We start from the raw sequence: 115343 nt of genomic DNA on the forward strand, positions 1-115343 counted from the left end.
TAAACCGGAGGATCGATCTGAAGCATCAGACCGAATAAATTTTTGGTGGGCCCTGAGTGATTCGAACACTCGACCAACGGATTAAGAGTCCGCTGCTCTACCAACTGAGCTAAGAGCCCGCCGGAGTAAATCCGGAGGATCAATCTGAAGAATCAGACTGAAGAAATTTGGTGGGCCCTGAGTGATTCGAACACTCGACCAACGGATTAAGAGTCCGCTGCTCTACCAGCTGAGCTAAGAGCCCCACACGATGCCTGCGCTGCAAGCAAGACCGCAATTATGCGCTAATTCTGGAGGGCTTGCAGGAAAACCCGCGGATTTTTTTAATCCAGTGCGTTGCGGCGTTGCAATTCCACGAACAGACCCGCCTGGTCCAGGTCGCCCAGGCCGTTTTTCACTCCCTCGGCATAGAGCTGCTCCAGCAGGCCGGTGATGGGCGCGTCAAAGCCGACTTCCTCGGCCGTGGCGATGGCGTTGCGCATGTCCTTGAGCTGCACCGTCATGCGCCCGCGTGGCGCAAAGTCGTGCTTGATCATGCGTTCGCCATGCACTTGCAGGATGCGGCTGTCGGCAAAGCCGCCGGAGATGGCTTCACGCACCTTGGCAGGGTCGGCGCCGCCACGTTCGGCCAGCAGCAGCGCTTCGGCCACGGCACCGATGGTGATGCCCACGATCATCTGGTTGGCCAGTTTCGCGAGCTGGCCTGCGCCGTGCGGGCCCACATGGGTGGCACGGCCAAGCGCTGCAAAGACGGGCAGGGCATGTTCGAAATCCGCAGCCTCGCCACCGGCCATGATGGCCAGCGTGCCGGCTTGCGCACCCAGCGTGCCGCCCGAGACGGGAGCATCCAGATGCCGCACGCCCAGCGCGGCAAGCTTGTCGGCATGTTCACGCGCCTCGCGCGGCTGGATGGAAGCCATGTCGATGAACAGCGAGCCCTTGGGCATGGCATCGGCAACCCCCAGCGTGAACAGCACTTCGCCCACGATGGCGCCGCTCTCCAGCAGGCTCACGGCAAAGTCCACGCCGCGCACGGCATCTGCCGCGCTGTCGTGGATGCTCACGCCATCGGCAGCCAGCGGCTCGGCCTTGGCGCGGGTGCGGTTCCAGGCGTGGACCTCATGGCCGGCCTGAGCCAGGCGGCGGGCCATGGGCAGGCCCATCATGCCCGTGCCCAGAACTGCGATCTTCAATGTGTTCATGGCGTTGTTTCCCTGGAGCTTTTATGAATGACGACATGCTAAGCCCTGGTGAAGGCCGCAATCGCGGCCATGATCACAGATCAGTTGTGCGCGCAGGATGCAGAAAAAGGGATAGCTGAAAACAACAAGGGCAGCCTGAGCTGCCCTTGTTGCTTTTTTTTGGAGGTTCACCTTCGCGCTGGTGAGTCGCGCCTGGCGGCCTACATCAGCAGATGCTCGCCGGCATTGTCGCCGCCGAGGATGACGTAGTTGACCTTGCGGATGTCCATGAGCTTGGTGCCGCCTGCGTAGCTGATGGAGGACTGCACGTCCTGCTGCATCTCGACCAGCGTGTTCATCAGCGGGCCCTTGACGGGCTCCAGAATGCGCTTGCCTTCCACATGCTTGTACTCGCCCTTGTTGAAGTCGGAGGCCGAGCCGTAGTATTCCTTGAACAGCTGGCCGTCCACTTCCACGGTCTTGCCGGGCGACTCTTCATGGCCCGCAAACAGGGAGCCTATCATCACCATGGTGGCACCGAAACGAATGCTCTTGGCGATGTCGCCGTGGCTGCGGATGCCGCCGTCGGCAATGATGGGCTTGGTCGCCACGCGGGCGCACCACTTGAGCGCCGACAGCTGCCAGCCGCCCGTGCCGAAGCCGGTCTTGAGCTTGGTGATGCAAACCTTGCCGGGACCCACGCCGACCTTGGTGGCGTCCGCACCCCAGTTTTCGAGGTCGATCACGGCCTCGGGCGTGGCGACGTTGCCGGCAATCACAAAGGCCGCAGGGATCTTGGCCTTGATGTAGGCAATCATGTTCTTCACGCTCTCGGCATGGCCGTGGGCAATGTCGATGGTGATGTATTCGGGGCAGATGCCGTCGGCCACGAAACGGTCCACCGTTTCGCAGTCCGGCTGCTTGACACCCAGAGAGATGGAGGCAAACAGTCCCTTGGACTGCATGTCCTTGGTGAAGGCCACGTTGTCGATGTCAAAACGGTGCATCACATAGAAGAAGCCGTTTTGTGCCAGATAAGTGCAGATCTTCTCGTCCACCACCGTCTTCATGTTGGCGGGCACCACAGGCAGCTTGAAGCTGCGGTTGCCCAGCACCACGCTGGTGTCACATTCCGAACGGCTTTCCACGCGGCACATGCGGGGAAGCAGAAGAATGTTGTCGTAGTCGAAGATTTCCATGGTTCCAAGCTCCGGAAAAGGTCACGGCGGGAATCTCACCCACCTCAATTTTCAAGGATAGGCGCTTGGCTTGGAGCCCGGTTTTTGGCAGTGCCGGCATGCAGCAGGCAAAAAAAACCGGACCTCAAAAAACTTGGGCCCGGTGATTGATTCTATACGGCGTCGGCGCAAATCGTATGTTCCGACATCGTTATGAGGGTTATAAGGGCTTTCTTATAGCGTCACTTTTGCCCTGTGTGTCACCCGGTGTGCCATAGACCCGCATAAAGGCATCCACAGCGCGCTCGGTGCACAGGGCAATCTCCTGCGCAGAGGGGGCGGGCAGGTGCTGGAACATGAAGCGCGGCAGCAACTCGGCCTCCAGCAGCGCCAGCAGATGATGGCGCATGACTTCTGTATCGGCACTGCGCAGCAGGCGGCGCTCTATGCCCTGCTGCAAGAAGGCATTGATGGCGGCGTTGCCGCGCGCCGGTCCCATGTCCCAGCAGCGTTGGCCGATATTGGCGCGACCGCCTTCGGAGACCAGCAGGCGGCGCACGGACATCACCTCTGGCGAATACAGCAGGCCCAGGAAACGCTGGCCAAAGTTGCACAGCGTCTGCGCCGCATCGTCATTGCCGGTCTGCAGCGCCAGCATGGTGTTCTGGAAGTCGGCCTCGGAGGCCTGGAACATCACCTCCAGAAACAGCGCTTCCTTGGACGGGAAGTAGTTGTAGAGCGTGGCCTTGGAGCCGCCCAGCCGCGTGCATATCTCGGACATGGAAGTGCGCTCGAAGCCCAGTTCGCCAAAGGTGGCCGCTGCAACGTCAATGATGGCTTGTCGCTTTTCTTCCGTTTTGGTGCGCATGGGGCGAAATGTCCTGGGGCGGTTGTGATGTCTTTCAGTGTAGCGCTTGCGATCTCAAACGCTGGAAACATATACTGTACAGTACAGTTCATTATTAAAGTATTTCATGACTCAATGCATAGCCGCCGCGCCGCAGAGGATTCGGCGCGGGCGCCATGGCTGGTGGGTTCTGGGCTTGCCGGCGGTTCTGGCAGCCTGTGCCCAGATTCCCGAATGGGAGGGCAAGGCCATGCTGGCGCAGCCCGTGCCCGAGACTCTGCAGGCTGCAAGCCATGCCCCGCCCATGGACTGGCCCAGCCAGCAATGGTGGCAGCGCTATGGCGACGCACAGCTCGATCAGCTGATCGCCGAGGCCCTGGAGGGCGCTCCCGATATGGCGGCCGCCGCAGCCCGCGTGCTGCAGGCCAGGGCCATGCTGGGTGTGAGCGAGGCGGCCTCTGCGCCGCAGCTTTCCGCCCGCGCCTCGGTCAGCGAGGACAAGCTCAGCTACAACCATCTGACGCCAGAGGCCTTCGCGCCGCGCGGCATGAATGACTATGGCCGCGCCACGCTGGACCTGAGCTGGTCGCTGGATCTGTGGGGCAAGCAGCGCGCCGCCGTGGCCGCCGCTGCCGGCGAGCTGGCAGCGCGCGAGGCCGATGCCGCCCAGGCGCGTCTCTTGCTGTCCAGCAATGTGGCCCTGGCCTATGCACAGCTGCTGCGTCTGGCCGCCAATACGCAGACGCTGGAGCAATCGGTGCAGGTGCGCCGGACCACGGCCGAGTTGTTTGAGCAGCGCTATGCCAACGGGCTCGAAAACCAGGGCAGCGTGCACAGCGCCAGGGCGCGTCTGGCGGCTGCACAGGCCGAGCTGGCACAGATGCAGGAACAGCTCGGCTTGCAGCGCAACAGCATTGCGGCGCTGATTGGCGCCGCTCCCGATCGTGGTGCGGCCATCGTGCTCGATGCCGGGCGCCTGCAATCGCCGTGGCAGCAGCAATGGGCCTTGCCCGAGCAGTTGCCGGCGCATCTGCTGGGCCGTCGCCCCGATGTGGTGGCGGCCCGCCTGCAGGCACAGGCGTTGGAGTCGCGCGTGGCATCGCAACAGGCCGAGTTCTATCCCGATGTGAATCTCAGCGCCTTTGTCGGCGTGCAGTCGCTGGGCCTGGACATGCTGACCCGAAGCGGCTCCAGCATCGCCAGCGTAGGCCCGGCCGTCAGCCTGCCGATCTTCAATGGCGGCCGCTTGCGCTCGCAACTGGGGGCAGCGCGTGCCCGTTATGACGAGGCCGTGGCCCAGTACCGCAGCACGCTGAACCGGGCCTTGCAGGAGGTGGCGGACAACGCCGTCAGCCAGCAGGCGCTGCAGCAGCAGCTGACGGCCATGCAGCAGGCCGTGACGGCCGCGACCGAGGCGCATCGCGTGGCGCGCAACCGCTATGAGGGCGGGCTGGCGCGCTATCTCGATGTGCTGTCGGCGGAAGACCAGCTGCTTGCCAGCGTGCGCCAGCTGGTCGATGTGCAGTCGCGCGCCCTGACGCTCGATATCGGTCTGCATCGCGCACTGGGCGGCGGCTGGAGCGAGTCAGCCGGCGTCCAGCATGCGGCTTTGCCAAAGGCCTGAGCCACTTTCCAGAACTGAATCACGACTTGCGCAAAACAGGTTCGGGCAAGACGGCTGCCTCAGCAGGCAGGCCTCGAATGCAGTCCTGTTTGCGTGACTCCCAGAATATTTCCGAGGTTTTTGTATGACTGAAAACGCTTCTTCCGTGAGCGCGAATCCTGCTGTGCGCGAACAGCGCCGCAACCGGCTGCTGGCCGGGCTGGCTGGCGTGGTGCTGCTTGCCGGTGCGGCCGCCGGCGCCTATTGGTGGCTGCATGCCTCCCACTTCGTTTCCACCGACAACGCCTATGCGGCGGCCGAGGTGGCGCAGGTCACGCCATCCATTGGTGGCACGGTGCTGGAGGTGCTGGTCAGGGACACCCAGGCCGTCAAGCAAGGCGATGTGCTGCTGCGCATCGATCCCACGGATGCCAGGCTGGCACTGGCCCAGGCCGAGGCCGAGCTGGCCCGCGCCATGCGCCGCGTCAAGGGCTATGTGGCCAATGATGGCGGCCTCAAGGCCCAGGTGACGGCCCGCGAGGCCGATGAAAAGCGCGCGGCCGCGCAGCTGCTGGCGGCCGAGGCCGATATGGAGCGTGCCACCATCGATTTGCAGCGCCGCCAGGCCTTGGCCAGGAGCGGTTCGGTCTCGGGCGAGGAGCTGACGCAGGCGCAGAACGCCTTTGCCGCAGCGAAGGCGCAGCTCGCATCGGCCGTGGCCGCGCAGGCACAGGCCAGGGCCAACCGCGAGGCCGCCATTGGTGCCAAGCAGGTCAACGCCACCTTGATCGAGGGTGCAGATGCCGAGACCAATCCCGAGGTGCAGCTGGCGCAGGCGCGTCGCGATCAGGCCCAGGTCGATCTGGATCGCAGCACGGTGCGCGCTCCCGTCGATGGCGTGGTGGCCAGGCGCAGCGTGCAGATCGGTCAGCGCGTGCAGGCCGGTGCGCCCTTGATGACGGTGGTGCCGGTGCAGCGGATCTATGTGGATGCCAACTTCAAGGAGGGCCAGCTGGGCAAGGTGCGCGTGGGCCAGCGCGTGCAGCTGCAGTCCGATCTCTACGGCAGCGATGTGAAGTACAGCGGCACTGTGGTGGGCTTCAGCGGCGGCTCTGGCTCGGCGTTTGCAGCCATTCCCGCGCAGAACGCCACGGGCAACTGGATCAAGGTGGTGCAGCGCCTGCCGGTGCGCATTCAGCTCGATGCCGCCGAGCTGGCCCGCAACCCGCTGCGCGTGGGCCTGTCCATGCAGGTGACGGTGGACACCCGCAGCGGCCCTGCCGACGCAGCCGGCGTGGCGACCACGGCCGCGCAGTGAGCGTCTCATGAGCGATCACAACGCAAGTGCGGCCGCAGCGGCCGATGCGCCCGCCGTGCCCATGGCCGCCGGCATGGTGCCGCTGACGGGGGGCACGCTGTGGCTGGCGGCCCTGGTGCTGGCCGCGGCCAATTTCATGGCCGTGCTGGACATGACGGTGGCCAATGTCTCCGTGCCCAGCATCGCCGGCAATCTGGGCGCGACCACCAGCCAGGGCACCTGGGTCATCACCAGCTATGCGGTGGCCGAGGCCATCACCGTGCCGCTGACCGGCTGGCTGGCGGCGCGCTTCGGCGCGGTGCGCGTGTTTGCCACGGCCATGGGCTTGTTCGGTCTGGCATCGCTGCTGTGCGGCCTGGCCAATTCGCTGGGCATGCTGGTGTTTGCGCGCATCTTGCAGGGCCTGGCCGGCGGCCCGCTGATGCCGCTGTCCCAGTCGCTGCTGCTGCGCATCTTCCCGCCGCGGATGGCGCCTGCGGCCATCGGTCTGTGGTCCATGACCACGCTGATCGCCCCCGTGCTGGGCCCCATCGTGGGCGGCTGGATCTGCGACGAGTACACCTGGCACTGGATCTTTCTGATCAACATCCCGGTGGCCCTGGTCTGCGCGTTCGCGGTCTGGCATCTGGTCAGGCGCTACGAGCAGCCGCTGCTCAAGAACCCCATAGACACTGTGGGCCTGGTGTTGCTCATCGTCTGGGTGGGTTCGCTGCAGCTGATGCTGGACGAAGGCAAGAACCTGGACTGGTTTGCCTCGCCCATGATCGTGGCGCTGGCCGTGGTCGCCGTGGTGGGCTTTGCGGCCTTCATGATATGGGAGCTGCATGCCGAGCACCCGATCGTTGATCTGCGCGTCTTCAGGCATCGCGGCTTTTCCATGGCCGTGCTGACCATCAGTCTGGCGTTTGCGGCCTTCTTCGCCGTCAATGTGCTCACGCCGCTGTGGCTGCAGAGCTTCATGGGCTACACGGCCACGCTGGCGGGTCTGGTCACGGCCTGGACGGGCTTGTTCGCGCTGTTCGTGGCGCCGGCTGCGGCCGGGCTGGCGGCCCGGGTGGACCCGCGCCGGCTGATCTTTGGCGGCGTGTTCTGGATGGGGGTGATCACCTTCTGGCGCGCGTTCGCGACCACGGACATGGGCTATTGGGACATCGCCCTGCCGCTGATGTTCATGGGGCTGGGTCTGCCGTTCTTCTTCATCCCGACCACCGGGCTGGCGCTGGCCAGCGTGGAGCCGCAGGAGATGGACAACGCCGCCGGCCTGATGAACTTTCTGCGCACCCTCTCGGGCGCGGCTGCGGTCTCCGTGGTCAACACGGCCTGGGAGAATGGCACGACGCGCAAGCATGCGGATCTGGTGGGTTTGAGCGATGCCAGCGGCGAGGTGTTGCACGGGCTGCAGCAGTCGGGCATGAGTCCCGATGCGGCGCTGTCGGCGCTCGATCAGCTCATCACCAGCCAGAGCGTGATGCTGGCCACCAACCAGATCATGTTCATCATCGCGGGCGGCTTTGTGCTGGCAGCCTGCGCGATCTGGTTGGCACCGAGGCCGAGCCGCACGGTCGAGCCCGGTGCGGGTGGACACTGAGTGTGAGTGCCGTGGCTTGAATGAATTGATAGCTGCTTGCGCTTAATATTCTTGAGTTTCAGATATGAAAGTATCTGAAATTCATATTTATCAGGCGCAAGCAGCTTTTCTTTCAGGAGCATGAAGCCACGAAAGCAGCAGCAAGTCGAAGGGAGTCGCCAGCATTTCTACAATGGGGGGCTATGTTCCCGATCGACCTGCTTGACTCCGCGCCAGACGGTGCAAATTCCGGCGCCAATCCCGCCTCTCACTCGCCCCTGCTGACCGGCCTCAACGATGAGCAGCTGGCCGCGGTGACCCTGCCTGCGGGCCATGCGCTGATTCTGGCGGGTGCCGGCTCGGGCAAGACGCGTGTGCTGACCACGCGTATCGCCTGGCTGCTGCAGACCGGTCAGGCCACGCCCGGCTCCATCATGGCCGTGACCTTCACCAACAAGGCCGCCAAGGAGATGCTCACGCGCCTGTCGGCCATGCTGCCCTACAACGTGCGCGGCATGTGGATAGGCACGTTCCACGGCTTGTGCAACCGACTGCTGCGCGCCCACTATCAGGCCGCGAAGTTGCCCCAGGCGTTCCAGATTCTGGATACGCAAGACCAGCTCTCGGCCATCAAGCGTCTGTGCAAGCAGTTCAATGTGGACGATGAGCGCTTTCCGCCCAAGCAGCTGATGTACTTCATTGCGGGCTGCAAGGAAGAGGGCATGCGCCCTGGCGATGTGGTGGCGACCGACCCCGACACTCGCAAGAAAGTGGAGCTGTACCAGCTCTACGAAGAGCAATGCCAGCGCGAAGGCGTGGTCGATTTCGGCGAGCTGATGCTGCGCAGCTACGAGCTGCTGCGTGACGATGCCCATCTGCGCCACCACTATCAACGCCGCTTTCAGCACATCCTGGTGGACGAGTTCCAGGACACCAACAAGCTGCAGTACCAGTGGCTCAAGCAACTGGCGGGCGACGATGTGGGCGGGCGCTACGAGTCGGCTGCCAGCGTGATTGCCGTGGGTGACGACGACCAGAGCATCTATGCCTTTCGCGGAGCGCGCGTGGGCAATATGGCCGACTTCATCCGCGAGTTCGACGTCAAAAACCAGATCAAGCTGGAGCAGAACTATCGCTCCTTCAGCAACATCCTCGACTGCGCCAATGCGCTGATCAGCCACAACAGCAACCGCCTGGGCAAGAACCTGCGCACCAGCCAGGGCCCGGGCGAGCCGGTGCGCATCTACGAGGCGCCCAGCGATCTGGCCGAGGCTGCGTGGATGGTCGACGAGATCAAGCAGCTGGTCAGAAACGATGGCTTCACGCGCCAGGAAATTGCCGTGCTCTACCGCAGCAATGCGCAAAGCCGGGTGATCGAGTCGGCGCTGTTCAATTCCAAAATTCCCTACCGTGTGTATGGCGGCCTGCGCTTTTTCGAGCGCGCCGAAATCAAGCACGCCCTGGCCTATCTGCGCCTGCTGGAGAACCCGCACGACGACACCAGTTTCCTGCGCGTGGTGAACTTCCCCGCACGCGGTATCGGCGCGCGCACGATCGAAGTCCTGCAGGACACGGCACGCAGCAGCGGCACTTCGCTGAGCGATGCCGTCACCGCCGTGGGCGGCGCGGCAGGCACCAAGCTGCAGGGCTTTGTGGCCCAGATCGATGTGCTGCGCGAGCAGACGCAGGGGCGCACGCTGCGTGAAATCATCGAGACCGTGGAAGAGCAAAGCGGGCTGATCGAGCATTACCGCAACGAGAAGGAAGGCGCGGACCGCATCGAGAACTTGCAGGAACTGGTCACGGCTGCCGAGAGCTTTGTGACCCAGGAAGGCTTTGGCCGCGATGCCGTGGCCATGCCGCTGGACGAGCAGCAGAATGCGCCGCAGCTGAGCCAGTCGCCGGTCAGCCAGGGGCTGGACCCGAATCAGCCGCTGCTGGACGAGGCGCTCAGGGCACCGGCAGGTACGGCAGCCTCCATGGTCAATGCCGATACCGGCGAGACGCTGTCGCCGCTGCAGGCCTTTCTCGTGCATGCGGCACTGGAAGCGGGCGACAACCAGGCCCAGGCGGGCCAGGATGCCGTGCAGCTGATGACCGTGCATGCCTCCAAGGGCCTGGAGTTCGATGCCGTGTTCATCGGCGGTGTGGAGGAAGGCCTGTTCCCGCACGAGAACGCCATGATGGATCGTGGCGGTCTGGAGGAGGAACGGCGCCTGGCCTATGTGGCCATCACGCGTGCGCGCAAGCGTCTGTATCTGAGCCATTCGCAGACGCGCATGCTGCATGGCCAGACGCGCTACAACGTCAAGAGCCGTTTCTTTGACGAGCTGCCTGAGGAAGCGCTCAAGTGGATCACGCCCAGGCAAAGCGGCTTTGGCAGTTTTGCGCCCTCTTCAGGCGCCGGTGGTGCCTGGGGATCAAGGGCTGGAGGTCAATACGGCTCGGGCTCGGGCTGGGGCGGCAAGCAGACCGAAGTCTTTGCCAGCCCGCCCGTGCCGCAGCAAAAGGCCGAGCCCGCGCACGGCATCAAGGCCGGTATCGCGGTGTTCCACAACAAGTTTGGCGAGGGCAAGGTGCTGGCGGTGGAAGGCTCGGGTGACGATGCGCGCGCACAGGTCAGCTTTGGCCGCCATGGCACCAAGTGGCTGGCGCTTGCGATTGCCAAGCTGACGATTGTGGACTGAGGCATAGCGCCTTTGCCCAGCAAAAAGCCGCCTTGTAGAAGGCGGCTTTTTTATGAGGCGTTGGCGCTTATTTGGCGCTGAGCTTCATCTGGGCGGGCGAGGCCGTGATGTAGCCCACGGCGGAGCCGAACTTGTCCTTGTAGTTGGCCTTGATCAGCGGATCCAGCTGGGTCTTGACGTTGGCGTGGATGCCGCCCCAGTCGCCAGCGTGCTGGAAGTTGCTCATGATGTAGGTCCAGCCGTTGATCTCGTCCACGGCATGCAGGCCCGTGGATTCACCGCCTGCGGGCACGGACAGCACGCGCGACAGCTGCTTGGTGTCCACGTTGTAGGCCCACATGAAGTTGTTGACGTGCTGGCTGCTGTCCTCGCCGATGAACAGGGTGCGCATTTTCTCCGAGAACTTGAGGTTGTCGGGGTTGGCAATCTTGTTGGGGTTGGCGGTGTTACCCAGGGCGTCGCCCTTGAGGGTCTTGCCGTCGCTGTCCAGCAGATCCTCGCCAGCCAGCAGGGGAGCCGTGTCCACGGGCATCCATTCGCTGCTGATGGCTGCGCCGTCGGTATCCTTCTGGCCGCCCTTGAGGTTCAGCGCCATCACCACGCCGGCGACCAGCTGCTTGGGCACGGAGACGCCGTTGCTAGGCACGTTGGCGGCATTGCCGGCCACCATGGAGGACTGCACGTTCTGCAGGGCGGAGTAGGCGATCTTGTCCTTGGCGTTGACGGTCGTGCCTTCCATCTTGGTAAAGCCCATGCTGGCGCCCTTGAAGGCGGCGTAGCGGTGGGTTTCGAGGAAGGCGGCAGCCTTGTCCATGCCGGGGTTGATCTTGATCCACTCGACCTTGCCGTTGGCCGTGATCTTGGTGTAGCTGGAGTCGCTGGGGTCGGCCTTGAGCACGGTCATGATGTCCGCAGGCTTGAGCGTGTTGGCCAGGTTTTCGATCTCGGCGCTGGTGGCAGAACCCAGCTTGATCCAGGTCAGGGGTGCAGCGCTCTTGGCTGCAGGGTCGATGGAGAAGCCCGCGCCGACCTTGGCGGCATACAGCGTGCCCGAGGACAGGTCTTTTTCCTTGTCTGCCACGAAGACGAAATAGCCGCTGTTGGTGGCATCGTCACCCATGAGGGCGGTGCGCTGGTCGGGCATGACCTGCACCAGCTCGTGCGAGATGCGGCCCATGCAGAAGTGCTTCTTGATGGTGGCCGTGCCGTCGACATTGACGATCACTTCGGGCATGTGGCCGTAGTGGTAGGGGTTAGCCTTGCTGCTATCGCCGTAGAGGTTCTGGCTGAAGGCCTGCAACTGAGCGTTGGAAGAAGCAAATGCGTCGGGCTCGTACTCTTCCGACGACAGATGGGTGCCCCAGGGCGACAGACTGGCACCGCAGGTGATCCACAGACCGTGGACCTTGGAGGTGTCCACATTGTGGTATTTCACCAGGCTCAGCTTGCCGGTGCTCTGATCCTGGTCCAGCGTCAGCACGGCGATGGGCGAGGGCAGCTTGCCGTACATATCGGTCGTGCCGTCCTGAGCCCAGGTGGTGTACTCGAACTGCACCACGGCAAAGACGGGCTTGCCCTTGACGCCGTCCACCTTGGCATTGGGCACGGTCAGCAGCGAGGTGCCGTCGGGCGAATCGGAGAAGAAGTGGCGCTCTTTGCCTGCGACCGTCTTGTCGATGATCTTGTTGTTGTAGATGTCGTAGTAACCACCGGCCAGCACCTGGTCGCCCTTGCCGTTGGAGACCATGTCGCCGGTCACGAAGAAAGGCTGATAGCCCAGGTCGTAGACCTGCTCGCTCTTGTCGTCGAACGCCACCTTGAGCTGCGAAGCCACATACATGGTGGCCATATTGGCGGGCGTGGTCAGCGTGGGCGCCGCCATGCTGGTGAAGGTGGCGGAAACATAATTCTTGGTGACAGGAGGCGTTGTCGGCGTTGTGTTGTCATCGTCACCACCACCACATGCGGCCAGCAGGCTGGATGCGGACACGACCGAACCCAGTGGGAGCAGAGGAGCGCCGGAAAAGAGTTGCAGGGCCTTACGACGGCTGAGCAGATTTTGTGCCATGAGAGTTTCGCAGTGTGGGGTGAAGCGCAGACTTGGGGCCGCGCTGAATTGGATGAATGCCAGGACATGAGATGCATGCCTTGGTCAGTCCTGCGAATCCTAGGAAACGAATATGACAGTGCCGTGGCGGCTTGATGACGCCGGGATGAATGATCTGCTGGCGTGGGCCTGTGTTCAGCCCATAAAAAAGCCCCGACCTGGGGGCGGGGCTGATGCGGGGAGTGCTCGAGCTTAGGAATCCGATGATGGCGGCGCTGTGCCCGACGAGGAGTCGATCAGAGTCTGGTCGTCATCGGGCGGGCTGAAGCTGTCACGGAAGGTAAACACGATCGAGGTAAAAAAGATGGCTGCCAGCATCAGTGCCGTTGCCACCATCAGGCCACCGGCAATGCTGCCGATGAGCATGGCAAGGATGCCGGTCACGATGGCCAGGGCCATGCCTGAGACGATGAACACGCCGATCCAGCAGACACCGAACACCAGATAGGCACCGATATTGCGAATGCAGCCGACAAAGCTGAAGAACAGCGATTTGACGGGGCTGATGCCATGCCAGTGGATGAGCGCCGGAGCATGCCAGAAGGCCAGCGACAGCGGCAGGTAGAGAAACATGCTCAGCCACATGGCGGACTGGAACTCGGGCTCTTCGGCCAGTTCTCGGGTCATGGGAGTCTGACCCAGGTAGACGCTGGCAAACGTGCCGCCGTCCACAAGGCTGGAGGCACCGATGATAAGCAAAAAGCCTGCGGCATAGAGGCCGCCCAGCATCAGCATGGAGTGCAGATGCTGGCTGCCGGAGCGGAAAGCCACCAGCAGCAGCGCCGGTGTGGGCTTGCGGCCGTGGGCGGCTTCGGATGCCGCGACCATCATGGTCAGCGAGATGCATGGCAGCAGTGCCAGTGCAATGACAGGGCCGATCAGCGGCAGGGCCGAGATCAGAGACATGCTGGCCATGCCCAGAAAGAACAGGGCGGCCAGGGCCAGGGGCTGGCTTTTGAAGGTGCGCAGACCCTGCAGCACCCATTGCAGACCGGTGCCGGGTGGAACGATTTGAAGTTTCATGGAAGAGGCTGAAATACTTTTGCGAGAGCGTGCAAAAGTCGCTTCTTGCACTGTACCCGAGACGGCTGAGCGGGGCCATCAAAAGCCCCGGAGCAATCAGCTTGCCTGGTACTCAGTCCAGCGTCAGCGGATGTGCGATGCGCTGGCTCAGCACGCGCTCGAAGTGGGTGGGGTCGTGAGGCTGCAGCAGTGCGGCTTCACGCGGCAGATGGAAGTCCCAGAGGCGGGAGATCCAGAAACGCAGGGCGCCGGCACGCAACTGGGCGTTGAGCAACTCGCGCTCGGGCCCGGTCAGAGGACGCACGGACTGGTAGGCCGCAAGCATGGCTTTGGCGCGCTCGGCATCATGTGCACCTGTTGCGTGATCGATACACCAATCGTTGAGGCAGACCGCCAGATCGAAGAGCCAGGTGTCCACGCCCGCGAAATAGAAGTCGAAAAAGCCGGTCAGCCGGTCGCCGTCGAACATCACGTTGTCGCGGAACAGGTCGGCATGGATGGGGCCGCGCGGCAGGGCTGCATAGCTGGCCGAGGCGGCGATATGGTTCTGATAGGCCAACTCGGCGCGCAGCATGGCGGCGGTTTCCTCGCCCAGATGGGGCAGGACCACGGGCACGGTTTCATTCCACCAGGGTAGGCCGCGCAGATTGGGCTGCTGGCGGTTGTAGTCCTGACCGGCCAGATGCATGCGCGCCAGCATCTCGCCCACGGCAGCGCAGTGCACGGCAGCCGGGGTCAGCTGGCTCTTGCCGGCCAGTCGGTTGACGATGGATGCGGGCTTGCCGCAGACCTTGAGCAGAATGTCACCGCTGCGTGTCTCGCCCTGCGGGTCCGGCACGGGAATCCCGGCTTGTGCCAGGTGCTTCATCAGGTAGAGGTAAAAAGGCAGCTGCTCGGCACTCAGGCGCTCGAACAGTGTCAGCACCCACTCTCCCTGGTCGGTCGTCAGAAAATAGTTGGTGTTTTCAATGCCGCCTTGAATGCCGCGCAATTCCTTGAACGCGCCTAGGGACATGCGGCGCAGCAGCTCGCGCGCATCTTTATCGGAAACTTCGGTGAAAACAGCCATGGTGAATACGCCGGTCTGGGGCGACCGACCGAACTAGCGGGGAGAAGGTGTCTATATGCAACAGGGCAGTGAAGCACTGCCCTGTCATGAATGGGGAAAAGCGCGCCGCGCTTCAGAATTTGATGAAATTCCAGACGCGGGTGCCCGTGGTGTCGCCGCTGTTGTTGTCGCGGTTGCGGGCTGCGCGGGCGCCGTCGTTGGACTGTACCTCGTACTCGGGCATGGAGCCGACCTTGGGTTGCACGGTGATGCTCTGGGTCTGACCGCCCACACGGGTTTCATCCACACGGCTGCCAGCATCTTCCACGCGGATATGTTCGATCCGCTGGTTGTGCCTGCCGGTCGCCGCCGCGTTGTCCTGCTGGCCCTGGGGCGCAGGAGCGACCACGGCATTGGCCGGAGCAGGAGTGGGGGACTGGGCCAGAACGGATCCGGCAGCCAGGCTCAGGATGATGAAAAGTGGTGCAGCGCGCATGATGCATAGATTGTAGGGCGACTTCGAATTGTCCCACCAGGCGCAGCCTGTCTTTGGGCTGCAGCTCGGAGGAGCCGGGCACGCGTGCACAATCCGGGGTATGAGCAATTCCAAGACCCTGGTGCTGGTGGACGGCTCCAGCTACCTCTACCGCGCCTACCATGCCATGCCCGACCTGCGGGCGATTCCCGGCGACCCGGCCAGCCCGGCCACGGGCGCCATCCGCGGCATGGTGAACATGATGCAGGCGCTGAGGAAGGATGTGCAGGCCGATTACGCCGTCTGCGTGTTCGACGCCTCGGGCCCGACCTTCCGCGACGAGATGTACACCGAGTACAAGGCCACGCGCTCGCCCATGCCCGATGACTTGCGCAGCCAGATCGAGCCCATCCACGAGGTGGTTCAGCTGCTGGGCTGGAAGGTGGTGGCCGTGCCCGGCGTGGAAGCCGATGACGTGATCGCCACGCTGGCGCAGACCGCGGCGGCCCAGGGCATAAAGGTCATCGTCTCCAGCGGCGACAAGGACTTGAGTCAGCTGGTGGGCGAGCATGTGACCATCATCGACACCATGAACGGCAAGAAGCGCGACGTGGCGGGAGTGACGGCCGAGTTCGGCGTGCCGCCGGCGCTGATGATCGACTACCAGGCCCTGGTGGGCGACACCGTGGACAACGTGCCCGGCGTGACCAAGGTCGGACCCAAGACCGCCGCCAAGTGGCTGGAGGAGCATGGTTCGCTGGACAATCTGATCGCCCGCGCCGCAGATATCAAGGGCGTTGCCGGTCAGAACCTGCGCGATGCGATTGCCAGCGGCCAGCTGGCGCTGAGCCGCCAGTTGGTGACCATGAAGACCGATTGCGATCTGTCCTCCTATATCAGCGGCCTGCCGCAGCTCGATGCCATCACGCTGGCCGAGCCCGATAGCGCAGCGCTTGCGCCCTTCTACGAGAAATACGGCTTCAAGGGGCTGGTGCGCACGCTGGGCGCCGCCGCAGCCGAAGCCAAGGCGGCCAAGCCAGGCAAGGCTGCCAAGGTCGACAGTGCCCAGGGCGGCCTGTTCGATGCCGATGACGCGGCGGCGACCGAGGTCGCCGTGACTGCCCAGCAGCGCGATGTGCTCTACACCACCATCCTGAGCGAGGCTCAGCTCGATGAATGGCTGGCCAAGATCAGCGCCGCCGAGCTGACCGCGCTGGATACAGAGACCGATTCGCTGGACGAGATGGTGGCCCGCATCGTCGGCATCTCCTTCAGCGTGGCCGTGGGGGAGGCCGCCTATATTCCGCTGCGCCACGAAGGCATGGACGTGCCCGAGCAGCTCGATATGGACATGGTGCTGGCCAGGCTCAAGCCCTGGCTGGAAGATGCCGGCAAGAAGAAGCTGGGTCAGCATGTCAAATACGACCAGCATGTGTTTGCCAACCACGGCATCACCGTGCGCGGCTATGCGCACGACACCATGCTGCAGTCCTATGTGCTCGAAGCCGACCGTCCGCACAATCTGACCAGCCTGGCGCTGCGCCATGTGAGTCGCAGCGGCATCAGCTACGAGGACCTGTGCGGCAAGGGCAAGAACCAGATTCCGTTTGCCCAGGTGAGCGTGGACAAGGCCGCGGCGTACAGCTGCGAGGACTCCGACCAGACCCTGGATGTGCACAACACCTTGTGGCCGCGCATCCAGGCCCATGCCGGTCTGCTGCATATCTACGAGCTGGAAATGCAGACCAGCGAAGCGCTGTTTCGCATCGAGCGCAATGGCGTGAGCATCGACGCTGGCGAGCTGGCACGCCAGAGCAACGATCTGGGCGCGCGCATCCTCAAGCTCGAGGAAGAGGCTTACGAGATTGCGGGCCAGCCCTTCAATCTGTCCTCGCCCAAGCAACTGGGCGAGATCTTCTTCGACAAGCTGGGCATGCCTGTCGTGAAGAAGACCGCCACCGGCGCGCGCAGCACGGACGAGGAAGTGCTGGAAAAGCTGGCCGAGGACTATCCGCTGCCCGCCAAGCTGCTTGAGCACCGCTCGCTGTCCAAGCTCAAGGGCACCTACACCGACAAGCTGGCGCAGATGGCCCTGCCCAGCGATGGCCGCGTGCACACCCACTACGCCCAGGCCGTGGCGGTGACGGGGCGCCTGTCCAGCAATGACCCCAATCTGCAGAACATTCCGGTGCGCACGCCCGAAGGCCGCCGCGTGCGCGAAGCCTTTGTGGCACCCGAGGGCAAGCTGATTGCCAGCGCCGATTATTCACAGATCGAGCTGCGCATCATGGCCCATCTGTCGGGCGACGAGGCCCTGCTGAGCGCCTTCAAGAACGGCCTGGACGTGCACCGGGCGACGGCGGCCGAAGTCTTCGGCGTGAGTGTGGACGAGGTCAGCAGCGAGCAGCGCCGCTATGCCAAGGTCATCAACTTCGGCCTGATCTACGGCATGAGCAGCTTCGGCCTGGCCAAGAACCTGGGCATTGAAACCAAGGCGGCGGCCGCCTATATCGACAAGTACTTCCAGCGCTATCCCGGCGTGAAGCGCTATATGGACCAGACCGTGGAGCTGGCCCACGCCCAGGGCTATGTGGAGACCGTGTTTGGCCGCCGCCTGGTGCTGCCCGAGATCAATGGCGGCAACGGCCCGCGCAAGAAAGCGGCCGAGCGCGCCGCCATCAACGCCCCCATGCAGGGCACGGCGGCCGATCTGATCAAGAAGGCCATGGTGGCCGTGCAGGCCAGGCTGGATACCGAAAAGCCCGAGGTGCTGGTCATCATGCAGGTGCATGACGAACTGGTGTTCGAGCTGCCCGAGTCCGCCAGGGACTGGGTGCAGGCCGAGATCCCGGCCATCATGGCCGGCGTGGCCGACCTGTCCGTGCCGCTGCTGGCCGAGATCGGCTTTGGCAGCAGCTGGGAAAAGGCGCATTGAGCTTTTCACCCAAACGCGCACTGATACGCGTTCGTTCCGGGGCGACTAGGTCTTGCCGAGACGAATCCTTAAAAAAGAGAGCTGCTTGCGCTTTCTAATAAAGAACTTCAGCTTGTTTTTGACCTGAAGTGCTTTGTTCACATGCGCTGTCAGCTCCTGAATTGTTCTGGCTTGTTGCGGGAAATATCTTGTTCAAAGGCTTTGCAATGACGCCCGCCGTGCGCATGGGGTTGTCGATTTCGGTGGCGACGGGGCTGTACGGCATCTCCTTCGGTGCACTTTCCGTGGCGGCCGGCCTCAATCTCTGGCAGACCATGGCGCTGAGCGCGTTGATGTTCACGGGCGGTTCGCAGTTCGCCTTCATCGGCGTGGTTGCCGGTGGCGGCAGCGGCATGGCGGCCGTGAGCGCTGCCTCGCTTCTGGGCGTGCGCAATGCCATCTACGGCATGCAGATGAGCCGTCTGCTGGGTGTCAAAGGGCTGCAGCGCTGGCTGGCCGCGCACTGGACCATCGACGAATCTGCGGCCACGGCATCGGGGCAGGAAGATCTGGCCGAGCAGCGGCGCGGCTTCTGGGTTGCCGGGGCGGGCGTGTTCCTGCTCTGGAATCTGTTCACCTTGCTGGGCGCGCTGATGGGCAATGCACTGGGCGACACGCGCCGCTTCGGTCTCGACGGAGCCGCCGTGGCGGCCTTTCTCGGTCTGCTCTGGCCGCGCCTCAATGCGCGCGAGCCGGTGGCGCTGGCACTGGGCTGCGGGCTGGTCACGGCCCTGGCCATACCCTGGGTGCCCGCAGGCGTGCCGATTCTGCTGGCCGCGGCCCTGGGCGCCTTCTGGGGCTGGGTGCGCCCTTCGGAGGCCGAGCAATGACGCTGTCTTTGTGGCAATGGATCTTGCTGGCCTGTGCGCTGGCCTTTGTGACCAAGCTGCTGGGCTACAGCCTGCCCGAGCGCTGGATGCGCAGCCCGCGCATGGCCCAGATCGCGGCCTGTCTGACGGTGGCGCTGCTGGCATCGCTGACGGTGATGAACACACTGGCCAGCGGCACGCGCATCAGCCTGGATGCGCGCCTGGGCGCCTTGCTGGTGGCGGCGCTTGCCCTGTGGCTGCGGGCACCGTTCTTGCTGGTGGTGATTCTGGGTGCGGCCGCTGCGGCGCTGCTGCGCTGGCTGGTCTGAGCTGACAGCAAGGCACTGGCTTTAGACTGCATGGCCAGCCCGGCTTGCTGCGCAAGCCGGGCTGGCTTGAGATTCCATCAACCCAAGGAGGATCCATGAAGTACGAAGACATCGCTCAGGATATGCAAGGGCTGCTTGGCGGTCGCGCCGATGCCCGGCCCAGCCGCCGCGCGGCCTTGCGCACAGCCCTGGGGGCCGGCCTGGGCGTGGGCTATGCCTGCGCTGCCGGACCGGTCATGGCACAGACGGCCATCAAGACTCCGGTCGACGGCCTGACGGCAGGTGAGGTCAGCATCGATGTCAAAGGCTTCAAGCTGCCGGTCTACAGGGCCATGCCTGCGGGCAGGCAGAATCTGCCCGTGGTGCTGGTGATCTCCGAAATCTTCGGCGTGCACGAATACATTGCCGACACCTGCCGCCGCCTGGCTCGTGCCGGCTATCTGGCGATAGCGCCCGACCTGTTTGTGCGCCAGGGCGACCCCATGGCCTATGCCGAGATGGCCAAGCTCATGAGCGAGGTGATCTCCAAGGTACCCGATGCCCAGGTCATGGGCGATCTGGACGCGGCCGTGCAATGGGCGGGTACGCAGGGCGGCGATGTGAAGAAGCTGGCCATCACCGGCTTTTGCTGGGGCGGTCGCATCACCTGGCTCTATGCGGCGCATGCCCCGCTCAAGGCCGGCGTGGCCTGGTACGGGCGGCTGCAGGGCAACAAGAACGATTTGCAGCCCAGCTATCCGCTGGAACTGGTGGGACAGCTCAAGGCGCCGGTGCTGGGCCTGTACGGCGGCAAGGACACCGGCATTCCGCTTGAGTCGGTCGAAGCCATGAAGGCTGCGCTCAAGACCGGCTCTGCCGCAGCCAGAGCCTCGGAGTTCGTGATCTTCCCCGATGCACCCCATGCCTTCCATGCCGACTACCGCCCCAGCTACCGCGAGCAGGCTGCGCAGGACGGCTGGACGCGCATGCTGACCTGGTTCAACCAGCATGGCGTGGCCTGATGCCCCATGCGCCGAAATTTTCGGCACGGGGGGCTTGACAGCTTTGCTAAGGTGAAAGAAGTCCCGGCATGCCATGCACATCATGCGCATCCGGGGCTGACGGTATGGGGATAGTCGCAAGCGGGCAGCCTTGGGCCGCGCATTCTGCGAAAATCCTCAAGATTCGCCTGTAAAAGGTTGCGGTTAAGCCATATAAAGCTATGACATTGGTAGCAATTATTCTGGCCACCCTGGCTGCTGGTATCGGCAGCGTCTGGGTGGCCGCCTTGTTGATGAGTCTGGGAGGGGGGCGCACGCCAGGGCTGATGCCCCAGCGTCTGCTGAGCCTGGCGGCGGGAGCCTTGCTCGCCACGGCCTTTATGCATTTGCTGCCCGAGGCGTTCGAGAGCCACGGCAAGTCCCATGATCTGTTCGTGGTGCTGCTGATCGGGCTGGTGTTTTTCTTTCTGTTGTCCAAGGCCGAGCTCTGGCACCACGGCCATGAGCATTCGCATGGCGACGCCCACCAGCATGTTCCCGTGCACCATGCTCACGGTCATGGCCACGATTACCAGCATGGTCACGCCCGCCATGAGCATGGCGAGCATACGCACGCCCACAGCCATGGCAAGGGCGGCTGGGCCATTCTGACGGGCGACAGCGTGCATTGCTTTGGCGATGGGGTGCTGATTGCATCGGCTTTCGTGGCCGACATCCGTCTGGGCCTGATCGCCGCCCTGTCGGTGCTGGCGCACGAGGTGCCTCACCACATGGGCGATATCGTGGTGCTGCGCCAGTCCAGCAGCAATCGCCGCGTGGCGCTGATCAAGGTGTCCATGGCAGGAGCCGTGACCACGCTGGGCGGGGTGGCCGGCTATTTCCTCATCGGACAGCTGCATGAGCTGCTGCCATATTTCCTGGTCATTGCGTCGAGCAGCTTTATCTATGTGGCGCTGGCCGACCTGATTCCCCAGCTGCAAAAGCGCCTGAGCGCCAAGGAAACCGCAGCCCAGGTCTTCTGGCTGCTGCTGGGCATCGTCATCGTGACGGTGATGAGCGGTGCGGCGCACAACCATGGACACGAGCATGAGCACGATCATGGCGCCGAGGTCGGGCATTCGCACGAGCCCGCCCCCGCGCCCGCGGCTGCCCATGAAGCGGCGCACAAGCACGAACATTGATTGCAACTGCAGTCGATAAAAAAACCGGCTTCCAGCCGGTTTTTTCATTCAGGAAATATCTTTGAGTTCGGTCTTGACCGCCGCCAGCTGGCGGCGCGATACCGGCAGCAGCTCGCTGACGCCCTGCAGGCGCAGACCCCAGCCTTCGCCTTCCTGCGGGTCGTCATATTTCTCGAGGCCGCGCAGGGCCGCACGCAGCACCAGGGCGTTGCGGTGTATGCGCAGCAGGTGCTCGCCATGGCGGGTTTCGAGATCGGCCAGCGCTCCGTCGAGGATGTAGTTGCGCTGCACGGTGCGCACGGTGATGTATTTCTGCTCGGCCTTGAGAAAACGTACTTCGGACAGCGGCAGCCGCAGCGTGCCGCCGCGCTCCTGGATCAGCAGCACGGGGCCGCTGTCCACGACGCTGCGCGCGCTCAGCGCACGTTCGGCCTTCTGCAGCGATTGCTGCAGGCGTTCCAGGCGTACGGGCTTGGTCAGATAGTCCACGGCATCGAGCTCGAAAGCCTGTAGCGCATGGCTGGCATGCGCTGTCACGAACACGATGGCGGGCGGGTTGGGCAGCTCGGCCAGAGCCGCTGCCAGTCGCAGCCCGTTGTGGCCCGGCATGTGGATGTCCAGCAGCACCAGTTGCACCGGGGCCGGCTGTGCGGCCTGCAGCATCTGCAGGGCTTGTTCGCCGTCGGCGGCTTCCTGGATATGGTGGGGGCCATGTGCGCAGTCGCCGAGCAGAGTGCGCAGTCTGGCGCGAGCCAGAGCTTCGTCATCAACGATCAGAATGTGCATGGCGGGATTGTCCCGGTTTTGGCGCGCTCTGCTGCAAAGGCACGCTCAGGCGCACTACATACAGCCCGTCGCGCACCTTGGCGCTGAAACTGCCTTGCAGATCGTGCAGCAGCGACAGCCTGGCCTTGACATTGTCCAGGGCCATGCCATGGCCCGTGCTTTGATGCTCGGCGCTGGCCGGCGGCAAGGTGTTGATGATCTGGATCAGCGCCTCGTTGCCGCGCCTTTCGGTGCGGACCTGCAGCTTGCCGCCGCGCGCATTGGGCTCCACGCCGTGACGGATGGCGTTCTCCACCAGCGGCTGCAGCAGCAGCGGCGGCAGCAGCGCGCCATGCACGCTTTCATCGAGCTGCCACTGCATCTGCAGCCGCTCGCCAAAGCGAACCTGCTCTATGGACAGATAGCGCTGGGCCAGCTCTATCTCCTGGGCCAGCGTGGTGGTCAGATGGGGTTCGGCCAGCGCATAGCGAAACAGGTCGCTGAGGTCCTCGAGCAAGGCCTCGGCCTTGGCGGGTTCGGCACGCACCAGCGCAATCGCGCTGTTGAGGGTGTTGAACAGAAAATGCGGTCTGATGCGTGACTGCAGCTCGGTGAGACGGGCCTGGGTCTGCGCCGGCGTGTTGCCGCGCGCGCGCAGCACCAGCGCCGTCACCAGCAGCGCGGCCAGCAGGCCTCCCGTGACGGCACTGGCCAGCCAGGGGACTTTGGCTATGCCTATGAAGAGCAGCATGCCGCAGGCGTAAAGCCCCGCCAGGGCACCCAGCAGCACGCCGGCCAGATACTGGCCGCGCGTGCCCAGGCGCTGCAACTGGTGCTTGAGGCTGCAGGCTGCTATCAGCCAGACCAGGGTGCCGGGCAGGCAAGCCCCGGTGAGCAGGGCGGCGCTGGAAAACCACTCCCAGAGCGAGTCCGCGCCATAGATGGCGGCCGTGCTCACCACCACCTGTACAAACAGCACGGCACGCAGGACCACACCGGCATTGCAGGCGTCAAACACCAGGACCGTGCGGGCCGATGCGGGAGTGGCGGCGATGAGCGGTGAGATGGGCACTGGCGGTCTGGAGCAGGACGGTGTTTGGGATGCAGACTGGAGCGGGCTGAAAATGCACCAAGGGCATTCCTGCCGACAGGGCTGCATGCCCGGTCCGAATTGGCGCGAGTCCTGCGATTATTGGCCAGCAGCCGCTGTGCAACTGCAATTCGCGCGGCATCTGTCGGTTCGATGCATCAGCTTTGTGCTGACTCAACCCGAGGCCGCCGCCCGGCTGGCGGCCTGATAGCGTCTGAGCGACCAGACCACGCCCGCAAGAATCAGCAGCATGGGGGCCAGTTCCGCGAGCAGGGGCAGGCGCTGTTCATAGAGGAAGTGGTAGGCCAGGGCGAACAAGGTCTCGAATACCAGCAACTGGCCCACGAAGGTGATGGGCAGGCGCTGGCTGGCGGCATTCCACATCCAGTTGCCCAGCCAGGACGAGAGTACGGCCACGGCCAGGTTCAACAGCCAGAACAGCTGCCAGCGCTGGGCTGGAATGTCGGGGTTGTTGGCGCCGCTGGCCTCCGGCGAGACCAGCCAGAGCAGCGCCCAGAGCAAGGCGCTGATCAGCCCTACGACCAGACCCCAGAGCGTGGACCATTCCGTGCCGTTGAAGCGGCTCTGCGCCAGATAGCGGGTGTTGTCCAGCGCGTAGCGGCTCCAGCAGAGCATGGCCAGCACGGCCATCAGCACGCCCAGCAGATAGCGCCCCTGGCTGCCTTCGGGCCCTGTGGTCAGCGCATGGGCGTTGACGAGCACGATGCCGGTCAGGATCAGTGCCATCGGCGCCAGCATGCGGCGCAGCGGAAGCGCGCCATGGGTGTTGCGGCCCAGCAGCGGCACGGTGACGGGAACCAGGCCCACGATCAGCGAGGTCACGGCCATGCCTATCCATTGCACGGCCGTGGCAACCAGGGCAAAGTACACCACATTGCCCGTCAGGGCCAGCCAGACCAGATGCCGGATATCGGCCGCTTGCAGCCTGGGCAGCAGCCTGGTGGCCCGAGGCAGAAAAACGCATAAGGCCACCACGCCATAGAGCACGAAGCGGCCAAAGGTGATCTGCAGCGGCGAGAACTCCGGCAGCATGGCCGGCACGAGAAAAATCGCGCCCCAGAGCGCGCAGGCGGCCAGCGCAAAACCGAGGCCGGAAATCAGGGAAGAGCGGGAATGCATGCCAGGAGGCGCGTCAGCCGCTTGGGCAGCGGCCTGGGAGGGAAGTGAGCGGGGACGATGTGATTGTCCGCGCAAGCCAGAAACCGGGTGGCTGCAGCCGGATTTGTCGGCTCGGGGAAATAAGACTTGCAGGCCTTATCCATCAAGTACATGGTGCTATTGATTAGTGAGTTTTTTGGGCGCGAATGCCGCTTTGTCGCAGTGGCCGGCAATGGCTCTGGGGTGCTCTGGCGCCGGCGCCGGGTCAGGCCGATAAAATCCCTGTTTCTGCTTTGCACAGCCGTCACGCCAAACTTCTGCATTGGGCGGCCTGTGGTTTTACGGGATTGTTGCCCTCACATGTCTACATCTGCTCCTTCGCACAACCAGCTCGATTCCAAGGCCGAAGCCTGGTCTGCCCTGTTCTCCGAACCCATGAGCGACCTGGTCAAGCGCTACACCTCCAGCGTGTTCTTTGACAAGCGCATGTGGCAGGCCGACATCCAGGGCTCTCTGGCACACGCCGAAATGCTGTCGGCCCAGAAGATCATTGCAGCCGAAGATTTCGCCTCCATCCAGAAGGGCATGGCGCAGATCACGGCCGAGATCGAGGCCGGCACTTTCGAGTGGAAGCTGGATCTGGAGGACGTGCACCTGAACATCGAGGCGCGCCTGACCCAGCTGGTCGGCGATGCCGGCAAGCGTCTGCACACCGGCCGCAGCCGCAACGACCAGGTGGCCACCGACGTGCGCCTGTGGCTGCGCAGCGAGATCGACCTGATCGAAGGCCTGCTCAAGGAGCTGCAACGCTCGCTGGTCGACGTGGCTGCCAAGAACGTGGACGTGATCCTGCCCGGTTTCACCCATCTGCAAGTGGCCCAGCCCGTGAGCTTCGGCCACCATATGCTGGCCTATGTGGAAATGTTCAAGCGCGACGCCGAGCGCATGCTGGACGTGCGCAAGCGCGTCAACGTGCTGCCCCTGGGCTCTGCCGCCCTGGCCGGCACCACCTACCCGCTGGACCGCGAGCGCGTGGCCAAGACCCTGGGCATGGAAGGCGTGAGCCAGAACTCGCTGGACGGCGTGTCCGACCGCGACTTCGCCATCGAGTTCACCGCTGCTGCCTCGCTGTGCATGGTGCACGTGAGCCGCCTGTCGGAAGAGCTGATCATCTGGATGAGCCAGAACTTCGGTTTCATCAAGATCGCCGACCGCTTCACCACCGGCTCGTCCATCATGCCCCAGAAGAAGAACCCCGACGTGCCCGAGCTGGCACGCGGCAAGACCGGCCGCGTGGTCGGTCATCTGATGGGCCTGATCACGCTGATGAAGGGCCAGCCCCTGGCCTACAACAAGGACAACCAGGAAGACAAGGAGCCGCTGTTCGACACGGTGGACACCCTCAAGGACACGCTGCGCATCTTCGCCGAGATGATCGGCGGCCAGCTCAACCCCGCCAGCGGCGTCAAGGAAGGCGGCATCACCGTGAATGCCGAGAACATGCGCGCTGCAGCTCTGAAGGGCTATGCCACGGCCACCGACCTGGCCGACTATCTGGTCAAGAAGGGTCTGCCCTTCCGTGACGCCCACGAAACCGTGGCTCACGCCGTGAAGCTGGCCACCATGAAGGGCGTGGACCTGACCGAGCTGCCGCTGGCCGAGCTGCAGGCCTTCAACCCCAATATCGAGGCCGATGTGTTCGAGGCCCTGAGTCTGGAAGGCTCGCTCAATGCCCGCAACACGCTGGGCGGTACGGCTCCGGCGCAGGTGCGTGCGCAACTGGCCAAGCACCACGCTCGTCTGGCCTGATGGACTCAAGCACTGTGGCGTAACGTTCACGCCTTGAAAGCGCCCTTTGCCGGGCGCTTTTGTTTTGGTTAGTCTGGAAAAAGCATAAGGAGAAAACACATGACGCAATCTCGTCGTCAATTGCTGAGAGCCGGTGCGGGAGCGGTGGCAGCATCGGCCCTGGGCCCGCTGGCCTGGGCCTCGTCGGGCCAGCCCATCCGCATTCTGGTGGGCTTTCCGCCCGGCGGTGGCTCGGATGCGATTGCGCGCCTGCTGGCCGACAAGCTCAAGGACGAACTGGGCGGTGCGACGGTGCTGGTGGAGAATCGTCCCGGCGCCGGCGGCCAGATTGCCGCGCAACTGCTCAAGGCCTCGCCTGCCGATGGGCATACGCTGTTTCTCACGCATGACCACACCATCTCCATCCTGCCCAAGGTCGTGAAAAAGCCGGGCTTCGATCCGCAACAGGACTTCATTCCCGTGGCCGGGGTCGCCACTTTCGTGAATGCGCTGGCCGTGTCCAGCAACACGCCGGTGAGGAATCTGGCCGAGTACGCGGCCTGGGCCAGGGGCAGTGCCAAGAACGGAACCATCGGCATTCCGGCTCCGGCATCGACGCCCGAATTTCTGGTCAAGATCCTGGCCGACCACTACAAGCTCGATCTGGTGGCGGCACCGTATCGCGGCAGCGCTCCCTTGCTGGCCGATATGCTGGGCAATCAGATTCCTGCCGGCATTGCCTCGGTGCCCGACTTCATGGAGAACCAGAAGGCTGGCAAGCTGCGCGTGATCGGCGTGCTGGGCGCCAAGCGCCAGGCCTCCATGCCCGAAGTGCCGACCTTGCTGGAGCAGGGCATCAAGGGCTTCGAGGACATGCCTTACTACGGCATCTTTGCGCCCAAGGGCGTGCCCCAGGCCTTTGTCGAGCGCTTTTCTGCAGCCGTGGGCAATGTGCTCAAGCAGCGTGACGTCTACGCGCAGCTGACGGCGTTGGGGCTTACAGTTGGATACATGAATCCCCGCCAGTTGGGGGAGCGTGAGGCCGCCTATTCCAAGGTTTGGGCCGGTATCATTCAGCGCAGCGGTTTCCAGCCGCAGTAGTTTCGCGCGTGCGGCACCTGCTCAAGGCCCTGCTTCACTTGCGAGGCAGGGCTTTTTGCATTCTGCCGTCCCGCACTGCTGCGTCGCTGACTCCAGACTTCAGATTCAAACAGCCAGGGCCGGCCACGCCGGCCCCAAAAGGAAGTGACTGTATGACTGTGCCTTATGCAGAGGGAAGGAAGAGGGAGCAGATCGCGCCGCACTGGCGCGTGCTGCTCAAGGCAGGCCTGTTATGGGGCCTGGCGGCCACGGCGGCCCATGCCGTGGGGGTGCGCCAGTTCAGCCCGCAGGGCGATGTAAGCAAGGTGGGCCAGGTAGTGGTGCAGTTCGATGGGGCAGCCGTGCGCTTTGGCGACCCCAAGGCCGCGGCTCCGGTCAATCTGCAGTGCAGCAATGCGCAGGCCGCCAAGGGCACGGGGCGCTGGAACAGCGAAAAGGAATGGGTCTTCGATTTTGCCCAGAACCTGCCCGCCGGCGTGCGTTGCACGGCCCAGCTCAACCCGCAGTTCAAGAGCGTCGCGGGTACGGCCCTGACGGGCGCAGCCAGCTATCAGTTCCAGACCGGCGGACCGCAGGTGGCCAGCATTGCGCCCGACACCTATGAAGAGGTGGACGAGCAGCAGTACTTTGCTCTGCGCCTGACGGGCGCGGCATCCGTCGACAGCCTCAAGCAGCGCGTCTGGTGTACCTCCGAAGGTGTGGGCGAGCGCATTCCCGTGCAACTGATCGAGGGCAAGGACCGCGAGGCCGTGCTCGAGCAGCGCCACTGGGACAAGGACGCTGCCAAGAACCCGCAGAACTATGCGGTGCTGGCCTGTAACCGCCGTCTGACCTCGGGCAGCAAGATGACCCTGGTCTATGGCAAGGGCGTGGCCATGGCCAACGGCCTGGTCAGCAAGGACGAGCAGCGCTACGAGTACCAGGTGCGCCAGCCCTTCAGCGCCGACTTCAGCTGCGAGCGCGAGAACGCCAACGCCGCCTGCCTGCCGATCCGCCCCATGCGGCTGTCATTCAGCGCGCCGGTGCCGCGCAAGCTGATCGAAGGCATACGCCTCAAGAGCGGTGCCTCGGCCGTGGCACCCATCATCGAGCAGAACGGCGACAAGCTGGCCGAGGATTCGCTGGTGGACAGCGTGAGCTTTCCCGCCACCATGCAGCCAAACACCAAATATGTGGTGGAGCTGCCGCCGCAGTTCAAGGATGCAGCGGGCCGCACGCTGAGCAATGCCAATCTGTTCCCGCTGGCCACGGCCACGGGCAATATGCCGCCGCTGGTGAAGTTTGCCGCCGCGCCCTTCGGCATCGTCGAGCGCTTTGCCGAAGGCCCCAAGGGCCCGGCGCTGCTGCCCGTGACGCTGCGCAATGTGGAGCCGCAGCTTCTGGGCAAGTCGCTGGACGCCAGCGTGGTGCGCACCAAGAAGGGTGGCTCGGATGCCGACATCATCGCCTGGCTCAAGAAGGTCGAGCGCTATGACAGCTACAGCGTGGAGCGCAAGCGCGCTGCGCGTGATGTCAAGGTCTTGCCTCCTGTCATCAACGACGACAAGCACTGGGTGCAGACCCGCATGCTGTCGCTGCTGGACGGCCAGAGCCAGACCCAGACGCTGGAGCTGCCCAAGGCGGCCAAGAGCGACCCGCGCCCCTTCGAGGTCGTCGGCATTCCGCTGAACCCGGGCTTCCAGGTAGTGGAGATTGCCTCGCCCATGCTGGGCCAGTCTCTGCTCGACGAAGGCTATGGAGCGGGCCGCACCATGTATGTGCGCACCTCGGTGCTGGTGACCAATCTGGCCGTGCACTTCAAGCTGGGGCGCGAGAACTCCGTGGCCTGGGTGACGACGCTGGACAAGGGCAAGGTGGTGCCGGGCGCCACGGTGCAGGTCTCGGACTGCAACGGTCAGGCGATTGCTTCGGCCGTCAGTGATGCCCAGGGTCTGGTGACCTTCAACGGCCTCAATCCCAATCCGCCTTCCTGCAGCAACGAGGACGGCTACTACCGCAGCAACTCCTATTTCGTGAGTGCGCGTGCCAAGACCGAGGCTGGCGAGGAACTGGCTTTTGTCTGGAGCAACTGGAACAAGGGCATAGAGTCCTGGCGCTTCAATGTGCCGACCAGCTCCAGCAGCAAGCGCGACGAAGTCGCGCATACGGTGTTTGACCGCATGCTGTTCCGTGCCGGCGAAACCGTGTCCATGAAGCACTTTCTGCGTGCCCTGACAGGCCCCGGCAAGAACTCCACGGGCTTTGAACAGACCCAGGACAAGCCTGACCGCCTGACCATCACCCATCTGGGCAGTGGCCAGCGCTTTACCCAGGCCCTGAGCTGGAATGCCAATGGCAGCGCGAGCAGCGAGTTCCCCATCTCCAAGGCCGCCAAGCTCGGCGAATATGCGGTGGAGCTGGGCTACACCAATGGCAGCGGCCGTCGCTCCAGTTTCAGCACCGGCATCTTCCGTGTCGAGGAGTTCCGCCTTCCGGTGATGGAGGGGCGTGTGGGCCCGGCCGGCAAGGAGCAGCTCTACGCTGTCAGCAGCGTGCCTGCCGAAGTGCAGATCAACTATGTCTCGGGTGGTGCCGCCGCCAATCTGCCGGTCAAGGTGTCGGCTCTGCTGCGCTCCAAATCGCTGGATTTCGCGGGCTGGGATGGCTTCAGCTTCAACCCGCCGCGCAGTGCCCAGGACGTGGGCAGCAGCGACGACGAGGAAAGCACGGCGGCCGACGACACCAAGGTCGTGGCCGACAAGCTGCCCGTGACGCTGGACAAGAACGGTCTGGGCAAGGTCAGCATCGACAAGCTGCCCAAGTCCGGCGAGCCGCGCGAGCTGCTGATGGAAGCGACCTACGCCGACCCGAACGGCGAGGTGCAGACCCTGCGCAGCACGCGCACCATCTGGCCGGCTGCCGTGGTGGCAGGCGTGCGCTCCGAGAACTGGATCTCGGTGGACCGCAAGCTGCGCTTTCAGGCGCTGACGCTGGATACGGCAGGCAAGGCCCAGGCCGGCGTGCCCGTCAAGGTCGAGGCCGTGGCGCGCATCACCACCTCCAGCCGCAAGCGGCTGGTGGGCGGCTTCTACAGCTACGACAACCAGACCACGCTCAAGAATCTGGGCACCGTGTGCTCGGGCACCAGCGACAGCCATGGCCTTGTGCAATGCGAGGCCCAGCTGTCCCAGCCCGGCGAGGTGGAGCTGATCGTCAAGGCCGCTGACAAGGACGGCCGCAGCAGCCAGGCCGCGACCTCGGTGTGGGTCACGGGCCAGGGCGAACTCTGGTTCGGTGGCGAAGACCATGACCGCATGGACGTGCTGTCCGAGCGCAAGAGCTATGAGCCCGGCGAGACGGCGCGCTTCCAGGTGCGCATGCCTTTCCGCCGCGCCACGGCGCTGGTGGCCGTGGAGCGCGAAGGCATCGTCAGCACCCAGGTGGTGGAGCTGGCGGGTGACAACCCCACGGTGGACGTCAAGATCGAAGACAACTGGGGCCCCAATGCCTATGTCAGCGTGCTGGCGCTGCGCGGCCGCCTGATGGAAGTGCCCTGGTACAGCTTCTTCACCTGGGGCTTCAAGTCGCCGCTGGAGTGGTGGCGTGCCTTCTGGAATGACGGCAAGGAATTCATCGCGCCGACTTCCATGGTGGACCTCTCCAAGCCTGCCTTCCGTTTCGGCATGTCCGAAATTCGCGTGGGCCTGAAGAGCAATACCCTGGACGTCAAGGTTTCCTCGGACAAGTCCAGCTACAAGGTGCGCGGCACGGCCAAGGTCACCATCAAGGCCACGCTGCCCGATGGCAAGCCCGCTGCAGGTGCCCATGTGGCGCTGGCGGCCGTGGACCAGGCTCTGCTGGAACTGATGCCCAACAGCAGCTGGAATCTGCTCGATGCCATGCTGACGCGCCGCGAATGGGGCGTGCAGACGGCAACGGCCCAGATGGAGGTGATCGGCCGTCGCCACTACGGCAAGAAGGCCGTGCCTGCGGGCGGTGGCGGTGGCCGCAGCCCCACACGCGAACTGCTCGATACCCTGCTGCTGTGGAAGCCCGATGTGGTGCTGGACGGCAACGGCATGGCGCTGATCGAGGTGCCGCTCAACGACGCCCTGACCACCTTCCAGGTGGTGGCCGTGGCCGATGCGGGCGTGAGCCTGTTCGGCACCGGCCAGGCGGCGATCCGTACCACGCAGGATCTGCAGATCATCAGCGGCCTGCCGCCCCTGGTGCGCGAGGACGATCAGTTCCGCGCCCAGGTCACGCTGCGCAACACCTCGGCCAAGGCCATGAAGGTGGAGGTCACGCCGCGCGCCACGCTGCTGGAACTCAAGGCCCAGACCGTGGAGATTCCCGCCGGCGAGGCGCGTGAAGTGGCCTGGGATGTGAAGGCTCCGGCCCAGCTCTCCGGCACGCGTGCCGAGGCGCTGATCTGGGAGATTTCCGCGCGCGACACCGCTGGCGGTGCCGACGCGGCGCAGGATGCGCTCAAGGTCAGCCAGCGCATCGTGCCCGCCGTGCCGCTGTCGGTGCAGCAGGCCACGCTGGTGCAGGTCAACGGCAGCTACAGCGTGCCCGTGAATCCGCCCGCCGATGCCCTGCCCGGTCGCGGCGGTCTGCAGATGTCGCTGGTGCCCAAGCTGACCGAAGGTCTGCCCGGCGTGCGCGACTGGTGGGCCCGCTATCCCTACTCCTGCCTGGAGCAGACCACCAGCAAGGCCGTCGGCATGAACAATGCCGAGCTCTGGGGCAGCACCATGGCCCAACTGCCCAACTATCTGGACGGTGACGGCCTGGCCAACTACTTCCCGCCCCAGGACGGATCGGTCAGCCGCGGCAGCGATACGCTGACCGCGCATCTGCTGAACCTGTCGGCCATGGCGCAGGGCGTTGACAAGCGCTTCGTGATTCCGGCGGCCGAGCGTGCGCGCATGGAGGACGGCCTGATCGCGTTTGTGGAGGGCCGCATCCAGCGCAACTTCTGGAGCCCGCGCAAGGATCTGGAAATGCGCAAGCTGGCGGCGATTGCCGCGCTGGCGCTGACTGGCAAGGCCACGCCGCGCATGCTCGACAGCATCAATGCCACGCCCAACCAGTGGCCCACGCACACGGTCATCGACTGGGTGATGCTGCTGCAGCGCATGAGCGATGCGCCCCAGCGCGACGAACGCCTGGCCCAGGCCATGCAGATTCTGCGTGCCCGCCTGACCTACAACGGCACGCGTGCCGGCTTCTCGACCGATCAGGACGATGGCTGGTGGTGGCTGATGCAGGGCCCTGACGTGAATCTGGCGCGCCTGATCCTCGCGACCATCAACGACCCTGCATGGGCCGAAGACATGCCGCGCCTGGTCAGCGGCTTTATCGCTCGCCAGCAGGGCGGTGCCTGGAACACGACCACGGCCAACCTCTGGGGCGCTCTGGCGCTGCGCCGCTTCTCGCAGAAGTTCGAGTCCGAGCCCGTGGCCGGCAGCACCGTGGCCAGCATGAACGGCAACGAGGCCAAGGTGAACTGGGCCGAGGTCAGGCGCGCCACGTCCGAGGATGCGCAGGGCACGGCCCATTCCAACAGCGTCTTCGGTGAGCCCGTGCGTGCCGGCGGCCTGATGAACAACACCATGTTCATGCCCTGGGCCAAGGCCGGCAAGGGCCAGCTGAGCGTGACGCAGCAAGGCACGGGCAAGCCCTGGCTGACCGTGCAGTCCGTGGCGGCCGTGGCCCTGAAGGCACCGTTCAGCGCCGGCTACACCATCAAGAAGACCGTCACGCCCGTGGAGCAGGCCGACAAGGGTCTGTTCGGTGGCGGCCAGTACACGCGCGGCGATGTGCTGCGCGTGACGCTGGAGGTGCAGGCCAAGACCGATATGACCTGGGTGGCCATCACCGATCCCGTTCCCACGGGGGCGACCATTCTGGGCGGCGGCCTGGGCCGTGATTCGGAGATCGCGTCCAAGGGCGAGAAGCAGGAGGGGGCAGGCTGGCTGGCCTACGAAGAGCGCAGCTTCGAGTCCTACCGTGCCTACTACCAGTACCTGCCCGCAGGGACGACCAAGGTCGAATACACCGTGCGCCTGAACAACGCCGGTGAATTTGCCCTGCCGCCCACGCGTGCCGAAGCGCTGTATGCGCCCGAGATGTTTGGCGAGATTCCCAACGCCAAGCTCAAGGTGGTGATGCCCAAGTAAGCCTTCAGCGGTTTCCCGGCCGTACGACAAGCCCCGGTCTGCGCAAGCAGCCGGGGCTTTTTTCATGCACTGATGCTATGGATATTGAAGCTGCTTGCGCTTTTGAAAAGGATGATTCAAGGGAATTTCTATCTAAAATCAATGAATAGAAAGCGAAGGCAGCTCCTGTTTTTTTACAGTATCCGGGTTGACACGCGGCTGTCATCCAGTCTTCCTAGACTGGCGCGATGTCTTTGATCGAGCTGGAGAACGTCGCCAAATCCTGGGGTGGCGCCACGGCCCTGCATGCCGTGAATCTGCGCATTGAACCAGGCTCGTTTTGCGTCCTGCTCGGCCCTTCGGGCTGCGGCAAATCCACCACCTTGCGCATGATTGCCGGGCTGGACATTCCCACCTCGGGGTCGGTGCGCATCGATGGTCACGACGTCACCCATCTGCCGCCCGCAGAGCGCGGCATTGCCATGGTGTTTCAGAACTATGCGCTGTTCCCGCATCTGAGCGTGGCCGACAACATCCAGTTCGGTCTGCGGGTACGCAAGCTTGGCAAGGCCGAGCGCGAGCAGCGTCTTGAGCAAACGGCCGAGCTGCTGGGGCTGACGGCGCTGCTGGACCGTCGGCCAGTCCAGCTCTCGGGCGGCCAGCAGCAACGCGTGGCGCTGGGCCGTGCGCTGGTGGCGCAGGCCAGGGTCTGTCTGATGGACGAGCCGCTATCCAATCTCGATGCCCAGCTGCGCCAGGAAATGCGCGCCGAGCTGCGCGAGCTGCAGCAGCGTCTGGGCCTCACGGTGGTCTATGTGACCCACGATCAGGCCGAGGCCATGAGCATGGCCGATCAGGTGGTGCTGCTCAACAAGGGCCGGGTGGAACAGGCGGCCGGGCCGCGCGAGATCTATGCCAAGCCCGCAACCACGTTTGCCGCGCGCTTTATCGGCACGCCCGCCATGAACATCGTGGCCCTGCAGGGCAACCGGATTGCAGGCAGCGATGTGGTCGTGGCCCCGGATCTGGTGGCTGGCAGCGCCTATCCGCAAGCGCTGGGCGTGCGGCCCGAGGTGATTGCCGTGGCAGGTGATGCCGACGGCGGCAACGAAGGTCTGGGCAACGGCATTCCGGCCACCGTGCAGGGCTTTGAATATCTGGGTGCCGATCTGGTGCTGCGCTGCCGGGTGGGCAGCGAGCTGCTGACGGTGCGCGTGCCCGGCCATGCCCATGCCGATCTGCGGCCCGGCCAGGCCGTGTTCCTGTGCTGGCCGCAGCAGGCTTCGCACTGGTTCGATGCGCAGGGCGGGCGCATTCATTTTTGTGGGCAGGCGGTGGAATCCGCCCGCTCCTTGCTGGCCGCAGCCTGAGCCGCCGGCGTTTTCCATTGTCTGCAAATCCCGAGGAGAGATTCCCATGCGTCGTCAAACCTTTGTTCACGGCCTGCTCGCCGCTGCCGCCGGCCTTGGCCTGGCGGGCACTGCTCTTGCGCAGTCCCCGCTGGAAGTGCCTTTCTATTACCCCGTGGCCGTGGGCGGCCCCATCACCAAGGTGATAGACGGTTATGCGGCGGACTTCAACAAGGCGCATCCGCAATACAAGATCACGCCCATCTATGCGGGCACCTATCAGGAAACCATCGTCAAGGCGCTGACGGCGCACAAGGCCGGCAAGGCGCCTGCGACTTCGGTGCTGCTGTCCACCGATATGTTCACGCTGATGGACGAGGGCGCGATTGCGCCCATTGACGACTTCGTGAAGACCGATGCCGACAAGGCCTGGCTCAAGGGCTTTTATCCGGCCTTCATGGCCAACAGCCAGACCGGTGGCAAGACATGGGGCGTGCCCTTTCAGCGCTCCACCGTGGTGATGTACTACAACAAGGAAGCTTTCAAGGAGGCCGGCCTGAACCCCGACAAGGCGCCCCAGAACTGGAAGGAACTCAAGGAGGCAGCCCACAAGCTGACCAAGAAGGACGCCAGCGGCAAGGTCGTGCAATACGGCATCCAGATTCCGTCCACAGGCTTTGGCTACTGGATGCTGCAGACCCTGACCACGCCCAATGATGTGCTGCTGGCCAACGAGTCCGGCACCCGCGTCATGCTCAACCACCCCAAGGTGGTGGAAGCGCTGAACTTCTGGGTCAGCCTGGTCAAGGACGGCGTGCACCCGGCAGGTGTGGTGGAGTGGGGCACGACGCCCAGGGACTTCATGGAAAAGAAGGCCGCCATCATCGTGACGACCACGGGCAATCTCACCAATATCCGCGCCAATGCCAAGTTCGACTTCGGCGTGGGCCAGATCGCCGGCAATGTCCGCAAGGGCTCGCCCACGGGCGGGGGCAATTTCTACATCTTCAAGAATGCGCCCAGGGAGCAGCAGCAGGCTGCGTTCGAGTTTGCCAAATGGGTGACCCAGCCAGAGCGTGCCGCGCAGTGGAGCATGGACAGCGGCTATGTGGCTGTCTCGCCTGCAGCCTACGAGACTCCCGCACTCAAGAAGTACGGCCAGGAGTTTCCCCAGGCACTGGTGGCGCGCGATCAACTGCCCGTGTCGGTGGCCGAGTATTCCACCCATGAGAACCAGCGTGTGACCAAGGTGCTCAACGATGCGATTCAGGCGGCCCTGAACGGCACCAAGACCGCAGCCCAGGCCATGGAAGAGGCGCAGAAGGAATCCGAGCGCATTCTGCGTCGCTACAAGTAATGAGCAGTCCGGCGCTTGAAACCGGCAAGGGCGTCATGTCTGCGCCCTTGCCATCCAGGGCCGCCCACAGGCTGGCGCAGGCCGCAGCGCGAAAGCAGGCCGTGCATGCCTGGCTGCTGCTCATGCCGGCGCTGCTGCTGCTGTTGGGCTTTACACATTGGCCGGCCTTGTCCACGTTGATCGACAGCCTGCATGCCACGGGTCGTGGCGGCCAGCCCGGCGAATGGGTGGGGCTGGAAAACTATGCGCTCATGGTCGATGATCCCGTGTTCTGGCAGGCCGTGCGAAACAACCTCTGGTTTGCCGCTGCCACCATTCCGCTGTCCATGGGGCTGGCCTTGCTGATGGCGCTGTGGGTCAACGAGAAGCTCGCGGGGCGGGCCTTGCTGCGCATGGCGTATTTCACGCCCACGGTGCTGCCCATGATTGCAGTGGCCAATATCTGGCTGTTCTTCTACACGCCCCAGTACGGACTGCTGGAGCAGCTGCGCGGCGCACTGGGCCTGGACGCGCACAACTGGCTGGGCGATCCGTCCACGGCCCTGGCCTGCATCACGCTGGTGGCTGTGTGGAAGGAGGCCGGCTTTTTCATGATCTTCTATCTGGCCGCGCTGCAGACGCTCAACCCCAGCCTCAAGGAGGCAGCGGTCATCGAAGGCGCATCGCGCTGGTATTTCCTGCGCCGCGTGCAGTGGCCGCTGCTCATGCCGACCACGCTGTTCATCCTGGTCAACGCCGTGATCAATGCCTTCCGGCTCGTGGACCATGTGTTCATCCTCACACGTGGCGGGCCGGACAATGCCTCCACGCTGCTGCTCTATCACCTCTACGAAGTGGGCTTCAAATTCTGGGACACCGGCTATGCCGCGGCCATCACCGTGGTGCTGGTTTTGGTGCTGGCTGCCGTGGCACTGTTCCAGTTCTTTGTGCTGGACAAAAAGGTGCACTATCAATGACAGATGCTTCATTTCTGTCAGGGCGCAGGAGTGCCCGGGAGAGCCAGGGCGTGAGCTTTTATGGCGCTTCATGGCTGGACACCCTGGCCGCCTGGACGCTGGCGCTGCTGTGGCTGCTGCCGCTGGCCTATGCTGTCTGGACGGCGTTTCACCCCTCCGATGCGTCCACGCGCCTGGATCTGTCCGCGCCCTGGACGCTGCGGAACTTCCGCCATGCCTGGGAAGCTGCGCCGTTTGCGCGCTATTTTCTCAACACCATCTTGCTGGTGGCCATGATTTTGGCGGTGCAGCTGCTGCTGTCCACGCTGGCTGCATTTGCCTTTGCACGCTTGCGCTTTCGCGGCAGCAATGTAGCGTTTGCGCTGGTGCTGATACAGCTGATGATCATGCCGGACATTCTGCTGGTGGCGAACTATCAGACCATGTCCGGGCTGGGGGCGATCGATACTCTGGCGGGCATAGGTCTGCCGTATTTCGCCTCGGCCTTTGCCATCTTTTTGCTGCGCCAGACCTTTATGGGCATACCCCGCGAGCTGGACGAAGCCGCGCGCGTGGAAGGTGCCAGCACGCTGCAGATTCTCTGGCGTGTCTACGTACCGCTGGCCAGGCCGGTCTACACGGCGTTTGCGCTGGTTTCGGTGAGCTTTCACTGGAATAATTTTCTCTGGCCTCTGATCATCACCAACAGCGTGCAGTCGCGTCCGCTCACCGTGGGCCTGCAGGTTTTCTCCAGCATGGAATCGGGCGTGGAATGGTCGACCATCTGCGCCGCCACACTGATGACTTCAGGGCCGCTGCTTATTGCATTCCTGCTGTTCCAGCGCCAGTTCGTGCAAAGCTTCATGCGTGCGGGCATCAAGTGACTGGGATACAGTCAAACCATTTGAGGAGTTGACGATGCCCGGTCCCGCTGCTGCTGGTGTGCTGATTTATGCCAAGGATTTCCAGAGTCTGGCAGGCTTCTATGAGCAGGTTCTGGGCATGCGGCGACTGCATGAAGATGCGCACGTCATCGTGCTGGAGTCCGCCGTGTTGCAACTGGTGATTCACGCCCTGCCGGCCGAGATTGCGGCGCGGGTCAAGATCGGCACGCCACCGCAGCGCCGCGCCGATGTGGCACTCAAGTTCTTTGTCACCGTGCCGGCGATTGCCGACGCCGAAAGCGCAGCACAGGCGCTGGGCGGACAAGTGTTTGACGAGCGTTGGCAAGGTCCTGGCTTTGCGGCCTGCAATGCCATGGACAAGGAAGGCAATGTGTTCCAGTTGCGCGAGAACTTGGCCTGATCAGCTGCTGTAAAAATAGTGGCTGCCGGGGCTTCAGCCACTTTCAATCTGGAAAGACGCGACAAGATGAATATCCTGACCTGGAATGTGCAATGGTGCTGCGGCATGGATGGACTGGTCAGTGTGGAACGCATCGTGCGTCACGCGCTGCAAATGGGCGAGCAGTCCGGCGGTCTGGATGTGCTGTGCATGCAGGAAATCGCCGTCAACTACCCCGATCTGCAAGGAAGGCCCGGCGACCAGCTGGCCGAGCTGAAGGCGCTGTTGCCGGGCTGGCAGATTTTCTTTGGCGCATCGGTCGATGAGTTCACGCCCCGGGGCCATCAGCGTTTTGGCAATCTGATTGCCACGCGGCTGCCGGTGCTGCTGGTTCAGCACTATCTGCTGCCCATGCCGGCAGAAGCCGATATGCGCTGCATGCAGCGCATGTGTTCCGTGGTCACGGTCGATGACGCGGCGCTGGGACCGGTACGCATCATGACCACGCATCTCGAATATTTCTCGGCGCGTCAGCGCATGGCGCAGGCCGGCGCACTGCGTGCCCTGCAGATGCAGGCCTGTGCGCTGGCCGATGCCCCGCCCCAGCCGGCCAGCGATGGCTCGCCCTATCAAACCAAGCCGCATACCCGCCATGCCGTGCTTTGCGGGGATTTCAACTTCGAGCCGCACGAGCCCGAATATGCCGTTCTGTCCGCACCTTGGGTTGCCGGCGAGGAAGGCTGTCTGCAGGCCGGGCAGTGGCGCAATAGCTGGGATGTGCTGTATCCCGGGCAACCGCAGCCTCCGACCTTCAGACTGGTGGATCGAACCTGGGGGGCAGAGCCCGGGGCATGCGACTTGATATGGGTCAGCGATAGCTTGTGTCAGAGAGTGCACACTTGGAGCGTTGACAGCGCCACACAGGCGTCTGACCACCAGCCTGTGATGTTGACGCTGGGCTGAGCTTGTTGCTAGGTTCGGAGCTGGATTCGAGAGACGAGTGGCTGCACAAGTCGCACTGTTGTGAAACCCTGAGAACGTAAACACGTTCTAAAAGAGAGGAGTCTTCATGCCTGTAGAAATTCCTTCCATGTCCATCATGTTGCACCGTAGCTGGTGGGTGCTGTTGCTGCGCGGCGCCGCAGCCATCATCTTCGGCGTGCTGACCTGGATGCAGCCTGCGGCGTCCGCCGCCGCGCTGGTGCTGGTGTTTGGCGCCTATGTGTTTGTCGACGGCCTGCTAGGCATCTACACCGCCATCAAGAGCCGTCAGCAGTCGCGCCACTGGTGGGTGGTTTTGCTGTGGGGGCTGACGGGTGTGGTGGTGGGGGTGCTCACGGTCATCAACCCTGCGATTACTGCGCTGGTTCTGACCATCTATATCGGCGTCTGGGCCTTGATGACCGGTGTGCTGCAGATCGTCGCGGCGCTGCGTCTGCGCAAGGAAATTCAAGGCGAATGGGTGCTGGTGCTCGGGGGGCTGCTCTCGGTGCTGTTCGGCATCTTCGTGCTGATGCAACCCGGCGCGGGCATGATGGCCATGCTGTGGGTGCTGGCGACCTATGCCGTCATCTTTGGCGTGCTGATGGTGATACTGGCATTCAAGATCAAGAAGTTCACGGCCTGAGGAAAAGGCGGTGGTTCCGGAAAAAAAAGCGGCTCGCTGGAGCCGCTTTTTTATTGCCGCTTGCCTGAGCGGGCAGTTTGCCATGCCATCTTTGGGACAATGCCTGCTGACTTCCAACAGCGCACAAAGACATGAAACAAGGCATGCAGCGGTATTTCCAGCACCAGAGAATGAAGCCGTTCTGGCGAGCCGTTGGCATGACGGCCGCCTTGTGGCTGGGTCTTGCCGCCAGCAGCCAAGCCGTGCCCAGCTATGACGAGGTGCGCAGCGACCATCGCTCGTCGGAGACCCTTCTGCTTTCGCGCGAAGGCGAGGTGCTGCAGCGCTTGCGCACCGACAGCACGGTGCGCCGCGGTCCCTGGGTGGCATTGGCCGATGTTTCGCCGGCATTGCGCACGGCCCTGGTGCTCAGCGAGGACAAGCGTTTCTACGAGCACAGCGGCGTGGACTGGGCTGCCGTCACCGCAGCTGCATGGGGCAACCTCTGGAACACACGCACGCGCGGCGCGAGCACCATCACCATGCAGCTCGCCGGTCTGCTGGATGGAGACTGGCGTCAGGGACCGGGTGGGCGCAGCGTGGTGCAGAAGGTGGGGCAGGCCGTGGCGGCCCAGGTGCTGGACAGGCGCTGGCGCAAGGACCAGATTCTCGAGGCCTATCTGAACTTGGTGCCGTTCCGCGGCGAGATCGTGGGTATCGCTGCGCTGTCGCAAAGCCTGTACGGCAAGGCCGCACACGGGCTGGATGCGCGCGAGGCCGCCATTGCCGCAGCCCTGGTGCGTGCGCCCAATGCGTCGGTGGAGCGCGTCGCACAGCGTGCCTGCGGCGTGCTGCAGGTGATGGTGCCCGACGATGTGGCGGCCAAGGATTGCTCGGCCATGCAGCTCTATACCTCCAGCGTGCTGCAGCGGCGCCAATGGCTGGCCAGCGAGGGTGTGGCTCCGCATTTTGCGCGGCGCTGGCTGGCGCTGCCGCAGAACCGGGGGCACGAGCAGGTGCGCTCGACCTTGAACGCAGCCTTGCAGCGCTTTGCCGTGGCCAGCCTGCAGCAGCATCTGCGCGAGCTGCAGGGCCGCAATGTGGAAGATGGTGCGGCCGTGGTGCTGGACAACCGCAGCGGCGAGATTCTGGCCTGGGTGGGCTCCTCGGGCACGCTGAGCCAGGCATCCGAGGTCGATGGCGTCACCGCTTTGCGCCAGCCCGGCTCCACGCTCAAGCCCTTTCTCTATGCCCAGGCGATGGCCGAAAAACGCATCACCGCCGCCTCGCTGATCGAGGATTCGTCGGCCCATATCCCCACGCAGAACGGTCTCTACATTCCGCAGAACTACGACCGGCGCTTCAAGGGCTGGGTGTCGGCGCGCACTGCGCTGGCATCCTCGCTCAATGTGCCGGCAGTGCGCACGCTGGTCATGGTCACGCCCGATGCGTTTTTCGAACAACTCAAGAAGCTGGGCCTGCCGCTGCGTGAAAGCGGAGGCTATTACGGCTTCAGCCTGGCGCTGGGCAGCAGCGAGGTCGCGCTGCTCAATCTGACCAATGCCTATCGGGCACTGGGCAATAGCGGTCAATATCGTCCCGTGAGCTGGGCCTTGCCTCAGACTGAAAGCCGCAAGGCCGGCGGCAAAACCGGCGACGACGCGGTGCAGGCACTGGATGCGCGGGCAGCTTTTATCGTGGGCGACATTCTCTCCGACAATATGGCGCGGGCCCCGACGTTCGGCACGGACAGCGTGCTGGCCACGCGCTTCTGGACGGCCGTGAAAACCGGCACCAGCAAGGATATGCGCGACAACTGGGCCGTGGGCTGGTCCGAGCGCTACACCGTGGGCGTCTGGGTGGGCAATGCGGGTGGCGAGGCCATGCATTCGGTCAGCGGCACCAGCGGCGCAGCGCCCATCTGGGCCGATATCATGGGCTTTTTGCATCGCAACCTGTCCAGCCGCGCGCCCAGGGCTCCGATCGGCGTGCTGCAGCAGCAAGTGCAGTTTGGCGCGCTGGCCAGTGGCGGAACGCCCATCGAAAGCGCCCGTGGCGAATGGTTTGTGGAAGGCACGCAGCAGTCGCTGTTTGCCATGGATCACGTGGCGGGCAGTGCAGAGCAGAAAAGCCTAGCCAGGCAAAAAGGCAGCAAGTCCGGCAGCGCTGCGGCTGCGGCCGCTGTGCGTATCTCGCGTCCGGCCAATGGCACCATTTTGGCGCTGGACCCCGATATTCCACCCGATAGCCAGCGCGTGCAGCTGGTGGCGCGCCAGGCCGGCATGGCGGCCGAGCAGGACTGGCGCGACAGCAGCTTGCGCTGGCGGCTGGTGACCCGGCAATATGGAGCGCCCGCCACAGCAGACAAGAACGCCCAACCCGTGATGCGGGAAGTGCAGCGCGAGCTGGGGCGTGGCAGTCAGCTGGGCTGGCTGCCCTGGCCGGGGCGCCACAAGCTGGAGCTGCTCGATGCCTCCGGCAAGGTGCTGGACAGCATCGCGCTGGAAGTGCGCGGCGCCGGTGCCCTGGTGGCCGGGCCGGAGCAGATCCCGGGCCAGCGCCGGCGCTGAATGCCGGCCGGTCAACCGGCCAGGCGCTCAGTTGCCAGAATCGAACTGCGCTACCAGAAAGTCCAGTAGCGCCCGCAGCTTGGGCGTCATATGCTGGCGCGACGGATAAATGGCATAGAGCGCGGTCTTCACCGTGCTCCAGTCTTCCAGGGCGGCCTGCAGCCGGCCCGTGCGCAGGTCTTCCTCGACATAGGGCAGCGGGATCAGGCTGACGCCAAAGCCCGCGCGCAATGCATCGCGCACTGCAAGGCTAGAGGACACCGAGTAGCGCGCATTGACCGCCACGCGCTCCATGCGCCCGCCTTGCTCAAATTCCCAGACATCTGCATGGCCCGAGAGGCTGAAGCGTATGTGCTCGAGGCCGTTGAGGTCGGCAGGCGTGTGCGGGCGACCGCGCTTCTCGAAATAGCCGGGCGCGGCGCACAGCACATGCGACATCGAGGTCAGCGGTCGCGCAATCAGCGAGGAATCCTCAAGCCGGTCACTGCCGCGTATGGCCAGATCGAAGCCTTCGCGCACGATATCGACGCGTCTGTCGTCCAGGTGCAGGTCCAGCTGCAGCCCGGGGTGGCGCTCCAGGAAGGCGGGTAGGGCGCAAGAAATCTGCGTCAGTGTGAATGTCATGGGCGCGCTGACCTTGAGCAGGCCGCTGGGCGCAGCCTTGAACGGGCATAGTGCCGAGTCTGCATCGGCCAGCGCATCGAGCGCCCGCGTGACATGCTCGAGATACAGGCGGCCTTCTTCCGTCAGCGCCATGCGCCGCGTGGTGCGCTGAATGAGGCGTGTGCCCACATGGGCCTCCAGCTCGGCGATGTTCTTGCTGATCGCGGCCGGCGACAGGCCCAGGCTGCGGCCCGCCTCGGCAAAGCTGCCGCACTGCGCAATGCGATGAAAGACTTGCAAGGCGGTCAGTCGGTCCATGTGATTCTTCTCTGCTGGTGAATGGTTTATTTTGATAATCGCCAATTATCAATTTGGGGTGAATTATCTACAGTCGTGCCATGACGACACTTCATTCCACGCTCACCCTCATCGAGCAGCGCATCTCGGCCAACCGCTTCGATACCTCCCACCATCTGGCGGATGCCGACATATCAAGGCTGGTGCAGCTGGCTACGCGCGCACCCACGGCCTACAACCTTCAGAACTGGCGCTTCATCGCCGTGCGCACGCCTGGGGCCAAGGCCAGGCTGCGCGCCGTGGCGCAGGACCAGGCCAAGGTGCAGGAGGCGGCCGTCTGCTTCATCGTCTGCGGCGTGCTGGCCGACCCCGAGGCGCTTGCCGAACGGCTGCAGCCCTCTGTGGACGCTGGCTTCATGCCTGCCGCCATGGCGCAGGGATGGCTGCAGGCCGCGCAGCAGCAGTACGCCAGCGCGCAGGCGGTGCGCGACGAGGCCCTGCGCTCGGCCAGCTTCGGTGCCATGACGCTGATGCACGCGGCGCAGGCGCTGGGCCTGGCATCCTGTGCGATGACCGGCTTCGACGCCGAAGGCGTGGCAGCCAACTTCGGTCTGGCGAGTGAGGAGGTGCCGGTCATGCTCGTCACCGTGGGCCGTGCTGCGCCCGGTAACTGGCCGCAGAAGCCACGCCGGCCGCTGGATCAGGTGCTGGAGTTCGCATGAGCGCCGGCCAATCTGCGCTTGCGTTCAGGCGGACACAGGCACGAGATTTGCTGCTGACGGCGCTGGCACCCGCCGTCTGGGGCAGCAGCTACATCGTCACCACGCAGCTGCTGCCGCAGGCGCCCGCGATGACTGTGGCCTTGCTGCGCGCGCTGCCCGCAGGCCTGTTGTTGCTGGCATTTGCACGGCGCCTGCCGCAGGGCGTGTGGTGGCTGCGGGTGTTCATTCTGGGAGCGCTCAATTTCTCGGTGTTCTGGAGCATGCTGTTCGTCTCGGCCTACCGCCTGCCGGGAGGGGCCGCCGCCACCGTCGGGGCCGTGCAGCCGCTGGTGGTGGTGTTTCTTGCGTCCTGGGTGCTGGGCAGCGCGCTGCGGCCGGCCTCGGTGCTGGGTGCCCTGGCCGGTCTGGTGGGTGTGGCCTTGCTGGTGCTCACGCCCGGTGTGAGGCTGGATGCGACGGGGATTGCGGCGGGCCTGGCCGGAGCGGTTTCCATGGCCTGCGGTACGGTGCTCACGCGCAAGTGGCGTCCTCCCGTACCGCTGCTGACCTTCACCGCCTGGCAGCTCACGGCCGGTGGACTATTGCTGCTGCCGGTGGCGCTGTGGGCCGGACCGGATTTTCCGGCGCCCACACCGGGCCATCTGATCGGACTGGCCTGGCTGGGTCTGGTAGGCGCGGCGTTGACCTATGTGCTGTGGTTTCGCGGCATTGCCCGGCTGGAGCCGAACATGGTGGCGCCGCTGGGTTTTCTGAGTCCGCTGACGGCTATTTTGCTGGGCTGGGCATTCCTGGACCAGACGCTGACGGCCGTGCAGATGGCTGGCGTGGCCCTGGTCATGGGCGGGATCTGGCTGGGGCAGCGGGGCGCGGCGCGCTGATCCCCGCAAGGCCCGGCCCAGGGCCGGAGCCTGTGCGGGATCAGTCCCGTACCAGCAGATCGCCAGTGATCTCCGAGACGTTCTTGACGCTGGTCAGCGTCATGGCCACGCGCATTTCCTTTTCGAGCAGGTTCAGCAGGTTGGTCACGCCGGCTTCGCCTTCTGCAGCCAGCGCGTAGACGAAGGCGCGGCCTATCATGGTGCAGTCTGCGCCCAGGGCCAGCAGGCGCACGATGTCCAGGCCGTTGCGCACGCCCGAGTCGGCCAGGATCTTGATCTGACCCTTGACTGCATCGGCAATGGCAGGCAGGGCGCGTGCCGACGAGAGCACACCGTCGAGCTGGCGCCCGCCGTGGTTGGAGACGATGATGCCGTCGGCCCCGAAACGCACGGCATCCCTGGCGTCCTCGGGATCGAGAATGCCCTTGATCAGCATGGGACCCTTCCAGAAGTCACGGATCCACTCCAGGTCCGACCACGAGATCGAGGGATCGAAGTTCGCGCCGAGATAGCCCATATAGTCTTCGAGCGAGACGTTCTGACCCTTGTAGGTGGAGATATTGCCCAGCGTGTGCGGGCGGCCCATCAGGCCCACGTCCAGGGCCCAGTGCGGATGGGTCACGGCCTGCAGGTAGCGGCGCATGGCGGCGTTGGGGCCGCTCATGCCCGAGTGCGCATCGCGGTAGCGGGCGCCGGGTACGGGCATGTCCACGGTGAAGACCAGGGTGGAGACGCCAGCAGCCTGGGCACGCTCCAGCGCGTTCTTCATGAAGCCCCGGTCCTTGAGCACATAGAGCTGGAACCACATCGGGCGGCCCAGCCTGGGCGCGACTTCCTCGATGGGGCAGACCGAGACGCTGGACATGGTGAAGGGAATCCCCTTCTTGTCGGCAGCCGTGGCGGCCTGCACTTCGCCGCGGCGGGCGAACATGCCGGTCAGCCCCACGGGAGCCAGCGCCACGGGAATCGAGAACTTCTCGCCGAACAGCTCGATGCTGGTGTCCAGCTGGCTCATGTCCTTGAGCACGCGCTGGCGCAGGGCCACGTCGGCCAGGTCGTCGACATTGCGGGCCAGCGTCTTCTCGGCATAGGCGCCGCCGTCAAGGTAGTGGAACAGAAAGGGCGGCAGGCGCTTTTGCGCAGCCGCGCGGTAGTCGGTGGTGGAGGAGATGATCATGAAAAAATGGCGGAGGAAGAGGAGAAACGATCCAGCCGCTTGCGTCGGGCCGCCTCGGCATCCGACTCGGACAGCTTTTCGTGAACATAGGCCAGGTGCTGGCCGATAGCGCTTCTGGCCTGCTCTGGCTCGCCGTCGACAATGGCCTGCATGAGATTGCGGTGCTGCGCAGTCAGATGCTCCAGCGTCGAGGGATCATCATGCACGAACATCAGGCGCCGATTCTGGGCCACGGTACCCAGCACCAGCTCGAACAGGCTGCCCATGAGCTGTACCAGCACGGCATTGTGCGAGGCTTCGGCAATCGCCAGATGGAACTGGGCGTCGGAGCGGGCCGCGCTGGCGGCATCGCGCGCCTGCTGGTGGTGAAGCATGTCGTCGAAGCAGTGGCGAATGCGGTCCCGGTCCTTGTCGGTGGCACGCTGGGCCGCATACCAGGCGGTGCTGAGCTCCAGTGCCTGCCTGGCTTCCAGCACGTCGTAGCGGTATTGGGGGTCGTCGCGCAGCAAGGACTCCAGCGGTGCGACGGCCTGCTCGTGCCACAGCGGCACGCGCGAGCCGACAAAGGTGCCGGCCCCCACGCGGCTTTCGAGCACGCCGCGGCTGGCAAGCTTCTGTATGGCCTCGCGCAGCGCCGTGCGCGAGACCCCCAGCTGCTCGGCCAGCGCCCGCTCGGTCGGCAGCTTGGCGCCGCTCTGGAGCTGGGTGCTCTGGATCAGCTCCAGCAACTGCTGGGCAACGCGGTCGGACAGGCGGATGGCGGGCATGGGGTCTGGCAGGAGTTTCAGGTGGTGGGAATCATCCACGGAAACACATAAGCCTGCAGCGTGCAGATGATGCCGATCAGCACCAGGAAGGCCAGACTGTGCTTGACGGTAAAGCGGAACAGGTCCGATTCCTTGCCGGCCAGGCCTACGGCCGCGCAAGCAATGGCGATGGACTGGGGCGAGATCATCTTGCCGGTCACGCCGCCGGTGGTGTTGGCCGTCACGGCAAGCACCTCGGGCAGTCCCAGCTGTGCTGCCGTCGTGGCCTGCAGGGCGCCGAACAGCGCATTGGCCGAGGTGTCGGAGCCCGTGAGGAATACGCCGACCCAGCCCAGGAAGGGCGAGAAGAACGCAAAGGCCTTGCCTGTATGGGCCAGCGCCATGGCCAGCGTGGTGGACAGGCCGGAATAGTTGGCGATGAAGGCGAAGGCCAGCACCATGCCGATGGAGTAGATGGGCAGGGCCAGTTCCCTGAAGGTCTCGCCCAGGGTCCGGACTGCCACGGCTGGCTTGAGGCGCAGCAAAAGAATGGCGAGCACGGCGGCGATCAGGATCGCAGTCCCCGTGGCCGACAGCCAGTTGAAGGAGTAGACCGCGCCATAAGGCGTGGGTGTGGCAACGACGGGCGCCATTTTCTGCACCAGATTGTGCAGCATGGGCACGGGAATGCTGAAGACCGTGCCGGAGAGCGCGCCACCCGAGGCGAACAGCGCCTTGAAGGGCTTGAGGCTCCAGATGGTCACCATGGCGGTGAGGATGATGAAGGGCGACCAGGCCTTGATCACCATGCCGGTCGTCAGCTTGACGGGGGCCGTCGTCTGGATCTTGGCTGCGCCCGGCTCGGTGTCGAAGCGGAAGATGCGCTTGGGCTGCCAGAACTTGAGAAAGGTGGTCAGTGTCACCAGGGCGAAGATGGCCGAAGTGATGTCCGGCAGTTCGGGGCCGATGTAGTTGGCCGTCAGAAACTGTCCGAGTGCAAAGCTGCCGCCGCCCACCAGCACCGCAGGCCAGGTTTCCTTCACGCCGCGCCAGCCGTCCATGATGGCCATGAGCCAGAACAGCACGATGATGGTCATGAACGGCAGCTGGCGGCCGGCCATCTGGCTGATGGCCATGACATCGACGCCCGAGACCTGACCGGCCACGATGACGGGAATGCCCATGGCACCGAATGCCACGGGGGCGGTATTGCCGATCAGGCACAGGCCCGCTGCATACAGAGGCCTGAAACCCAGGCCCACCAGCAGTGCTGCCGTGATGGCGACAGGGGCGCCGAAACCGGCGGCTCCCTCGAGGAAGGCACCGAAGCAAAAGCCCACCAGGATCAGCTGCAGGCGCTGGTCTTCGGTGACCGAGAGAATGGACGAGCGGATGATGTCGAACTGTCCGGTCTTGACCGAGACCTTGTAGAGAAAGACCGCCGCGACAATGATCCAGGCAATCGGCCACAGGCCGTAGAAGAAGCCATAGACGCCTGCGGCCAGCGCATTGGCCACCGGCATGCGATAGAACAGCAGCGCCACGGCCAGAGACAGCGCCACCGTGATGGTGCCTGCCACATAGCCCTTGAGGCGCAGCTTGGTCAGCGCGAGAAAGAAAAAGATGATGGGTATCAGCGCCACCAGCGCCGACACCCACACATTGCCTGCGGGGTCGTAGTTCTGCGACCAGATTTCTTGCATTGCCTTGATCTCCTGGATATGCGCGGGGAGGGCAACCCTCCTGTGCGTCCAGAAGCTTCCCCGTCAATTCTTTGAACAACCGTGTCACCCTGCGCCGGATGCTGACATGCAATCTGGTTCGGCTCCGTCTACTAAATTGGTATTACCAATATGCAACGGTTTCGGGTCGGATGGATTATAGAAATGGGGTTTTATTCTTAAATTAGTGGTTTTCCCTTGATTTCTGGAATTAATTGGTAATACCAATATGAAGATTGGTATTCCACCGATCCTTCTCAGAGAGCGCAAAAAAGCCGCAGGCCCGAAGGCGCTGCGGCTGCTGGAGTGCCCACTTGATGGGCTGAAAAAGGGGGGAGGCGGGAAATCGCCTCAGCCCCTGCCGGAGATACCGAGCGGCCTGGATGGCCTGCTCGGATTCCCCCGGGATGCTCCGTCGAGGCGAGCCGCGAAGCGGCTCGGGGACTCAGTTCACCATCAGCTTGAACGGCCAGACATAGGCCTGCATGGTGACGAACAGGCCCATCAGGCAGGCCAGGGCGATCGAGTGGAAGAACACATAGCGCAGGATGTCGCCCTCGCGGTTGAACCAGCGTGTGGCGGTCGAAGCCACGACAATGGATTGCGCATCGATCATCTTGCCCATCACGCCGCCCGAGCTGTTGGCGGCACCCATGAGGTTGGGCGACAGGCCCAGCTGGTCGGCGGCGACCTTCTGCATGCCGCCAAACAGCACGTTGGACGCCGTGTCCGAGCCCGTGAGCGCCACGCCCAGCCAGCCCATCAGCGTGCCGAAGAAGGGGTAGAACACGCCGGTATTGGCAAAGGCCAGGCCCAGGGTGGTATCGGTGCCGGAGTAGCGTGTCAGCGTGCCCAGAGCCAGCATCAGCACGATGGTCAGCAGCGAGTAGCGCACCAGCCAGGTGGTCTTGAAGAAGGTGCGCACGATGGTGACCGGGTTGTACTTCATGACGAAGGCGCTGACGATGGCCGACAGCAGAATGGCGGTTCCCGTGGCCGACAGCAGGTTCAGCGTGTAGACCGCGCCTTCCTTGGTCGGCTGGGGCACCACGGGCGGCATTTTCTCGATCAGATTGTGCAGGCCCGTCATGGGGAAGGCGGGGGCAAACAGGCTGTTGAGCCAGGCCTTGACCGGCGGCAGACCCCAGATGAAGACAAACACAGAGAGAATGATCCAGGGCGTCCAGGCGGCGATCAGCTCGCTCTTGCTGTGCTTGGCCACGGGCTGGGGCGGCTTGACTTCGGAGGCGCTGACATCCTTGCCGCGCAGCGAGGCCGAGGTCCAGATCTTCTTGGGCTGCCAGACGCGCAGGAAAAGGATCAGGCTGGCCATGGAAACAATGGCCGCGATGATGTCCACCAGCTCGGGTCCGATGAAATTGGAGACCAGATACTGAGGAATCGCAAACGACAGGCCGGTGACCAGAATCGCGGGCCAGATCTCCATCATTCCCTTGCGACCGGCGAAGGCCCAGATCAGCCAGAACGGCACCAGCACCGAGAAGAAGGGCAGTTGGCGGCCGATCATGGCGGTCACTTCCATCAGGTCGTAGCCATGGACCTTGGCCAGCGTGATGACGGGAGTGCCCAGGGCGCCAAAGGCCACGGGAGCGGTATTGGCGATCAGCGACAGACCGGATGCCGCCAGCGGCGAAAAGCCCAGGCCGATCAGGATGGCGGCGGTCACGGCCACGGGCGTGCCGAAGCCGGCAGCGCCTTCGAAAAAGGCGCCGAAGGAGAAGGCAATCAGCAGCAGCTGGATGCGGCGGTCTTCGGTGATGCCCGAAAGCGAGTCCTGCAGCACCTTGAAGCTGCCGTTCTGCTCGGTCAGCTGGTGCAGGAAGATGATGTTCAGCACAATCCAGCCAATGGGCAGCAGGCCGGTGAAGCCGCCGAACAAGGCTGCGCGCCCCGCCATTTCGCCGGGCATGTTGTAGACAAAGACTGCAATCAGCAGCGCTGCAATCAGCCCCGCTCCTGCGGCCAGGTGGGCCTTCATGTGCAGAAAACCAAGGCCCACCAGCATCACCACGACCGGAATGGCCGCCAGCAATGTGGATAGCCACATATTCGATAGAGGGTCATAGACCTGTTGCCAAACCATCTCTGTTGTCTCCTGTTTGTTGTGGTGACAAGGATGGTGGCTGTGCGAATAGGCTTGCATACCTAGCATTAGCCCTTGATTTTCCCTCGCTGAAGAAAATTTCAAAACCGGCATAAATCACTTCAAACCATAGTGAACTGCCGATGACGGCGATGAGGGCTACCATCGAGTTCAACTCCAATTACAAGGCTAGAAGTCGTGAGCGATCTTTCCAAAATCACCTGTATCGAAGACCTGCGTGTGGTGGCCAAGCGTCGTGTGCCGCGTATGTTCTATGACTACGCCGATTCGGGCTCTTACACCCAGGGCACGTATCGGGCCAACGAAGACGAGTTCCAGTCAATCAAGCTGCGTCAGCGTGTGGCCGTGAACATGGAAGGGCGCAGCACGCGCACCACCATGATCGGCGAGGAAGTCGCCATGCCGGTAGCGATTGCACCCACGGGCCTGACCGGCATGCAGCATGCCGATGGCGAGATTCTTGGAGCCAAGGCCGCCAAGGCCTTTGGCGTGCCGTTCACGCTGTCCACCATGAGCATCTGCTCGCTGGAGGACATAGCCGAGCACACCGATCGCCATCCGTTCTGGTTCCAGCTCTATGTGATGCGCGACAAGGCCTTCATGGAGCGCCTGATCAATCGCGCCAAGGCAGCCAACTGCTCGGCGCTGGTGGTGACGCTGGACCTGCAGATCCTGGGTCAGCGCCACAAGGACATCAAGAACGGCCTGTCCACCCCGCCCAAGCCCACGCTGGCAAACCTCATCAATCTCGCGACCAAGCCGCACTGGTGCCTTGGAATGCTGGGTACCAAGCGCCGCAGCTTCGGCAATATCGTCGGCCATGTGGATGGTGTGGGCGATGTGTCCTCGCTGTCGTCCTGGACGGCAGATCAGTTCGATCCGTCACTGAACTGGAGCGATGTGGAATGGATCAAGAAGCTCTGGGGCGGCAAGATCATTCTCAAGGGCGTGATGGATGCCGAAGATGCGCGTCTGGCCGCGCAAAGCGGTGCTGACGCGCTGGTGGTCAGCAACCATGGCGGCCGTCAGCTCGATGGTGCGCCTTCTTCGATTGCAGCCTTGCCATCGATTGCAGAGGCTGCGGGCAAGGATATCGAGGTCTGGATGGATGGCGGCATTCGCAGCGGTCAGGACGTGCTCAAGGCCCGCGCACTGGGTGCGCAAGGCACGATGATAGGTCGCAGCTTCCTCTACGGTCTGGGCGCTTATGGTCAGGCCGGCGTGAGCAAGGCGCTGCAGATCATCCACAAGGAGCTGGACACCACCATGGCCTTCTGCGGGCACACCAATATCAACCAGGTCGGCAAAGAAATTCTGTTGCCCGGCACTTACCCGAAACCTTTCGATCAGAGCTGATCGTTCTGCGGCATGAAAAAAGGTCAGTCCTTTGCAGGGCTGACCTTTTTGATTTTCCGGCGGTGTGTCGTGGCGTTCAGGGCTGCTCGAAACGCTTGCGCATGGCAAAGCCATAGCCCAGCCCCAGCAAGGCTGCCATGGCCGAGCCGGCCAGAATGCCCAGCTTGGCCGCGCCCAGCAGGGAAGCATCCGTAAAGGCCAGGCCGCCGACAAAGATGGACATGGTAAAGCCTATGCCGGCCAGCAGGCCCACCAGCAGCACGCCGCGCCAGTTCAGGCCCTCGGGCAGGCTGCACAGCCCGCTCTTGACGGCCAGCCAGGTGCAGATGAAGACCCCCAGGGGCTTGCCCAGCACCAGGGCCACCAGCACGGCCATGGCCGTGGTCTGCGGTGCGGCAGCGCTCAGGTCTATGCCCGAGAACTGCACGCCGGCATTGGCCAGCGCAAAAATGGGCATGATGCAAAAAGCCACCCATGGATGAAGAATCATGGGCAGGCGCAGAGCAGGCGGCAGCAGGTCGCGCTGTGCGAGCTGGGCAATGCGCAACTCCTGCAGCAGGTGCTGCGGATCGGGGCGGCCGCTCAGCATCTGCTCACCGGCCTTGCGCATGGCCGTCTGTGCCGTGATCAGCAGTGGCATGGAGGCGGGACGTACAAACACAGGCGTCATCAGACCCAGCACCACACCTGCCAGAGTGGGATGAGCGCCGGTCTTGAGCAGACCGAACCAGAGAATGGCTCCGGGCAGCACATACAGGGGCGCGGCGGCAATGCCCATGCGGTTGAACAGTAGCACCAGCAGCACGCCGGCTGCGGCCACCACAAAGCCCATGGCCTGCAGGCCGCCGGAGTAGAAGAAGGCGATGATGAGCACGGCCACGATGTCGTCGATGATGGCCAGGGCCAGCAGGAAGATACGCAGTGCACCCGGGATATTGCGGCCCAGCAAGGCCAGCACGCCCACGGCAAACGCGATGTCGGTCGCCGTCGGAATTGCCCAGCCGTTGAGCAGCGTCCTGTCGTTGCCCGCTAGGGCCACGTAGATGAGTGCGGGCACGGCCACGCCGCCGATGGCAGCGATCAGCGGCAGACTGGCCTGGCGCAGGCTGGCCAGCGCGCCGTTGTGCAGCTCGCGCCGGATCTCCATGCCCACGACCAGAAAGAACACCGTCATCAGCACATCGTTGACGATGAAATGCAGATCGGTGCTGAAGCTCCATGGGCCAAGCGTCAGCGCGGCGGGGGCATGCCACAGTGCAAAGTAGCTTGGCGCCGCAGCGGAGTTGGCCCAGATCAGGGCTGCCGCAGCGGCCAGCATGAGCACCATGCCGGCAAAGGATTCGATATGCAGCAGGTGCGAGATTTGTGCCTGCACGCGCTCGGTCGCGGATTGCAGCGCGGGAACACGGGGTGAATTTTGGGATGCAAAAGGCGCAGGGGCCTGCACAAGTGTTTGTGGGTCCATGTGTCGGTAGGTGTCTGAAGTCGTACGCTGAAGGCGTGCGGTACCTGAGGCAATGCCTGCTGGTGCCGTCTGCACTGCAAACGACTGGTGCGCTGGCGGCCCGACCTGCGCATGAACATTCACCTGCCATCGCCACCTCGTGCGGCGGGCACCCAGCTGAAATTGTAGCTAAAGACGCAGCAATGGTCTGGATTTGAGGTTATTTTGCCGGGGTGGAGGCTTCGTCATCAGAACGGAAGCCGTTCGCGCTTCACGTCGCCTTGGCTTGAGCGGGTGGACTGCACGAATCGCGTCAGCACCGTCCGGCAGCCGGCGCTATGCTGGCGCGCTAACAGAAAAGAAAGCGTCTCATGCCGGGCATAGGAATGGAATATTTGTGGGTGGGGGTGGTGCTGTTTGCGGCGGCTGCGCAGACGGTGCGCAACACGGCCCAGCGCTCGCTGACGGCGCAGGTCGGCACCTTGCCCGCCACGCTGGTGCGCTTTCTCTATGGCCTGCCGTTTGCTGCGATCTATCTGCTGGCGCTGTACAGTCTGGGCGATCCGTCCCAGGTGCTGCCGAAGTTCAGTGCCGCGTATCTGGGCTGGATCGCGCTTGGTGCCTTCTTTCAGGTTGCGGCCACGGCTGCCTTGCTCATGGCCATGAAGGAGCGCAATTTTGCCGTGGCGGTCACGCTGTCCAAGACCGAGGTTCTGCAGGTGGCCCTGTTTGCCGCCATGTTCCTGCATGAGCTGCCGAGCCGGCTGGCGCTGCTGGCCATGGTGCTTGCCACCGTCGGCGTGCTGATGCTGTCGCTGCCGCCGCGCGGGCAGCTGTTCACGCTCTCGGCCTGGACCAGCAAATCTTCGGTCTACGGGCTGATCTGCGGCGCCTGTTTTGCGCTGGCCACCGTGGGCTTTCGCGGTGGCGCGGTCGAGATCGCAACACTGGGCGTGAGCTCGCCCTGGTTGTCGGGGGCCTGGGGCGTGCTGATCGCGCAGACCATGCAGTCCGTCGTCATGAGCGCCTGGATTGCCAGAACCCATGAACAGGGCCTACGCCCCATCTTCAAGGCCTGGCGCATCTCGCTGCTGGCCGGCAGCATGGGCGCTGCGGCCTCGCTGGCCTGGTTCACCGCCTATGCCATGCAGGGGGCGGCCGCCGTGCGCACCCTGGGCATGGTGGAGGTGGTGTTCAGCTATATCGTCTCGCGCAAGGTGTTCAGCGAGAAGCTGTCGCTGACCGAAAAGCTGGGCATGGCGCTGATGATGCTGGGCCTGGTGCTGATCTGTCTGCAGCTCTGATTTCAAGAGCTTCCTGCGCTTGTTTCGTCTCATTTTCAAAGCTAAAAGCCCTTGAAATGAACTATGAAAAAGCGCAAGAAGCTTCTGAATCAATAGCGTGCTGCCGCGGCTGTCGCTGTCTCAGCTGCAGCCAGGGCATCGACAGCGCGGCTGTGCTGCGCCTCAGGCGGCTTGCTGTTGCGCTTGCGCCAGGCGTTGGCGCTGCTCGGGCTTGACCGCATAGAGCCGGTAGCCGATCGTCAGCAGCGCAAACCACAGGGGCGCGATATAGAGCGCCACGCGGGTGCTGGCATCCAGCGACAGGCAGACCAGCACCACGGCCAGAAAGGCCAGCACAAACCAGTTGGTGAACGGCGCGCCGGGCATGCGGTAGGCCACGGCTGCGGCATGACCCAGGCTGACGGCGCGGCGATAGCGCAGATGGGAGAAGACGATGATGCCCCAGGTCCAGACGGCGCCTATGGTGGCAATGCTGGTCACGTAGATGAAGGCTTCCTCGGGCACCAGATAGTTCAGCACCACGCCGACCAGCATGAAGGCTGCAGAGATCAAAATGCCGGCGGCCGGCACATGGCGTGAATTGACCTTGCCCAGCCTGGCGGGCGCCTGTTTGAATTGCGCCAGCGTATAGAGCATGCGGCCCGTGCTGAAGATGCCGCTGTTGCACGAAGAGGCTGCGGCGGTGATGACCACGAAGTTGATGATGCCGGCAGCGGCGGGAATGCCCAGCTTGTCGAAGACATGGACGAAGGGGCTCATGTCGGGGCTGAGTTCGTTCCAGGGCACCAGCGACATGATGACGATCAGGGCGCCGATATAGAAGATCAGAATGCGGTAGACGATGCTGTTGGTGGCGCGAGGCAGCACTTTCTCGGGCGACTCGGCCTCGCCGGCCGTCACGCCGATCAGCTCCACGCCGGTATAGGCAAAGCAGGCGATCTGCAAGGTGAAGACCACGCCCACCATGCCCACGGGCGCAAAGCCGCCGTGCGACCAGAGATTGGCGAAGCTTGCCGTCTGGCCCAGCGGTCCCCAGCCCGTGGTGATGATGGCCACACCCAGCACCAGCGTGGCAACAATGGTCACGACCTTGATCAGCGCGAACCAGAATTCCAGCTCGCCGAAGACCTTGACCGCAATCAGATTCACGCCCAGCAGCACGGCCAGGGTGGCGAGCGCCGGAACCCATTGCGGAATGGCCGGAAACCAGTAGTGGGTGTAGATGCCTATGGCCGTGAGCTCGGCCATGCCCGTCACCACCCAGGTGAACCAGTAGGTCCAGCCGGTGACGAATCCGGCCCAGGGGCTGACATAGGTTTCGGCATAGGTAGCAAAAGAGCCGGCCACCGGGCGGTGCACCAGCAACTCGCCCAGTGCCCGCATGATGAAGAAGATGGCCAGCCCCGCGATGGCGTAGCTGACCAGCAGCAGCGGCCCGGCCTTGTGGATTGCCTTGGCCGAGCCCAGGAACAGGCCCACGCCAATGGCACCGCCCAGGGCGATCAGCTGGATGTGCCGGTCCTTGAGGCCGCGCTCCAGCTCCCCTGTCTGCTGCAGCGACTCCCCGGCTGCGCTTGGATGATTTCGACTCATGTTGTATGTCTCCGTTTTGCCATTCACACGGCAACAGCTGCCCCTCACGGGGCGCTGCGGCTGCCGTGTCTGGCTTGTTGATGAGGTTTTCAGGTCGTGGTCAGGCGCTGGCGGTGCTTAGCGTGGCCGGTCGGGGCTGTCTGCTGGCGCTGCCCATGGACTGCAGCACGAGGTCGCCGACCATGTCGGCGGTGACGGCCGACAAGGTCCAGCCCAGATGGCCGTGGCCGGTGTTGTAGAACACGCAGGGCTTGTTGCCAGGGCCCACGCGCGGCAGCATGTCCGGCATCATGGGGCGCAGGCCCGCCCAGGGAACGACGCTGCGCGTGCTGACACCGGGGAAGCACTGCTGAACCCATTCGATGAGCGGGCGGATGCGGTCGGCGCGGATGTCCTTGTTGAAGCCGTTGAACTCCGCCGTACCGGCAACTCGGAAGCGATCGTCGCCGAGGCGGCTGGTGACCAGCTTGGTCTCGTCGTCCAGCAGACTCACCACGGGGGCTGCGGCGCGGCTGGCTTCGTCCGGCAGATTGACCGTGATGGAATAGCCCTTGACCGGGTAGATGTTGACGCTGTCGCCGAGCTGGGCGGCCAGGGCGCGGCTGGCCGTGCCTGCGCAGACCACCATGGCGTCGAAAGTCGAGGTCTCGGTTTCCAGGCCCTGGCGCACGGTCACGCTGGCCTGCTTGCCATTGCTGTTCACCGACACGATTTCCTGGCCGTAGCGGCATTGCACGCCCAGTCGCTCGCAGGCGGCGGCAAGGCCGCTGGTGAACTTGTGGATGTCGCCCGTGGAGTCGCTCTCGGTGAAGTAGCCGCCATAGAAGGTTCCGGACAGGGTCGGCTCTATGGAGCGCATCTCCTGCGGTGTCACGGCGCGGCGCTCCAGACCGCCTTTGGCCAGCAACCGGGAAACCTTGCCCGCATGCTCAAAGCCTGCTCGGTCGCGGTAGATATGCAAGATGCCTTTTTGCTTCAGATCGAAGTCAATGCCTTCGCTGGCCGCCCAGTCAAACAGGTGCTCGCGTGCCGCAATCGCCAGCCAGGCGGTCTCCACGGTGTTTTTCTCGTAATGGGGGATGGCAGCGAGAAACTGGCAGAACCAGGAAATCTTGTGCCAGCTGGGCCTGGGGTTGAGCAGCAGCGGAGCATCGCTCTTGAGCATCCACTTGAGGCCCTTGACGATGGTGGACCAATGGGTCCAGACCTCGGCGTTCGAGGCCGAGAGCTGGCCGCCATTGGCGAACGAGGTTTCCATGGCGGCATAGCGCTGCTTCTCGAACAGGGTGACGGAAAATCCGCGGCGTGCGAGGGCGTAGGCGGTGGTCACGCCCGTGATGCCACCGCCGATGACGGCGATTGTCTTCATGATTCAGATTCCAGAAACGTCAAGGGTGGAGCCCGTGCGCAACATGCGCAGCGAACGCCCCCTCTGTTCTGGACCTGAGAGATTCACGAGGCAGGGCCTTGCGGCGCTGCTCGCTTGCTCCTTCGGTATGCCCGGCGGACGATGACGTCCGGACATTCTTCAGAGTGTGTGAAAGCGATGCCGATCCTTTGGCCTGAGAGTTTCCGGGGCGGTTGCTCCTTCGGCGCTGCATGCGCCAAGTTTGCGCTGCAGTCTCTCTCGGCATCACCGGGCTGAGAGCCTGTGGGCAAATGTAGGAAGAACGGCGGCGCCTGGATATACGGGTTTTCTAGACTTCTGCGCCAGGGCCCAGCCATGGCTGCTCATGTCGGGTCCATGCTATTTGATAGCGCCTGCCGCTTATCCCTCAAGGGAATATTGATTATTTATCTATGAAAATGAATTTATTAAAGCGCAGTGCGCTTCTAAATTCATAGCGATAGACGCTGTCAAGTGCCGCCGAGCAGCCCCAGAGTCAGCCCCTGCATTGGCATGGCGGGTCATGGTCGGCGGTGGATTTGGGCAAAATATCGTCTTTGCCTGTCAATGGGCCCGGCGATATCACCGCTTTGCCATTGAAGCACCCGACTGGGGTGGCTGCCGATTCAGGATGCAACTGGCCTATCCGCCATGGCGTTCTGCTGTCATGGCTTCGTTCCTTTGTCCTTGTTGCCCGCGACCGTCATGGTCGCCTTTTTGCGTTGCCTGTCGCAGCGCCTGCGGGATGGTTGGGTGTTTTGTCCGGATGGGCGCAAACCATTACAACAAGACATTTATGTCCCAACCCAACTCAAGCCAGCAGCTCGCGCCGACTGGTGATGGTGACGATAACCAGCCCCGCTTGCACCGGGTGCTCAAGCAGCGCCACCTGAGCATGATTGCCATTGGCGGCGCCATCGGAACGGGCCTGTTCGTGGCCTCCGGCTCGGCCATCGTCCAAATCGGCCCTGGTGGTGCCGTGCTCACCTATCTGCTCATCGGCATCATGGTGTACTACATCATGACCAGCCTGGGCGAGCTGGCTGCCTTCATGCCTGTGGCCGGCTCTTTCTCTACCTATGCCTCGCGCTATGTGGATCGAGGCTTCGGCTTTGCGCTGGGCTGGAACTTCTGGTTCAGCTGGGCCGTGGTGGTGGCGGTGGACCTGGTGGCCTCGCAACTGGTCATGGCCTACTGGTTTCCCGATGTGCCCGGCATCGTCTGGAGCGGCCTGTTCCTGCTGCTGATGGTGGGGCTGAACGCGTTTTCCGCGCGCGGCTTTGCCGAGGCCGAGTACTGGTTCGCGCTGATCAAGGTGCTGGCCGTGGTGGCCTTTCTGATCACCGGCGTGCTGATTCTGTTCGGCATCATCAGCAACGGCCATGTACCCGGCTTCGAGAACTGGACCACGGGCGATGCGCCATTCGTCGGCAATTTCGCGACCTTTGTGGGCGTGGCCATGATCGTGGCCTATTCCTTCCAGGGCACGGAGCTGGTGGGCGTGGCGGCGGGCGAATCCGAGAATCCGCGCGAGAACGTGCCGCGCGCGATTCGCCAAGTGTTCTGGCGCATTCTGCTGTTCTATGTGCTGGCCATTGTCGTCATCGGCTTTCTGATTCCCTATACCGATCCGCAGCTGCTGCGCACCGATGTGGCCGATATCGCCGTGAGCCCGTTCACGCTGGTGTTCCAGCACGCGGGCCTGCTGTCGGCGGCCACGGTGATGAATGCGGTGATCCTGACCTCAGTGCTGTCGGCCGGCAACTCGGGCATGTATGCGGCCACGCGCATGCTCTACAACATGGCAACCGAGGGCAATGCGCCGCGCATCTTCTCCCGGCTGACCCAGAACGGCGTGCCGCTGGTGGCCTTGATCGGCAGCACGCTGGTCGCCAGCCTGTGCCTGTTTTCCTCGCTCTACAGCCCGCAGGCCGTCTATATCTGGCTGCTGAACCTGGCCGGCATGACGGAGTTCATCGTCTGGCTGGGCATTGCCGTCAGCCACTACCGCTTCCGTCGCGGCTATGTCATGCATGGTCATGATGTGGGCCTGCTGCCCTACAAGGCCGGCGCCTTCCCCTTCGGTCCCATCTTTGCCTTTGTGCTGTGTCTGGTAGTGACGCTGGGCCAGAACTATCAGGCCTTCCTGGAAGATCGCATCGATTGGGGCGGCGTGGTGTCGACCTATCTGGGCATTCCGCTGTTCCTGCTGTTCTGGCTGGGTTACTGGCTGGTCAAGCGCAAGACCTGGGTCAGCTATGCCGATATGCGTTTTGACGAGCTCGAAGACATCAAGCAGGGCAAGGTTTCGTCCTGAGGCTGTTTGAGCCTTCCCCTTCTCTGTTCGGAAGGGGATGGCAGCAGGTCCGGGGGCTGGCGCTGCTTGCCGTTTCCCTGTGTCTGTGTGCCTGTTTGGCGCATGGCTGCCGTCTCTTGCCAGCCCAGGCAAAATCGGTGCTGTGAGCGATCTTCCCACCAGCCCCGATTCCAGGCCCAGGCGCATCGCGCATCTGGACATGGATGCGTTCTACGCCTCCGTGGAGCTGCTGCGCTACCCGCAGCTCAAGGGGCTGCCGGTGGTAATCGGTGGCGGGCGGCGCAGCTTTGACGAAGAGCTGCTGGCGCGCCATGCGGGGCGGCCGCTGTCCGAGATCCCGGTGGCGGACTTTCCGCTGCTGCGCGATTACACGGGGCGCGGCGTGATCACCACGGCTACCTATCCGGCACGGCAGTTCGGTGTGGGCTCGGCCATGGGCATGATGAAGGCCGCCAGGCTGTGCCCGCAGGCGATTCTTCTGCCCGTGGACTTTGCCGAGTACAGACGCTTTTCCCGGGCCTTCAAAGAGATCATCGTGTCGATTGCTCCGCTGATGGAGAACCGCGGCGTGGACGAGGTCTACATCGACTTCACCGACGTGCCCGGCGGCCAGCGCGAAGGCGGGCGCGTGCTGGCCCGGCTGATCCAGAAATCCATCTTCGACGCCACGGGCCTGACCTGCTCGGTCGGTGTGGCGCCCAACAAGCTGCTGGCCAAGATGGCCAGCGAGTTCAACAAGCCCAACGGCATCTCCATCGTCCAGCCCGAAGATCTGCAAAGCCGGATCTGGCCGCTGGCCTGCCGCAAGGTCAACGGCATAGGGCCCAAGGCCGATGCCAAGCTCAAGAGCCTGGGCATAGAAACCATTGGTCACCTGGCCGCGCAAAGCCTGCCGCAGCTGCTGCACTGGTTTGGCAAAAGCTATGGCCATTGGCTGCACGAGTCGGCCTGGGGGCGGGACGAACGCGCCGTGGTGACCGAGAGCGAGCCGGTTTCCATGAGTCGCGAGACCACCTTCGAGCGCGATCTGCATGCCGTGCGCGACAAGGCCGAACTGGGCGCGATCTTCACGGACCTGTGCGAGCGTCTGGCCGAGGATCTGCAGCGCAAGGGCTATGTGGGGCGCACCGTGGGCATCAAGCTGCGCTATGACGATTTCAGGATCGCCACGCGGGACCAGACTTTGAACCTGCCGATACAGGATGCGGCAGCCATCCGCCTGGCCGCAGGCCAATGCCTCAAGCGCGTGCCGCTTGGCAAGCGCATCAGGCTGCTGGGGGTCAAGGTCTCGGGCCTGATTGCCGAGCAGCTCTGGCAGGCAAGTGCCGGCGATCCTGCGGCTCGCGAACTGCTGCTCAGACCTCATGGTTTGACCTCGGTCAAGCATTCGGATCCCTATACCGCATCTCTGTTCTGAGCCTGGGGGCTCGGGAATCATCACTGTGCGATGATCCAAGTGTGAATTTGTGTATCTGGTTAACCAGCTGTCGACGGGATGCCTGATCGCTCACTCTCGAACAAAAACTAAACAGGCTTATTGGAGGAGTGCAAAGCATGCGCCTGAACCTGCCGGTATCTCAACAAAACTACGACTTTCCAGGTGACGAGCTGCTGGTCTCCAGCACCAACACCAAGGGCGAGATCACGCATTGCAACCCGGCCTTTGTGCGCGTCAGCGGCTATGCCTACGAAGAGCTGATCGGCCAGCCGCACAATCTGATTCGCCACCCCGACATGCCGGCCGCTGCCTTCAAGGATATGTGGCGCACCATTGCCCATGGCTATCCCTGGACGGCACTGGTCAAGAACCGCCGCAAGAACGGCGACCACTACTGGGTGCGCGCCAATGTCACGCCCATCATGGAGGGCGGCAAGCCAAGCGGCTATCTGTCGGTGCGTACCAAGCCTTCGGCCAGGGAAGTGGCCGAAGCCGAAGCGCTGTACGCGCGCATGCGCAACGAGGAAAAGCAGGCCCAGGCCAGCTTCCGCCTGCGTGCGGGCGCGGTGCGCCGTCTGGGGCTGATGGGCTGGTGGGACGGTCGCAAGGATGTGGGCCTGGTGGCGCGCATGGCCTGGCTGCTGGCCATCATGGCCTTGATCGCCATGCTGCCCGATATGCTGGGTTGGCAGGGTGCGGCGGCCTGGGGCTGGCGTGCTGCAAGCCTGGTGGCAGGCGGCGCATTCGTGCTGTGGCGCTTTCAACGGCGCTGCGTGGCGGGACTGGAGGAAGCCAGCCGCTTTGCGGCCGATGTGGCAGCCTGCAATCTGAGCACCGAATGCAACCAGAGCTACAGCGGTGCCGTGGGGGCGCTGATGCTGAGGTTGCAGCAGATTCAGATCAATCTGCGCGCCGTGGTGGGCGATGTGCGTACCGAGGTGCAAGGCTTTGCTCAGACCGCCCATGAAATCGCCCAGAGCAGTTTCGATCTGGCAGGGCGTACCGAGTCGCAGGCCACCAGCCTGCAGCAGACTGCGGCCTCGATGGAGGAAATTTCGGGCACCGTGTCGCAGACGGCCGATACGGCACAGTTCATGGCCGGTGCCAGCGACGAGAGCAGCAAGGTGGCCAGCCGCAGCGGCGCGGCCATCAGCGAAGTGGGACTGGCCATGGAGCATATCCGCGGCTCCTCCACCCGCATGAGCGAGATCATTGGCGTGATCGAGAGCATTGCCTTCCAGACCAATCTGCTGGCGCTGAACGCGGCCGTGGAAGCGGCGCGGGCCGGCGAGCAGGGTCGCGGCTTTGCCGTGGTGGCTGGCGAGGTGCGGGCACTGGCCCAGCGCAGCGCCGAAGCGGCCAAGGAGATCAGCGTGCTCATCAACCGCACGGTCGATGGCATCAATGACGGAAATGCGCGCATGCGTGCCGCTGGTCAGACCATAGACGGCATGGTGCAGGCCGTGGACAAGGTCGGCTCCCTGGTGCACCAGATCAGCATTGCCACGCGCGAACAATCGATAGGCATCTCCCAGGTCAACGAGGCCGTGGCCCAGCTCGACTCCGTGACCCAGCAGAATGCGGCTCTGGTGGAGCAGTCGACCAGTGCTGCGCAATCGCTGCGCCTGAGTGCCAGGACACTGGAGCGTTCGGTGGACGTGTTCCATCTCTAGGCTTTTGTGGTCTTGCTCTGAAAAGGCAGCCGTGGAGCTGCCTTTTTCACATCGGCTTTCGGTAGGATTGCGCCATGAGTGTTGTGCTGACCCTGATCGCCATTGCGGCGCTGGCCCTGTGTTTGCTGATCTGGCTGATATCGCGTTTGCGCGCTGACGCCAGACCCGCGTCGTCTGCAACTGCCCAGCAGGAGGCCGAGCCGTCCGTGGCCCAGGCCGGAACGGCGTCGGAGGTTGCGGCGCAGACACTCTCCGATCAAGAGCTTGCGGCGCAGGCGGATACGGCGTCAGAGGCCAGCAGGGATGTGAATTTTCGCCCCCAGGGCGAGCGCGGCATGGGCGGTCCCATCTATGGCGATGTGCTGTGTGCGGACGGCGTTTATCTGCCCCATGTCTGGGAGATGGACATGCACACCTCCTATGACGGGCGCTGGCTGCGCACGGGCTTTTATGACAGCGAGGCCGCCCATCTGGTCGACCGCAAATCACGTCGCAGCTGGGTGATCAGCAAGCCGGAAGGCGAGCTGCTGGATGCCATCCACTGGCGCATGCCGCGCTGGAGTGGCGAGAGCATCAACGAAAGCGGCATTGCCGACGATGCCCATGTGATCATGTCCGATGCCAGCTTCGAGGCCTGGCTGGGCGAGCATATGGCTGCGCAGCCGCAGCCCCTGCTGCAGGTGGTGGATCTCTGGGTGCCGGCCGACTGCCTGCCTGCCGAAGTCGCCCGGCCCATGCCGACTCTGCCGCAACCGGCTCAGCCCACCCCGGTGCCGCCGGTGGCGCTGCAGCGCCACTGGCCGGCTTCGCTGCGCAAGCTGCGCTACCCCATGGCTCCGCTGCAGAATCCGCACTGGCAGCTGATGCTGGGTGAGGCCACCCAACCCTGGGTGCTGGACGAGAGCCACAGCATGGTCTGGCGTGCCGATGCCCGGGCCTTTGCGCTCTATGCCTACCCCACCCAGGGCGATGCCAGTCAGGCCAGCCTGCGGCTGGCCGTCTGGACCATGGAGAGAGGCTGGCAGCAATGGCCGGAGTTGATGCCCGAGGATCGCAAGCCCTGGGCTCTGGGTCTGCCGGATCTTGAGCCGCCGAGCGAGCCGCAAGCGCCAGCGGTTTTGCCGCTGAGCTGGCTCAATGAACTGCTGCTGCAGAAAGTGCAACTAGATACGCCCGAGACCGAGCGCCTGCACGATGGCACCAGCATCAGTTGCGCCATGAGCGAGGTGGATGTCTGCGCTGCCCATCAGCGCGATGGTCTGCCCATCCTCAAACCCTCGCTTCCCTTGTGTTTCGACTGGCTGCGTGATCCGGCGCAGCCCGCGCTGTGGCGCGCGCAGAGCGAGCCGCTCAAGGGGCAGCGCCTGATCTGGACCCTGTCCAAGCCCGCCCGGGAGGAGCTGGGCGAAACGGCGGCTTACAACCTGCAGTGGGGCGAACGCCATCTGCCCGGCACCTGGGCGCTGGAACATGTGATCGTGCAGGGACGCTGGGCGATTCTCATGCCGCATGGGCGTGCACCGATTCGCGGTGGCAGCGGCAGCCTGCAGGTCTGGGACGGGGAGCGCCTGCAAAGCGTGGACCTGCCCTGGCCCGTGGTGCGGCTGGCCGCTGTGCCTTCGGTCAAGGGCGGCATGGCTGCCCGCATGCGTGTGCTGGCGCTGACGGCCAGTCTGGCGGACAAGGACTGGGACCCCTCGACCGCATCCTGGCGCTGGCCTTTGCAGTCCGTATCGGCCAGCCATCTGGCCCGACCCGACTGGCGCCCGCTCTACTCCGAGCGCGAACTGACACCCGATGCGCAAGGGCGCTGGCAGCTGCTGCCGCGCTGGCGCGAGGTGAGACAGATCCAGCATCCCTGCTCCGACGGCGACTATGTCTGGCGCGACGATGTACGCGGCGACACCGTCTGGTGGTGGGGCGGCGTGAACGAGCGCGTCAACCACTATTGGCAGCATGATGAACCTCGCAAGGACGGTGTGATCATGACGCGCAGCGGTCTGGCGTTCTGCGGTGTCGGGCCCTGCGCCTGTCCCCATCCTTCAGGCGAAGGCTGGGCCTTGCTGGAGCCGGTGGAGACACGCTACGGCGAACTGGGTCAATGGCAGCTGCACTGGCTCAACCCCGTGGAAAAGGAAGTACGCACGCTGACACTCAAGGCGCGCATGCCGGTGCTGCAGGGCTGGGATGCCCAGGGCCTGCATTGGCAGGATGTGCCCTTGCCTGACGAAGCGGCGCTGCAGGGCGAGGCCAGCGCGGTTCACAAGCCCCAGTCGGAGCCCGCAGCGGCGCGTCAGCTCGTGGTGGCGCAGACCTGGCAGCGTGCTGCCGTTGAGCCTCTGCGCCAGGGCATGAACGGGCTGTGGCTGCGCATTCAGGATCTGCGCTATGCCGAGGCTTTGCTGGGACAGGATGACTGCCCATGGAAGAGTTGATTCCCTTGAGCCACTCTGCGGCTTCCCTCCGGGGGGGACGGCAGCTTTGCTGCGGGGCGGCCCTTGTTTGCTGCCCCTGATTGAGTCGGTGCTGCTGTTACTGGCGGGCGGTGCGCACATTGGCGGGCAGTGCACCCGGGTGGCTGGTTCGGAAAGGGTTGATGTCCAGGCCGCCGCGGCGTGTGTAGCGGGCGTAGACGGCCAGCTTGATGGGTTTGCAGCGGGTCCAGATGTCCATGAAGATGCGCTCCACGCACTGCTCGTGGAATTCGTTGTGGTTGCGAAAGCTCACCAGGTACTGCAGCAGACCTTCCTGCTCGATCTGCGCACCGCTGTATTGAATCTGCACGCTGCCCCAGTCGGGCTGGCCGGTGACCAGGCAGTTGCTCTTGAGCAGATTGCTGACCAGGGTTTCGTTGACGGGGGCTTCGTCGTGGTTGGCGCGCAGCAGCTCGGGAGCCGGGGTGTACCGGGTGCACTCCACATCGAGGCGGTCCAGCAGCAGGCCGTCCAGCTCATGCACTTGCTGGGCATCGAATTGCTCCGCTTCCAGCAGCCGCACGCCCACGCTGCCCTGGGCCTCGCTGCCGCGCCAGGTCGCTTCGGACAGATCGGTGCGCAGGCGCGCCAGCACCTCGCTGGCATCGGCAAAGCGGGTGTTGTTGAAGCTGTTCAGATACAGCTTGAAGGACTTGCTCTCGATCAGATTGGGCGTTTCGCAGGGGATGGTGAAATGCGCCAGCGCGACCTGGGGCTTGCCGCGCAGATTGAGCCAGGAAACTTCGAATGAAGTCCACAGATCGGCACCAAAGAACGGTGGGTTGATGGCGGCGCCGATTTCCTCGCGCTTGGTCAGGCGTGGCAGGGGAAAGAGCAGGGACGCGTCGTACTGGTCCACATAGGCCGAGCTTTTGCCCAGCTGCGATTGTTCAGGGGTGTGCATGATTCAAAAACAAAATGGCCAGCAGTAAAAAAGATAGCTGCTGGCGCTTTATGGGTAAGGGCTAGAGCCTGTTTTTACTTGAACTCTCGTTCGCGCAGCCACTTGGTGGCAATCCATTTTTCGCCCTCCAGCACGGGAGCGCCGCCGTGCAGGGTCTTGGTGGCCGGGTCGGGGCGGTTATAGCTGAAGAATACGGCATTGCCACGGCGCGGCACGACCTGCAGCCCTACATCGGGAAAGGTGGTTGAGCCGCCGCGCGCGGGCTCGTTGAGATACATGACCAGGGTTCCCACACGCTGGCCGCCACGCTTGAGTATGGTCGGCGTGCCGGGCTCGTTGGGGGCGAAGTAATCGTAATGCGGCTTGTATTCGGCGCCAGGCCTGTAGTGCAGCACCTGCATGCCCTCGCCGTTTTCCAGCGGCCAATTCAGCAGGCGTGCGATGCGCTGCTCGACAAGGCTGATGAGCTCGTTCTCGCCGCGCTGGAAGAACATGCCATTGCTGGTGCGGTCGTCGTTGACAGCCTCGCCGCCGCTCTGGTTGTCCACGGTCAGGGAGCGCCGCATGCGCGGGCGGGCAGCTGCGATGATGGCATCGCACTCCTCGTCGGAGAGCAGATTGCCGAACACCACCACGCGCGGGTGGCGCACGCTCATCAGCACATGGACATCGCGATCGCCGGCATGGACGCAGCAGGGATCGGTCAGCAGATCGGGCTCGGGAACGCCCGACTCATGGACCTGCACTGCCACTTCGGCTTCGGTCCTGGCTGCTGTGAAAGGCAGGGGCAGTTCACCCTCTTCGGGCAGGGCCAGCGCGCGGCGCGCCAGATGCTCGGCCCAGCCCGCCTTGCGCATGGACTGCAGCAGCGATGGCAGCGGCACGCCGGAGGCGCTTTGCGCGCGCACCCATTGCATCAGCTCGGGTGTCAGGCCGGGAGGTGTGACGAACTCGTCTTGGGTGGAGGTGCTCATGTCGACAATGCTAGTGTGCACTGATGCCGATTTCAATGCGCAGCGTCAGTCTTGCAGCTTGCGGCGGAACACAAGCTTGCCGGGCGTGCTGGCCTGCTCGGCCAGCGCATAGCCTTCCAGGTCGAACTTGCGCAGGTCGGCCACCTTCCTGGCCTTGTGCTGTACGGCCCAGCGCACCATCAGTCCGCGTGCGCGCTTGGCATGGAAGCTGATGATCTTGTACTTGCCGCCCTTGAAGTCCTCGAAAACGCATTCGACCACGGGGGCCTTGAGCGCCTTGAGATCCACGGCCTTGAAGTATTCCTGAGACGCCAGGTTGACGACAATGCGCTCGGCCTGGGCGTCACCGTGCTCGGCTTGCGCAGCACTGCGTTCGTTCAGGTAGTCGGCAATCTGGGTTCCCCAGAACTGATAGAGGTTGCTGCCCTTGGCGTTTTCCAGCCGGGTGCCCATCTCCAGGCGGTAGGGCTGCAGCAGATCCAGCGGGCGCAGCACGCCGTAGAGGCCGCTAAGGATCACGACATGCTCCTGGGCCCAGTCCAGCTCCCTGGGCTTGAGGCTGGCGGCATTCAGGCCTTCATAGACATCGCCATTGAAGGCCAGCACGGCCTGGCGCGAGTTCCTGGTGGTGAACCTGGCACTGAACGCTTCGTAGCGGCCCACATTGAGTACGGCCAGCTTGTCGCTGATGCTCATGAGCTCGGAAATCTGCTGGGGCGATTTCTCGCGCAGCACTTCGATCAGTTCCAGGGGCTGCTTTTTGAAAACCGGCAGCGTGTGCGGTAACTTGGCGGAAACAGGACTTTCATAGTCCAGCGATTTGGCCGGAGAGATCAGAAACAACATGGCTTGACGTTCACTCAATCAAAGAAAGGGCGCATGAAAAAGGGCCAAGGCCCCATCCACCGAAGTGGACAGTCCCCTTGGCCCTGTGATGCCGGAAGGCAGTCTGCTTAGGCGTTGACGCCTGCAGCCTGTTCTTCCTTCTCGAACGGCAGCTGCATCAGGCTCAGATCCTTGCGGGTCTCGACCAGAATCAGCGGGCCTTCGTCGAGCACCACCACGGGTGGGCGCTCGCGCGGAATGCGCACGGGCTTGGGCTCGGCGGCAATCGCAGCCTGGACGGCGGCGATCTTTTCGGCATCGGAGTTGATCCATTCCAGACCCGATGCGGCTGCCAGGGCCTGCAGCTCGGCAATCGGCAGCGCATAGCTCTGTGCCTTCGTTGCGACTGCCGGAGCAGGAGCCTCGGTTTCAGCCACAGGCTCCACGGCGGCAGCCTGAGGCTCTGCGGTAGCAGCAGGTTCTGCTTGCACGGGCTGAGAGAGTTCTGCCACAGGGACGACCGCTGCCACCACGGCTTCTGCAACCACGGGTGCCTGCACTTCTGCAGCAACAGGCGCTTGCTCTGCCTGAGCCTGAGGCGCAACAGCATCAAAGTAGCTGCGGCGTGCCGGCTGCTCGCCAGCGTCTGCGGCAGGCACTTCGACCGGGGCCTGGGCTTCGGCAGCCTGCTCTGCAGCCTGGCCTTCTGCCTGGGCATCGCGCGGTGCACGGTCGCGGCGGTCACGGCCGTAGCGGTCACGCGAACGGCGCTGACGGGGCTCGCGTGCGGGATCGCCTTGCGCTCCATCCTGTGCCTGCGCATCCGCAGCGTCAACCTGGGCGGTGTTCAGCACCGTTTCGTCGGCCACGGCCTGCATGGCGGGCTGGGCATCGGCGTTGCGATTCTGGCGCTCGCGGCGGCCTTCACCGCGTTCACCGCGCTCATTGCGTTCCGTACGCTCACCGCGTTCCTGGCGGTTGCGCTCGGGCTTGGGAGCTGCGTTGAACTCTTCGCCGTTCAGAGCAGCTTCTGCCACCTGGGGCTGGCGCTCGTCGCGACGCTCGTTGCGTTCGCCACCGCGGCGGTTGCCGCGCTCGGGACGGTCCTGACGCTGTTGCTGTTCGGGACGCTCGTTGCGTTGCTGCTCGTCACGACCCTGGGCATTGCGGCGGTTGTTGCGGTCGCCGCGTTCGCTGCCATTGCGCTCCGCGCTGTTGCGGTCGCTGCGCTCATTGCGGTCACCGCCACGGCGGTTGCGGTCGCCGCCACGGCCTTCGCTTCGGCGGCCGTCGCGGCTGCCTTCACGGGCGGCGGGAGCAGGAGCCTCGGCCACGGGAGCGGGCGCTGCCACGGGAGCCGGTGCGCCAAAGCCGAACAGATTCTTGAGCCAGGCAAAGAAGCCCTGCTCGCGCACCACGGGGCGGGCCGCAGCGGGAGCGGGCGTCGCAGCGGCAGCGCGAGGCTGGCGCGGTGGGCGAGGCTCGGCAATCGGCGCGGGAGCATCGGGCAGCACTCCCTTGATGACGGGAGTCTGCTTGTTGGTGGGCTCCTGCGAGCGGCGTGTGACCGTGGTCACCTCTTCGGGCTCGTCGGCCAGCTTGTAGCTGGCTTCCATGGATTCCAGGCGCGAGTCGTCGTGCTTGAGGCGCTCGAGCTTGTAGTGCGGCGTGTCCATGGACTTGTTGGGCACCATGATCACGTTGACGCGCTGCTTGAGCTCGATCTTGGTGATTTCGCTGCGCTTCTCGTTGAGCAGGAAGGAGGCCACTTCCACGGGCACCTGGCAGTGCACGGCGGCCGTGTTGTCCTTCATGGACTCTTCCTGGATGATGCGCAGAATCTGCAGCGCCGAGCTTTCCGTGTCGCGGATGTGGCCGGAGCCGCCGCAGCGTGGGCAGTTGATGTGGGCGCCCTCGGACAAGGCGGGCTTGAGGCGCTGGCGGCTCATTTCCATCAGGCCGAACTTGCTGATGGTGCCGAACTGCACGCGGGCGCGGTCCTGGCGCAGGGCATCGCGCAGGCGGTTTTCCACTTCGCGGCGGTTTTTGGCCTCTTCCATGTCGATGAAGTCGATCACGATCAGGCCGCCCAGGTCGCGCAGGCGCATCTGGCGCGCCACTTCGTCGGCTGCCTCGAGGTTGGTGCGGGTCGCGGTTTCCTCGATATCGCCGCCCTTGATGGCGCGGGCCGAGTTCACGTCCACGGAGACCAGGGCTTCGGTATGGTCGATCACGATGGCGCCGCCCGAGGGCAGGGTCACGGTGCGCGAGTAGGCGGACTCGATCTGGTGCTCGATCTGGAAGCGCGAGAACAGGGGGGCGTCGTCGCGGTAGCGCTTGACGCGGGCAGCGTGCTCGGGCATCACATGTGCCATGAACTGCTGGGCCTGTTCGTAGATGTCATCGGTGTCGATCAGGATGTCGCCGATGTCATTGTTGAAATAGTCGCGGATGGCGCGGATCACCAGGCTGGATTCCTGATAGATCAGGAAGGCGCCCTTGGAGGCCTTGGCGGCGCCGTCGATGGCACTCCACAGCTTGAGCAGGTAGTTCAGGTCCCACTGCAGCTCGGGGGCCGAACGGCCGATGCCGGCAGTGCGTGCAATGATGGACATGCCCTTGGGGTACTCGAGCTGGTCCATGGCCTCCTTGAGCTCGGCGCGGTCCTCGCCCTCGATGCGGCGCGAAACGCCACCGCCACGGGGGTTGTTGGGCATCAGCACGACATAGCGGCCGGCCAGCGAGATGAAGGTGGTCAGGGCTGCACCCTTGTTGCCGCGCTCTTCCTTTTCGACCTGGACGATCAGCTCCTGACCTTCGCGGATCACGTCGTTGATGCGGGCCTGGCTGGGCGAGACGCCTTCGGCAAAGTATTGCTTGGAGATTTCCTTGAAGGGCAGGAAGCCGTGACGGTCTTCGCCGTAGTCCACAAAGCAGGCTTCGAGAGATGGCTCGACGCGGGTCACGACGGCCTTGTAGATATTGCCCTTGCGTTGTTCGCGACCTTCGATCTCGATCTCGTAGTCCAGCAGTTTCTGGCCGTCCACAATGGCCAGGCGGCGTTCTTCGGACTGCGTCGCGTTAATCAGCATCCGTTTCATGATGCGTTTCCTTTATTCGTTTTATGAGGCACGTTGGTCACAGACCAACGCACCTTTGACTGGTAATCAAAGACAGGCTCAACAGGAGCCGTGATGCCAGACGAACGAGTTGAAACGGATGAGGAATCTGGGGCGGTACAGGACGGCGCTACTGGCCTGATCTCAAGTCAGTAGCGGAGGTACAGGCCGGGGGACGAGCGGGAGAGGACGCGCATGCAGACGGGGTACAAAAGAAGCCGACGCGCGTGCTAGGGAGGTGGGTGGTTTCTTCGAGACATGGCTCGTCCCGGGGGCCGGCCGTGCCTTGCCCCAGAGGTTGATCAGCAATGTCCAAAAGATCCACATGCTCGTTGAGAGAACCGACAGTTGCAGGCTGCTTTTGCCTGGACAACTGCACGGTATGAGATTCCGTATCAGTGTTTCAATTCGTCAGCCTTTGCCAGGCTCTCACAGGCTGCTGCAGCTCATCTTGACTGCAATTTGCGTGTGCAAAACTGGCGGGCATCGACCTGCCTGTGCGGTGGGAAATGATTGTTTGGACTAAACTCCATGCGAATCAATCACTTACAACTAAGCTCGGCACAGGTGAAACACATTATAGAGGGCAAACCGGCACAGGACCGGTCCCAGAATACGGCCGCGGCCTCGGTACGGCTGATCGAGGTCGATGAAGACTCCGCCGGACAGCGACTCGACAACTTTCTCATGCGCCACCTCAAGGGGGTGCCCAAGACCCATGTCTACCGCATCATCCGCAGTGGTGAGGTGCGCATCAACAAGGGGCGCGTGAGCGCCGAGACCCGGGTTCAGCCCGGCGACGTGGTGCGCCTTCCCCCGGTCCGGATTTCCGACAAAGTGGCTGAAAAAGCGGAGCGCCCGGCACCGGCTAAGGACTTTCCCGCCCTGTTGGATGACGAACACATGCTTGCTCTGTCCAAGCCTGCCGGCGTGGCCGTGCATGGAGGCTCGGGCGTGAGCTTTGGCGTCATCGAGCAACTGCGCCAGGCGCGTCCCGATGCCAAGTTCCTCGAACTGGTGCACCGGCTGGATCGCGAAACCTCGGGCATTTTGCTGGTGGCCAAGAAGCGTTCCGCACTCATCAATCTGCAGGACCAGTTTCGCGAGCGCGAGACCGGCAAGACCTATCTGGCACTGGTGCAAGGTGCCTGGCCGGCCAACAAGAAGGTCATCGATCTGCCGCTGCACAAGTATCTACAGGCGGACGGCGAGCGCCGCGTGCGCGTGACCACGGCCGATGACCCGGATGGAATGCGCTCCATTACCCTGGTCAAGGTCAGAAAGCTGATCGAGCCGCGTCCCCTGCAGGGGCTGCCTGCGATGAGTCTGCTGGAGGTGACCATCAAGACTGGTCGTACCCACCAGATCCGCGTGCATCTGTCCTCGCAGGGGCATCCCATCGTGGGCGACGACAAATATGGTGATTTTGATCTCAACCGTCGTGTGCAAAAGCAGGGGCTCAAACGCATGTTTCTGCACGCCTGGCGGCTACAGTTCAATCATCCCGCCAGCGGCGAGCGTGTCGAGCTGCGTGCCGAGCTGCCGCCTGAGCTGGCGGATTTTGTGAACTGACTAGGCTTCATGACTACTGAAAACCATAGCGCCCGGCGACCACGCCGCTTCGATCTGATTGCATTCGACTGGGATGGGACGGTGGCGGACTCCACGGCCATCATCAGTCGCAGCATCCAGGAGGCGGTGCGTGATGTGGGCGGCACCGTGCCCAGCGACGAGCAGGCTGCCTATGTGATCGGCATGGCGCTGATGCCGGCCCTGGCCCGCGCGGCACCCGATGTACCGCCCGAAAAATATCCTGAGCTGGCCAATCGCTATCGCTTTCACTTCTTCAAGCATCAGGACGATATCTGCGTGTTTGACGGCATCCTGCCGCTGCTTGCCGAGCTGCGCGAGCGCGGCCACTGGCTGAGCGTGGCCACGGGCAAGAGCCGCATGGGGCTCAACCATGCGCTGCAGGATCCGCAGCTCAAGGGATTGTTTGACGGCTCGCGCACGGCCGACGAGACCGCTGGCAAGCCCAGTCCGCTGATGTTGCACGAGCTGATGGCCGAATTCGGTGTGGAACCCGAGCGAACGCTGATGATTGGCGACACCACGCACGACTTGCAGATGGCGCAGAACGCCGGCTGTGCCTGTGTGGGGGTTTCCTATGGTGCCCATGCGCCCGACGGCTTTGCCCAGTTCGATCCGCTGTTCGTGGCCGATTCCGCGGCACAGCTGCGGGCCTGGCTTCTGGCCAACGCGTGAGGGCGGCCATGACCGAGACCGTGGAGCTGTGTGCCAGTGCCGATCTCGTCGATGGCGGCCGGGCCGTTGGCTTCGAGCTGCTCTATGCGGGTCAGAGCAGCCGCGCTTTTGCCATCCGCTATCAGGGGCAGGTTCATGCCTATCTGAATCGCTGCAGCCATGTCCCCATGGAAATGGACTACCAGGAAGGTCAGTTTTTTGACGATTCCGGTCGCTGGCTGTTGTGTTCTACCCACGGAGCTGCCTACGAACCTGACAGCGGCGCCTGTGCAGGCGGTCCTTGCCGCGGTGGGTTGGTAAAAATCGCCTTGAGCGAAAGCGGCGGCTTGGTGCGCTGGCATACTGGGCCACAACTGAAACCTCTGAAGTTTTGAGATGAGTACTCCTGACAACCATGATTCCCAGTCGCATGTGACGCCGGGCGCGGACCTTTGGTCCAAGGCGTCTGCTGCGTCCGCTGAGGCGCCCGCCGCTGCGGCCAAGGCCTCCGGGAACGGGGGCTGGGAGCGCGATGTGCTGGAAAAGCTGGTGTTCGCCTCCATCAAGGAGCAGCGGGCGGCAAGGCGCTGGCGCTTTTTCAGCCGTCTGCTGTGGTCCGTGGTGGTGCTGCTGGTGCTGTGGGCGGTGTTCTTCAAGGATACGGCCACCAAGACCAGCACCTCGCCCCATACCGCGGTGGTGGAGATCAAGGGCGAGATCGCCTCGGGAGCGGACGCCAGTGCCGAATTCGTGGTGGCTGCCATGCGCAGCGCCTTTGAAGATTCGGGCTCGCGCGCCGTGGTGCTGCTGATCAACTCGCCCGGCGGCAGCCCCGTGCAGGCAGGCATCATCAACGACGAGATGACGCGTCTCAAGGCCAAGTACAACAAGCCTCTGTATGCGGTGGTCGAGGAATCCTGCGCCTCGGCGGCCTACTACATTGCGGCGGCGGCCGATGAGATCTTCGTCGACAAGGCCAGCATCGTGGGTAGCATCGGCGTGCTCATGGACGGCTTTGGCTTTACGGGCGTGATGGACAAGGTCGGCGTGGAGCGCCGCCTGCTGACGGCCGGTGAGAACAAGGGCTTTCTCGATCCGTTCAGCCCCATGTCGGCGCAGCAAAAGGAATTTGCGCTGCAGATGCTGGAGCAGATTCACCAGCAGTTCATCGGCGTGGTCAAGGCCGGTCGTGGCGACCGCCTGCATGAGGCCCCCGAAATGTTCAGCGGACTGTTCTGGACTGGTCAGCAGGCCGTGGAGCTGGGTCTGGCCGACAAGCTGGGCAGCCTCGACTATGTGGCGCGTGAGGTGGTCAAGGCCGAGGAAGTCATAGACTACACCCGCCGCGACAACGTGGCCGAGCGCCTGGCCAAGCGCTTTGGCGCCGCCATCGGCGAGGGCTCGGTCAAAGCCATGCGTGGCCTGGTGCCCAGCATTCGCTGATAAGGCATCAAAAAGCCCCTAACCCTTTGCCAGATAAGCGCCGGTAGCTATCAAAAAAGCCTGCGGCCAATGCAGCAGGCTTTTTTTGATTTCAGGCGCTCAGCGGCCTATGGCGAACACCACCGGCGTGCGGTTGTCGGGCGGGGTATTGCGCTGGCGCCATTCGCGCACCAGATGGCTTTCGATGCGTGCTGTCTCCAGCGTCAATCCGCTGGCCAGGGCCAGTCTGGTATTGGGTTGCAAGGTTTGCAGCAATGCCTGCCAGAGGGAGGCATTGCGGTAAGGCGTCTCGATGAACTGCTGGGTCTGGCCTTGGCGCAGGGCCAGGCTCTCCAGCTCCTTGATGCGGGTCGTGCGTTCGGAGCCATCCTGAGGCACATAGCCGACAAAGGCGAAATTCTGGCCGTTGAGGCCGCTGGCCGCCAGGCCCAGCAGCAGCGACACCGGTCCCGTCAGCGGCACGACGCGAATGCCCAGGTCATGGGCGGCACGCACGATGGAGCTGCCGGGGTCGGCCACGGCGGGCATGCCCGCCTCGCTGATCAAACCCATGTCCTGTCCGGCCAGGGCCGCTGCCAGCAGGGGCTTGGGGTCGAAGACGGCCGCGCCCTTGTTGCCATGGTCGCCTTTTTTGTGGGCTTCGCGGGGCAACTCGACAATGTTCTGGGCCTGCAGCGGAGCAGCCAGCGGGAACAAGGCGTCGATGCGCTTGAGATAGGCGCGTGCGGTCTTTGCGTTTTCGCTGATCCAGTGAGTCAGAGAGGCGGCGCGGCGCAGCGTGCCCTCGGGCAGCACCTCGGTCAATGCGGTCTGGCTTTCGCAGCCGAAATCGAGTGGAGCGGGTACCAGATAAAGGGTGCCTGCTTTGCTTTTCGGTGTTTCGCTCATGGCAGAACCACTCCTGCGGCACGCAGCAACTGGCAGGTGCGGATCAGCGGCAGGCCTATCAGTGCCGTGGGGTCGTCGCTGATGATGGCATCCAGCAGGGCGATGCCCAGGCCTTCGCTCTTGGCCGAGCCTGCGCAGTCATAGGGTTGCTCGGCGCGCAGATAGCGCTCGATCTCGACATCGCTCAGTTCACGAAAGCGCACTTGCACCGTGACCACGCTGGATTCCGTGAAGCCGGTTTCGGCACAGCTCACGCAGACGCCGGTGTGGAAATTCATCTGGCGGCCGCTCATCTGGCGCAGCTGTTCGGTGGCGCGCTCGTGGGTGCCGGGCTTGGACAGGGGCTGGCCATCGAGCTCGGGCACCTGGTCGGAGCCGATCACGATGGCGCCGGGGTGCAACCGGGCCACGGCCTGTGCCTTGGCTATGGCCAGACGCAGACTCAGATCGTGAGGTGTTTCGCCGCTGAGCGGGGTTTCATCCACTTCAGGAGACACCGTCTCGAACGGCAGTTGCAGGCGGCTGAGCAGCTCACGGCGGTAGCGCGAGGTGGAGCCAAGAATCAATGGACGCTCAAGTCGTCCGGCAATCAATAAGTCGGGCATTGCGGGATTCTCTTACACTGGCTGCATGAGCAAGGATTTTTCTGCGACCCGGCTGGATGTGCGTGCTTTCGCGCAGGCTGAAGGTCATTTGCATGGTCAGGCACCATTGTCGGACTTCAAGCGTCTGGCGGCCGATGCGTTGGCGATTACCGGCGAGCAGCCTCTGGTGCGCTGGGAAGCCGAAGGCGAGCTGGTGGAGCAAAAAGGTGGCAGCGGCCATGTGTGGCTGCACCTGAGTGCCGAGGTGGCTTTGCCGCTGACCTGCCAGCGCTGCCTTACCGAGGCCGATATTCCCCTTTACGTGGATCGGTCATTTCGCTTCGTTCCGGACGAAGCGACGGCAGAACTGGAAGATGACGACAGCGATGAGGATGTGCTGGCATTGAGCAGCGAGTTCAATCTGCTGGAGTTGATCGAGGACGAGTTGCTGATGGAAGTGCCTGTAGTGCCTCGCCATGAGGTCTGCCCGGTACCCGTCAAGCTGGAGGTCAGCGATGACGCCTTCGAGCAGGCCAACGAGCAAAAGGAAAACCCTTTTGCCGTGCTGCAATCTCTCAATGTAGGCAAGTCTGCCGACTGATCCATCCCATGGCACGGTGGGGATTTGATTTTGCCTGGGCCGCGAAAAGCGTTTGCGCTATAATCGTGAGCTTCGCGCGAAACCCCCTCGTGTCTTTAATGGGCTGATCGCGTTTTTTTAGGACTTGCACGGACAAGGGCGCACTCTCACTCTCGGTGGGGGCGTCGAAAGGCAGAGTTTTTTGCCCGGTCTTGCTGTGTGAGTCGTGTTACCAACCCTTTCAAGATACACAGGAGCCATCATGGCTGTTCAGCAAAACAAGAAGTCTCCCTCCAAGCGCGGCATGCACCGTTCGCACAACGCACTGAATGTGCCTGGCATCGCTGTCGAAGCCACTACCGGCGAGACACACCTGCGCCACCACATCAGCCCCAACGGCGTGTACCGTGGCCGTCAAGTGCTGAAGAACAAGTCCGAAGCCTAAGCGACGACTGCATTCGCAAAGCCTGTTGCTACATTTTTTGTAGCAACAGGCTTTTGTTTTTATGGGAGATATTTGCAAAGCCTGTCATGACGGGTATGGCTGCAAAATCTCAATGCTGGTTTTGCAAATAGCTTCTGTTGTGGTCCTCGGATCCTTCAATTCATCATCCCAAGCCTAATTGGATTTGTCAGTCGCCCATGATTAATTTGGCTGTTGACTGCATGGGGGGCGATCATGGCCCCCGCGTCACGCTGGCCGCGTGCCGTCAGTTTCTGAATTCACACCCCGATGCGCATCTGCTGCTGGTCGGCAAGGCCGAGGAGTTGGCCGGCTTCAAGCATGAGCGCGTGACCCTTGTTCCCGCCACGGAGGTGGTGAGCATGGATGATCCCGTGGAAATAGCTCTGCGCAAGAAAAAGGACTCGTCCATGCGCGTGGCCGTGCAGCAGGTCAAGAATGGTGCGGCTCAGGCTGCAGTGTCGGCGGGCAATACCGGGGCGCTGATGGCAATCTCGCGCTATCTGCTCAAGACTCTGGAAGGCATTGACCGTCCGGCCATTGCCTTTGGTTTGCCCAACGCCAAGGGTAGTGACACCACCATGCTGGATCTGGGGGCCAATGTGGACTGCACGGCAGAACATCTGCTGCAGTTTGCGGTCATGGGCTCGGCCCTGGTGTCTGCGCTCAAGAATACGGAGGCGCCCAGTGTCGGCCTGCTCAATATCGGTGAAGAGCTGATCAAGGGCAGCGAAGTCATCAAGCGTGCCGGCGAGCTGCTGCGCACTGCAGGCGATGCGGGCAACCTCAATTTCTACGGAAATGTGGAAGGCAACGACACCTTCAAGGGTGTGGTGGACATTGTCGTGTGTGATGGTTTCGTTGGTAACGTTGCACTCAAGACCACCGAGGGGGTTGCCTCGATGATCTCGGGGATTCTCAAGGAAGAGTTCAAACGCAACATCTTCACCAAGATTGCCGCCATCATTGCCTATCCGGTGTTATCTGCGCTTATGAAGCGTGTTGATCATCGTCGTTACAACGGCGCTGCCTTGCTGGGTCTGCGCGGGCTGGTCTTCAAAAGCCATGGCTCGGCTGATGCAATGGCATTCGAGCATGCTTTGAACCGCGCGTATGATGCGGCACGCAACAACCTGCTTGACCGTGTCCGCAGCCGTATTGCTGCTGCCGCACCTTTGCTGCTGGCAGCGCAGACGGAATCTGGAACTTCGGCGCCCTGATAGAAGACATGAGACGCTACGCACGCATCATTGGCACCGGCAGTTACCTGCCGCCCCGCCGCCTGACCAATAACGACCTCGCAGCCGAGCTGGCTCAGCGCGGCCTGGAAACCTCGGACGAGTGGATCGTCGAACGCACCGGCATTCGTGCCCGCCACTTCGCCGAGCCCGATGTGACCAGCAGCGACCTGGCTCTTGAGGCCAGCCGCAAGGCCATCGAGGCCGCAGGCATCGAGGCTTCGGACATCGATCTGATCATTGTCGCCACGTCCACTCCGGACATGGTGTTTCCCTCGACGGCCGCCATCCTGCAGCACAAGCTGGGCATCAGCAATGGCTGCCCGGCCTTCGATGTGCAGGCCGTGTGCAGCGGTTTCGTCTATGCCCTGACGGTGGCCGATTCCATGATCCAGACCGGCGCTGCCAAGCGCGTGCTGGTGGTGGGCTCCGAAGTCTTCAGCCGTATCCTGGATTTCAACGACCGCACGACCTGCGTGCTGTTCGGTGATGGCGCAGGCGCCGTGGTGCTGGAGGCTTCCGACGAGCCTGGCATTCTGGCTACCGAGCTGCATGCCGATGGCAGCCATGTGGGCATTCTCTGCGTACCGGGCAATGTCTCCGGCGGCAATGTGCTGGGCGATCCCTTGCTCAAGATGGACGGTCAGGCTGTCTTCAAGCTGGCAGTGAGCGTGCTGGACAAGGCGGCTCGCTCCGCGCTGGAAAAAGCGGGTCTGACGGATGCCGACATCGATTGGCTGATCCCGCACCAGGCCAATATCCGCATCATGCAAAGCACGGCGCGCAAGCTCAAGCTGTCCATGGACAAGGTGGTGGTGACCGTCGATCAGCATGGCAACACCTCGGCGGCTTCGATTCCTCTGGCACTCGATCATGGCGTGCGCAGCGGACAGGTCAAAAAAGGCCAGACCGTGCTGCTCGAAGGGGTAGGCGGTGGCTTCACCTGGGGTGCGGTGCTCCTCAAGATGTAGCTGTAGACGCTATATAAATAAGCGTTTCAGGCAATTTTTATACTAAGAAATATGAAGAAATTCGCATTTGTATTTCCTGGCCAGGGTTCGCAGTCCGTGGGCATGCTGGATGGCTGGGGGGATCATCCCGTCGTGGCTCAGACCGTGGCCGAAGCCTCCGAGGCTCTGGGCGAGGATGTGGGTCTGCTGATCAAGCAAGGCCCGAAGGAAGCTCTGGCGCTGACCACCAATACCCAGCCCGTGATGCTGGTTGCCGGTGTTGCGGCCTGGCGTGTCTGGCAGGCAGAAGGCGGTGCACTGCCGGATGCCGTGGCCGGTCACTCCCTGGGTGAATACTCGGCGCTGGTCGCTTCCGGCGTGCTGACGCTGGCTCAGGCCGCTCCGCTGGTGCGTCTGCGTGCCGCGGCCATGCAGGATGCCGTGCCCGTTGGCACGGGTGGCATGGCGGCCGTGCTGGCCCTGGATGCCGAAAAGGTCAAGGCGGTCTGCGCCGAAGTGACGGCTCAGCTGGGCGGTGCTGAAGTGGTGGAAGCCGTGAACTTCAACGATCCCGGTCAGACAGTGATCGCCGGTAGCAAGCTGGCCGTGGAGAGGGCCTGTGAAGCGGTCAAGGCGGCCGGTGCCAAGCGCGCCCTGCCTCTGCCGGTCTCCGCACCTTTTCACTCCAGCCTGATGAAGCCTGCTGCAGAAAAGCTCAAGGCCGCGCTGGCCGAGCTGACGCTGGCTACTCCCCTGATTCCCGTCATCAACAATATCGACGTCACCGTCCAGGCGGACGCTGATGCGATTCGCGATGCCCTGTATCGTCAGGCCTTTGGTCCGGTGCGCTGGGTGGAGTGCGTGCAGGCCATCAAGGCTCGCGGCGTGACCCATATCGTGGAATGTGGACCCGGCAAGGTGCTGGCCGGCATGGTCAAGCGTATTGACGCCGACCTGACGGGTGTTCCCCTGTTTGATACAGCCACCCTGGCTGACGTGAAAGAATTGCTCGCATGACTGATAACCAGACCAAGCCCCAGGTTGCCCTGGTCACCGGTGCCACCCGTGGCATTGGTGCCGCCATCGCGCAGGAGCTGGCCTCCAAGGGCTATCAAGTGATTGGCACGGCCACATCGGATGCTGGTGCCGAAAAGATCAGCCAGGCTCTGTCCGCCTTCGGCGGCCGTGGTGTCACGCTGAACGTGACCGACGGCGCTGCCGTGGATGCCCTGATCGACTCCATCGTCAAGAACGACGGCGGCCTGCATGTGCTGGTCAATAACGCAGGCATTACCCGCGATACCCTGGCGATGCGCATGAAGGATGACGATTGGGATGCCGTCACCGACACCAATCTGAAGGCTGTTTTCCGAGTCAGCCGTGCGGCTATTCGTCCCATGATGAAGCAGCGTTTCGGCCGCATCATCAGCATCACCAGCGTGGTTGGTGCCTCGGGCAATGCCGGTCAGGCCAATTACGCTGCCGCCAAGGCAGGCGTGGCTGGCATGACCCGTGCTCTGGCCAAGGAGCTGGGCAGTCGCGGCATCACCGTGAACTGTGTAGCTCCGGGCTTCATCGCCACGGACATGACGGCAGATCTGCCAGAGGCGCAAAAGGCTGCGCTCAAGGCACAGATCGCCATGGGTGATCTGGGTCAGCCCAGCGACATCGCGCATGCCGTGGCCTATCTGGCTTCTGCCGGTGCCGGCTATGTGACGGGGCAGGAACTGCACGTCAACGGCGGCATGTACATGTAAGAAATTTCGGCAGTTTGCACGGTGTTTGCCGCACTTGCTGCCAGAAGCTGAACACTTTTGCAAGTTCAGTGGCCGTTTCCTCGCGACGGCCAGCCGCCAAGGGGCTTCTCCCGAAACGGCTAGAATCGCGGGTTCATTCACAACCCCCTGAGGGAAACCATGAGCGATATCGAAGCACGTGTCAAAAAAATCATTGCCGAACAACTCGGCGTTGAAGAGTCCCAAGTGACCAACGAAAAGGCCTTCGTGGCTGACCTGGGCGCTGACTCCCTGGACACAGTGGAACTGGTGATGGCCCTGGAAGATGAATTCGGCATCGAGATCCCTGACGAAGACGCAGAGAAGATCACGACGGTGCAAAACGCCATCGACTACGCCAATACCCACCAAAAGGCCTAAGGTCTTTTTTCAGCGATCAGTTAAAGGTTTGAACGCATGAGCCGTCGTCGCGTTGTCGTGACCGGTCTGGGCTGCATCTCCCCCGTGGGTAACACGGTGGGCGAAGCCTGGGCCAATCTTTTGGCCGGCCAGTCCGGTATTGACCTCATCACCAAGTTCGATGCGTCGAACTTCTCCTGCAAGATTGCAGGTGAGGTCAAGGGATTTGATGTGGAGAAATACATGAGCGCCAAGGATGCGCGCTCCATGGATACCTTCATTCATTACGGCATCGCGGCTGCGGAGCAAGCCGTTCTGGACGCAGGCCTGCCCACAGGTGAAGCCCTGTCCGAAGACCTGGCCACACGCATTGCCTGCGTGATCGGCTCGGGCATTGGCGGCCTGCCGCTGATCGAGAACACTCACGCAGAACTGGCTGCCCGCGGTCCTCGCCGCATCACGCCGTTCTTCGTGCCTGCTTCCATCATCAATATGGTGGCAGGGCATGTGTCCATGCGATTTGGCTTCAAGGGGCCGAATCTGTCGATAGTGACAGCCTGCACCACAGGCCTGCACTGCATCGGCGAAGCCGGACGCATGATCGAATACGGCGATGCAGACATCGTCGTGGCCGGTGGCACGGAAGCCACTGTTTCGCCTCTGGGTGTGGGCGGCTTTGCTGCCATGCGTGCGCTGTCAACGCGCAACGACGACCCCAAGGCTGCATCGCGTCCCTGGGACAAGGACCGTGACGGCTTTGTGCTCGGCGAAGGTGCCGGTGTGCTGGTGCTCGAAGAGTACGAACACGCCAAGGCCCGCGGCGCCAAGATTTACGCGGAGCTGGCAGGCTTTGGCATGAGTGCCGACGCCGGTCACATGACCGCACCCAATATGGACGGCCCTCGCCGTGCCATGCTCAACGCTTTGCGCAATGCCGGTGTGAACCAGGATCAGGTCAACTACCTGAATGCGCACGGCACTTCCACGCCTCTGGGCGATGCGAATGAATCCAATGCCATCAAGGCGGCCATGGGCGAGTTTGCGAAGAAGAATCTGGTGGTCAGCTCGACCAAGTCCATGACGGGTCACCTGCTGGGTGGTGCTGGTGGTATCGAGAGCGTTTTCACCGTGATGGCGCTGCACGACCAGAAGATTCCTCCGACCATCAATCTGATCAACCAGGATCCCGAGTGCGATCTGGACTATTGCGCCAATACGGCGCGTGACGCCAAGCTGGAAGTTGCCGTGAAGAACAACTTCGGTTTCGGTGGCACCAACGGCACGCTGGTCTTCAAGCGCGTCTAAGTCGCTTCGAGCAGCTTCTGCACAGCCCGCACAGGCCCTGGCCTTGCGGGCTTTGTTCTATGTGCGGCTTGATCGTGCTTTCCCTAGCTTTGCTGCAGCCGGGTTTTCGCACATGGTCGGCCCATGAGTGCTCGCTACCATGCTCCCGCCGTTGCCTATGTCTTTGTCCGGCCTGGCTGCGCCGGAGGACTGCTGCTGCTGACCGGGATGGTCTTGCTGATGGCTCTGCTGGTCTGGTGCCTGCAAGTCCAGTCGGGCTGGTTGCAGGTGCTGCTGGCTTTGCCGGCCTTGATCCTGGCCGCAGTGCTGCTTTGCGGACAGTGGCGCAACTGGCCGCAAGGACGTCTGCTCTGGAATGGCGAGCACTGGTTGCTGGAAGCCGAAAACCTGTCAACCGCTCGGTCACTGCCTGTGCGGCTGGCGGTGGGGCTTGATGCTGGCCACTGGCTTTGGCTCAGCGTTTCGGATGTTCTGGTGTTCAGGACCAGGGGCGGCAGGCGCAAGCTGCTATGGATTTTCCTGTCTCAACGACACAGCCCCGAGCAATGGGGAGACTTGCGGCGTGCGGTATATTCCTCCATCGTGCCGCTGGCAGAGCAGGGCTAGGCCCTCGCCGGTTATGGCAGCACGCCGCTTGGCCTTTCATGACACCTCCCGATTTTCCCACTCCCTCTGCCGACAGCGATCTGGCTTTGGTCGAACGAGCCAATGCTGGCGACACACGGGCTTTTGAGCTTCTGGTCATCAAGTACCAGCGTCGCATCGAACGTCTGGTGGGCCGCATGGTGCGCGATGTCGATCTGGTGCCTGACATCACGCAGGAAACCTTCATCCGCGCCTACAAGGCCTTGCACCAGTTCCGCGGTGAGGCCCAGTTCTACACCTGGCTGTACCGCATTGCCGTCAATACGGCCAAGAAGGCCTTGATGGAAATGCATCGCTCGCCGGTGATGACCGAGAGCGCGTTACACACTGGGGACGATGAGGATGAAACTTCTGTTCACAGACAGGAACTAACGACTCAGGAAACCCCGGAAACAGTGTTGGCGGCGCGTGAAATTGCCGAAGCCGTCAATGCCGCCATGGAGGCTTTGCCCGAGGATTTGCGTCAGGCGGTCACGCTGCGCGAAATCGAGGGGCTCAGCTATGAGGAAATCGCGCAGGCGATGGACTGTCCCATAGGCACGGTGCGCTCGCGCATCTTTCGGGCACGCGAGGCGATTTCGGCCAGGGTCAAGCCCTTGCTGGAGCGCCAGGGTGGAAAGCGTTGGTAGTACAGGCAAGACGAGCAGGTGAACTTCATGAATGACGATCTGATCAAGCAGGAACAGTTGTCGGCACTGGTGGATGGCGAGGCTTCCTCGGTCCAGATGCAGGCCGTGCTCTCCTATGCGGAAAGCGACGAAGGCCAGCAGTCCTGGGCCATGTACCACCTGATTGGCGATGTGCTGCGTTCTCCGGAGCTGGCCCATCACAGTCAGCACGATATTTTGAGCGGCGTGCGCGCCCATATGGAGCGTGAGCCGATCCGTGGCATTCATCTGCCCGGTGTGACCGCAGATGCGGCCAGTTCATTGAGCTTGGGCGGTTTGGAGCAGATCACAGCTGCCGAGGAACGTGGGCAGGCGCTGGGCAATGGCGCAACCGTGGTCAGCCTGCCTGCCCGTCAGGCGGCCAATGCATCGGTCTTTCGCTGGAAAATGGCAGCCGGCTTTGCTTCGGTTGCTGCCGTGGCCGCCGTTGGCTGGGGGGTCATGCTCGCAGGTTCGGGGGGGCTGTACGGCCGCCAGGGTGGGGCGCAGCTCGCTGCTCTCAGCCCGAATGCCGTGGTGGCCGCCGCGCCTGCCGCACCGCTAGGATTGAGCCAGCCCGTTTCGGGCGGTGAAGAGACGGCCATGCCCCTGGGTTCGGAAGCCCAGTCTTCCACCGTGGTGGCAGTTGCTGGCCCCAACGGCCAGACCGTGATGCTGCGTGATCCGCGTCTGGACGAGTTGCTGGCTTCTCACCCTCAGCAAAGCAGCGCGCCCAATCTGCAGATGCCTGCCAGCTTTTTGCGCAATGCAAGCTTTGCCACGGCTACCCGCCATTGATGCTTCTGCGCACAGCAGTCTTAGGCCTGAAACGCATGGTTTTCAGGTCTAAGCTTTATGCAGCTTGCGTGCGAAGCTATTGATTTAGGATCTGTTGGGTGCAGATACTGTTTGATCTGTGCCCGATTTCACGGGCCGGAGCGCTTTCAGTTGATGGCGGCTTTTGCCAGAATGCGCTTCAATGCTCTCACCTGTTTTCTCTCATGGGTCTGATTTGGCGACCCGTTCTGTCCGACGACTCGAACAAGGAATAAAAACGATGCGCACACCATCCTGGATGACGCTCAAATCCCGTGTTTCGGCTACAGCCATTGCCAGTTCGATGGCGATCGCGGCCCTGGCCGCAGGAGGTATGCTGCCGGTTACAGCTGCTCATGCCCAAAGTGCTGCAACGGCGCGCGGGCTGCCGGACTTCACGGATCTTGTCGATCAGGTCGGGCCTTCGGTGGTCAACATCCGTACGCTGGAGAAGGTCTCGAACAACAGCGCCGAAGCTCTGGGCATGGATGAAGACATGCTGGAGTTCTTCCGCCGCTTCGGCCTTCCCGTGCCCAATGTGCCGCGTCAGCGCTCGCCCAAGGGCGGTCAGTCCGAGGAAGAGCAGCCACGTGGCGTGGGATCGGGCTTCATCCTCACGGCTGACGGCTATGTGATGACCAATGCCCATGTGGTCGATGGTGCCGATGAAGTCATTGTCACGCTGACCGACAAGCGCGAGTTCAAGGCAAAAATAGTCGGCGCGGACAAGCGCACCGATGTGGCCGTGGTCAAGATCGATGCCAAAGGGCTTCCCGCAGTCAAGATCGGCGATGTGAGCAAGCTGCGCGTGGGCGAGTGGGTCATGGCGATTGGCTCGCCCTTCGGACTCGAAAATTCGGTCACAGCCGGCATTGTCTCTGCCAAGCAGCGCGATACCGGTGACTATCTGCCCTTCATTCAGACCGATGTGGCCATCAATCCAGGCAACTCGGGCGGCCCGCTGATCAATATGCGTGGCGAGGTGGTGGGGATCAACAGCCAGATCTACTCGCGCTCGGGCGGCTTCATGGGCATCAGCTTTGCAATTCCCGTGGATGAAGCGATCCGTGTCAGCGATCAGCTGCGTGCCACCGGCAAGGTCACGCGCGGTCGTATCGGCGTGCAGATCGGCCCCGTGACCAAGGACGTGGCAGAGTCCATCGGCCTTGGCAAGCCAGAAGGCGCTCTGGTGTCGGCCGTCGAGCCGGACTCTCCCGCGGCCAAGGCCGGTGTGGAGGCGGGCGACGTGATCACCAAGTTCGATGGCAAGGCCATCGAGAAGGTCTCCGATCTGCCGCGTCTCGTGGGCAATACCAAGCCCGGCACCAAGAGCACCATTACCGTGCTGCGCCGCGGCAAGCTCAAGGAGCTGAGCATGGTGATTGCCGAAGTACCTTCCGACGAATCTGCCAAGACCAAGGCAGGCAACAGTGGTGCAGGCAAGACTCCATCCGGTACGCTGGAGAACAAGGCTCTGGGCCTGACGCTGAGCGAGCTGACGTCTGCACAGAAGAAGGAGCTGGCCATCAAGGGCGGCGTGCGCGTGTCGGCTGCGGTGGATGCCGCAGCCCGCGCCGGCCTGCGTGAAGGCGATGTGATTCTGCAATTGGCGAATGCGGAAGTCTCCGATCTCAAGAGCTTCGAGGCTGCCTGGGCCAAGGCCGACAAGTCCAAACCCGTCAATGTGCTGGTGCGCCGTGGTGACTGGGCGCAGTATGTGCTGATTCGCTCTGCCAAATAAATGTGGCGAAAAGCCTGCATGGGCTTGTTGCCATTTCGTGATCTGAAATGACAACAAGCCCTCAGCCTGTCAGTGCCCCTATGCCATTGGGTAGAATCCCACGCAAATGCATGGTGGTTGGACGCAAAAAATCACGCTGACAGGCGGTTTTCAAGCGGTGCAAAAGCCTTTGCAATCTCCGGCTGCTGATGGCTAAACGGTGTTTTCTGGTTTGTGGATAATTTGTGGATAAATGAATTCGAAAATCACAAACCGAAACTTGTCAAGCCTTGCTGGGTCTTGGCTTGCGGCCAGTTTTGCCTACAATAAAGTCCCAACTATCGCAGTTGCCAGAGATTGTTGGTTAAGGGCGCGCCGCTTGAGGGACGCGCCCTTTTTTCTTGCTGCTGCAGGCCACTTTTTTCAATTCCAAAGCTGTCTTTCTCGTTGATGAATCACATCCGTAATTTCTCCATCATTGCGCACATTGACCATGGCAAGTCCACTCTGGCGGACCGCCTGATCCAGCGCTGCGGAGGCCTTGCCGACCGCGATATGGAAGCCCAGGTGCTGGACTCGATGGACATCGAGAAAGAGCGCGGCATCACCATCAAGGCCCAGACCGCTGCCCTGCAGTACAAGGCCAAGGACGGCAAGGTCTACAACCTGAACCTGATCGACACCCCTGGCCACGTGGACTTTTCCTACGAAGTCTCGCGCTCGCTGTCGGCCTGCGAAGGCGGCCTGTTGGTGGTCGATGCCTCCCAGGGCGTGGAAGCCCAGACCGTGGCCAACTGCTACACCGCGCTGGACCTGGGCGTGGAGGTATTCGCCGTCCTCAACAAGATGGACCTGCCCCAGGCCGATCCCGAGAACGCCAAGGCCGAGATCGAGGACGTGATCGGTATCGATGCCAGCGATGCCATTCCCTGCTCGGCCAAGACCGGCATGGGCATCGACGAGATCCTGGAAGCCATCGTGGCCAAGGTGCCGGCCCCCAAGGGCAATCCCGATGGCCCGCTGCGTGCCATGATCGTGGACAGCTGGTTCGACCCCTATGTGGGCGTCGTGATGCTGGTGCGCGTGGTCGATGGCGAGCTCAAGAAGAACGAGCGCTTCAAGATGATGGCCAGCGGCGCTGCCTACGAAGCCAACAACATCGGCGTGTTCACCCCGGCCAACCAGCCGCGCGACATGCTCAGGGCCGGCGAGGTGGGCTACATCATTGCCGGCATCAAGGAGCTGAAGGCCGCCAAGGTGGGCGACACCATCACGCTGGAAAAAAAGCTGCCCAACAACCTGGGTCCTGCCGAGAAGCCTCTGCCGGGCTTCAAGGAAGTCAAGCCCCAGGTTTTCGCGGGTCTGTACCCCACCGAAGCCTCTGAATACGACCAGTTGCGTGATGCGCTGGAAAAGCTGCAGCTCAACGATGCGGCGCTGCAGTTCGAGCCCGAAGTCTCGCAGGCTCTGGGCTTTGGCTTCCGCTGCGGCTTTCTGGGCCTGCTGCACATGGAAATCGTGCAGGAGCGCCTGGAGCGTGAGTTCGACCAGGACCTGATCACCACGGCACCCAGCGTGGTCTACCAGGTGATCAAGGGCGATGGCGAGCTGATCGATGTGGAAAATCCTTCCAAGATGCCCGACATCGGCCGCATCCAGGAGATCCGTGAGCCCATCGTGACCGTGCACCTCTATATGCCGCAAGACTATGTGGGTCCGGTGATGACGCTGGCCAACCAGAAGCGTGGCGTGCAGATGAATATGCAATACCACGGCCGTCAGGTCATGCTGACCTACGAGATGCCTTTGGGCGAAATCGTGCTGGACTTCTTCGACAAGCTCAAGAGCGTCTCGCGCGGCTACGCCTCCATGGACTATGAGTTCAAGGAATATCGCGCTTCCGACGTGGTGAAGGTCGACATTCTGCTCAATGGCGAAAAGGTCGACGCCCTGTCCATCATCGTGCACCGTTCGCAGTCCGTTTACCGCGGCCGTGCCGTGGTGGCCAAGATGCGCGAGATCATCAGCCGCCAGATGTTCGATGTGGCCATTCAGGCCGCGATCGGCGCCAACATCATTGCGCGCGAGACCGTCAAGGCCATGCGCAAGAACGTGCTGGCCAAGTGCTATGGCGGCGACATCACGCGTAAGCGCAAGCTGCTCGAAAAGCAGAAGGCCGGCAAGAAGCGTATGAAGCAGATCGGTTCGGTGGAAGTGCCGCAGGAAGCCTTCCTGGCCATTCTGCAAGTGGAGGATTGATGCAAGTCATGCAGTGGATCACGGCCGCCATCCTGGCGGCCTTTGTAGGCTATATCGCGGCCTGGTACACCGGCTCCATCGAGGGCAACTTCGCACTGCTGCTGTTTCTGGCAACGGTGGTGACCGGGGTGTACTGGCTGGCCGAGCGCTTTTACTTCTGGCCTCGACGCCGCGCGGCTGCGGCTGCGCTGGAGCAGGCCGCGGTCGAGCGCCGCGCCGAGCTGGACCGCATGGGCATTGCCAAGACCGACATCGAAGTCTCCGAAGACGCCAAAGGTCGCATCCTCATGCAACCCTGGTGGCTGGATTGGACCGCCGGTCTGTTCCCGGTGATCGCCATCGTCTTCGTGCTGCGCTCCTTTCTGTTCGAGCCGTTCAAGATTCCCTCGGGCTCCATGATCCCGACGCTGATGGTGGGCGACCTGATCCTGGTCAACAAGTTCACCTACGGCATCCGCCTGCCCGTGATCAACAAGAAGATCACCGAAGGCAACAAGCCCCAGCGCGGCGATGTGATGGTGTTCCGCTACCCGCCCCAGCCCACGCTGGACTACATCAAGCGTGTGGTGGGCGTGCCCGGCGATGAGGTGGCCTATATCAACAAGCGCCTGAGCATCAACGGCAAGGAGCTGCCCACCCGTGAGCTGCCGGACTTTCTGGACCGTGACGTGATGCGTTACTTCAAGCAGTTCGAGGAAACTCTGGGCGAGCAGCCGCACCGTGCCATCGTCAACAACGATGTGCCGGCCTTCATCCAGGGGGCGAGCAATTTCGACTTCAAGGAAAACTGCCGCTACAGCGTGGAAGGCGTGACCTGCAAGGTGCCCGAGGGCCATTACTTCATGATGGGCGACAACCGCGACAACTCGCTGGACTCGCGCTACTGGGGTTTTGTGCCCGACCAGAACATCGTGGGCAAGGCCTTTTTTGTCTGGATGAACTTTGGTGACCTGAGCCGTATCGGCCGTTTCCACTGAGCACCGGCAATCGTTTCGTCATTTTTCTGGGATACACGGGCAGAAACATGCCCGGCTTGAGAGGGGAAAAGCATGAAAAATCTGGCATTGCGCTCCAGGCAGCGTGGTCTGTCCTTTATCGGCCTGGTGTTTCTCGTGGCCATCATCGTGGCAGTTGCCGCAATTGGCGCACAATCGGTGCCCGTCTTCCTGGAGTACCAGGCCATCACCAAGGCGGCCAACAAGGCCGCCGCTGAAGGCAGTACCGTTGCCGAAGTCAAGGCCAGCTTCGATCGTTCGGCCTCCATTGATGATTTCAAGTCCATCTCCGGCAACGATCTGAACGTGACCAAGGTCAACGACAAGATCGTCGTGGGCTTCGAGTATTCCCGTGAGATTCATCTGGCAGGCCCTGCCTACCTTGTTTACCGTTTCAAGAAATAGACCTTTCAGGTGGAACCTGCTCTAGTCGCTCTGCAGCAAAGGCTGCAACATCAATTTGCCAACCCGGCGCTGCTGCAGCGTGCCATCACGCACCGCAGCTTTTCGGCCGACAACAACGAGCGACTGGAGTTTCTGGGCGACTCGGTGCTCAGTCTGGCCATCTCCAGCTTGCTTTACGCCAAGCTGGCCTCTATGCCCGAAGGCGATCTCTCGCGTGTTCGGGCCAATCTCGTCAAGGAAGGCACGCTGCACAAGATTGCGCTGAAGCTGCAGCTGCCCGATCTGCTGCGCCTGGGCGAAGGTGAGGCCAAGTCCGGCGGCAAGCAGCGTCCCTCCATCCTGGCTGATGCCGTGGAGGCGCTGATCGGTGCCGTCTACCTCGATGCCGGCTTTGCCGCAGGCGAGAAAGTCGTCCACCACCTCTTCGAGGGCGTGGACATCAACCCCCATATGCGTGCGGCCGACAAAGACCCCAAGACCGCACTGCAGGAATTGCTACAGGGCAAGCGCATGAAGCTGCCGCAATACCATGTGGTGGAAATCAGTGGCGCGGCGCACAAGCAGACCTTCAAGGTCGAGTGCACGATTGCCGAATGGAATATCAGCGCCCAGGGCTCGGGAGCATCCCGTCGCATGGGCGAGCAGGCAGCCGCCGCTGCCTTGCTGGAAAAAGTGAAAGCCAAAAATCCATGACCGATGCTGCTAAGAAAAAGATAGCGGGCACCGCAGGTGCAGAAAAAGCCAAGGGCCAGAAAGGCCCCAAGTCTGTGACTACCGATATCCGCGACCCCAGCCTGGACTACATCAGCGCCATGCTGGCCGCTGCCAAGCCCGGCAGCACGCCGACGGCTATCCGCGACCAGGAAGAGGAGGCTCCGGCACGCGTCTACGCGCCCGAAGAGCAGCGCTGCGGCCTGATCGCCATCGTCGGCAAGCCCAATGTGGGCAAGTCCACGCTGATGAACGCGCTGGTGGGCCAGAAGATCTCCATCACGTCGCGCAAGGCCCAGACCACGCGCCACCGCATCACCGGCATCCGCACCAAGGACGAGACCCAGTTCGTCTTTGTCGATACCCCCGGTTTCCAGACCAAGCATTCCACCGCTCTGAACAAGTCGCTCAACAAGACCGTGATGGGCGCTATCGGCGATGTGGACCTGATCCTGTTCGTGGTGGAGGCGGGCAGCTTCACGCTGGCCGATGCCAAGGTGCTGAGCCTGTTCAAGCCCGGCATTCCCACGCTCTTGATCGCCAACAAGCTCGACACCGTGGGTCGCCGCGCCGAGATCGCCCCCTGGCTGCGCGACATGCAGGAGCGCCATCCTTTTGCCGAGTTCGTGCCCATGTCGGCCAAGAACAAAAAGGACATCGAGCGCATGTATGGCATCTGCGCCAAATACCTGCCGCAGCAGCCCTGGTTCTACGGTGAGGACGAACTGACCGACCGCAGCGAGAAATTCCTGGCTTCCGAGACTCTGCGCGAGAAGCTGTTCCGCTTCACGGGCGACGAGTTGCCCTATACCTCGACGGTGGTCATCGACAAGTTCGAGGAAGAGCCCAGCCCCAAGTTCGGTCGCTTCATGCGCATTGCAGCCACCATCGTGGTCGAGCGCGACGGTCACAAGGCCATGGTGATCGGCCAAGGCGGCGAGCGCCTCAAGCGCATCTCCACCGAAACCCGTCAGGAGCTCGAAAAGCTGCTCAATGCCAAGGTGTTCCTGGAAGTCTGGGTCAAGGTCAAGTCCGGCTGGGCTGATGACGAGGCTCGGGTCAAATCCTTCGGCTACGAGTAAAATTTTTTGACCCCCACGCTCGCTCACTGCGTGTGCTCGCTGCCCCCCGAGGGGGTTCTGACCCGGCTTAGGCCGGGTTTTGCCTTGGGGCGGCCCGGCGGCAAAACCGCCCCCTTCACATTTTTGTTGTGGTACGGAGCAAGTCATGGCTAGCGCCAAACGCGTCGGCGACGAGCCCGCATACATCCTGCACCAGTACGACTGGAGCGAATCCAGCCTGATCCTGGAGGTGTTCACGCGCCATCGCGGGCGCGTGGCGCTTGCGGCCAAGGGCGTCAAGCGCCATACCTCCAACTTTCGCCCCGTGCTGCTGCCGCTGCAGCCGCTCAAGCTCAGCTACACGCTGGGAGCAGAGGGTAATGCCGAGATTCATAGCCTGAAGGGGGCGGAATGGGTGGGCGGCCATGTCATGCCCCAGGGCGATGCGCTGTGGTCGGGCATGTATCTGAACGAGTTGCTGCTGCGCCTGCTGGCGCGCGATGACCCTTATACGGCGCTGTTCGATATCTATGCCGGTGTGGTGCGCGTGCTGGCGGGTCAGCATGGCGGCACGACCGAGGCCATCGAACCCGTGCTGCGCGCCTTCGAGCTGGTGCTGCTGCGCGAACTCGGCCATCTGCCCGATCTGAGGCAGGAAAGCGCAACGCTCAGCCAGCTCAACAGTGTTTTGCGTTACACCCTGGTGGCCGACGGCGGCCTGCGCCAGGCCGCCGGCTACGAGCGCGCGGCGTTGAGAGGCCAGCAGTGGCAAGCCATAGAGCTGGCGCTGCAGGCCGAGCAGCCATTTCCGAGAACCCTGAACGCGCTGGCCGAGCCGGAGGTGGCCCAGGCCCTGAAGCCGCAATTGCGCCATCTTCTGCAATACCATTGCGGCTCAACCATGCTGCGCACCCGCCAGCTGATGATGGATCTGCAATCGCTATGAATACCCCTGCCTCCCCTCGCACCGCGCTTTCGGTCAATGTCAACAAGGTGGCGCTGCTGCGCAATACCCGCCATCTGGGCATTCCCTCGGTGACGCGTGCGGCGCAGATCTGCCTGGAGGCCGGAGCGCAGGGCATCACCATCCACCCGCGTCCCGATGAGCGTCATATCCGCGCTCAGGATGTCTTCGAGCTGCACGAGCTGCTCAAGAGCTGGCCTGGCGCCGAGTTCAATATCGAGGGCAATCCCACGCAGAATCTGATGGACTTCATTCGCCAGACGCGTCCGCATCAGGCCACCTTCGTGCCCGACAGCGAAGACCAGTTCACCAGTGACCATGGCTGGAGCTTTCCCCAGGATGCCGAACGCCTCAAGCCGCTGATTGCCGAATGCAAGGCGCTGGGCGTGCGCGTGAGCCTGTTCATGGACCCCATCCCCGAGCAGATGGCGGCGGCCAAGGCCGTCGGTGCCGACCGCGTGGAGCTCTACACCGAGCCTTTTGCCGCCAACTGGGGCAAGGCCGAGCAGGAGCAACAACTGCAGACCTATGCCAGGGCCGCGCAGGCCGCGCTGGATGCCGGGCTGGGCATCAATGCCGGCCATGACCTGAATCGCGACAATCTGGCCGCCTTTGTGGCCCGGGTGCCGGGTCTGGCCGAAGTCTCCATCGGCCACGCCCTGATTGCCGATGCGCTGGAGCTGGGCTATGCCGAGACCGTCAAGGCCTATCAGGCCTGCATCGACGCCGGCATGGCAGGTAAGAATTCCTGAAAAGATAGCTGCCGGCGCTTTGTTGGTAAGCGTTTAAGGCCTTTTTCTCTATAAGGAGCCATGGATGATTTACGGCATCGGCACCGATATCTGCGATGTGCGCCGCATACGCGCAAGCCTGGAAAAGCATGGCGAGCGTTTTGCCCGCAAGGTTCTGGCCGATGGCGAACTGGCGACCTGGAAGGCACGCAGCGAGCGCTGGCCCGAGCGCGGCATCCGCTACATGGCCACGCGCTTTTCGGCCAAGGAGGCGTTCAGCAAGGCCGTGGGCATGGGCATGGTCATGCCCATGACCTGGCGTCATTGCGAAGTCATCAAGCTGCCCAGCGGCCAGCCTGCGATTCGTCTGCATGGCGAACTCAAGGAGTGGTTCGAGAAAAACAATCTGACGGCGCACCTGTCCGTCACCGATGAATCCGACTACGCAGCCAGCTTTTGTGTCGTCGAAAGAAAAGAATGAAATCAGCCTCTGGTGCCTGATACATAGGCGCTGACAGCTATGGAAATTTTTAAGTCATGAGCATGCATGCACCTCTGATCATTGATATTGCCGGCACATCGCTGACTGATGTGGACCGCGCGCGCCTGGCCCATCCTCTGGTGGGCGGCATCATTCTCTTCAAGCGCAACTGGCAGGATCGCAGCGCGCTGGTCCAGCTGTGCGCCGATATCAAGGCCGTCAAGCCCGACCTGCTGATCAGCGTGGACCACGAAGGCGGCCGCGTGCAGCGCTTTCGCACCGATGGCTTCACGCATCTACCGCCGATGCGCGCCTTTGGCGAGATGTGGATGGATGATGGCGGCAAGGGCCGAAAATACCGCGAAGGCAGCGGCGCCATGCGGGCCATGAACGCCGCCACGGCCGCCGGCTATGTGCTGGGCACGGAGCTGCGTGCCTGCGGTGTGGATTTCAGCTTCACGCCCGTGCTGGATCTGGACTATGGCGAGTCCTCGGTCATCGGTGACCGCAGCTTTCACCGCGACCCGCGCGTGGTGGCCACACTGGCCAGGAGCCTGATGCAGGGTCTGCTGCAGGCCGGCATGGGCAACTGCGGCAAGCATTTTCCCGGTCACGGCTTTGTGAAGGCCGACTCGCATGTGGACATTCCCGTCGACAAGCGCAGCCTGACGGCCATTCTCGACGAAGACGCCGCTCCCTATCCCTGGCTGTCCAGCGTGCTCACGGCCGTCATGCCCGCCCATGTGATCTACCCCAAGGTGGACAAGAGCCCGGCGGGCTTCAGCGAGAAATGGCTCAAGGACATTCTGCGCGCCCGTCTGCGCTATGACGGAGCCATCTTCAGCGACGATCTGAGCATGGAGGGCGCGCGCCGCATCGACGGCGCACTCATCAGCTACACCGATGCCGCGTTGACGGCCCTGAATGCGGGCTGCGACATGGTGCTGCTGTGCAACCAGAGCCTGGGTTTGGGCGAGCATGTGGACGAGTTGCTGGACGGCATGGATGCCGCGCTGCGCGACGGCCGCTGGGTGCCCGATATCGACTCCGAATCGCGCCGTGTCTCGCTGCTGCCCGACACCGAACCCCAGGCCTGGGACGACCTGATGCGCCAGCCTGCCTATCTGCAGGCGCTGGATCTGCTGCCCTAGGCGGCACTGAGCCGGCCCGCCATCCGCTGCCTTTGACGCAAGGGCAGCGGATTTTTTTATGCCTTTCGAAGGCTGGGCAGGTCGGCTGCCGGAATTTAAGTCTGGCCTCAGTTAGCCGGCTTAGGGTGTGCTCAGAAGCCTGGCAGCGGCATCGCCGTGGCGCCAGCGGTTCATGAATCACCGAAAGCCTGCATGACTTCCAAGAGCCCGGGACCTGAGTCCCGCAAAAACCGGTCGGGCGTGCTGCGCCAGGCCTTTTCGCTGACCCGGCCCTATTTTCAGTCCGAGGAGAAATGGAAGGCCTGGGGGCTGCTGGCCGCCATCGTGGGCCTCAATCTCGCCGCGGTGTTCATGCTGGTGCAGATCAATGAATGGAACCGGGTGTTCTATGACGCATTGCAGAACAAGCAGGCCGAGGTGTTCTGGCAGCAGCTATGGCGCTTTCTCTGGCTGGCCCTGGTGTACATCGTCATCGCGGTCTACAAGTTCTATCTGACGCAGTTGCTGCAGCTCAACTGGCGGCGCTGGCTGACCGAGCACATGTTGCAGCGCTGGCTGTCGGCCAAGGCGTTCTACCGGCTGGAGCTGGGGCGCTATGGCGTGGACGGCAATGCCAAGGCCCCCGACAACCCCGATCAGCGGATTCAGGAGGACTTGAATCTGTTCACCACCTATACCGTGTCGCTGTCCATGGGGCTGCTGAATGCGGTCGTCACCTTTGTGAGCTTCGTCGGCATTCTGTGGAGCCTGAGCTCCGTCGTCGATGTCAGTTTGCCGGCCATGTTCGGCGGCGGGCAGCTGCAGATTTCCGGTTTCATGGTCTGGATGGCCGTGCTGTATTGTCTGGTCGGCAGCGCGATCACCTTCTGGATCGGCAAGCCCCAGGTCCGACTCAACAACCGCCAGCAGCAACTGGAGGCCAACTTCCGCCATCACATGATCCGCGTGCGCGAGCATGCCGAGGCGATCGCCCTGGACGGTGGCGAGCGCGTGGAGGGTGCTCAGATCGGCCTGCGTTTCGGCGACGCCCTGGGCAACTATCTGGACCTGATCAAGAAGCAGAAGAGTCTGGGTTGGTTTACCAATTTCTTCGGCCAGGCAGCCGTGGTCTTTCCCTTCATCATTGCGGCACCGCGTTTTTTCAGCGGCACCATCCAGCTGGGTCAGCTCATGCAGATAGGCTCGGCCTTCAATCAGGTGCAGGACTCGCTGAGCTGGATCGTCAACAACTACTCCGATATCGCTGCCTGGAGGGCCACGACTGCGCGTCTGGCGGGATTTGACGAGAGCCTGCGTGAGGAGGAGGACAGCCAGGCCGGTGTGCAGCTCGTGCCGTCTACCCAGTTGCAGACCCAGGCGCTCGATGTTTTCCTGCCCGCAGGCGGTCGCATCGTGACGGATGCTAGCCTCCGGATACGCCCGGGCCAGAGGCTGTTGATCAGCGGGCCTTCGGGCAGCGGCAAGTCCACCTTGCTGCGGGCGTTTGCTGGCATCTGGCCCTATGCGCGAGGTCAGGTGAAGCGGCCTCTGGACGCAATGTTCATTCCTCAGCGCCCTTATTTTCCCGACGGCAGCCTGCGCGATGCCCTGGCCTATCCGGAGCCGGCGGCAAGCTACAGCGACGCTGAGCTCAAACAGGTCTTGCGCGAGGCGCAGTTGCCGCAGCTGCAGGAGCGGCTGGACAGCCAGGCGGCCTGGAACAGCAGCCTGTCGGGAGGCGAGCAGCAGCGGCTGTCCGTGGCGCGGGTCCTGCTCAAGCGTCCGGCCTGGGTGTTTGCGGACGAGGCCACGAGCGCGCTGGACAATGCTGCCGAAGCGCAGATCTACAGCCGGCTGGTGCAACTGGTGCAGGGCAGGGGCGGGGCACTGGTTTCGGTGGCCCACCGCGACAGCGTGACGGAGTTCCACACGGCCCGCTGGCTGCTGCAGCCGCAGCAAGGGATCCGGGAGGCCGACCTGCCCGGGAGCCGCTGAGGCAGGCAGGTTCGGGGACAAGCAGTCTCAACCACGGTGCAGGCATGGGAGGCTCTGGCAGCGACTTTCTCGTGGGATGATGTGCATTCGAGAATCTTTGGAGAGCGAGCCCATGCGCGTTGGTGTGCTGACCGGTGGCGGCGATTGCCCCGGCCTCAATGCGGTGATCCGTGCGGTCACCAAGTCCCTGATCAACCATGGCCAGTGCGAGGTACTGGGCATTGCCGACGGCTTTGAAGGGCTGATGGATGCCAGTCCGCGCGTCAGAGCGCTGAGCTGGGACGAGGTCAGCGGCATTCTGCATATCGGCGGCACGATCCTGGGCACCAGCAACAGCGCCAACCCGCTGCGCGATGCGGCCACGCTGGCCCAGGTGGGGCGCAACGTCAAGGCGCTGGCACTGGATGTGGTGGTCGCCATCGGCGGCGACGGCACCATGAGTCTGGCCCATGGCCTGGCGCAGGTGGGACTGCAATGCGTGGGCGTGCCCAAGACCATTGATAACGACATTGCCAACTGCGAGCGCAGCTTCGGCTTCGACACGGCCGTGGCCACGGTGACCGAAAGCCTGCGCCGCATCGAGAGCACGGCCATGAGCCACCACCGCGTGATGATCGTGGAGACCATGGGCCGCCATGCGGGCTGGCTGGCACTGGAGTCCGGCATCGCCGGTGCTGCCGACATTATTTTGCTGCCCGAGATCGATTACGACCTGCAGTCCATCATCAAGGTCTGTCAGGAGCGCGAGCGGCGTCAGCGCTACACCATCATCTGCATCGGCGAGGGGGCCAAGGAAAGCGGCCAGAGCCTGACGGTGCGCGAGCGGATTGCGCACAGTCCCGACCCCGTGCGTCTGGGCGGTGTCGGCCATGTGCTGCGCGAGCGCCTGCAACCCCATCTCCAGAGCGAGGTGCGCACCACGGTGCTGGGGCATGTGCAGCGCGGCGGCGATCCGACGCCGTTTGACCGGGTGCTGGCCACGCAGTTCGGCCACCATGCTGCGCAACTGGTGCTGGGCGGCCAGCTGGGCCATATGGTCACGCTGCAGAACGGCCGCATCGGCAGTGTGGCGATTGCCGATGTGGCCAACACCCAGCGCACCGTGCCGTTGGACAGCCCGCTGCTGACCATGGCGCGCGATATCGGAATTTGCTTTGGCGAGGCCTGAGCTGCGCTAAGGTGTGAGCCTGCGCGCACTTTCGGCGCGCCGGAGAAATTCAGCATGGACCGACATGAAGAAGCCGTGATGCAGCTGCTCACGGCCAACGGTGAGACTTTTGTGGCCCCCAAGTACGAGGTGGCCGATGGCTGGCAATGTCCGGCTTTCGTGGCATTGCGCCCGGCTCGTCGCCAGGTCTATGTGGTCGAGGTATCGGCTTCCGGCTATCCGCTGGCGCTGGTCAACCGACTCAACGAGCGGGTCGAGAAATGGTATGCCCCGCTGCTGTCGCAGCTGCACGGCCTGGGCATCACGCAGCCCGACTGGGAGATTGCCTGCCTGGTGTTTGTGCGCAGCGATCAGATCGACTGGCTCAAGGAACGCGTCAAGGACCTGAGCGGCGTGCATGTGCTGGGTCTGGAGCAGGCCAGCAGCCCCTGGGTCTGGGACGATGCGGTCTGGACTTCCGAGATGCGATTCGACGCGGGAAGCATTCCGCAGCGTGGCGGCAAGGCTGTCGGTCTGACGCACTGATACCCACCGAAAAAATCCATGATATTGGCCTCACTCCCTTTGTCTTGAAGCGATTGAAGCTATCTATTTGGTAGAGATGCTGGGCCATGAACATCACTCACTCGCAGGTAGACAGATGACTCTTTTCCGAATTCTGATTGTGACGGCTTTGAGCGCCTGCGCCGCTGCCGCCCAGGCTGCAGACTGGCAGATCTGCGATCTCAAGGTGCAGGTGCGAGAAAAGCAAAGCGGTGGCCGCGCGCTGCAGACCCGCGTGCTCGAAGCCAAAGCCAGCGGCGATGCCGAATGTCCGCAGCCAGGCACGGCGCTGAGCTTCAGACCCGAAACGGCGGACTATCAAAGCGAGCTGCCGCGCAGGCAGTGGCCCGGTCCCGGTGCTGCCGTGACGGTACGCTTTCGCTATCTGGACGGGCAATGCAAGAATCGCGGCGCCTGCCGCATCGAGCATTACTCGCCAATGCCGCACTGAATCTTCAGTCAGCCGCGCCATGCGCTTCATCGGTCGGCGCTGAAAGCGGCCGAATTGCCAAGCTGCAGTCACGAGAGGCTTGCCTGCTCGCCTATGATCGGGGGCTCGGCCCCATATATGCAGGATGCAACCATGACCACCCTAGGAACCCCTCTCTCCCCCAATGCCACCAAAGTCATGCTGCTGGGCAGCGGCGAGCTGGGCAAGGAAGTGCTGATTGCCCTGCAGCGCCTGGGCGTGGAAACCATTGCCGTGGACCGCTATGAAAACGCGCCTGGCCAGCAGGTGGCCCACCATGCGCGCACCATCACCATGAGCGATCCGGCTCAGCTCAAGGCGCTGATCGAAGAGCTCAAGCCCGATCTGGTCGTGCCCGAGATAGAGGCCATTGCCACGCCCATGCTGGAAGAGCTGGAAGCCGCAGGCGTCATCACCTGCATTCCCACGGCCCGCGCCGCGCGTCTGACCATGGACCGTGAAGGTATTCGCCGTCTGGCCGCTGAAACCCTGGGTCTGCCCACCAGCCCTTATCGTTTCTGCGACTCCTTGGTCGAGCTGCAAGCCGCGATCGACGGCAGCGACGGCCAGCCCGCCATCGGCTACCCCTGCGTGGTCAAGCCCGTGATGAGCAGCTCTGGCAAGGGCCAGAGCAAGATCGACGGCCCTGCCGATGTGGCCAAGGCCTGGGATTACGCCATGGCCGGTGGCCGTGTCGCCAAGGGCCGCGTGATCGTCGAAGGCTTTATCGACTTCGATTACGAAATCACCCAGCTGACCGTGCGCGCCAAGGGTGCAGATGGTCAGATCGAAACCCATTTCTGCGACCCCGTGGGCCATATCCAGCAGGCCGGAGACTATGTGGAGAGCTGGCAGCCCCACCCCATGCATCCTGCCGCGCTCGAGAAATCGCGCCAGATTGCCAAGGCCGTCACCGACGACCTGGGTGGTCTGGGCCTGTTTGGCGTGGAACTGTTTGTGAAGGGCGAGCAGGTCTGGTTCAGCGAAGTCTCGCCACGTCCTCATGACACAGGTCTGGTGACGCTGTGCACGCAATGGCAAAGCGAGTTCGAGTTGCATGCCCGCGCGATTCTGGGTCTGCCCGTGGATGCCAGCCTGCGCAACCCTGGTGCCAGTGCCGTGATTTATGGCGGTCAGGATGCCGAAGGCCTGGTGTTTGATGGTGTGGAGCAAGCCCTGGCAGTGCCCGGCACCGATTTGCGCCTCTTTGGCAAGCCCGAGAGTTTCGTCAAGCGTCGCATGGGCGTGGCCCTGGCGCGCGCTGGCGATGTGGAGCAGGCCCGTGTGAATGCCAAGCTGGCTGCCAGCAAGGTCAGGCCGCGTCTGCCCTGACGAAATCAAAAAAGGGCTTCTCAGGAAGCCCTTTTGCATGGAGGCCGGGTATCGGTCGGTCTCAGCCCGAGGCAGCGGCGCTGCCGCCAGGAGTCGTGATGGCCACGGCGCAGGCTTCCTCCTGGCTGGTGGCTGGCGTGTTCTCCGTCACCACCGGCATGCCGCCTTTCCAGCGGCGAATGACGCGCTGGAAAATCAGGGAGTTGGGAATCTGCAGCAGATTGGGCATGCCTGCCGGTGCGCTGTCATCTTGCAAGGTGATGTAGAGCATATTGAGGTCGATCACGCGGCCCTTGGCTCCAGGCTTCTCGGCAGTGTCGAGCACCTCTATATAGTCGCCCAGACGGAAGGGGCCGACGGTGACGATCAGCAGCGCGCAAAACAGATTGGAGAGCACGCTCCAGGCTGCGAAGAAGGCAACGGCACCCACTGTGGCAAAGCCGGTGAAAGCCGTCCAGAGCACGGTAGCCGACATGCCCAGGCGCTCCAGAATCGCCAGTATGGCGGCGGCGATGATGATCCAGCGAAACACCCCGCGCAGCGGCATGAGCAGCTCATGAGGCAGGTCATAGGCCTTGCCTGCACGCGAGATGATGCGCTTGATGAGCCAGTTGATCAGCCAGGCCACCAGGATGATGAGAAAGATCTGAACCCCGGGAATCAGGATTTCAAGCCAGTCCTGCATCCAATCGGGCAGGTGCATTTGAAGACGACGCATAACCAGTCACTCTAGAAAAACGGCAGAGGTCAGCCACGACGGGCTGACAGGACAATGCGCCAATCCTAGCGTCTCTTGAGAGCGAAGCTGATAAGTGTCGAATGGGCAGGCAGTGCCGCAACGCTGCTTGGCGGACTGCTAGATCTGTCTCTGCTCTATGGTGTCCATCTGCATCTCGAAGCTGAAGAAGCGGTTACGCCCTTGAGATTTGGCGGCATACAGGGCTTCGTCGGCTCGCATCAGCATGGATTCGGCGCTGGTGTGCTCGTCGGGAATGCAGGTGGTAATCCCGCCGGAGAGGGTCAGCGGAATATCCTCGGCGGCTCCTGGCGGGCGAATCTTGAGGAACTTGAGCATTTGGCCGAGAGCACGTGCGAACGTCATCGAGCCGGAACGCGGGGTATTGGGCAGGATCATGGCAAACTCTTCACCGCCATAACGTGCGGCGATGTCGCGCGGGCGCACGCAGACTTCGCGCAGCAGACGCCCGACCTGCTTGAGGCATTCGTCACCCTGGACATGGCCGTAGGTATCGTTGAAGTGCTTGAAGTGATCGAGGTCGCAAAGCATCAGCGTCAGCGGCCTGCTCTCGCGCCTTGCCGCAGCAATTTCGGCATGCAGCATGCGATCGAGGCCTCGACGATTGACCAGACCCGTGAGCGCATCGAGCTCCACCATTTCGTTGAGCTTTTGATTCGCCAGATGCAGCTCTGCAGAGACCGTGACCAGGCGACGGCGCATGTCCAGCAGGCGGCGCATGGCGCGCAGCTTGGCGACCAGCACAATGGGTTTGACGGGTTTGACCAGGTAGTCGTCGCCCCCCGCCTCAATACCGCGCCAGACGTCCAGATCGTTGTCCAGGCCGGAGAGAAAGATGATGGGTGTCCACTCGCCGGGCTCGGCCTCGCGCAGCTGACGCGCGACCCAATAGCCGTCTTCGCCGGGGAGGCGGATGTCCAGCAGCACCAGATCGGGTCTTTCACTGCGAAATAGTGCCAGCGCGGTGCGGCCGCTTTCGGCTTCCAGCACCTGTGTCACACCGGCCTGGCGAAGTTCCGTCACCAGAGCAGCTCGCATGACTGCCTGATCCTCGACGACCAGTACGGAGAACGGCGTCGCAGAATCGGGTGACGAGAACCGTGCCCCGCTGGATTCGATGGCAGACAAAGCTGATGCAGAAGATGGCAGAGCTGTCATGAGAGGAAGGTCAGGGTCAGACTCATCGGTAGTTCAGGCATGGTCTGGGAAATATATTGTTACTTTATACGCCGGTTTCAAGCAACAGGCTTTGTGAATGGTCACGGACATGCTCAGGCCAATGCCAGAGAGGAGTGCGCTTTGCTGCGTTCATCGTGCCAGATGACGAAAGTCTGTGCCGCTGAACACAGCGTCGTCGCGCCCAGTTGATCGATAAAGCGGCAGGCCGCGAACTGCGTCGATCTTGTTTCATAAACCGACACCCACTGCTGGCGTGCAGTCTGAGAGGCGGCAGACAGGGGCCAGCGCCTTTCCTGGCCCGACAGACCGTTCAGGCCCATGCGCCATGGTTTGCCGCTGACTCGGGCGCGAAAGCACTGCTGCTGGTTGCACAGCATGGCGTAGAGCGGATCAACCTCCAGTTGCTGGAACAGCCCCTGGACCTCGGGCGAGGAGGGGGCGAGTGCGGCGTGGGTGACAATGACGCGCAGTCCTTTGGGCGTTTCGTAGACGCGCAAGCCCCAGTCCGGGTGCCTGGCTGAGAACGCCCGAACTTTTGCCAGTGCAATATCCACAGGCGGTGGCAGGCGGGCATTGCTGCGCTGCGTCTGGCGGGCATGCAGCCATTGCTTCAGGCCTGACCAGAAGATCAGGCCGATGCTGGCCACCAGCAGCATCAACATCGCCGCACCGAGACTCCAGGTCAGCGGGGTCATCCACAGCCAGGGCAGGGCCAGAGCCAGCAGCAGCGACGAAATGACAGGGAAGCGGGCAGGCTTTTTCTGATGTGGGAAGTCGATATCGGCAATGGCCACGTTCTCTGTATTCAGGCAGTGTGCGCCATAGCTGTTGCGCGTCATGACGGATTCATCACGCCGCTCCAGCACCTCTTCGCGAATGGGTGTGGCGCCGTCCAGCCCGTATTCGGTGCGCCATTCCATGCGCTCGAAGTATTCGGGCAGGTTGCGCTTGGCAGCGGCAGCGAGAGCCGCCTCCAGTGCCTGCTGTGCTCTTTGCTGAGCATGAGCCTGGGCATCGGACTCGCTGTTGTCAGACCAGCCCCAGCGTTGAACGGTGACGCCATGGCGTACGCCGGTCTGATGACGTAGTCTTGCCTGAGCCCAGTATTGGGGAATCTGCATGTCAAGCAGTATAGCCAGCCAGTATTGCGACAGCCTATTTTGAATAGTGGCCGGTGCGCAATCTGGCTGTGTCGGTGGCTATTGGTGTCTCAGTCGCGGATCGTCCTCGGCTCGTCAGGCCATGTTGTTCCGCAACGCCCGAGCCGGGCGCACAGCCGCTTCTCAGACCTCGCGGCGCAATGCCGGGAACAGAATCACGTCGCGGATGCTGGCGCTGTCGGTCAGCAGCATCATGAAGCGGTCGATACCGATGCCGCAGCCGCCGGTGGGGGGCATGCCGTATTCCAGGGCGCGCACAAAGTCGTGGTCGAAGTACATGGCTTCGTCGTCGCCGCTGTCCTTGGCTTCCACCTGGGCATTGAAGCGGGCGGCCTGGTCTTCGGCGTCATTGAGCTCGGAGAAGCCGTTGCCGAATTCGCGGCCCGTGATGTAGAGCTCGAAGCGCTCGGTCACTTCGGGACGCTCGTCGTTGGCACGCGCCAGCGGCGAGATCTCGGTGGGATGCTCCATGATGAAGGTGGGGTTCCACAGCTTATCTTCCACCACCTCTTCGAAGTACAGCACCTGCAGGCTGGCCAGGGTGCGGGTGGACAACTTGTCCTTGTCTTCCTTCATGCCCAGCTTCTTCAGGGCATTGGTCAGCCATTCGCGGTTGCCCACGTTGTCGCCGGCTTCGGTGTATTTGACGATGGCTTCGGGGATGGTCAGGCGTTCAAAGGGCTTGGCCAGGTCCACGGGCTTGCCGCCATAGCTCAGCTCCAGCGTGCCAACGGCCTTCATGGCCGCGTCGCGGATCAGCTTTTCGGTGTAGTCCATCAGATCCTGGTAGTTCCAGTAGGCCGCGTAGAACTCCATCATGGTGAACTCGGGGTTGTGGCGCACCGAGATACCTTCGTTGCGGAAGTTGCGGTTGATCTCGAACACGCGCTCGAAACCGCCGACGATCAGGCGCTTGAGGTAGAGCTCGGGCGCGATGCGCAGGTACATCTCCTGGTCCAGCGCATTGTGGTGGGTGATGAAGGGCTTGGCATTGGCACCGCCGGGGATGGGGTGCAGCATGGGTGTCTCGACTTCCAGGAAGCCGTGTTCGACCATGAAGTCGCGGATGCCGGCCACAGCCTTGCTGCGGGCCACGAAGCGCTTGCGGGCTTCTTCGTCGGTCATCAGGTCCACATAGCGCTGGCGCACCTTCTGCTCCAGGTCGGCCATGCCGTGGAACTTGTCGGGCATGGGGCGCAGGCTCTTGGTGAGCAGGCGGATTTTCGTGGCCTTGATCGACAGCTCGCCGGTCTTGGTCTTCATCAGCTGACCTTCGACGGAGATGATGTCGCCCAGATCCCATTTCTTGAAGTCGGCGTAGACCTCTTCACCCACGGCATCGCGGGTGACATAGGCCTGGATACGACCCGTGGCGTCCTGCACGGTGGCAAAGCTGGCCTTGCCCATCACGCGCTTGAGCATCATGCGACCAGCCACGCTGACGGCAACGGCTGCAGCGTCCAGGGCTTCGGCATCCTTGTCGCTGTGCTCGGCGATCAGGGCTGCGGCGCGATGCTCGGGCTTGAAGTCGTTGGGAAAGGCAACGCCGCCGTTGGCCTTGGAAGACTCGCGCAGGGCTTTGAGTTTTTCGCGGCGCTCGGCGATGAGTTTGTTTTCGTCCTGAGGGGCGGTGTTTTCTGCCGCAGAAGAGATGTTTTGTTCAGTCATGAAAAGAGAGCGCCAGCGACAAGCGCCGGTTGGAGGCCAGGAATGGGGGCGCGGCAAGGATAGCCGCTGCCCGAAACCGGTGATTTTAAGTTTTTTGCCGAGTCAGCGGTAAGCGACCGGGCAAAGCGCTCGCAGGAACTGCGGAATGTCGCATCCATGGCCCAGACTGCAGCCGAGCCAGCCAGCTGAATGCTGCCGAAAAAGTAGTGTTTCTACACCGCCGTTAAAGGGATGAGTCAAATTCAGGCTTCCTCCTGTGGGCCTGATCCGGTAATGCCGCTTTGCTCCAGCACATCGGCAATCAGCTCCAGTCGCAGCAGCGGGGCATCCAGTGTCATGAGCTGCTGCTTGACCCGCACCGGCAGGGGCAGCATCTCGGCCCAGCGATTGGCAACCCAGGCGCAGTCATGCATCTGCGTCGGAGTGGGCAGTTGCGCGTGGTCGGGGTCGTGGCTGTGCAGGTTCAGCAAGGCCTGAGCCAGTGCATAGGAGGTGCTGAGCAAATGCTTGGGGACAGTGACCTTGGGGTCGTCGGGCAGCATGGCGACATCGGCTACCCACAGGCCATGCGGCAGTTGCCAGCAGCGCTGGATGTGAAAGCGCTGGACGCCCTTGCATTGCAGGTGCAGCAGTCCGGGCTGAGGGGAGTCGAGCCGGGCGATATGGGCCAGCACGCCCTCCGAGTGCAGGCGCTCGGTCTGGGCGCCGGCCTTGCGCACCTCCTGTCCCGACTGCAGCGCAACCACGCCGAAAGGGGCGTCGGCATGCTGGCATTTGCGGATCATGTCCAGATAACGCACCTCGAAGACCTGCAGGCTCAGCAGGCCTTCAGGAAACAGCACCGTGTTCAGCGGGAACAGGGGCAGGGAATGCAGACTTTGCGTATCGGTCATGGTGCCCGGCTATCATCCCACGAATGGGTGAGTTGCTCACTGTTTTCTGAATTGGGTCACATGCTGTTTGAAATCGTTTTGTTTCTGCTGGATGTCGTCGTCGGGTTGATCAGCGGGGCCTGCCTGCTGCGCATGTACATGCAGGCGCAGCGTGTGCCGTTCGGCAATCCCGTAGGACAACTGGTCTTTGCGTTGAGCGACTGGATCGTCATGCCGTTGCGCAAGATCGTTCCCGCCAAGGGCCGCTGGGACAAATCCAGCCTGATTGCTGCCTTGCTGCTGCAGCTGGCGCAGGTGCTGTTGATCTGGCTGCTGCTGGGTGGCAAGGGATCGGTTCTGGCGCTGCCATGGCTGGCGTTGTGCGGGCTGATCAAGGTCATTCTGTCCGGCATGATGGGCATCTTGCTGATCTACGCCATCCTGTCCTGGGTGCAGCCCTATTCGCCCATCTACGGCGTGCTGCAGCGTCTGGCCGATCCGCTGGTGGCACCTATCCGCAAGGTGGTGCCCCTGATAGGCAATGTGGACTTTTCGGCGTTGATTGCCCTGATTGGCCTGCAGGTGCTGCTGATGGTGCTCAACTATGTGCAGGCTGGCGGCCTGTCCATGATTGCCGGGGTGCGCTAGGGGGCTGCCCGGGCCGGGAAAGCCGTATTGCCCGGAGCCTCGTCAATTCCAAAGCCTGCTGTGTGGTGTGTTTTGGATGTTCCGAGGTGCTAAAGCTGACAAAAAAGGCTGACGCAGATGAATGCTGCGTCAGCCTTTTTGCTTTTGGTCGGCCGGTGCTTATTCCACGGCGTCCGCTGGCAGGCGTTGCAGCATGGCCAGAGAGCTGGAGACGCGATCACGCAGCTCGCGGCGGTCCACGATCATGTCCACGGCACCTTTGTCCTGCAGGAACTCGGCGCGCTGGAAGCCTTCGGGCAGTTTCACACGCACGGTGGTTTCGATCACGCGGGGGCCGGCAAAGCCGATCAGGGCCTTGGGCTCGGCAATCACGATATCGCCCACGAAGGCGAAGCCGGCGGACACACCGCCCATGGTCGGGTCGGTCAGCACGGAGATATAGGGCAGACCCTTCTTGGCCAGACGTGTCAGCGCGGCATTGGTCTTGGCCATTTGCATCAGCGACAGCAGACCTTCCTGCATGCGGGCACCACCGGTGGCGGTGAAGCAGATGAAAGGCACTTTCTGCTCGATGGCGGTTTCCACGCCGCGCACAAAGCGTTCGCCGACCACGGAACCCATGGAGCCGCCCATGAAGTCGAACTCGAAGCAGGCCACGACCACATTGATGCTCTTGACGGAGCCGCCCATGACGATCAGTGCATCGGTCTCGCCGGTGTTCTCCAGCGCTTCCTTCAGACGCTCGGGGTACTTGCGGCTGTCCTTGAATTTCAGCGGGTCGACAGGAATGACTTCCTGTGCGATTTCATAGCGGCCTTCGGCGTCGAGGAAATGGTTCAGACGCGCGCGCGCGCCAATGCGGTGGTGGTGGCCGCAGGTCGGGCAGACGTTCTGGTTCTTTTCCAGATCGGTCTTGTACAGAACGGTTTCGCAGCTGGGGCACTTGATCCACAGACCTTCGGGAATCTGCTGGTGGCGTTCCGTCGGATTGGTCTGCTGGATTTTTGCAGGCAGAAGTTTTTCAAGCCAGGACATGGTTATTTCCTTTTCAGTTTCCACTGCACTGCGCGCCACCCGCAACCCATGAGGGCGGCGCGGCGCAGGCACTGGCGCAATCCCGGTCAGGGACAGCGAGCAAGGGCCGCCCCGCTGCGAGGCTGTCGTCCCCCTTCAAGGGGGAAGCAGCGAAGCCGCTCAGGGGGTGGCTGATTTCAGGGCAGCATTATGCGTCGAGAGCCTTTCGCACACCACGCAGAAAGTCTATTGCCAAAGGAACGATCTTCTCGTGGGGCTGGTTGTCGAGCAGGTCAATGATGCGGCTGCCGATGATGACGGCGTCGGCAACCTGGCCCACGGTCTGTGCGGTCTGGGCATCGCGAATGCCGAAACCCACGCCCACGGGCACGCTGACATGCTGGCGAATGCGCGGCAGCATGGCCTCCACGGCCGAAGTGTCCAGTGCGCCCGAACCGGTCACGCCCTTGAGCGAGACATAGTAGACATAGCCGCTGGCCACGCGCGCCACCTGCTGCATGCGCTCCTCGGTGCTGGTGGGAGCCAGCAGGAAGATCAGGTCCATGTCGCGGGCTTTGAGCTTGGCTGCAAACTCTTCGCACTCCTCGGGCGGATAGTCCACGATCAGCACGCCATCGACGCCGGCAGCCGCCGCATGGTTGACGAAGGCATCCTCGCCATGGATCTGGTCGTAGCGTTCCACGGGGTTGGCATAGCCCATCAGCACCACGGGCGTGGTCTGGTCCTTTTTGCGGAACTCGGCCACATAGGCCAGTACCTGGCTCAGGCCCACGCCGTTGGCGATGGCTTTGTCGCCCGCGCGCTGGATGGTGGGGCCGTCGGCCATGGGGTCCGAGAAGGGCACGCCCAGCTCGATCACGTCGGCACCGGCTTCCACCATGCCGTGCATGAGGGAGGGGGTGATGGCGGCAAATGGAAAGCCTGCAGTCACATAGGGAATCAGGGCCTTGCGGCCTTCTTCCTTGAGCTTGCTGAAAGTGGCGGTAATTCGGCTCATAACTTGTTGCCCCCTGCGGCAGCCTTGGCTGCATCATGTCCGGGAGCGCCCTTGACGGTGAGACCGCGCATGGAGGGACGGTCGAAATATTCGGCACCCGAGAGGTCGGCCACGGTGCCGATGTCCTTGTCGCCACGGCCCGATAGGCTGACGAGAATCGACTGGTCGGCGCGCATGGTCTTGGCCAGCTTCATGGCATAGGCCACGGCGTGGCTGGACTCGAGAGCCGGGATGATGCCTTCGGCGCGGCACAGATAGTGGAAGGCGTCCAGCGCCTCCTGATCGGTGATGCCCACATACTGGGCACGGCCGATTTCCTGCAGCCATGCATGTTCAGGGCCCACGCCGGGGTAATCCAGGCCGGCGCTCACCGAGTGGGTCTCGGTGATCTGGCCGTTTTCGTCCTGCAGGATGAAGGTGCGGTTGCCGTGCAGCACGCCCGAGCTGCCTTTTTGCAGCGAGGCCGAGTGCTTGCCGGACTCCAGGCCTTCGCCCGCCGCTTCCACGCCGAACAGCTGGGTGTTCTCGTAGGGGATATAGGGGTAGAAGATGCCCATGGCATTGCTGCCGCCGCCCACGCAGGCGACTACCGCGTCGGGCTGCTTGTCGGCGCCCAGGAACTCGGGCATCTGCGTCAGGCACTCGTCGCCGATGACTTTCTGGAAGTCGCGCACCATCATGGGATAGGGATGGGGGCCGGCCACGGTGCCGATGATGTAGAAGGTGTTGTCCACATTGGCCACCCAGTCGCGCATGGCTTCGTTGAGCGCATCCTTGAGCGTCCTGGAGCCCGATTCCACGGGCACCACGGTGGCGCCCAGCAGCTTCATGCGGTAGACATTGGGGCTTTGACGCTTCACGTCCTCGGCGCCCATGTAGACGATGCATTCAAGGCCGTAACGAGCGCAGATGGTGGCCGTGGCCACGCCGTGCTGACCGGCACCCGTCTCGGCAATGATGCGCGGCTTGCCCATGCGCTTGGCGAGCATGGCCTGGCCGATCACATTGTTGATCTTGTGTGCGCCCGTGTGGTTGAGGTCCTCGCGCTTCAGATAGATCTGCGCGCCGCCCATTTCACGGCTCATGCGCGAGGCGTGATAGACGGGCGAGGGACGGCCTACATAGTGTGCCAGCTCGGACTGGAATTCGGCGATGAATTCGGGGTCGTTCTGATACTTAGCGTAGGCCTCACGCAGCTCGGTGAGCGCGTGGGTCAGGGTTTCGCTGGCGAAGCTGCCGCCGTAGCGGCCGAAATGGCCGTGGACGTCGGGATACTGGTATTCAAACATGTGTCAGTCTGCAAAATTTGGGCATCAGCTGCGCGTACAGCAGCAATGAAGCGATGAATCTTGTGGGCATCCTTGATGCCTTTGAGGGGCTTGCCGTCGGGGCCTTCGGCCTCGACTCCAGAGCTCACATCAACGGCCAGAGACAACCCGCGAGGGCGCACTTGCAAGATGCCATCGGTCACGTTTGCAGGCGTGAGTCCACCAGACAAAACGAGGTGAGAGTCGACGCTTGTTGGCAGAAGTGACCAATTGAATGCCTTGCCGCCGCCACCATAACCATCGACATGGGCGTCGAGCAGGATGGCTTGGGCCTTTGAATAACGTTGGGCATATTCTACGAGGTCAAATCGCGCCGCATCGTCTCCAAGGGGTATGCGCGCCGCGCGCAACCAGGGCTGGACGCCCCGGGTGGCGGCCTCGCAATCCGCTGCCGATTCATCACCATGAAATTGCACGCAGGCGTTGGGTATTAGGGCGCAAGCAGCTATCACATTGGTAGCTGTTTCATTCACAAAGAGCAAAACAGGTGTGACAAAGGGCGGCAGCCGCCGGGCCAGCTCGGCCGCGCGCTGCAGCGTCACGGCACGCGGGCTTGGCGCATAAAGCACAAAGCCGACGGCATCGGCACCGGCGGCCACTGCAGCGTCGACATCCTGCTCGCGGGTCAGGCCGCAGATCTTGATGCGGGTGCGGGGGGCAATGGAAGACATGGCAAATCTCTGGCGTTGCAGCAATCGCTGGCCGCTGGCCGCTCAGGGCAGCCAGGCAAACGGGGGGGTGTCTACAGGCAGGCCCCAGCGCGTATCGTAAATGGGGCCGAGAAAGTACAGACCGTCAGGGGAGAAGGTGGGGGCTGCCACTTCGCGCGAGCGTGCCTCCAGCACTTGCTGCATCCATTCCACGGGCTTGGAGCCCTGGCCCACGTAGATCAGGCAGCCCATGATGTTGCGGATCATGTGGTGCAGAAAAGCGCTGCCCTCGAACTCGAAACGCCAGTAGCCGCATTCCATCTGTCCGTCGCGCATGGGTGCCTGGCCTGCGGGACGGTAGTGGATGTCGATGCGGCGCAGGGTCTTGACCGGGCTCTTGGCCTGGCAGCCTGCCGCGCGAAAGGACGAAAAATCATGCTCGCCCAGCAGCAGGTCGGCGGCTGCACGCATGCGCTGCGCATCCAGGGCCTGAAACACCCAGCCCACGCGGCCATGGTCGACGCTGGGGCGCACGGGTGACTGCAGCAGCACATAGGCATAGCGGCGTGCAGTGGCACAGGCCCGGGAATGGAAGCCATTCGGGCCGTCGGCGACCTCGGCTGCCCATTGCACGGCGATGTCCTTGGGCAGGAAAGTGTTGGTGCCGCGCACCCAGGAGTTGGGCGTGCGCTGCAACTCGGTGTCAAAGTGCACGACCTGCATCAGGCCGTGCACACCGGAATCGGTGCGACCGGCGCAGATGGTGGAGACTTCTTGAGCAGCAAAGCGGCCCAGGGCCGCTTCGAGTTTGTCTTGTACGGTGTTGCCATCGGGTTGGCTTTGCCAGCCGCGATAGGCCTGACCGTTGTAGCTGACGCCAAGAGCTATGCGCATGGCATGGCTCCCGGCGCGGGGTCTGAATGCATCAAATCAATCAACCAATCTGAGAGAGAAGGCTGTGAGCCTTGGCCTTGAGATCGCCATGGGCTTCGGCGATCACTTCCTCGATCAGTGTACGCGCTCCGTCGCTGTCGCCGATGGCATTGAACTCTTCGGCCAGGGCCAGTTTGGTGGCCAGCGGGTCTTCGGGTTCGGAGGGCGCTGGCACGGCATCGATTGGCGCAGCGATATCGGATGTGCCCAGGTCCAGCGACAGGCCGCTGAGGTCGAAGGTCACATCGGCTTGCGCAGGGGCGGCGGCAGGGCTGGCGGCCTCTTCACCCGGTTGCTGCAAGGTCAGGGCTTCGATGTCCTGCTCTGTGTCCAGGCGCTCCTGGCTGGAAGATAGTTCCAGCGGCGCAGTTTCCTGTCCGCTCTCGGCCTCGGGCTGTGCCTGCGAAGGCAGTGTGAAGCTGTCGAGGTCGAACTCGAGCGCATTCAGGGAGCTTTGCTCGGCGGGCGCGGGAGCTGCGACAGGGGCCGGGGCTTGAGATGCCGTGGCGGGCAGGCTGAACGAGGCCAGATCGTCGAGGTTCAGGTTCAGGCCATTGTCTGCTGCGGGTGCTGGCTCGGATGCGGTGACAGGGGTGTCCCACTGTGCCAGTGCCGCGAAATCCTGCTCGTTGGGCAAGGAGACGGGTTCGGAGGCCACAGGCGCTGCGCTGGCTGCGGTGTCAGGCAGGTCCGCCGGCAGCTCCAGATCCATGTCGAAGTCCATGCCGGCGGGCTCTGTGGGTGGCCCTTCGTGGCTGGCAGCGGCTTCCGCAGCCTGTGCAGCAGCCAGTGCCGAGCCAAAGCCCACGGCGGCGGCCACACCGCCTTGCAGGGCGCTCGAGGGATCGGTGGGGCTGAAGGCGCTTGGGGTCGCAGCTGCCGCTGCATGAGCCTGGGGAGCTCCGCCCAGCTGGTAAGTCAGATTTTCCGGATCCAGGATACGGCCCTGATCGGCCAGCCGCTGCCATTCGGGCCCCTTGCCCTGGGTCAGGGCAAAGACGTTGTTGGCTACAGATGCGTAGGCCATGCGGTCATGGCGCTTGGCATAGATTTCAGCCAGCTTCTGGTGCAGCACCAGGCGGTTGGGGTCGCTGCGCAGCGCTTCCTTGAGGATTTCCTCGGCCTGCAGGTCGCGGCCGTAAGCCAGGTACACATCGGCTTCGGCCAGCGGGTCCACATCGCCGGCGTCGAGCTGGCTGGGAGAGTACTGCATGGACTGGCCCGACATCTGGCTGCTGCTGGTCGTGGTGTCCACGCGCTGGCCGCCGCTGGCGCCGAAGAAGGAGTCCGCTGACAGCTGGCTGTCGCCCAGCGTGCTGTCCGCGCCTGCCGCAGCGGCTTTGCGACGCTGAGAAACACGGTAGCCGCCATAGCCCAGAAGCAGGGCCAGCAGTGCTGCGCCAGCCAGCGGGATGGTCGGGTCTTCCATCAGGCTGTCGATGAAGCTGGGCTCTTCGGGAATGGGGGCCGGTGCTGCCACAGGCTTGGGAGGTGCAACCGGTGCCGGTGCGGGCGCTGCAGGCTCGGCTGCGGCCTGTGCCGGTTCGCCTTCGGCCGGAGCTGGTGCAGGCGCGGTGTCGCCTGGCTTGCCGGCATCGGCTGCAGCCGCCTCGGGTGTGACTGGGGGCGCAGACGTTGCAGCCGCATCAGCAGCCGGTGCGAGGGCAGGCGCTGCAGCATTGGCGGCGCTGGCCGCGGGTACGGTGACTGCAGGGCTTGCCGCTGGTGCAGCTGCAGCCGGGGCGCTTGCTGCGGGAGCTGCGGCCGTACCTGCAGGTTTGGTGGCTGCCGCAATCTGGCTTAGCTCGGCCATATTGCGCTTGAGCTCATCGGCACGCGCAGACTGGTCTGCTGCCTGTTTTTGCTGGGCCACTTGCTCATCGGCAGCCACGCCCTTGACGGAGCCCTTGGACAGGGTCAGCTTGTCGGGGGCTGCGGTGGCGGCCTTGGCATCGGCGACATGGGCCTGAACCTGGCCGGAAGCGCTGCGCGATGCAGCTTCCACAGGAGCCACAGGTGCCACGCCAGCCAGTTGACGGCGGAACTGGTTGAAATCCTGAGACTGGGCCGCCATGATCTGGCGGGCTTCCTTGGCCGAGGTGGCCTGGGCGGCCGCCTGATCGGGCAACTGAATCACCGCGCCGCTGCGCATGCGGTTGATATTGCCATTGACAAAGGCCTGCGGGTTGCTGCGCAGCATGGCGACCAGCATCTGATCAAGCGAGACGCCTGCTGGCTTGTGCGATGCAGCAATGCGACCTGCGGTGTCGCCTGTCCTGACGCGAACTTCATCGCTGCTGCCAGCCGGTGCCGCAGTGCCGGCCTGGCGTTTTCGCTGAGGCTTGGTTGCAGCTTCGTCCTGATCGCGGTCATTGCGCAGGTCCCGGCCGGCCGTGTTGACAGGGCTGGACGCCGGGCGTGCAGTCACGGCGGGACGCGCAGGCGCAGGCACCACGGCAGGCGTGGCCTGGGCAGCGGTGGTGGGCGCAGGAGCAGGGCGGCGCGTTGCAGGAGGGTCGAGCAGCAAGGTGTAGTTGCGCTGCAGCTTGCCCGATGCCCAGTTGGCATCGATCACCAGGTCGACAAAGGGATCATTGACCGGCTGAAAGCTGCTGAGCTTGAGCACGGCCGAGCCGTTGGCACGTTTTTGCACCTGCACGCGCACCGAGTTGGCCGTGCCCGTGAATTCCATGCCCTGGGCACGGAATGCAGCTGGCGATGCG

At 63.1% G+C, this 115343-nt stretch carries 95 protein-coding genes, 2 tRNA genes and 1 riboswitch (1 of these 98 running past the window's edge); of the genes, 59 read left to right on the forward strand and 38 right to left on the reverse strand.

Annotation, left to right across the window (positions count from 1 at the left end):
• Positions 1 to 43: 43 nt before the first annotated feature.
• From JAO85_RS04020 to JAO85_RS04040, 5 genes are all read right to left on the reverse strand, one after another.
• Positions 44 to 119, reverse strand: a tRNA-Lys gene (locus JAO85_RS04020).
• A gap of 49 nt (positions 120 to 168) precedes the next feature.
• Positions 169 to 244, reverse strand: a tRNA-Lys gene (locus JAO85_RS04025).
• A 79-nt stretch (positions 245 to 323) separates the two neighbouring features.
• The gene (locus tag JAO85_RS04030; protein WP_202787553.1) at positions 324 to 1202 is read right to left on the reverse strand and encodes an NAD(P)-dependent oxidoreductase; all 879 of its coding nucleotides are present in this window, start codon (positions 1200 to 1202) and stop codon (positions 324 to 326) included.
• A 200-nt stretch (positions 1203 to 1402) separates the two neighbouring features.
• Complete coding sequence (locus JAO85_RS04035; protein WP_202787554.1) at positions 1403 to 2380, reverse strand: GMP reductase; 978 nt, start codon at positions 2378 to 2380, stop codon at positions 1403 to 1405.
• 199 nt (positions 2381 to 2579) lie between these two features.
• Positions 2580 to 3227 carry a TetR/AcrR family transcriptional regulator gene (locus JAO85_RS04040; RefSeq protein ID WP_202787555.1) on the reverse strand — a complete coding sequence of 216 codons (648 nt, stop codon included), beginning with the start codon at positions 3225 to 3227 and terminating at the stop codon, positions 2580 to 2582.
• A 106-nt stretch (positions 3228 to 3333) separates the two neighbouring features.
• Here JAO85_RS04040 and JAO85_RS04045 point away from each other — a divergent pair, with 106 nt between their 5' ends.
• The 4 genes from JAO85_RS04045 to JAO85_RS04060 all read left to right on the forward strand — a co-directional run bounded on the left by JAO85_RS04045 (position 3334) and on the right by JAO85_RS04060 (position 10381).
• On the forward strand, positions 3334 to 4830 hold the full coding sequence (locus JAO85_RS04045) for an efflux transporter outer membrane subunit (RefSeq protein WP_202787556.1): 1497 nt from the start codon (positions 3334 to 3336) through the stop codon (positions 4828 to 4830).
• Between the two features lie 124 nt (positions 4831 to 4954).
• On the forward strand, positions 4955 to 6127 hold the full coding sequence (locus tag JAO85_RS04050) for an HlyD family secretion protein (RefSeq protein ID WP_087864694.1): 1173 nt from the start codon (positions 4955 to 4957) through the stop codon (positions 6125 to 6127).
• 7 nt (positions 6128 to 6134) lie between these two features.
• Positions 6135 to 7715 (forward strand): DHA2 family efflux MFS transporter permease subunit, encoded by a 1581-nt coding sequence (locus JAO85_RS04055; RefSeq protein WP_003067803.1) that lies wholly within the window; start codon positions 6135 to 6137, stop codon positions 7713 to 7715.
• 182 nt (positions 7716 to 7897) lie between these two features.
• Positions 7898 to 10381 carry a UvrD-helicase domain-containing protein gene (locus JAO85_RS04060; RefSeq protein ID WP_202787557.1) on the forward strand — a complete coding sequence of 828 codons (2484 nt, stop codon included), beginning with the start codon at positions 7898 to 7900 and terminating at the stop codon, positions 10379 to 10381.
• Between the two features lie 67 nt (positions 10382 to 10448).
• Here JAO85_RS04060 and JAO85_RS04065 read toward each other — a convergent pair whose 3' ends face one another.
• The 4 genes from JAO85_RS04065 to JAO85_RS04080 all read right to left on the reverse strand — a co-directional run bounded on the left by JAO85_RS04065 (position 10449) and on the right by JAO85_RS04080 (position 15055).
• Complete coding sequence (locus tag JAO85_RS04065; RefSeq protein WP_202787558.1) at positions 10449 to 12449, reverse strand: PhoX family phosphatase; 2001 nt, start codon at positions 12447 to 12449, stop codon at positions 10449 to 10451.
• A 231-nt stretch (positions 12450 to 12680) separates the two neighbouring features.
• The gene (locus tag JAO85_RS04070; protein WP_003067798.1) at positions 12681 to 13511 is read right to left on the reverse strand and encodes a BPSS1780 family membrane protein; all 831 of its coding nucleotides are present in this window, start codon (positions 13509 to 13511) and stop codon (positions 12681 to 12683) included.
• 112 nt (positions 13512 to 13623) lie between these two features.
• Positions 13624 to 14580: a homoserine kinase gene (locus JAO85_RS04075; RefSeq protein WP_003067796.1), complete on the reverse strand. Its 957-nt coding sequence runs from the start codon at positions 14578 to 14580 to the stop codon at positions 13624 to 13626.
• A gap of 112 nt (positions 14581 to 14692) precedes the next feature.
• The gene (locus tag JAO85_RS04080; protein ID WP_003067794.1) at positions 14693 to 15055 is read right to left on the reverse strand and encodes a hypothetical protein; all 363 of its coding nucleotides are present in this window, start codon (positions 15053 to 15055) and stop codon (positions 14693 to 14695) included.
• Positions 15056 to 15155: 100 nt separating this feature from the next.
• Here JAO85_RS04080 and polA point away from each other — a divergent pair, with 100 nt between their 5' ends.
• The 5 genes from polA (at position 15156) to JAO85_RS04105 (ending at position 21307) form a co-directional block, all read left to right on the forward strand.
• Positions 15156 to 17969, forward strand: coding sequence for a DNA polymerase I (gene polA / locus JAO85_RS04085; protein ID WP_202787559.1), 2814 nt, complete (start codon positions 15156 to 15158; stop codon positions 17967 to 17969).
• A 206-nt stretch (positions 17970 to 18175) separates the two neighbouring features.
• The gene (locus tag JAO85_RS04090) at positions 18176 to 18838 is read left to right on the forward strand and encodes an AzlC family ABC transporter permease (RefSeq protein ID WP_034362752.1); all 663 of its coding nucleotides are present in this window, start codon (positions 18176 to 18178) and stop codon (positions 18836 to 18838) included.
• Entirely contained in the window at positions 18835 to 19146 is a 312-nt protein-coding gene (locus JAO85_RS04095; protein WP_003067787.1) for an AzlD domain-containing protein, read from the forward strand. The genes JAO85_RS04090 and JAO85_RS04095 overlap by 4 nt, the downstream gene beginning before the upstream one ends.
• A gap of 95 nt (positions 19147 to 19241) precedes the next feature.
• Positions 19242 to 20147 (forward strand): dienelactone hydrolase family protein, encoded by a 906-nt coding sequence (locus JAO85_RS04100; RefSeq protein WP_202787560.1) that lies wholly within the window; start codon positions 19242 to 19244, stop codon positions 20145 to 20147.
• A gap of 200 nt (positions 20148 to 20347) precedes the next feature.
• Positions 20348 to 21307 (forward strand): ZIP family metal transporter, encoded by a 960-nt coding sequence (locus JAO85_RS04105; protein WP_087865121.1) that lies wholly within the window; start codon positions 20348 to 20350, stop codon positions 21305 to 21307.
• Between the two features lie 48 nt (positions 21308 to 21355).
• On the opposite strand, the gene JAO85_RS04110 is transcribed toward JAO85_RS04105, so the two are convergent.
• The 3 genes from JAO85_RS04110 to JAO85_RS04120 all read right to left on the reverse strand — a co-directional run bounded on the left by JAO85_RS04110 (position 21356) and on the right by JAO85_RS04120 (position 24302).
• Positions 21356 to 22093, reverse strand: a complete 738-nt coding sequence (locus JAO85_RS04110) for a LytTR family DNA-binding domain-containing protein (RefSeq protein WP_087865120.1) — start codon at positions 22091 to 22093, stop codon at positions 21356 to 21358.
• Positions 22074 to 23144: a sensor histidine kinase gene (locus JAO85_RS04115; RefSeq protein WP_202787561.1), complete on the reverse strand. Its 1071-nt coding sequence runs from the start codon at positions 23142 to 23144 to the stop codon at positions 22074 to 22076. The genes JAO85_RS04110 and JAO85_RS04115 overlap by 20 nt, the downstream gene beginning before the upstream one ends.
• Positions 23145 to 23336: 192 nt before the next feature.
• A complete protein-coding gene (locus tag JAO85_RS04120) occupies positions 23337 to 24302 on the reverse strand; it encodes a DMT family transporter (RefSeq protein WP_039051182.1) in 966 nt (321 codons plus the stop codon).
• 339 nt (positions 24303 to 24641) lie between these two features.
• On the opposite strand from JAO85_RS04120, the gene argH reads away from it, so the two are divergent.
• From argH to pbpC, 11 genes are all read left to right on the forward strand, one after another.
• Positions 24642 to 26090, forward strand: a complete 1449-nt coding sequence (gene argH, locus JAO85_RS04125; protein WP_034353260.1) for an argininosuccinate lyase — start codon at positions 24642 to 24644, stop codon at positions 26088 to 26090.
• A gap of 99 nt (positions 26091 to 26189) precedes the next feature.
• Positions 26190 to 27170 (forward strand): Bug family tripartite tricarboxylate transporter substrate binding protein, encoded by a 981-nt coding sequence (locus tag JAO85_RS04130; RefSeq protein ID WP_039051181.1) that lies wholly within the window; start codon positions 26190 to 26192, stop codon positions 27168 to 27170.
• Positions 27171 to 27322: 152 nt separating this feature from the next.
• Positions 27323 to 33334, forward strand: coding sequence for an alpha-2-macroglobulin (locus JAO85_RS04135; RefSeq protein WP_202787562.1), 6012 nt, complete (start codon positions 27323 to 27325; stop codon positions 33332 to 33334).
• Between the two features lie 227 nt (positions 33335 to 33561).
• A complete protein-coding gene (locus JAO85_RS04140; protein ID WP_202787563.1) occupies positions 33562 to 34683 on the forward strand; it encodes an ABC transporter ATP-binding protein in 1122 nt (373 codons plus the stop codon).
• A gap of 46 nt (positions 34684 to 34729) precedes the next feature.
• Positions 34730 to 36019, forward strand: a complete 1290-nt coding sequence (locus tag JAO85_RS04145) for an ABC transporter substrate-binding protein (RefSeq protein ID WP_202787564.1) — start codon at positions 34730 to 34732, stop codon at positions 36017 to 36019.
• A 35-nt stretch (positions 36020 to 36054) separates the two neighbouring features.
• Positions 36055 to 36975 carry a carbohydrate ABC transporter permease gene (locus JAO85_RS04150; RefSeq protein ID WP_202787565.1) on the forward strand — a complete coding sequence of 307 codons (921 nt, stop codon included), beginning with the start codon at positions 36055 to 36057 and terminating at the stop codon, positions 36973 to 36975.
• Entirely contained in the window at positions 36972 to 37838 is an 867-nt protein-coding gene (locus tag JAO85_RS04155) for a carbohydrate ABC transporter permease (protein WP_202787566.1), read from the forward strand. The genes JAO85_RS04150 and JAO85_RS04155 overlap by 4 nt, the downstream gene beginning before the upstream one ends.
• Positions 37839 to 37872: 34 nt before the next feature.
• Entirely contained in the window at positions 37873 to 38259 is a 387-nt protein-coding gene (locus JAO85_RS04160; protein WP_003067760.1) for a VOC family protein, read from the forward strand.
• A gap of 66 nt (positions 38260 to 38325) precedes the next feature.
• On the forward strand, positions 38326 to 39201 hold the full coding sequence (locus JAO85_RS04165; protein ID WP_041743925.1) for an endonuclease/exonuclease/phosphatase family protein: 876 nt from the start codon (positions 38326 to 38328) through the stop codon (positions 39199 to 39201).
• Positions 39202 to 39307: 106 nt separating this feature from the next.
• Entirely contained in the window at positions 39308 to 39865 is a 558-nt protein-coding gene (locus JAO85_RS04170; RefSeq protein WP_012837236.1) for an HdeD family acid-resistance protein, read from the forward strand.
• 170 nt (positions 39866 to 40035) lie between these two features.
• A complete protein-coding gene (gene pbpC / locus JAO85_RS04175; protein WP_237734716.1) occupies positions 40036 to 42414 on the forward strand; it encodes a penicillin-binding protein 1C in 2379 nt (792 codons plus the stop codon).
• Positions 42415 to 42441: 27 nt separating this feature from the next.
• On the opposite strand, the gene JAO85_RS04180 is transcribed toward pbpC, so the two are convergent.
• On the reverse strand, positions 42442 to 43335 hold the full coding sequence (locus JAO85_RS04180) for a LysR family transcriptional regulator (protein ID WP_202787567.1): 894 nt from the start codon (positions 43333 to 43335) through the stop codon (positions 42442 to 42444).
• 80 nt (positions 43336 to 43415) lie between these two features.
• Between JAO85_RS04180 and JAO85_RS04185 the strand changes: the two genes are divergently transcribed.
• A complete protein-coding gene (locus JAO85_RS04185; RefSeq protein ID WP_202787568.1) occupies positions 43416 to 44036 on the forward strand; it encodes a nitroreductase family protein in 621 nt (206 codons plus the stop codon).
• Complete coding sequence (locus JAO85_RS04190) at positions 44033 to 44914, forward strand: EamA family transporter (RefSeq protein WP_202787569.1); 882 nt, start codon at positions 44033 to 44035, stop codon at positions 44912 to 44914. The genes JAO85_RS04185 and JAO85_RS04190 overlap by 4 nt, the downstream gene beginning before the upstream one ends.
• Positions 44915 to 44954: 40 nt before the next feature.
• On the opposite strand, the gene lldD is transcribed toward JAO85_RS04190, so the two are convergent.
• The 5 genes from lldD to JAO85_RS04215 form a co-directional block, all read right to left on the reverse strand.
• Positions 44955 to 46091, reverse strand: coding sequence for an FMN-dependent L-lactate dehydrogenase LldD (lldD, locus tag JAO85_RS04195; protein WP_202787570.1), 1137 nt, complete (start codon positions 46089 to 46091; stop codon positions 44955 to 44957).
• Positions 46088 to 46858 (reverse strand): transcriptional regulator LldR, encoded by a 771-nt coding sequence (gene lldR, locus JAO85_RS04200; protein WP_003058121.1) that lies wholly within the window; start codon positions 46856 to 46858, stop codon positions 46088 to 46090. The genes lldD and lldR overlap by 4 nt, the downstream gene beginning before the upstream one ends.
• A 17-nt stretch (positions 46859 to 46875) precedes the next feature.
• Complete coding sequence (gene lldP / locus JAO85_RS04205) at positions 46876 to 48540, reverse strand: L-lactate permease (RefSeq protein WP_202787571.1); 1665 nt, start codon at positions 48538 to 48540, stop codon at positions 46876 to 46878.
• Between the two features lie 463 nt (positions 48541 to 49003).
• Positions 49004 to 50662 (reverse strand): L-lactate permease, encoded by a 1659-nt coding sequence (locus JAO85_RS04210; RefSeq protein WP_043006410.1) that lies wholly within the window; start codon positions 50660 to 50662, stop codon positions 49004 to 49006.
• Positions 50640 to 50828 (reverse strand): hypothetical protein, encoded by a 189-nt coding sequence (locus tag JAO85_RS04215; RefSeq protein WP_131361368.1) that lies wholly within the window; start codon positions 50826 to 50828, stop codon positions 50640 to 50642. The genes JAO85_RS04210 and JAO85_RS04215 overlap by 23 nt, the downstream gene beginning before the upstream one ends.
• Positions 50829 to 50860: 32 nt before the next feature.
• Here JAO85_RS04215 and JAO85_RS04220 point away from each other — a divergent pair, with 32 nt between their 5' ends.
• On the forward strand, positions 50861 to 52039 hold the full coding sequence (locus tag JAO85_RS04220) for an alpha-hydroxy acid oxidase (RefSeq protein WP_012837245.1): 1179 nt from the start codon (positions 50861 to 50863) through the stop codon (positions 52037 to 52039).
• Positions 52040 to 52115: 76 nt separating this feature from the next.
• On the opposite strand, the gene nhaA is transcribed toward JAO85_RS04220, so the two are convergent.
• Positions 52116 to 53504, reverse strand: coding sequence for a Na+/H+ antiporter NhaA (nhaA, locus tag JAO85_RS04225; RefSeq protein WP_202787572.1), 1389 nt, complete (start codon positions 53502 to 53504; stop codon positions 52116 to 52118).
• 350 nt (positions 53505 to 53854) lie between these two features.
• Between nhaA and JAO85_RS04230 the strand changes: the two genes are divergently transcribed.
• Positions 53855 to 54787, forward strand: coding sequence for a DMT family transporter (locus tag JAO85_RS04230; RefSeq protein ID WP_012837247.1), 933 nt, complete (start codon positions 53855 to 53857; stop codon positions 54785 to 54787).
• A gap of 162 nt (positions 54788 to 54949) precedes the next feature.
• On the opposite strand, the gene JAO85_RS04235 is transcribed toward JAO85_RS04230, so the two are convergent.
• Entirely contained in the window at positions 54950 to 56380 is a 1431-nt protein-coding gene (locus JAO85_RS04235) for an amino acid permease (RefSeq protein WP_202787573.1), read from the reverse strand.
• Positions 56381 to 56480: 100 nt separating this feature from the next.
• On the reverse strand, positions 56481 to 57749 hold the full coding sequence (locus JAO85_RS04240) for a D-amino acid dehydrogenase (RefSeq protein ID WP_202787574.1): 1269 nt from the start codon (positions 57747 to 57749) through the stop codon (positions 56481 to 56483).
• Between the two features lie 171 nt (positions 57750 to 57920).
• Positions 57921 to 58020, reverse strand: a riboswitch (glycine riboswitch).
• A gap of 543 nt (positions 58021 to 58563) precedes the next feature.
• Between JAO85_RS04240 and JAO85_RS04245 the strand changes: the two genes are divergently transcribed.
• The 4 genes from JAO85_RS04245 (at position 58564) to JAO85_RS04260 (ending at position 65630) form a co-directional block, all read left to right on the forward strand.
• Positions 58564 to 60084 carry an amino acid permease gene (locus JAO85_RS04245; RefSeq protein ID WP_237734717.1) on the forward strand — a complete coding sequence of 507 codons (1521 nt, stop codon included), beginning with the start codon at positions 58564 to 58566 and terminating at the stop codon, positions 60082 to 60084.
• A gap of 199 nt (positions 60085 to 60283) precedes the next feature.
• Positions 60284 to 61501, forward strand: a complete 1218-nt coding sequence (gene dinB / locus JAO85_RS04250) for a DNA polymerase IV (RefSeq protein WP_237734733.1) — start codon at positions 60284 to 60286, stop codon at positions 61499 to 61501.
• Positions 61502 to 61638: 137 nt separating this feature from the next.
• Positions 61639 to 63195 carry a PAS domain-containing methyl-accepting chemotaxis protein gene (locus tag JAO85_RS04255; RefSeq protein WP_039051166.1) on the forward strand — a complete coding sequence of 519 codons (1557 nt, stop codon included), beginning with the start codon at positions 61639 to 61641 and terminating at the stop codon, positions 63193 to 63195.
• Between the two features lie 74 nt (positions 63196 to 63269).
• Complete coding sequence (locus JAO85_RS04260) at positions 63270 to 65630, forward strand: hypothetical protein (protein ID WP_202787575.1); 2361 nt, start codon at positions 63270 to 63272, stop codon at positions 65628 to 65630.
• 97 nt (positions 65631 to 65727) lie between these two features.
• Here the strand turns inward: JAO85_RS04260 and queF are convergent, their stop codons facing one another.
• The 4 genes from queF to JAO85_RS04280 form a co-directional block, all read right to left on the reverse strand.
• Positions 65728 to 66573: an NADPH-dependent 7-cyano-7-deazaguanine reductase QueF gene (queF, locus tag JAO85_RS04265; protein WP_012837253.1), complete on the reverse strand. Its 846-nt coding sequence runs from the start codon at positions 66571 to 66573 to the stop codon at positions 65728 to 65730.
• A gap of 74 nt (positions 66574 to 66647) precedes the next feature.
• A complete protein-coding gene (locus JAO85_RS04270; protein WP_202787576.1) occupies positions 66648 to 67547 on the reverse strand; it encodes a 2OG-Fe(II) oxygenase in 900 nt (299 codons plus the stop codon).
• Positions 67548 to 67592: 45 nt separating this feature from the next.
• A complete protein-coding gene (gene yaaA, locus JAO85_RS04275) occupies positions 67593 to 68393 on the reverse strand; it encodes a peroxide stress protein YaaA (protein ID WP_202787577.1) in 801 nt (266 codons plus the stop codon).
• Between the two features lie 107 nt (positions 68394 to 68500).
• A complete protein-coding gene (locus tag JAO85_RS04280) occupies positions 68501 to 71473 on the reverse strand; it encodes an Rne/Rng family ribonuclease (protein WP_202787578.1) in 2973 nt (990 codons plus the stop codon).
• Between the two features lie 585 nt (positions 71474 to 72058).
• Here JAO85_RS04280 and JAO85_RS04285 point away from each other — a divergent pair.
• The 4 genes from JAO85_RS04285 to JAO85_RS04300 are packed head-to-tail and all read left to right on the forward strand — an operon-like array spanning position 72059 to position 75178.
• A complete protein-coding gene (locus JAO85_RS04285) occupies positions 72059 to 73063 on the forward strand; it encodes an RluA family pseudouridine synthase (protein WP_318010650.1) in 1005 nt (334 codons plus the stop codon).
• A gap of 9 nt (positions 73064 to 73072) precedes the next feature.
• Positions 73073 to 73756: an HAD family hydrolase gene (locus JAO85_RS04290; RefSeq protein ID WP_003067711.1), complete on the forward strand. Its 684-nt coding sequence runs from the start codon at positions 73073 to 73075 to the stop codon at positions 73754 to 73756.
• A gap of 8 nt (positions 73757 to 73764) precedes the next feature.
• Complete coding sequence (locus JAO85_RS04295; protein ID WP_012837258.1) at positions 73765 to 74130, forward strand: Rieske 2Fe-2S domain-containing protein; 366 nt, start codon at positions 73765 to 73767, stop codon at positions 74128 to 74130.
• A gap of 1 nt (position 74131) precedes the next feature.
• Positions 74132 to 75178, forward strand: a complete 1047-nt coding sequence (locus tag JAO85_RS04300) for a S49 family peptidase (protein WP_202787579.1) — start codon at positions 74132 to 74134, stop codon at positions 75176 to 75178.
• A gap of 99 nt (positions 75179 to 75277) precedes the next feature.
• Here the strand turns inward: JAO85_RS04300 and JAO85_RS04305 are convergent, their stop codons facing one another.
• Positions 75278 to 76066, reverse strand: a complete 789-nt coding sequence (locus JAO85_RS04305) for an SAM-dependent methyltransferase (protein ID WP_202787580.1) — start codon at positions 76064 to 76066, stop codon at positions 75278 to 75280.
• Positions 76063 to 76671, reverse strand: coding sequence for a Maf family nucleotide pyrophosphatase (locus JAO85_RS04310; RefSeq protein WP_202787581.1), 609 nt, complete (start codon positions 76669 to 76671; stop codon positions 76063 to 76065). The genes JAO85_RS04305 and JAO85_RS04310 overlap by 4 nt, the downstream gene beginning before the upstream one ends.
• A gap of 25 nt (positions 76672 to 76696) precedes the next feature.
• Between JAO85_RS04310 and JAO85_RS04315 the strand changes: the two genes are divergently transcribed.
• From JAO85_RS04315 to purT, 26 genes are all read left to right on the forward strand, one after another.
• A complete protein-coding gene (locus tag JAO85_RS04315; RefSeq protein WP_003064170.1) occupies positions 76697 to 77251 on the forward strand; it encodes a DUF177 domain-containing protein in 555 nt (184 codons plus the stop codon).
• Between the two features lie 241 nt (positions 77252 to 77492).
• A complete protein-coding gene (gene rpmF / locus JAO85_RS04320; protein WP_003058062.1) occupies positions 77493 to 77675 on the forward strand; it encodes a 50S ribosomal protein L32 in 183 nt (60 codons plus the stop codon).
• 197 nt (positions 77676 to 77872) lie between these two features.
• A complete protein-coding gene (plsX, locus tag JAO85_RS04325; protein WP_034361823.1) occupies positions 77873 to 78913 on the forward strand; it encodes a phosphate acyltransferase PlsX in 1041 nt (346 codons plus the stop codon).
• Positions 78914 to 78921: 8 nt separating this feature from the next.
• Positions 78922 to 79902 carry a beta-ketoacyl-ACP synthase III gene (locus JAO85_RS04330; protein WP_003064176.1) on the forward strand — a complete coding sequence of 327 codons (981 nt, stop codon included), beginning with the start codon at positions 78922 to 78924 and terminating at the stop codon, positions 79900 to 79902.
• A 51-nt stretch (positions 79903 to 79953) separates the two neighbouring features.
• A complete protein-coding gene (gene fabD / locus JAO85_RS04335) occupies positions 79954 to 80898 on the forward strand; it encodes an ACP S-malonyltransferase (protein WP_039049962.1) in 945 nt (314 codons plus the stop codon).
• Complete coding sequence (gene fabG / locus JAO85_RS04340) at positions 80895 to 81638, forward strand: 3-oxoacyl-ACP reductase FabG (RefSeq protein WP_003058052.1); 744 nt, start codon at positions 80895 to 80897, stop codon at positions 81636 to 81638. The genes fabD and fabG overlap by 4 nt, the downstream gene beginning before the upstream one ends.
• A 159-nt stretch (positions 81639 to 81797) precedes the next feature.
• Positions 81798 to 82037 (forward strand): acyl carrier protein, encoded by a 240-nt coding sequence (acpP, locus tag JAO85_RS04345; RefSeq protein ID WP_003058049.1) that lies wholly within the window; start codon positions 81798 to 81800, stop codon positions 82035 to 82037.
• Positions 82038 to 82073: 36 nt separating this feature from the next.
• Positions 82074 to 83321: a beta-ketoacyl-ACP synthase II gene (fabF, locus tag JAO85_RS04350; RefSeq protein ID WP_003057981.1), complete on the forward strand. Its 1248-nt coding sequence runs from the start codon at positions 82074 to 82076 to the stop codon at positions 83319 to 83321.
• Positions 83322 to 83444: 123 nt separating this feature from the next.
• Positions 83445 to 83927: a hypothetical protein gene (locus JAO85_RS04355; protein WP_202787582.1), complete on the forward strand. Its 483-nt coding sequence runs from the start codon at positions 83445 to 83447 to the stop codon at positions 83925 to 83927.
• 38 nt (positions 83928 to 83965) lie between these two features.
• A complete protein-coding gene (rpoE, locus tag JAO85_RS04360) occupies positions 83966 to 84595 on the forward strand; it encodes an RNA polymerase sigma factor RpoE (RefSeq protein WP_003064186.1) in 630 nt (209 codons plus the stop codon).
• Positions 84596 to 84622: 27 nt separating this feature from the next.
• Entirely contained in the window at positions 84623 to 85411 is a 789-nt protein-coding gene (locus JAO85_RS04365; protein WP_039049987.1) for a sigma-E factor negative regulatory protein, read from the forward strand.
• A 259-nt stretch (positions 85412 to 85670) separates the two neighbouring features.
• Entirely contained in the window at positions 85671 to 87170 is a 1500-nt protein-coding gene (locus JAO85_RS04370) for a DegQ family serine endoprotease (protein WP_202787583.1), read from the forward strand.
• Positions 87171 to 87599: 429 nt separating this feature from the next.
• Positions 87600 to 89408 (forward strand): translation elongation factor 4, encoded by a 1809-nt coding sequence (gene lepA / locus JAO85_RS04375; protein ID WP_003064195.1) that lies wholly within the window; start codon positions 87600 to 87602, stop codon positions 89406 to 89408.
• Positions 89408 to 90385 (forward strand): signal peptidase I, encoded by a 978-nt coding sequence (gene lepB, locus JAO85_RS04380; RefSeq protein ID WP_003064198.1) that lies wholly within the window; start codon positions 89408 to 89410, stop codon positions 90383 to 90385. The genes lepA and lepB overlap by 1 nt, the downstream gene beginning before the upstream one ends.
• Positions 90386 to 90457: 72 nt before the next feature.
• Complete coding sequence (locus JAO85_RS04385) at positions 90458 to 90808, forward strand: DUF4845 domain-containing protein (RefSeq protein ID WP_003057968.1); 351 nt, start codon at positions 90458 to 90460, stop codon at positions 90806 to 90808.
• 9 nt (positions 90809 to 90817) lie between these two features.
• Positions 90818 to 91501 carry a ribonuclease III gene (gene rnc, locus JAO85_RS04390; RefSeq protein WP_003057967.1) on the forward strand — a complete coding sequence of 228 codons (684 nt, stop codon included), beginning with the start codon at positions 90818 to 90820 and terminating at the stop codon, positions 91499 to 91501.
• Positions 91498 to 92601 carry a GTPase Era gene (era, locus tag JAO85_RS04395; RefSeq protein ID WP_202787584.1) on the forward strand — a complete coding sequence of 368 codons (1104 nt, stop codon included), beginning with the start codon at positions 91498 to 91500 and terminating at the stop codon, positions 92599 to 92601. The genes rnc and era overlap by 4 nt, the downstream gene beginning before the upstream one ends.
• 145 nt (positions 92602 to 92746) lie before the next feature.
• Entirely contained in the window at positions 92747 to 93526 is a 780-nt protein-coding gene (gene recO, locus JAO85_RS04400) for a DNA repair protein RecO (protein ID WP_039049960.1), read from the forward strand.
• Positions 93523 to 94296, forward strand: coding sequence for a pyridoxine 5'-phosphate synthase (locus tag JAO85_RS04405; RefSeq protein WP_039049959.1), 774 nt, complete (start codon positions 93523 to 93525; stop codon positions 94294 to 94296). Before recO ends, JAO85_RS04405 begins: the two co-directional genes overlap by 4 nt.
• A 64-nt stretch (positions 94297 to 94360) precedes the next feature.
• Positions 94361 to 94756, forward strand: a complete 396-nt coding sequence (gene acpS / locus JAO85_RS04410) for a holo-ACP synthase (RefSeq protein WP_003064212.1) — start codon at positions 94361 to 94363, stop codon at positions 94754 to 94756.
• A gap of 56 nt (positions 94757 to 94812) precedes the next feature.
• Positions 94813 to 95907: a beta-N-acetylhexosaminidase gene (gene nagZ, locus JAO85_RS04415; protein ID WP_202787585.1), complete on the forward strand. Its 1095-nt coding sequence runs from the start codon at positions 94813 to 94815 to the stop codon at positions 95905 to 95907.
• A 192-nt stretch (positions 95908 to 96099) separates the two neighbouring features.
• Positions 96100 to 97881, forward strand: coding sequence for an ABC transporter ATP-binding protein/permease (locus JAO85_RS04420; protein WP_202787586.1), 1782 nt, complete (start codon positions 96100 to 96102; stop codon positions 97879 to 97881).
• A gap of 112 nt (positions 97882 to 97993) precedes the next feature.
• The gene (locus JAO85_RS04425; protein ID WP_003057959.1) at positions 97994 to 99049 is read left to right on the forward strand and encodes a 6-phosphofructokinase; all 1056 of its coding nucleotides are present in this window, start codon (positions 97994 to 97996) and stop codon (positions 99047 to 99049) included.
• Between the two features lie 54 nt (positions 99050 to 99103).
• Complete coding sequence (locus tag JAO85_RS04430) at positions 99104 to 99574, forward strand: hypothetical protein (protein WP_003057958.1); 471 nt, start codon at positions 99104 to 99106, stop codon at positions 99572 to 99574.
• A gap of 115 nt (positions 99575 to 99689) precedes the next feature.
• Positions 99690 to 100043 carry a hypothetical protein gene (locus tag JAO85_RS04435; RefSeq protein ID WP_012837270.1) on the forward strand — a complete coding sequence of 118 codons (354 nt, stop codon included), beginning with the start codon at positions 99690 to 99692 and terminating at the stop codon, positions 100041 to 100043.
• A 132-nt stretch (positions 100044 to 100175) separates the two neighbouring features.
• Positions 100176 to 101393, forward strand: a complete 1218-nt coding sequence (gene purT, locus JAO85_RS04440) for a formate-dependent phosphoribosylglycinamide formyltransferase (protein ID WP_202787587.1) — start codon at positions 100176 to 100178, stop codon at positions 101391 to 101393.
• 61 nt (positions 101394 to 101454) lie between these two features.
• On the opposite strand, the gene JAO85_RS04445 is transcribed toward purT, so the two are convergent.
• From JAO85_RS04445 to JAO85_RS04465, 5 genes are all read right to left on the reverse strand, one after another.
• Complete coding sequence (locus tag JAO85_RS04445) at positions 101455 to 102111, reverse strand: mechanosensitive ion channel family protein (protein WP_003064226.1); 657 nt, start codon at positions 102109 to 102111, stop codon at positions 101455 to 101457.
• Between the two features lie 138 nt (positions 102112 to 102249).
• Positions 102250 to 103308, reverse strand: a complete 1059-nt coding sequence (locus JAO85_RS04450; protein ID WP_202787588.1) for a diguanylate cyclase domain-containing protein — start codon at positions 103306 to 103308, stop codon at positions 102250 to 102252.
• 113 nt (positions 103309 to 103421) lie between these two features.
• Positions 103422 to 104450, reverse strand: coding sequence for a hypothetical protein (locus JAO85_RS04455; RefSeq protein ID WP_202787589.1), 1029 nt, complete (start codon positions 104448 to 104450; stop codon positions 103422 to 103424).
• Between the two features lie 162 nt (positions 104451 to 104612).
• Entirely contained in the window at positions 104613 to 106157 is a 1545-nt protein-coding gene (gene lysS, locus JAO85_RS04460; RefSeq protein WP_012837274.1) for a lysine--tRNA ligase, read from the reverse strand.
• A gap of 242 nt (positions 106158 to 106399) precedes the next feature.
• Positions 106400 to 107050 (reverse strand): LON peptidase substrate-binding domain-containing protein, encoded by a 651-nt coding sequence (locus JAO85_RS04465; RefSeq protein WP_012837275.1) that lies wholly within the window; start codon positions 107048 to 107050, stop codon positions 106400 to 106402.
• Positions 107051 to 107110: 60 nt separating this feature from the next.
• Between JAO85_RS04465 and JAO85_RS04470 the strand changes: the two genes are divergently transcribed.
• Positions 107111 to 107677 carry a YggT family protein gene (locus tag JAO85_RS04470; RefSeq protein WP_012837276.1) on the forward strand — a complete coding sequence of 189 codons (567 nt, stop codon included), beginning with the start codon at positions 107111 to 107113 and terminating at the stop codon, positions 107675 to 107677.
• 159 nt (positions 107678 to 107836) lie between these two features.
• Here JAO85_RS04470 and accD read toward each other — a convergent pair whose 3' ends face one another.
• From accD to JAO85_RS04500, 6 genes are all read right to left on the reverse strand, one after another.
• The gene (gene accD, locus JAO85_RS04475) at positions 107837 to 108712 is read right to left on the reverse strand and encodes an acetyl-CoA carboxylase, carboxyltransferase subunit beta (protein WP_003064244.1); all 876 of its coding nucleotides are present in this window, start codon (positions 108710 to 108712) and stop codon (positions 107837 to 107839) included.
• A gap of 187 nt (positions 108713 to 108899) precedes the next feature.
• On the reverse strand, positions 108900 to 109709 hold the full coding sequence (trpA, locus tag JAO85_RS04480; RefSeq protein ID WP_003064247.1) for a tryptophan synthase subunit alpha: 810 nt from the start codon (positions 109707 to 109709) through the stop codon (positions 108900 to 108902).
• On the reverse strand, positions 109706 to 110998 hold the full coding sequence (gene trpB, locus JAO85_RS04485) for a tryptophan synthase subunit beta (RefSeq protein WP_003064250.1): 1293 nt from the start codon (positions 110996 to 110998) through the stop codon (positions 109706 to 109708). Before trpB ends, trpA begins: the two co-directional genes overlap by 4 nt.
• Positions 110923 to 111708, reverse strand: a complete 786-nt coding sequence (locus JAO85_RS04490) for a phosphoribosylanthranilate isomerase (protein ID WP_003064251.1) — start codon at positions 111706 to 111708, stop codon at positions 110923 to 110925. Before JAO85_RS04490 ends, trpB begins: the two co-directional genes overlap by 76 nt.
• A 42-nt stretch (positions 111709 to 111750) precedes the next feature.
• Positions 111751 to 112581 carry a tRNA pseudouridine(38-40) synthase TruA gene (gene truA / locus JAO85_RS04495; RefSeq protein ID WP_046461221.1) on the reverse strand — a complete coding sequence of 277 codons (831 nt, stop codon included), beginning with the start codon at positions 112579 to 112581 and terminating at the stop codon, positions 111751 to 111753.
• A 40-nt stretch (positions 112582 to 112621) separates the two neighbouring features.
• Positions 112622 to 115343 carry the 3' portion of a FimV/HubP family polar landmark protein gene (locus tag JAO85_RS04500; protein WP_202787590.1) on the reverse strand. 188 nt of this gene lie beyond the right edge of the window, so the window shows 2722 of its 2910 coding nt (coding positions 189–2910); its start codon lies beyond the right edge, outside the window; the stop codon is at positions 112622 to 112624.

This window comes from Comamonas sp. NyZ500, from assembly GCF_016772095.1.
Lineage (GTDB): Bacteria > Pseudomonadota > Gammaproteobacteria > Burkholderiales > Burkholderiaceae_C > Comamonas > Comamonas thiooxydans.

Bases quoted from the DNA above. Each gene is read 5' to 3' on its own strand.
- JAO85_RS04030 (WP_202787553.1), bottom strand. From the start codon at position 1,202: ATGAACACATTGAAGATCGCAGTTCTGGGCACGGGCATGATGGGCCTG.
- JAO85_RS04035 (WP_202787554.1), bottom strand. From the start codon at position 2,380: ATGGAAATCTTCGACTACGACAACATTCTTCTGCTTCCCCGCATGTGC.
- JAO85_RS04040 (WP_202787555.1), bottom strand. From the start codon at position 3,227: ATGCGCACCAAAACGGAAGAAAAGCGACAAGCCATCATTGACGTTGCA.
- JAO85_RS04045 (WP_202787556.1), top strand. From the start codon at position 3,334: ATGACTCAATGCATAGCCGCCGCGCCGCAGAGGATTCGGCGCGGGCGC.
- JAO85_RS04050 (WP_087864694.1), top strand. From the start codon at position 4,955: ATGACTGAAAACGCTTCTTCCGTGAGCGCGAATCCTGCTGTGCGCGAA.
- JAO85_RS04055 (WP_003067803.1), top strand. From the start codon at position 6,135: ATGAGCGATCACAACGCAAGTGCGGCCGCAGCGGCCGATGCGCCCGCC.
- JAO85_RS04060 (WP_202787557.1), top strand. From the start codon at position 7,898: ATGTTCCCGATCGACCTGCTTGACTCCGCGCCAGACGGTGCAAATTCC.
- JAO85_RS04065 (WP_202787558.1), bottom strand. From the start codon at position 12,449: ATGGCACAAAATCTGCTCAGCCGTCGTAAGGCCCTGCAACTCTTTTCC.
- JAO85_RS04070 (WP_003067798.1), bottom strand. From the start codon at position 13,511: ATGAAACTTCAAATCGTTCCACCCGGCACCGGTCTGCAATGGGTGCTG.
- JAO85_RS04075 (WP_003067796.1), bottom strand. From the start codon at position 14,580: ATGGCTGTTTTCACCGAAGTTTCCGATAAAGATGCGCGCGAGCTGCTG.
- JAO85_RS04080 (WP_003067794.1), bottom strand. From the start codon at position 15,055: ATGCGCGCTGCACCACTTTTCATCATCCTGAGCCTGGCTGCCGGATCC.
- polA (WP_202787559.1), top strand. From the start codon at position 15,156: ATGAGCAATTCCAAGACCCTGGTGCTGGTGGACGGCTCCAGCTACCTC.
- JAO85_RS04090 (WP_034362752.1), top strand. From the start codon at position 18,176: ATGACGCCCGCCGTGCGCATGGGGTTGTCGATTTCGGTGGCGACGGGG.
- JAO85_RS04095 (WP_003067787.1), top strand. From the start codon at position 18,835: ATGACGCTGTCTTTGTGGCAATGGATCTTGCTGGCCTGTGCGCTGGCC.
- JAO85_RS04100 (WP_202787560.1), top strand. From the start codon at position 19,242: ATGAAGTACGAAGACATCGCTCAGGATATGCAAGGGCTGCTTGGCGGT.
- JAO85_RS04105 (WP_087865121.1), top strand. From the start codon at position 20,348: ATGACATTGGTAGCAATTATTCTGGCCACCCTGGCTGCTGGTATCGGC.
- JAO85_RS04110 (WP_087865120.1), bottom strand. From the start codon at position 22,093: ATGCACATTCTGATCGTTGATGACGAAGCTCTGGCTCGCGCCAGACTG.
- JAO85_RS04120 (WP_039051182.1), bottom strand. From the start codon at position 24,302: ATGCATTCCCGCTCTTCCCTGATTTCCGGCCTCGGTTTTGCGCTGGCC.
- argH (WP_034353260.1), top strand. From the start codon at position 24,642: ATGTCTACATCTGCTCCTTCGCACAACCAGCTCGATTCCAAGGCCGAA.
- JAO85_RS04130 (WP_039051181.1), top strand. From the start codon at position 26,190: ATGACGCAATCTCGTCGTCAATTGCTGAGAGCCGGTGCGGGAGCGGTG.
- JAO85_RS04135 (WP_202787562.1), top strand. From the start codon at position 27,323: ATGACTGTGCCTTATGCAGAGGGAAGGAAGAGGGAGCAGATCGCGCCG.
- JAO85_RS04140 (WP_202787563.1), top strand. From the start codon at position 33,562: ATGTCTTTGATCGAGCTGGAGAACGTCGCCAAATCCTGGGGTGGCGCC.
- JAO85_RS04145 (WP_202787564.1), top strand. From the start codon at position 34,730: ATGCGTCGTCAAACCTTTGTTCACGGCCTGCTCGCCGCTGCCGCCGGC.
- JAO85_RS04150 (WP_202787565.1), top strand. From the start codon at position 36,055: ATGTCTGCGCCCTTGCCATCCAGGGCCGCCCACAGGCTGGCGCAGGCC.
- JAO85_RS04155 (WP_202787566.1), top strand. From the start codon at position 36,972: ATGACAGATGCTTCATTTCTGTCAGGGCGCAGGAGTGCCCGGGAGAGC.
- JAO85_RS04160 (WP_003067760.1), top strand. From the start codon at position 37,873: ATGCCCGGTCCCGCTGCTGCTGGTGTGCTGATTTATGCCAAGGATTTC.
- JAO85_RS04165 (WP_041743925.1), top strand. From the start codon at position 38,326: ATGAATATCCTGACCTGGAATGTGCAATGGTGCTGCGGCATGGATGGA.
- JAO85_RS04170 (WP_012837236.1), top strand. From the start codon at position 39,308: ATGCCTGTAGAAATTCCTTCCATGTCCATCATGTTGCACCGTAGCTGG.
- pbpC (WP_237734716.1), top strand. From the start codon at position 40,036: ATGAAGCCGTTCTGGCGAGCCGTTGGCATGACGGCCGCCTTGTGGCTG.
- JAO85_RS04180 (WP_202787567.1), bottom strand. From the start codon at position 43,335: ATGGACCGACTGACCGCCTTGCAAGTCTTTCATCGCATTGCGCAGTGC.
- JAO85_RS04185 (WP_202787568.1), top strand. From the start codon at position 43,416: ATGACGACACTTCATTCCACGCTCACCCTCATCGAGCAGCGCATCTCG.
- JAO85_RS04190 (WP_202787569.1), top strand. From the start codon at position 44,033: ATGAGCGCCGGCCAATCTGCGCTTGCGTTCAGGCGGACACAGGCACGA.
- lldD (WP_202787570.1), bottom strand. From the start codon at position 46,091: ATGATCATCTCCTCCACCACCGACTACCGCGCGGCTGCGCAAAAGCGC.
- lldR (WP_003058121.1), bottom strand. From the start codon at position 46,858: ATGCCCGCCATCCGCCTGTCCGACCGCGTTGCCCAGCAGTTGCTGGAG.
- lldP (WP_202787571.1), bottom strand. From the start codon at position 48,540: ATGCAAGAAATCTGGTCGCAGAACTACGACCCCGCAGGCAATGTGTGG.
- JAO85_RS04210 (WP_043006410.1), bottom strand. From the start codon at position 50,662: ATGGTTTGGCAACAGGTCTATGACCCTCTATCGAATATGTGGCTATCC.
- JAO85_RS04215 (WP_131361368.1), bottom strand. From the start codon at position 50,828: ATGGTAGCCCTCATCGCCGTCATCGGCAGTTCACTATGGTTTGAAGTG.
- nhaA (WP_202787572.1), bottom strand. From the start codon at position 53,504: ATGGACCCACAAACACTTGTGCAGGCCCCTGCGCCTTTTGCATCCCAA.
- JAO85_RS04230 (WP_012837247.1), top strand. From the start codon at position 53,855: ATGCCGGGCATAGGAATGGAATATTTGTGGGTGGGGGTGGTGCTGTTT.
- JAO85_RS04235 (WP_202787573.1), bottom strand. From the start codon at position 56,380: ATGAGTCGAAATCATCCAAGCGCAGCCGGGGAGTCGCTGCAGCAGACA.
- JAO85_RS04240 (WP_202787574.1), bottom strand. From the start codon at position 57,749: ATGAAGACAATCGCCGTCATCGGCGGTGGCATCACGGGCGTGACCACC.
- JAO85_RS04245 (WP_237734717.1), top strand. From the start codon at position 58,564: ATGTCCCAACCCAACTCAAGCCAGCAGCTCGCGCCGACTGGTGATGGT.
- dinB (WP_237734733.1), top strand. From the start codon at position 60,284: ATGGATGCGTTCTACGCCTCCGTGGAGCTGCTGCGCTACCCGCAGCTC.
- JAO85_RS04255 (WP_039051166.1), top strand. From the start codon at position 61,639: ATGCGCCTGAACCTGCCGGTATCTCAACAAAACTACGACTTTCCAGGT.
- JAO85_RS04260 (WP_202787575.1), top strand. From the start codon at position 63,270: ATGAGTGTTGTGCTGACCCTGATCGCCATTGCGGCGCTGGCCCTGTGT.
- queF (WP_012837253.1), bottom strand. From the start codon at position 66,573: ATGCACACCCCTGAACAATCGCAGCTGGGCAAAAGCTCGGCCTATGTG.
- JAO85_RS04270 (WP_202787576.1), bottom strand. From the start codon at position 67,547: ATGAGCACCTCCACCCAAGACGAGTTCGTCACACCTCCCGGCCTGACA.
- yaaA (WP_202787577.1), bottom strand. From the start codon at position 68,393: ATGTTGTTTCTGATCTCTCCGGCCAAATCGCTGGACTATGAAAGTCCT.
- JAO85_RS04280 (WP_202787578.1), bottom strand. From the start codon at position 71,473: ATGAAACGGATGCTGATTAACGCGACGCAGTCCGAAGAACGCCGCCTG.
- JAO85_RS04290 (WP_003067711.1), top strand. From the start codon at position 73,073: ATGACTACTGAAAACCATAGCGCCCGGCGACCACGCCGCTTCGATCTG.
- JAO85_RS04295 (WP_012837258.1), top strand. From the start codon at position 73,765: ATGACCGAGACCGTGGAGCTGTGTGCCAGTGCCGATCTCGTCGATGGC.
- JAO85_RS04300 (WP_202787579.1), top strand. From the start codon at position 74,132: ATGAGTACTCCTGACAACCATGATTCCCAGTCGCATGTGACGCCGGGC.
- JAO85_RS04305 (WP_202787580.1), bottom strand. From the start codon at position 76,066: ATGAGCGAAACACCGAAAAGCAAAGCAGGCACCCTTTATCTGGTACCC.
- JAO85_RS04310 (WP_202787581.1), bottom strand. From the start codon at position 76,671: ATGCCCGACTTATTGATTGCCGGACGACTTGAGCGTCCATTGATTCTT.
- JAO85_RS04315 (WP_003064170.1), top strand. From the start codon at position 76,697: ATGAGCAAGGATTTTTCTGCGACCCGGCTGGATGTGCGTGCTTTCGCG.
- rpmF (WP_003058062.1), top strand. From the start codon at position 77,493: ATGGCTGTTCAGCAAAACAAGAAGTCTCCCTCCAAGCGCGGCATGCAC.
- plsX (WP_034361823.1), top strand. From the start codon at position 77,873: ATGATTAATTTGGCTGTTGACTGCATGGGGGGCGATCATGGCCCCCGC.
- JAO85_RS04330 (WP_003064176.1), top strand. From the start codon at position 78,922: ATGAGACGCTACGCACGCATCATTGGCACCGGCAGTTACCTGCCGCCC.
- fabD (WP_039049962.1), top strand. From the start codon at position 79,954: ATGAAGAAATTCGCATTTGTATTTCCTGGCCAGGGTTCGCAGTCCGTG.
- fabG (WP_003058052.1), top strand. From the start codon at position 80,895: ATGACTGATAACCAGACCAAGCCCCAGGTTGCCCTGGTCACCGGTGCC.
- acpP (WP_003058049.1), top strand. From the start codon at position 81,798: ATGAGCGATATCGAAGCACGTGTCAAAAAAATCATTGCCGAACAACTC.
- fabF (WP_003057981.1), top strand. From the start codon at position 82,074: ATGAGCCGTCGTCGCGTTGTCGTGACCGGTCTGGGCTGCATCTCCCCC.
- JAO85_RS04355 (WP_202787582.1), top strand. From the start codon at position 83,445: ATGAGTGCTCGCTACCATGCTCCCGCCGTTGCCTATGTCTTTGTCCGG.
- rpoE (WP_003064186.1), top strand. From the start codon at position 83,966: ATGACACCTCCCGATTTTCCCACTCCCTCTGCCGACAGCGATCTGGCT.
- JAO85_RS04365 (WP_039049987.1), top strand. From the start codon at position 84,623: ATGAATGACGATCTGATCAAGCAGGAACAGTTGTCGGCACTGGTGGAT.
- JAO85_RS04370 (WP_202787583.1), top strand. From the start codon at position 85,671: ATGCGCACACCATCCTGGATGACGCTCAAATCCCGTGTTTCGGCTACA.
- lepA (WP_003064195.1), top strand. From the start codon at position 87,600: ATGAATCACATCCGTAATTTCTCCATCATTGCGCACATTGACCATGGC.
- lepB (WP_003064198.1), top strand. From the start codon at position 89,408: ATGCAAGTCATGCAGTGGATCACGGCCGCCATCCTGGCGGCCTTTGTA.
- JAO85_RS04385 (WP_003057968.1), top strand. From the start codon at position 90,458: ATGAAAAATCTGGCATTGCGCTCCAGGCAGCGTGGTCTGTCCTTTATC.
- era (WP_202787584.1), top strand. From the start codon at position 91,498: ATGACCGATGCTGCTAAGAAAAAGATAGCGGGCACCGCAGGTGCAGAA.
- recO (WP_039049960.1), top strand. From the start codon at position 92,747: ATGGCTAGCGCCAAACGCGTCGGCGACGAGCCCGCATACATCCTGCAC.
- JAO85_RS04405 (WP_039049959.1), top strand. From the start codon at position 93,523: ATGAATACCCCTGCCTCCCCTCGCACCGCGCTTTCGGTCAATGTCAAC.
- acpS (WP_003064212.1), top strand. From the start codon at position 94,361: ATGATTTACGGCATCGGCACCGATATCTGCGATGTGCGCCGCATACGC.
- nagZ (WP_202787585.1), top strand. From the start codon at position 94,813: ATGAGCATGCATGCACCTCTGATCATTGATATTGCCGGCACATCGCTG.
- JAO85_RS04420 (WP_202787586.1), top strand. From the start codon at position 96,100: ATGACTTCCAAGAGCCCGGGACCTGAGTCCCGCAAAAACCGGTCGGGC.
- JAO85_RS04425 (WP_003057959.1), top strand. From the start codon at position 97,994: ATGCGCGTTGGTGTGCTGACCGGTGGCGGCGATTGCCCCGGCCTCAAT.
- JAO85_RS04430 (WP_003057958.1), top strand. From the start codon at position 99,104: ATGGACCGACATGAAGAAGCCGTGATGCAGCTGCTCACGGCCAACGGT.
- JAO85_RS04435 (WP_012837270.1), top strand. From the start codon at position 99,690: ATGACTCTTTTCCGAATTCTGATTGTGACGGCTTTGAGCGCCTGCGCC.
- purT (WP_202787587.1), top strand. From the start codon at position 100,176: ATGACCACCCTAGGAACCCCTCTCTCCCCCAATGCCACCAAAGTCATG.
- JAO85_RS04445 (WP_003064226.1), bottom strand. From the start codon at position 102,111: ATGCGTCGTCTTCAAATGCACCTGCCCGATTGGATGCAGGACTGGCTT.
- JAO85_RS04450 (WP_202787588.1), bottom strand. From the start codon at position 103,308: ATGACAGCTCTGCCATCTTCTGCATCAGCTTTGTCTGCCATCGAATCC.
- JAO85_RS04455 (WP_202787589.1), bottom strand. From the start codon at position 104,450: ATGCAGATTCCCCAATACTGGGCTCAGGCAAGACTACGTCATCAGACC.
- lysS (WP_012837274.1), bottom strand. From the start codon at position 106,157: ATGACTGAACAAAACATCTCTTCTGCGGCAGAAAACACCGCCCCTCAG.
- JAO85_RS04465 (WP_012837275.1), bottom strand. From the start codon at position 107,050: ATGACCGATACGCAAAGTCTGCATTCCCTGCCCCTGTTCCCGCTGAAC.
- JAO85_RS04470 (WP_012837276.1), top strand. From the start codon at position 107,111: ATGCTGTTTGAAATCGTTTTGTTTCTGCTGGATGTCGTCGTCGGGTTG.
- accD (WP_003064244.1), bottom strand. From the start codon at position 108,712: ATGTCCTGGCTTGAAAAACTTCTGCCTGCAAAAATCCAGCAGACCAAT.
- trpA (WP_003064247.1), bottom strand. From the start codon at position 109,709: ATGAGCCGAATTACCGCCACTTTCAGCAAGCTCAAGGAAGAAGGCCGC.
- trpB (WP_003064250.1), bottom strand. From the start codon at position 110,998: ATGTTTGAATACCAGTATCCCGACGTCCACGGCCATTTCGGCCGCTAC.
- JAO85_RS04490 (WP_003064251.1), bottom strand. From the start codon at position 111,708: ATGTCTTCCATTGCCCCCCGCACCCGCATCAAGATCTGCGGCCTGACC.
- truA (WP_046461221.1), bottom strand. From the start codon at position 112,581: ATGCGCATAGCTCTTGGCGTCAGCTACAACGGTCAGGCCTATCGCGGC.